This is a genomic window from Sphingomonas pollutisoli (genome assembly GCF_029167165.1).
Lineage (GTDB): Bacteria > Pseudomonadota > Alphaproteobacteria > Sphingomonadales > Sphingomonadaceae > Sphingomonas > Sphingomonas pollutisoli.
Map to the genome: position 1 here is coordinate 564,326 of NZ_JARFNJ010000001.1, position 112,099 is coordinate 676,424.

Genomic DNA, 112,099 nt, shown 5'->3' on the forward strand with positions numbered 1-112,099 from the left:
AGTGCTGAGCAAACGCCGTGCCAAGTCGAAACGACGCGATTACGCGACGTTCGACGGAACCAAAACGTTACTTGCGGGTAAATTTTGTGCAGTGGTGCGAAACTGCCCGAATTTCAGGCAGCATCCGCGATGATGTGGCGGGCAGCCTCCGCATCGTCTTCGTCCACCATCACGCGCACCGGGATGAACAGATAGCTGCCGTCGGCGATGCTCGCATTGGCGTCGAGCGCGAGCGCCGGAATCCCGTCCGCCTCGAGCCGCCCGATCACGATATGCGCTTCGTTGCGATTGAATCGGCCGACCTCGACAAGCGCCATCAGACCACCACGCGCGGCACGCGCGGCCGGCCGAGCGGGCATTCGAGCGCGTCGCGGTCCCAATGCGCGAGATCCGCCGCCGCATCATAGGTGCTGTGGCAGAAGGCGAGGATCGCCGCCTGCGGATCGGGCGCGGTGCGCACCGCCTCATAGGGCAGGATGAACTCGCCGAGCGTCGCGTCCCACGCAGCGGCCTCGGGCGCGACGGCGGCGGCGGCATAGCCGGGCGGCGAGGGATAGGCATAAGCGTAGAAGGCGGCGGTCGGATAGGCGTCGCTGCCGGGCCAGAAGCCGACGCTCGCTTCCTCGTGGCTATAGGCTTCGCACGTCACGGCGTCGGGCAGACCGGGCACGCCGCCCGGGTGGCGCGGCGCGGCGCGCCCTGAGAAACGCGTCGCCGCGAGATCGAAACTGCCCCAGAAGAAATGCACCGGGCTGGCCTTGCCCAGAAACCCGGTGCGGAACGTGCGGAACGCGCGCGCGATGCGAATCAACGCGTGCCAGAACGCGCGCACCGCCTCCGCATCATAGGGGCGATGCGCGTGATCCTCGGCGAAGGGCGTCGCATCGGGCATTTCGCTGGGCGCGCCATCGAAGGCGCTCGGCACGCCGAGCTCGTCCAGACAGGCGATCACCGTCTTGTGGAATTCGGCGATGCTGCCGGCATGAAGGCCGATGCCCCGGCTGCGCCCGTCGCTGGTGATGAAGATCAGACGATCGTGGACAAAATCGAAGTCGATTTCGAGAAGACGGTCGCCGAACGGAATTGCCGAGGTGGTGAGCCCGCGCGCCGAAACATATAGCGGCACGTGCCAGCTATGGTTGAGCCACGGCGTCAGCGCGAGCCGCACCTTGCCCACAATCTGCGTGCGAAGCTGGAGCGCGATCGCGGTCTCGCGCCACGCGGGCCAGTCGAGAGTGGGCCAGTCGTCACGCATCGCCGTCTCCAATCGTCCCGGTCGCCACGCATCGCATATCGGCATGGCCGCCGAAGCATCGCGCGGGAAACACCGTCGGGTCAACGGGTCGCTCGACGAAGCGAGCGTGGTGGAGGCCCGGAGCCGTGGCCGCCGTCAGCGCGGTGGCGGACACCCATGCCTCGGCTGCTGACTTCGCCGCGCGAATAGGTTAATATCCGTGCGGTACCGGAAAGGTCAGTGTTCACATGGACGCAAAGAAAGTCGATATCTTCGGGTCTTTCCTCTCGGGCAGCCGGGTGCCGGAGGCGACGCCGGCCGGCGCGGCCCCGCATCCCGAGATCGAGAACGAACTGCTGTCGCTGCTCGCCAAGGCGCCCGAGCCGATCAGCCTGCGCGATTTGGTCGCCCAGACCAGCGGCAGCCCGACGCAGACGCTGAAGGTGCTTGAGGACATGCAGCAATTCAAACTGGTCCGGAAGACCGACGGCGACAGCGGCGGGCGATACGCGCTGACCAGCCTGGGCAATGATCTGGCGCCGATGGAGTAGACGCACGCGGCGCGGGGGCGCGCAAAAAACGGGGTAATCATGGTGGCGATGCTCGCTAACTATGTCTTCGCGGGACTGATCGGCGGCATCGCCGGATCGGTGGAGCTGTTGCGGCGCTATCGCGACGATCCGGTTGCGACGCTCCGCCAGCCGGCGGGCATGCTGTATATCGGCTTTAACGCGCTCAGCTCGCTCCTCGCCTATCACCTCGTGCTGGTGTTCGATGTCCGGTTCGGGATCAAGACGGCGGATCCCGTCCGGCTGGTCACGGTGCAAGTGCTCGCGGCGGGGCTCGCGGCGGTCGCCTTCTTCCGCACCACCCTGTTCACGGTGCGACAGGGCGACGCGACGCTAGAAATCGGGCCGAGCGCGATCCTGCAGGTGCTGCTCGCGGTGACCGATCGGTCGGTCGACCGCAGCCGCGCGTTGCCGCGCGCGAGCGAAGTTCCCGAGATCATGCGCAACGTCGATTTCGCCAAGGCGGTGGATGCGTTGCCCGCGTTCTGCTTCGGCGTGATGCAGAACATCGACACCGACGAACAGACCGCCGCGCGCGAGCAGACCGGCATCATCGCCCGCAGCACGCTCTCCAATGCGCTCAAGGCGAATCTGCTGGGGCTGCTGCTGGTCAATCTGGTCGGGAGGACGGTCCTGCGATCGGCGGTCACCGCGCTCGGCGGCGAGATTCTTCTCGACCCGGCCGCGCCAGCGCCCTGACGCCGGCGCGGCGGCGCCGCGCTAGACCGCCGTCCCGCCGACCGTCAGCCCCTCGACCAGCAGCGTCGGCTGCCCGACGCCCGCCGGCACGCTCTGGCCACCCTTGCCGCACATGCCCACACCCTCGTCGAGCGCGAAGTCGTTGCCGATGCCCTTGACCTTGGTGAGGCAGGTAGGGCCATCGCCGATCAGCGTCGCGCCCTTGATCGGCGCGCCGAGCTTGCCGTTTTCGATCCGGTACGCCTCGGTGCAGGAGAAGACGAACTTGCCCGAGACGATATCGACCTGCCCGCCGCCGAACGACTTGGCGAAAATGCCGGTCTTGACGCGGCTGAGCAGTTCGGCGGGATCGTCGCTGCCACCGCGCATGAAGGTGTTGGTCATGCGCGGCATCGGCGCGTGCGCGAACGATTCGCGGCGGCCGTTGCCGGTCGGCGCGACCCCCATCAGCCGCGCGTTGAGGCGGTCGTGGATATAGCCTTTGAGGATACCGTCCTCGATCAGCACGTTCTCCTGGGTCGGCGTGCCCTCGTCGTCGATCGACAGCGAGCCGCGCCGGTCCATGATCGAACCGTCATCCACCACCGTCACGCCCGGCGCGGCGACGCGCTCGCCGATCCGGCCGGAAAAGGCCGAGGTCCCCTTGCGGTTGAAGTCGCCTTCAAGGCCGTGGCCGATCGCTTCGTGGAGCAGGATGCCCGGCCAGCCCGGCCCGAGCAGCACCGTCATCTCGCCGGCGGGCGCCGCGACCGAGTCGAGATTCACCACCGCCTGCGCCAGTGCCATGTCGATCGCGCGGTTCCATGTCTCGGGCTCGAACAGATCGGCATAGAGATAGCGCCCGCCCAGACCATGCGTGCCGGTTTCGCGGCGGCCGTTCTGCTCGACCACGATCGAGACGTTCAGTCGCACCAGCGGGCGCACGTCGGTCGCGATGAAACCGTCGGGCCGCACGATCTCGACGACCTGCCAGCTTCCCATCAGCGATACAGACACCTGGCTGACGCGCGGATCGCGCGCGCGTGCGGCGGCGTCGATCGTCTGGCACAGATTCACCTTGTCGGCGAACGGCACCAGATCGAGCGGATCGGCGGCGGTATAGAGGTGCCGGTTGGTCGCGCGCGGCGGCGCGGCCTTGGGGCCGGTGGCGGGATCGATCAGCGCCATCGTCTCGGTCGCGCGGCGGATCGCGTCGGCGCTAAGCTCGTTGGCGTGCGCGAACGCGGTCGTCTCGCCCGAGACGGCGCGCAGGCCGAAGCCCGAATGCGTGTCGTAGCTCGCGGTCTTCAACCGACCGTCGTCGAAGCCGAACGCCTCGGACTTGCGATATTGCAGATAGAGTTCGCCATCCTCGGCGCGCGACAGCGCGCTCGCGGCGAGCGCCTGCGCCTCGTCGGGAGAAAGCTGGCCGTCACGATAGAGGAAGGCGCGCGGATCGGTGGGGCTGTTCATCCCGCCAATATAGGGCCGCTCGACGCCGGGTAAATGACCCCCGCGCCGATCCGTCGTTCAGATGCTCGCGCCGGCCGGATGATCGGGCAGGGTCGACTGGTCGACGCCGTCGGCCGGGCCGCCGATCAGCACGAAGCGGCGGTCGCAATAGCCGCAATCGACATAGCCGGTCTCGTCGATTTCGAGAAACACGCGCGGATGGCCGAGCGCGGCCCCGCCGGGAATCTCGCTGGCGCCGTCACAGGCGACGCGGGGCTGGTGGACGCGGGTGATTTCGGGCGGTGCGATCATGGCGGCGAGCGATAGCAGCGCCGGCGCGCGGCTTCAATTGCTCTCTGCGGGGTTGGCGCGCTTGGCCGCGCGGCCTAAAGGTCCGCCCATGACCGAAGCCGCCATCGCGATCACCGATCTGTGCAAGACCTATCAGGGCGGCAAGCGCGCGCTCGATGGCGTGACGTTCGACGTGCCGCGCGGCCAAATCTTCGGGCTGCTCGGGCCGAACGGCGCGGGCAAGTCGACGCTCATCAACATCCTCGCGGGGCTGGTCAACAAGACCAGCGGATCGGCGACGATCTGGGGGTTCGACATCGATCAGCATCCGCGCAACGCCAAGGTGTCGATCGGCATCGTCAATCAGGAGATCCTGTTCGATCCGTTCTTCTCCCCGTTCGAGACGCTCGAGATCGCCGCCGGCCTGTACGGGGTGCCCAAGGGCCACCGCCGCTCGATGGAATTGCTCCGCGCGGTGCATCTCGAGGACAAGGCCAATGCCTATGCGCGTACGCTGTCGGGGGGGATGAAGCGCCGCCTGATGGTGGCCAAGGCGATGGTTCACTCGCCGCCGGTGCTGGTGCTCGACGAGCCGACCGCCGGTGTCGATATCGAGCTTCGCCAGCAGCTCTGGGCCTATGTGAAGACGCTCAACGATCAGGGCGTGACGGTGGTGCTGACCACGCACTATCTCGAAGAGGCCGAGGAGCTCTGCGACCGGATCGCCATCATCAACCACGGTCGGCTGATCGCCAACGAACCGACCCGCGCCTTGGTCGGCATGGCGCAGGAGAAGATCGTCGCGGTGACGGTCGATCGCGACGTGGCGGCGGCGCCGGTGCATGACAGTTTCGAGAAGATCGCGCTCAAGGGCGACCGCGTGCTGGAAGTGACCTATCGCAAGGACCGGGTCAACGCGGGCCAGGTGCTCGCCGCGATCCAGTCGGACGGGTTCGGCATCGTCGATGTCAGCACGCGCGAGGCCGATCTGGAAGACGTGTTCCTCAACCTCACCCGCGCGGCGAACGCGGCCTGAACCGATCAGAAACCCTTCCCCCGTTCGTGTCGAGCGTAGTCGAGACACCCGGCCGGGCGCAGGTGTCTCGACTACGCTCGACACGAACGGAATAAGCATCGCATGCCAGACGCCCATACGAGCGACATCCTCATCATCGGCTCGGGCGCGGCGGGGCTGACCGCCGCGCTCAACCTCGCCGATCATTTCAAGGTAACGGTGCTCGCCAAGGGCAGGCTCGATGAAGGATCGACCGCCTGGGCGCAGGGCGGAATCGCCGCGGTGCTCGAACCGGGCGACACGTTCGAGAGCCACATTAACGATACGATGATTGCGGGCGCCGGCCTCAACGATCTGGCGACGGTCGAGTTCGTCGTCGAGAACGCGCCCAAGGCGATCGCGCGGCTGACCGAACTCGGCGTGCCCTTCAACATGGAGGGTAACGCGCCGCATCTCACGCGCGAGGGCGGGCATTCGCATCGCCGCATCGTCCATGTCGATGACGCGACCGGCCATGCCGTGCAGGTCGCGCTCCAGACGGCGGCGGAAGCGCATCCCAACATCCGGCTGATCCCCGACATGGTCTGCGTCGATCTCGCCACCAGCAAGCATGAGGAGCGCTATTCGGGCGCGGGGCATGTCTGGGGCGTCTATGCGGTCAACCGCGCGACCGGCCGCGTCGAGCTGTTCACCGCGCGCGCGACGATCCTCGCCACCGGCGGCGCGGGCCGCACCTATCTGTTCTCGACCGCGCCGCGCGGCGCGACCGGCGACGGCATCGCGATGGCGTGGCGCGCGGGCGCGCGCGTCTCCAACATGGAGATGATGCAGTTCCACCCCACCTGCCTGTACAACCTCGACGTCAAGAACTTCCTCATCACCGAAGCGGTGCGCGGCGAAGGCGGGCATCTGCTGCTGCCGGATTCAGGCTACCGCTTCATGCCCGATTTCGATCCCCGCGCCGAGCTCGCGCCGCGCGATATCGTCGCGCGCGCGATCGACCACGAGATCAAGCGGCTCGGGCTCGATTACGTCCATCTCGACATCAGCCACCGCGGCGCCGATTTCATCAACGAGCATTTCCCCAACATCAAGGAGAAGCTGCTCGGTCTCGGCATCGACATGACCAAAGAGCCGATTCCGGTCGTGCCCGCGCAACATTACACCTGCGGCGGCATCGTCATCGATATCGACGGGCGCACCGATCTGCCCGCGCTCTATGCGGCGGGGGAATGTTCGGAAAGCGGGCTGCACGGCGCCAACCGGCTCGCTTCCAACTCGCTGCTCGAATGTTTCGTGTTCGGCGAGGCGTGCGCGCGCCACATCACCGACCATTGGGAGGATCTGCCGCCGCCGCCCCGCATCCGCCCCTGGGACGAAAGCCGCGTCACCGATTCGGACGAAGAGGTGGTCATCAAGCAGAACTGGACCGAGATCCGGCGCTTCATGTGGAATTACGTCGGCATCGTGCGCACCACCAAGCGGCTCGAGCGCGCGCAGCACCGCATCCGCATGCTCACCGACGAGATCAACGATTATTACGGCCACTTCCGCGTGACGCCCGACCTGATCGAGCTGCGCAACCTGCTCCAGACCGCCGAACTGATCGTGCGATCGGCGTTGCACCGCAAGGAATCCAGGGGCTTGCACTACACGCTCGATTATCCCGAGATGCTCCCGGAGGCGATCGACACGGTGCTGGTTCCCTGAGCGAGCAGCATTTGCCGCTGATTTGCGTCGGCTCGTCGCGATGGCCGACTCGGGCGGGATGTTATGATATTGCCAAGTTGCGAAAGAATCCGCACCTTCGGCTCTTCCTGCAGATGGGGGTTGGCAGGGCAACCATGAAGTGACCGACACCTTGGCATTCGAATCGTCCCGGCCGCTCACCGGCATCCTGCTCGCCGTGGCGCTGTGCGCCTGCGTCCAAGACACGCGGACGGTGGCGCGGGCGCCCGGCGCGCTTCCCCCACGCTACCCCGCGCAGGTCGTGATGGCGGTGCCGCCGTCCACGCCCCGCCCGGTCGCCGCGCCCGAGGCGCTGGCCCGCTCGATCAACGCGGTCGCGCGCAGCTTCGACGGCCGCGTCGGCGTCGCAGTGCGCAGCATCGACAAGGGCTGGACGGTCGAGAGCAACGGCGATGTCCGCCTGCCGCAGCAAAGCGTGAGCAAGCTGTGGGTGGCGATGACCGTGCTCGATTTCCGCGATTCCGGCCGGCTCACGCTCGACGATCCGATCACCCTCACCCGCAACGACCTGACGCTGTTCCACCAGCCGGTCGCCTCGCTGCTCAAGAACGGTGAATATCAGACCACGGTCGGCGAATTGCTGCGCCGCGCGCTGACGATGAGCGACAACACCTGCAACGATCGGCTGCTGCGCTATGTCGGCGGCCCGAGCGCGGTGCGCGCCTTCATCGCGCGCAAGGGCCTCGGCAACATCCGCTTCGGCCCCGGCGAGCGGCTGCTCCAGAGCGCGACCGCCGGGCTGACCTGGCGGCCCGAATATGCGTTCGGCAACGCCTTCTCGCTCGCGCGCGCGCGGCTGCCGCAATCGGCCCGCATCGCGGCGTTCGAACGCTACGTCGCCGATCCGCCCGACGGCGCCGCCCCGCGCGCGATTGCCGATGCGCTGGCACGGCTCAAGAAGGGCGAGCTGCTCTCGCCCACCTCGACCGCCTACCTCATCAGCACGATGGAATCGTCCAAGACCGGCAAGCAGCGCATGCGCGGCGCGGTGCCGCCGGGCTGGAGCTTCGGCCACAAGACCGGCACCGGCCAGGATCTCGCCGGGCGCACTGCCGGCTATAACGACGTCGGCCTGCTGATGGCGCCCGATGGCCGCGCCTATGCGATCGCGGTGATGATCGGCGACACCCCACGCACGATCCCGCAGCGACAGGAACTGATGCAGTCGGTGGTGCAGGCGGTGGTGGCGAACGGGCAGTAGAAGCGTGAAATTGGGAAAGAGCACGGGCACCCGCCCCCACTCCGTTCGCCCTGAGCGAAGTCGAAGCACGTGCCTCAAGCGCTGACGTCTGCGGCACGTGCTTCGACTTCGCTCAGCACGAACGGAGCGGGGGGACGGCGCAGGTGGTGGTCGCGAACCAACGGTAGAACCGTCGCCCCGGCGCAGGCCGGGGCCGTTGCGTAGTTTGGCGAATCGGATGCCCCACACATAGCGGCCCCGGCCTAGCCGGGGCGACGTCAGATGGGCTCGATCCACGCGCCATGCGCCTGCGCGCGGGCGAGCTTGACCGGTTCGTCGTGGCCGGGCCAGCTCTGCACCCACAATTGCTGCTCGGCGATCGCGCGATCCGGCTCCATCCGCACCCACGCGAGCGGGCGTTCGGGCGTGGCATGCGCCGCCGCCTGCGCCATCGCCGCCGCGATCCGCGCCTGCCGTTCGGCACCCAGATACTGCCACACCACCGAATGCATCAACACGCGCACGACGCCGTCGGGCTGCGGCTCGGCGAGGCGCGCTTCCACCCAGTCGGCGGCGTCGCCCTGTTCAAGCGCGACCGGCTTCGCGCGGATCATCGCGATTGCCCGCGTCAGGCGCTCCATCCGGTCCGGATTGTCCGCCCACACATAGGCGCGCAGCCGCTCGGCGGCAGCGGGATCGCGCACATCGACGGGCGCGATTTCGACCCCGCGCACCGACTGGATCGCGACCGCCACCGCCGGCGGCGGCGCGCCGCGCCAGTCGGGGCGGATCACGACGGGCGAGTCCGCCGGCCCCACCCCCATACCCCCGAGATCGAAGCGGAAGCGATCGATCAGCAGGTTGAGACCCGCGCTCGATCCGATCTCGATCAGGTCCAGCGGCAGGCCGTACCGCCGCGCCACCTCGGTCAGCCCGGTCATCAAGACCGCCGAGCGGCCAGCCTCGTTGGTCTGCGGCGGGCCATCGAGCCAGGCTAGCAGCGCATCGTCATGCACGGCGAAAGTGGCCCGCAACACCGTTTGCACCGGCCCAGGTGCCACCACCTCACCCGCGAACACACGGCTCAACTCCGGCGCGACCCCGGCGAGGTCGAGCGCATGCAGCCCGCCGACCGTGCGCAGCGGCAGCGCGTCGGCGGTCGGCTCGCCCGGCCAGTCGAGAATGCGCGCGCCCGTTCGCGTCGTACGGTCGAGGCTCACCGCGAGCGCGGCGCAGATCCGCGCGGTGATCGGCGCGCCCATCATCTCGCAGAAATGCTGCTGGATCCCGAACGCCTGCCGGTTCGCCGCTTCATCCGCCATGATTCGCCTCCCGCGCTCTGTTGCGCCGGTGCCGCCGCGCAAGTAAAGCCGCGCCTTCATGACCGATCCGATCATCATCGCCGTCCCCAAGGGTCGCATCCTCGAAGAAGCGGTGCCGCTACTCGAACGCGCCGGCATCGTCCCCGAGGCCGCGTTCAGCGACGAGGGCAGCCGCGCTTTGCGCTTCCACACGCAGACGCCCGGCATCGACCTGATCCGCGTGCGCGCGTTCGATGTCGCCACCTTCGTCGCGCACGGCGCCGCGCAACTCGGCATCGTCGGCTCGGACGTGCTGGCGGAGTTCGACTATTCCGAACTGTACGCGCCGGTCGACCTCGGCATCGGCCATTGCCGGCTGTCGGTCGCCGAACCCGCGCAGATGGCGGCGGGCGACGACCCGCGCGGCTGGAGCCACATCCGCATCGCCACCAAATATCCGCACGTCACCGCGCAGCATTTCGAAGCGCGCGGCGTGCAGGCCGAGTGCGTCAAGCTCAACGGCGCGATGGAACTGGCGCCGCTGCTCGGCCTCGCGCCGCGCATCGTCGATCTGGTCTCCTCGGGGCGCACGCTCAAGGAGAACGGGCTGGTCGAGGTCGAGGTGATCGCCGAGGTCTCCTCGCGGCTGATCGTCAACCGCGCCGCCTTTAAGACGCGCGCGGAGATCGTGCCGCTGGTCGAGCGGTTTCGGCGGGCGGTGGAGATACGCGATGCGGCGTGACGCGACTTCACTCCCCTCCCACTTGTGGGAGGGGCTGGGGGAGGGCCTGTCCTCCTCACCCGCCGCGCGTCTGGGGACATGCCCTCCCCTAGCCCCTCCCGCAAGCGGGAGGGGAATGTGATCCGCCTCGCCACATCCGATCCAGCGTTCGCGGTGGACTTCACCGCGCTCGTCAACGCACGCCGCGAGGTCGATGCCGATGTCGCACGCGATGTCCGCACGATCGTCGCCAGCGTGCGCGACGAGGGCGATGCCGCGCTCGCCGCGTTCACGCAGAAGTTCGACGGGCATGATCTCCACGCGACCGGCTGGCGGATCGAAAAATCCGAGTGGATCGCCGCCTACGACGCGCTCGCGCCCGATCTGCGCGCCGCGCTCGATCTCGCCGCCGCGCGCATCACCGCCTATCACGAGAAGCAGAAGCCTGCGGACAGCGACACCACCGACTCGGCGGGCGTCCGGCTCGGCGCGCGCTGGAACGCGATTGAAGCGGCCGGCATCTACATCCCCGGCGGCCGCGCCGCCTATCCGTCCTCGGTGCTGATGAACGCGATCCCCGCGCGGGTCGCCGGGGTCGAGCGGCTGGTGATGGTCACGCCGACGCCGAAGGGCGAGGTCAACCCGCTCGTGCTCGCCGCCGCGCACCTCGCGGGGGTGGACGAGGTGTGGCGCGTCGGCGGCGCGCAGGCGATCGCCGCGCTCGCCTACGGCACGCAGCGGATCGCCGCGGTCGACGTCATCACCGGGCCGGGCAACGCCTGGGTCGCCGAGGCCAAGCGCCAGCTCTATGGGTTGGTCGGCATCGACATGGTGGCAGGGCCAAGCGAGATCGTCGTGGTGGCCGACGGCAAGAACGATCCCGCCTGGATCGCCGCCGATCTGCTCAGCCAGGCCGAACATGATCCTACCAGCCAGTCGATCCTGTTCACCGACGATGCCGCGTTTGCGGACGCCGTCGCCGACGCGGTCGATCTCCAGATCGGCCAGCTCGCCACCGCCGACACCGCGCGGCAGAGCTGGGACGGGAACGGCGCGATCATCGTCACCGCCAGTCTCGAAGAGGCGATCCCGCTGGTCGATCGACTCGCGCCTGAGCATCTCGAACTGGCGTGCGACGATCCGCAGACGCTGTTCGATCGCGTGCGCCATGCCGGGTCGGTGTTCCTCGGCCGCCACACGCCCGAGGCGATCGGCGATTATGTCGCCGGCCCGAACCACGTGCTGCCAACCGGCCGCCGCGCGCGCTTCGCGAGCGGACTGTCGGTGCTCGATTTCATGAAGCGGACCAGCTTCCTTCAGCTCGATCCGGCGAGCCTCGCCGCGATCGGCCCGGCGGCGGTGGCGCTCGCGGAAACCGAAGGACTGCCCGCGCACGCCAAATCGGTCGCACTACGGCTGTAAAACACCAACAGCCGTTCGCCCCGAGCGAAGTCGAGGGGCAGCCCCGAGCGCAGGTGCCTCGACTTCGCTCGGCACGAACGGGGTGTGATTTTTCGCCCGCCTTCGCTAAAGGCCCCGAATGCCTTCCCGTACCGCTGCCCGATCCAAGGCCCGCGCCGCCGCGCGTCTCGCCGCCACCCAGGCCCTCTACCAGCATGAGATGGAGGGGACGCCGGTGCCGCGCCTGCTCCACGAATTTCACAACCACCGGCTCGGCGCGACCATTGAGGATGCCGAATATGCCGAGGCCGACGTCGCCTTCTTCGACGATGTCGTGACCGGCGCGACCGCGCGCGGCGCCGAGATCGACGCGGCGATCCGCCAGAAGCTCGCGAGCGGCTGGACGCTCGAACGGCTCGACAAGTCGATGCGCGCGATCCTGCGCGCCGGCACCTACGAATTGCTCGCGCGAGTCGATGTGCCGGTCGCCACCGTCATCAGCGAATATGTCGATGTCGCGCACGCCTTCTTCGACAAGCGCGAGGCCGGCTTCGTCAACGGGCTGCTCGACGGCATCGCCAAGGACGTGCGCCGCACGGGGTGAGGCCAGCATGAAGCGCGACTACGACAAGTACCTCCGTTCGTGCTGAGTAGCTGCCGAGTAGGCGCGCAGCGCCGTACCGAGGTAGCGTATCGAAGCACCGCCCCGCGAGATTACCTGTCCTTCGATACACCACCTCGATACGCCCTGCGGGCTAATCGGTGGTTACTCAGGACGAACGGTTTCGGGGAAAGGGCTGATGCCCTCGCGGGCTACGTCACCAGCCGCCTGAGCCCCGCCACCGTATCCGCCTCGTTCGCCGGCTTGTCGGTGCGGATGCGGGCGATGCGGGGGAAGCGCATCGCCACGCCCGATTTGTGCCGCTTCGACTCGTGGATCGAATCGAACGCGATCTCCAGCACCAAGCTCTTCTCGACTTCGCGCACCGGCCCGAACCGCGCGGTGGTATGCGCGCGCACGAACCGGTCGAGCATCTTCATCTCCTCGTCGGTGATGCCCGAATAGGCCTTGCCGACCGGCAGCAACTCGCCGTCCTCGGTCCAGCAGCCGAAGGTGTAATCCGAATAGAAGGACGAGCGCCGCCCGTTGCCGCGCTGCGCGTACATCATCACGCAATCGGCGGTGAGCGGATCGCGCTTCCATTTGTACCACAGCCCGACTCGCCGCCCGGCGACATACGCCGAGTCACGCCGCTTGAGCATCACCCCCTCGATCGCCCCGTCGCGCGCGCCGGCGCGAATGCCTTCGAGGGTGGTGAAATCGGGCGCGGCGATCAGCGCGCTTACGTCGAACCGCTCGGCCGGCAGCCGCGCCGCGAAATCCTCGAGCCGTGCGCGCCGCTCAGTCCACCCCAACGCGCGCAAATCCTCGGCGCCGTCGAACAGGATGTCGTAGAGCCGCACGAACGCCGGCGCCTCGGCCAGCATCTTCGCCGACACCACCTTGCGCCCGAGCCGCTGCTGGAGCGCGTTGAAGCTCGCAGCACCGCCTTCTTCGGTGCTGTGCCCCTGCGCGTCCCCCTTCACCATCAGCTCGCCGTCGAGCACCCCCGGCACGGTGAAGGCGCGCGCCACTTCTGGGAAGGCGCGGGTGATGTCGTCGCCGGCACGGCTGTAGAGCCGCGTCTCGCCCGCGACATGGACGAGCTGGACGCGAATCCCGTCCCATTTCCACTCGGCCGCATAGTCGGTGAGATCGACTCGGCCGTCCTCAAGCGGGTGCGCGAGCATGAACGGGCGGAACACCGGCGTGTCGGCGGCGGTCGGCAACGTCCCCTCGCCCTGCGCCCAGGCGAACAGCGCCGAATAGGGCGGGTCGATGCCGTGCCACAGCTCCTCGACCGCCTCGATCTCGAGCGCGAACGCCTGTGCCAGCGCGGTCTTTGCGAGCCGCGCCGACACGCCGATCCGCAAAGCGCCCATCGCCATCTTGAGCAGAGCGAAGCGCTCGTTGGCGTTGAGCCGGTCGAGCATCGCCGCCAGCGCGCCCGGCGCATCGGCGCGCGAGAGGCTGCCGAGTCGATCGATCACCGCGGAGAGCGACAGCGGCCCGCTCTCGCGCGGCGGCACGATCGGGTCTGGCCACAGCAGGCTCACCGTTTCGGCGGTGTCGCCGACATAGTCGCGGCTCATCGCGAACAGCACGGGATCGACTCGCGCCTCGATCAGCGCGCGGATCAGCGCTGGCTTGATCGCGGGCAGATCAAGGTCGCCGGTCAGCACCGCCATCGCCCAGCCGCGATCGGGGTCGGGCGTGGTGTGGAGATAATCGACGATCAGCTTGAGCTTCGCGTTGCGCGAGCGCGTGTAGATGAGCGAATCGAGGAGCTGCGCGAAGGCTTGCATCAGGGTTCAACATGGGGCCACGCCGGTGGTTCCGCCAGCCCGCGCCATCTGTTAGCAGGTGCAGCAATGCGCCGCCTTCTTCTCGCTTTCGGCCTGCTGCTCGTGATCGGGGTGGCGGTCGCGCTTTATGCCTTCGCAGAAGCGCGGCGCGATCCGGTGGTGCGCCGCGCCGATATCGCACTGCCGCGCTGGCCCGCCGGGCAACCGGTGGTGCGCGTCGTGCTGGTAAGCGACATCCACATCGGCTCGCTGGCGAGCGACGCCACGCGGCTGAACCGGATCGTCGCGCAGATCAATGCGCTCAATCCCGATCTGGTACTGATCGCGGGCGATTTCATCTTCGGCGAGCGCAAGGATGGCGCGGCGCTGCACGGCCCGGCGATGATCGCGCCGCTGAAGGGCCTGCACGCGCGGCTCGGCGTTTTCGCGGTGCCTGGCAACCACGATCACGCGACCGGTCTGCCGGTGGTGGCGCGCGATCTTGCCGCTGTCGGCATCACGCTGCTGCGCGACAAGGCGATGGTGGTCGGCCCGCTCGTGCTGGGCGGAGTCGATGACGCGGCGAGTGGCCATGCCCACCCGATCTACACGATGGCGCAGATGCGGATTCTGCCCGGCGCGCCGGTCGTGTTCACGCATTCGCCTCAGATCGCCAAGGATATGGCGCCCGACATGCCGCTGCTGCTCGCCGGACACACGCATTGCGGTCAGGTGGTGTTGCCGCTGATTGGGCCGATCGTCGAGGTGACGCCGGCGCAATATCGCTGCGGCATGATCGGCGACGGCACCGGAAAGGTCGTCGTCACCGCCGGGCTCGGCGCGACCGGGGTGCCGTTCCGGCTCGGCGCGCCGCCCGATCTCTGGCTGCTGACGCTGCGGCCGAAGCCCGGCGCCTGAGCGCCGGGCCGGCCACAACCGCGTGGCTCAGGCGTTGCGGCTCGCTTCGAACAGGAACCAGGCGCGCTCCTCGGCGAGGTCGGTCCACTCGTCGAGGATGCCGCTGGTGGCATTGTCCTTGGCCTCGTCGACGATGTCCTTGGCCTCGCGCAGCTTCTCGACCAGCTTGAGATTGTCCTCGCGCAGCTCGATCAGCATCTGCGCGGCGGGTACGAATTCCTCGTCATTGTCCTCGATCGACTGGTGGCGCGCGATGTCGCCGATCGAGCGCAGCGTGGTGTTGCCGGTCTTGCGCACACGCTCGGCGATCGCGTCGGTGGTGCCGAGGATCTGCGTCGCCTGATCGTCGAGCATCAGATGATAATCGCGGAAATGCGGGCCCGAAACGTGCCAATGGAAGTTCTTGGTCTTGAGGTAGAGCGCGAACGAATCGGCGAGGATCGCGTTGAGCGCCTCGGCGACCGTCTTCGCGGCGTTGGACTTGATGTCGGTCGGGGTTTTCAGCGCGTCGTCGGTCACGGAACAGCTCCTGTGGATAAGTTCGTTGCGTGAACGATTCGATAGCGCAATGGCTCCCGCCTGTCCGCCCACGTTTTTGCGATCGGACTGATCGAGTGGCTAGATCAGGCGCAACGCCGACACGCCCGAGATCGCGCCGACCGCGCACAGCAGCAGCCCGGTGCCGATACGGATCGCGCGAATCGGCAACCGCTTGCGCATACGCTCTCCGGTCAGCACGGCGGCGGCGTTGACCAGCCCGGCCCCCAGCGTCGCGCCGATCGCGGCGAGCACGGGCGCGTCGCCGCGCGCCGCGAACGCCATCGTCGCGAACTGGGTGCGGTCCCCGAAGGCGAGGATGGCGACGCCGAGGAAGCTCGTCGCGAACGCCCCGGTTCGCCATGTTACGAGTCGTTCGGGCGCTTTCAGCCGGCCGAACGCCCCCAGGCCCGCCGAGAGCAGGGCCACCGACACCAGCAGCGCGCGCGCATTGGGCGTGAGATGCGCGGCGACCAGCCCCCCGCCCGCCCCCGCGATGCCGTTGCCGAGCGCGAGCGCGAGCACGGTCGCGGCGATCACCGTGCCGCGCCGCGCGAATCGGTCGCCGAGGATCGCCGCCAGCCACGGCGCCCGATCGCCAACCTCGATCACGAGCGCGGCGACGAACGCCGCCATCAGCGCATCCATCGCGCGCTCAGCCCGCCCGGCGGGGTATTGGAAGCGACATCGCCATGCGACCGCGCTAAGCGCGCGAGGGTATCGGTCGCGTTAACGCGGGCGCGAGGCTTGACAATTCCGGCCGCGTGCGCCAACGCGCTTCGCCTACGGGGCGGCCCATCGCGGCCGCCTTTGCTTTTTTACGATTTGCAGGAAACAGGGCTCATGGCCAAGCCAACCACCGTCAAGATCAAGCTCATCAGCTCGGCTGACACTGGCTTCTTCTACGTGACCAAGAAGAACCCGCGCACCAAGACCGAGAAGCTGAGCTTCAAGAAGTACGATCCGGTCGTGCGCAAGCATGTCGAGTTCAAGGAAGCCAAGATCAAGTGATCTAAAGGGCGGCGTAAGCCGCCTTTGGATCATTCCCGCGCAAGCGGAGATCAAGAGCCGCGGGGGCGACCTCGGCGGCTTTTTGGCATGTCAGTTTTGGTACGTCACGGCGCCATCAGCGCGTTGACCGCCTCGACGAATCGCATCAGCGAAATCGGCTTGGAGACATAGGCGTCGGCCCCCGCGCCGCGAATCCGCTCCTCGTCTTCGCGCCCGGCATAGGCCGTCACCGCCATGATCGGGATCTCGCGCAGCGCCGGATCGCCCTTCAACTGCGTGATGAGCTCGAAGCCGGTGACATGCGGGAGCTGGATGTCGGTGATGATCAGATCCGGCGCGAAATCGCGCGCGCGCGCCACCGCCTCGCGTCCGTCGCGCAGGCCCTCGGTCACGAACGCATGGGCGCGCAGCAGATCGCAGAAAAGTTTGAGGTTGAGTTCGTTGTCCTCGACAACGAGCACCCTTTTTGCCACGTCCACCCCGATCCGAACCTCGACTTGAAAGCGCTGGTTACGCAATGCGCGCGCCCGATACAAATGCCGACGCGACCGAGCTGGCGCTGCGCGCGCTGGTGTGGACCCTCGCCGAACCCGATCGCGCGCAGCGCCTGCTCGACACCACCGGGCTGATGCCCGACGATCTGCGCGCCCGCGCCGGTGAGCCTGCCGTGCTGGGTGCGGTACTCGCGTTTCTGGAAGGCTATGAGCCGGACCTGATCGCCTGCGCCGACGGGCTGGACGTCCGCCCCGAAGCGATCGTCGCCGCGCACAGGGCGCTCGATGGCGGAGCGTTCGACGCATGAGCCGGCCCCTGCTCATCACCGATTGCGACGAGGTGCTGCTGCACATGGTGCGGCACTTCGGCGTGTGGCTGCGCGAATCGCATGATATCGACTTCGACGTCGCCGGCCCGGAAATGTTCACCAGCATGCGCCGCGCCAATGGCGAACGGCCGAGCACCGAGGAGATGTGGGGCTATCTCGGCGGCTTCTTCCCCGGCGAAATGGAGCGCCAGACCTTGGTGCCGCATGCGCGCGAGGCGCTGGCGGCGCTGAGCGACGTGGCCGACATCGTCGTGCTGACGAATTTGCAGGATCATGTCCGCGATGCGCGGATCGAGCAGCTCGCGCGCTTCGACATCCGCCACCGGGTCGAGACCAACCAGGGCGGCAAGGGCGATCCGGTCGCAAGGCTCGTTGCCGAATATGACGCGAGCGTCGCGGTGTTCGTCGATGATCTCGCCGTGCATCACGAATCGGTCGCGAAACACGCGCCGCACGTCCACCGGCTGCACATGATCTCCGAACCTGATCTCGCGCCCAACGTGCCGGCAGCGCCTTACGCACACGCGCGGATCGATGACTGGCAGGACGCGCAGGCGTGGATCGCCGATCGCTTCGCCGCCGGCCTGCCCGCTTCCTTCCCTGAGAGAGACGCATCATGACCGACCGTATCGACCGCAAGCTCGCCGAACTCGGCCTCACCCTGCCCGTCGCCGCCGCGCCGGTCGCCTCCTATGTGGCGGCTGTCGAAGCGTCGGGGCTGCTCCACATCTCCGGCCAGTTGCCGTTCGACGACGGCGCGCTGATGACTGGGCGGCTCGGCGAGGATCGCGACGTCGCTTATGGCACCCACGCGGCGCAGCGCTGCGCGCTGATGCTCGTCGCACAGATCAAGGCGGCGCTCGGCGGGCTGCACCGTGTCGAGCGGATCGTGAAGCTCGGCGTGTTCATCAACTCCGCCGCCGACTTCACCGATCAACCCAAGGTCGCCAACGGCGCGTCGGACCTGATGGTCGAACTGTTCGGCGACGCCGGCAAGCACGCGCGCAGCGCGGTCGGCGTGCCGGTGCTGCCGCTCGGCGCGGTCGTCGAGGTCGATGCAATCGTGAAGATCGCCGACTGACACGTCGCCCCGGCGCAGGCCGGGGCCGCTGCGTTGCTTTACGGACCCGCTGCCCCAACCATAACGGCCCCGGCCTGCGCCGGGGCGACGATAGTTTTGCTCTCAATCCGCTCTGCACCACCCGGCGCATAATTCACGCGGAGGCGCGGAGGCGCGGAGAGGAAGATGAGACGGCGCTACGCGCCCCTTCTTCTTCGCGCCTCCGCGCCTCCGCGTGCAAAACCTTGCTACTTCGCCTCAGCGAGCAGCGCCTGCGCGGTCGGGGTGGTCCAATCCATCCCGCCGACCATCCGCCACACTTCATGCCCGGTCGAATCGTAGAGGATGCTGGTCGGTAGGCTGGCGTTGAACGCTATGCTCAGGCCCACCTTCGAATCGAGATACGGCTGAAGCCGCGTGAAGCCCTTCTTCGCGAAATAGGCGGAGACGGTGCCGCGATCCTTGTCCTGGCTGATCGCCGCGACAGGGAAGGTCGCGGCGGCTTTCTCCAGCGTCGGCATTTCAGCGACGCACGGCCCGCACCAGGTCGCCCACAGATTGACCAGCACCGGCTTGCCCTTGAACGCGGCGATCGTGGTGGGCTTGTCGTTCGCGTCGTCGAAGCTGACGGTGGGCGCGGCTTCGCCCTTGTGGCTGCGGTCGATCGTTCCGATCGGATCGACCGGCACCTTCTCGCCTTCCTTGGGGGCGTCGTCCTTCGAGGTGGCGGCAGGCGTGGGCGAGGGGCTCGCCGAAGCGGTCGGCGCGGCGTGCGGCACCGCTTGCTCCTTGGTGGAGTCTTGCTTATCGCCACAGCCAGTCATCAGGGTGAGCAGCACCAAGGCAGGGAGCGGCACGATCGTCGAGCGTAAGGACATGAAGGACGCATCCAATGCGATGTGGGGCGGCCGTTTCGCGGAAGGCCCGGCGGCGGTGATGCGCGAGATAAATGCCTCGATCCCGTTCGACAAGCGCCTCTGGCGGCAGGACGTCGCGGGCTCGAAGGCGCATGTCGCGATGCTCGGCGCGACCGGCATCGTCGCGGCCGAGGATGCCGCTGTGATCTCGGCCGGGCTCGACACGGTCGCCGCGCACTATGAAGCGAACGGCGTCGCCGAGGACATGGCACTCGAGGACATCCACATGCAGAGCGAGGCGCGGCTCGCCGAGGCGATCGGCCCGGTCGCGGGACGGCTGCACACCGCGCGCTCGCGCAACGATCAGGTCGCAACCGACTTCCGTTTGTGGGTGCGCGATGCGATCGATCAGGTCGATGCCGCGCTCAAGGGCTTCCAGTTGGCGCTTCTCGCCCGCGCCGAGGACCATGCCGACAGCGTGATGCCGGGCTTCACCCACTTGCAAAGCGCGCAGCCGGTCACACTCGGCCATCATCTAATGGCCTATTTCGAGATGACCGCGCGCGACCGCAGCCGCTTCGCCGATGCGCGCGCGCGCGGCAACCGCAGCCCGCTCGGCTCGGCCGCGCTGGCCGGCACCGGCTTCCCGATCGACCGCGCGATGACCGCCGCCGCGCTCGGCTTCGACGGGCCGACGCGCAATTCGCTCGATGCCGTGTCCGACCGGGACTTCGCGATCGACTATCTCACCGCCGCCGCGCAGACCGCGCTGCACATGTCGCGCTTGGCCGAGGAGTTCATCCTGTGGGCGTCGCAGCCGTTCGGCTTCGTCTCGCTGTCGGATCAATGGTCGACCGGCTCGTCGATCATGCCGCAGAAGCGCAACCCCGATGCCGCCGAGCTGGTGCGCGGGCATAGCGGCCGCATCATCGGCTGCCTCACCGCCTTGATGGTGACGATGAAGGGGCTGCCGCTCGCCTATTCGAAGGACATGCAGGACGACAAGCCACCGGTGTTCGAGGCGCACGACCTGCTCGGCCTGTCGATCGCGGCGATGACCGGCATGGTCGAAAGCGCCACTTTCCGAACCGAGCGTATGCGCGCCGCCGCCGAGGCGGGCTTTTCGACCGCGACCGATCTCGCCGACTGGCTGGTGCGCGAGGGCGGCATCCCGTTCCGCGAGGCGCACCACATCACCGGCCGCGCGGTCAAGCGCGCCGAGGAGCTCGGCGTCGCGCTCGACAAGCTGCCGCTCGACGACCTCGTCGCGATCGACGCGCGGATCGACGATCGCGTGTACGGCGTGCTCTCGGTCGATGCGTCGGTGGCGAGCCGCACCAGCTTCGGCGGCACCGCGCCAGCGCGCGTTCGTGCCGCCATCGCGGCGGCACGGGAGCAACTGGCATGAAGCGTCTGGTCCTCGCGGGCGTGCTCGCGCTCGGTGGTTGCGGTTCGGCGTCGGACCTCAAGCCCGCCAGCAATCAGCATCTGCCGGTCGCGCCGTACAGCGCCCGCGCGACACCGACCGCGACGCAATTGCTCACCCCGCCCACCCAGGCCCGGCCCGAGCGCAGCGACGAATTGCTCAAGAAATCGGAAACGCGCCGCGGCGACGAGTTCGATCTTCCCCCCCATAACTGAACGGCATTCCGATGGATCATTTCGCGCTGGTCGACGGCGTCATGCACTGCGAGGGCGTGTCGCTCGAGCGGATCGCGGCGGACGTCGGCTCCCCCGTCTACGTCTATTCGGCGGCGACCTTCACGCGCCACGCAGAGGTGTTCCGCGAGGGCCTCGCCGGGGTAAAGCGCAAGCACATCGCCTATGCGATCAAGGCCAATCCCAATCTCGCCGTGCTGCGGCTGCTCGCCAATGCGGGGTACGGCGCCGACGTCGTCTCGGGCGGCGAACTGGCGCGCGCGATCGCGGCGGGGATACCGGCATCGGACATCGTGTTCTCGGGCGTGGGCAAGACGGTCGATGAACTGACCAAGGCGCTCGATGTTGGGCTCGGCCAGTTCAATCTCGAGCTCGAGGAAGAAGGCGCCGTGCTGGCGGCCCTCGCGGCGGCGCGCGGTCAAACCGCCGATGCCGTGCTGCGCGTGAACCCCGATGTCGATGCCGGCACCCACGCCAAGATCTCGACCGGCAAGGCCGAGAACAAGTTCGGCGTGCCGATCAGCGAGGCGCGCGCGATCTTCGATCGGCTGGCGGGGCTGCCCGGACTCAACCTGCGCGGCGTCGCGATCCATATCGGCAGCCAGCTTTCGGAGCTTGCCCCGCTCGAGGCGGCCTATCGCCGAATCGGCCAGCTCGTGCAGGAACTGCGCGCCGCCGGCCATGCGATCAGCCATGTCGATCTCGGTGGCGGACTCGGCGTGCCCTACAAGGCCGGCGACGTGTTCCCCAGCCCCGCCGCCTATGGCGCGATGGTCGCCCGCGTCACCGATGGCTGGAACGCGACGCTGATGTTCGAACCCGGCCGGGTGATCGCGGGCAATGCCGGCGTGCTGCTGACGCGCGTGATCTGGGTCAAGCCCGGCGTGACCAACCCCTATGTCATCGTCGATGCCGCGATGAACGATCTCGCCCGGCCCGCGATGTACGACGCCTGGCATGATTTCGCGGCGGTGCGCCCGACCGGCGCGCGGATGACCGCCAACATCGCCGGCCCGGTCTGCGAAAGCGGCGACACCTTCGCGATGGGCCGCGACATCGACTCGGTCGAATCGGGCGATCTCGCGATCTTCCGCACCGCCGGCGCCTATGGCGCGACAATGGCGAGCACCTACAACAGTCGTGCTTTGGTGCCCGAGGTGCTGGTGAGCGGCGACCGCTACGCCGTCGTCGCCGATCGCATCCAGCCCGAGACGATCCTCGCCGCCGAACGCCTGCCGGAGTGGCTGACCGCGTGAGCCTCGCCAGCCTGCCGATCTTCGTCGCGGCGCGGGGCCGGGCGGTGATACTGGTGGGCGATGGCGACGCGGCGGCGGCGAAGCGACGGCTTCTGGAACGCGCCGGCGCGGTGGTGGTCGACGAGGACGGCACCGCCGCGCTCGCGATCGTCGCGATCGAGGACGAGACCGAGGCGCAGGCCGTCGTCGCGCGCCTCAAGGCGCGCGGCGTGCTCGTCAACGCGGTCGATCGCCCGGCCTTGTGCGACTTCACCCTCCCCGCGATCGTCGATCGCTCACCCGTCATCGTCGCGATCGGCACCGGCGGTGTGTCGGCGGGGTTGGCCGCGGCCCTGCGCCAGCGGCTCGAAGCGCTGCTGCCGCCGACGCTCGGGCGGCTCGCCGAAGCGCTGTTCGCCGCGCGCGGCGCGGTTCGCGCGCGCTTCGCCGATGCGGGCGCGCGCCGGATGGCACTCGGCGCCGCGTTCGGCGAAGGCGGCGCGCTCGACCCGTTCACGGCCGGGCCGGGGGCGGTGGAACGCTGGCTGGACCATGCCGGAGACGTCCCAGCCGGTCTCGTTCATATCCGCTTGCGCTCGGGCGATCCCGACGACCTCACCTTGCGCGAGGCGCGCTGGCTCGCGCAGGCCGAGCGGCTGTTCATCGCGGGCGACGTACCCGACGGGGTTCTCGCGCGCGCCCGCGCCGACGCGACGCGGATCGCGACCTTGCCCGAACAGCCGCTTGCCGGGCTGACCGTGGCGATCCACGCGCCGGCCCGGCCATCATGAACGCCGCTGATCGGACGAATCAGCAGCCCGCCAGTTCGACCCGGTCGTTGAGCGCCTGAAGCGAGGCGATGAGCCGCTGGCGGTCGGCGCGGGTGGCGGCGAGTTCGGCCTGGGCCTCGCCGAGCTCGATCGCACGCTCGGCGATGCGCGCGTCGAGCGCGGCGTTGGAAGTCTTGAGGTCGGCGAGACGCCGCGCCTGGCCGATCACATGCTCGATCCGCGCGACCAGCACGTCGAAGTCGAACGGCTTGGCGACATGGTCGTCGGCACCGGCGGCGAGCGCGTCGATCGCGGCGGCGGGATCGGAACGGCTGCTCAGCAGGATCACCGGCACGTCGCGCGCTTCCGGGCTGGACCGCAAGGCGCGCAGCAATTGCATCCCCGACATGCCCGGCATCACCATGTCGGCGAGCACGAGGTCGAAGCGCCGCGCCGCCACCTGATCGAGCGCGTCGGCGGCCTTGTCGCACAGCACCGGCAGGTAGCCGAGCCGTCCGAGCCGCCGGCCGATCACCGCCAGCGCGGTGTGATTGTCATCGACGACGAGGATGCTGCGGGTCGTGCCGGGATATAGCGGTGCGGAAACCGTGTCATGGGGCATCGGGACGTGCTCGGTCAGTGGATCGAGCAAGATCTAGCGCGCGGACATCAGTTTTCGGTTAACGCCGCCGCAACCCTGTCCGCGCGCGCTGCGCCGGTCACACCCGCATCGGCATCAGCACGTACAGCGCCGCAGCCTTGTCGTTCTCGCGGATCAGCGTCGGCGCGGCCGCGTCCGCCAGATGCACCTCGATCGTGTCGCCGTGGAGCTGGCCGAGGATGTCGAGCAGGTAGCGGCTGTTGAAGCCGATCTCGAACGGCAGCGACGTATATTCGCCGGGCACTTCCTCGGCAGCGGTGCCATTATCGGGGCTGGTCACCGAGAGGATGATCTTGTCGCGGTCCAGCGCCATCTTCACCGCGCGCGTCTTCTCGGTGGCGATCGTCGAGACGCGGTCGACGCCCTCCTCGAAGCTGCGCGGATCGATCTTGAGGATCTTGTCGTTCCCGGTCGGGATGACGCGGCTGTAATCGGGGAAGGTGCCGTCGATCAGCTTCGAGGTCAGCAGCGCATGGCCAAGGTCGAAGCGGATCTTGGTCGAGGACAACGACACGCCGACCAAAGCATCGACCTCGTCGAGCAGCTTGCGCAGCTCGGCGATGCATTTGCGCGGCACGATCACGTCGGGCATCGCCTCGGCGCCTTCTGGGCGCGGCATCGTCACGCGGGCGAGGCGATGGCCGTCGGTCGCGGCGGCCTTGAGCACCGGCTGCGGATCGGCCGAGACGTGGAGGAAGATGCCGTTGAGATAATAGCGCGTCTCCTCGGTCGAGATCGCGAAACGGGTTTTGTCGATGATCTGCTTGAGCGTCTCGGCGGGCAGTTCGAAGCTGACCGGCAGTTCGCCTTCGGCGATCACCGGAAAATCGTCGCGCGGCAGCGTGCCGAGCTGGAAGCGCGCGCGGCCCGCCACGATCGTCAGCTTGCCGTCGGCGGCGGACAGGCTGACCTGCGATCCCTCGGGCAGCTTGCGCGCGATGTCGAACAACGTGTGCGCGGACACGGTGGTCGCGCCGGGCTGGTCGACCGCCGCCGCGATCGTCTCGTTGATCTGGAGATCGAGATCGGTCGCCATCAGCTTGAGCCCGCCCTCGGGCGTGGCTTCGATCAGCACGTTCGACAGGATCGGGATGGTGTTGCGCCGTTCCACCACCGACTGGACATGGCTGAGGCCCTTCAAAAGGGTCGCGCGTTCGATCGTCGCCTTCATCTCAATCCCCCGGGCCGCCGCCCTCATTTCATCCCGCCAGGCGTCAGAAGCCGGGGGCAATTCGCCGTTTCCTTCCTTACCGCAAAAAGGGGCCGGAGCAAGCGCCCCGACCCCTCATCCGTGCCGAAATCAGGCGTTTGGCCCGGAAGCGCCGGTCAGAACCGGTAGCCTACGCCGACCGCGATCTGGTGCCGATCGGTATCGACATCGAAGTTGTTGGTGTTGGAGCCGTTCGGATATTCGAACCGGGCGCGGCCATAGTTCGAATAGCGATATTCGATCTTGGCATAGGTGTTGCGGCTGATCGCTTCCTCGACACCGGCGCCGACGCGGTAGCCGTCGAGATTGAAGTGCGCACCCGTCTGGGTGACGCCGTCGCTCGCCGTCAGGTCGAGCCGGCCATTGGTATAGCCGCCCTTGGCATAGACGAGCGTGGTCGGCGACGCCTTGAAGCCGACGCGCACGCCGGCATAGAGATCGCGGCCCTGCTTGACCCGGCCGTAGCCGAGCGCGGCTGCGCTGGTCGGCGCGTTGGTGACCTTGCCGGTCGAGCCGGTCACTTCACCCTCGACGCCGATCACGACCTGGCCGAGATCCTTGTCGTAGCCGATGTCGCCACCATACAGCAGGCCGTCCGCCTTGCGGTCGCTCCCGATGTCCGAGTCCGGCCCGCGGCCGGGCTGAAGTTTGTCATACCCGAGCAGCACGCCGATGCGCGGGCCATCGAAGGCACCAGCCGGTGCGGGCGGCGGACCATCCTGCGCGAATGCGGGGGCAGCGAGACCAAGGCCGAGCGCGGCGGTGGCGGCGGTGACAAGAAACTTCTGCATGATACTCACTCCATTACACATTCCCGCGATTGCCGGGCAGCGTCCGGGGCGGGGATGCTCCAAATAGGTGCGAGAAACGGGCTTTGCATGAACCTCAGATAAACGCGAAAATCCGTTGCATTTGCGCAACAGGGGATTGAAAGCGCGGGCATGACTTCCAAGGCAAAGCGACGGCGGATGTTCGCGGGCGTGGTCCTCGCGCTATCCGCCGCCGGCCCGGCATGGGGCCGCGAGACGATCGGCGTGTTCGAAAGCTGGGGCGCGTTCACCGACCTCGCGCCGCGCCATTGCTATGCGATCGCGCAACCGGTGCGGAGCGGCGGCAGCGCCCGCTGGCGGCCGTTCGCGAGCGTGGCCGACTGGCCGGCGCGCGGCGCGCGCAACCAACTCCACCTCCGCCTCAGCCGCGCGCGCGACCCCCGCGCGCGCGTGACGCTGTCGGTCGGCGAACGCCGCTTCGAGCTGGTCGCGGCCGACGCCGACGCCTGGGCGCCCGATGCGCGCGCCGACGCCGCGATCGTCGCCGCGATCCGCTCCGGCCGCAGCATGAGCGTCGAGACGCTGGCGAAGAGCGGCGGCCCGTTCGCCGATGTCTATGCGCTCGCCGGCGCGGCGACCGCGATCGATGCGGCGGCGGTGGCGTGTGTCAGCCGGTGAGTTGATTTTTCGGGCGGATATGCTAAATATGCGGCATCCGGTCCCCGGCAGTACGTCTTGAGGCGCTCGCGAGAGCAGACATCATCTCAAGGCCGAGCCCGGGGACTTTTTGTTTTCAGGCTGCTCGAATGCCGACAGCGATTGTCATCGATGGCGCATATTTTCTGCGCCGATTCAAATGGTCATTTCCGGAACTCGATCCAAGCGATCCTGCAAAGATAGCGTTCGCGGTTGGCTGGATGGCATTCTGGCACCTCCATCATCGGATGCGCCCCAAGCTGATGGAGCGTGCGGTCGCTCACGGTCAGTTCAGTCCGGCGGAGGACAGCGAACTCTATCGTATCTTTTTCTATGATTGCCCGCCGCTGATTAAGAAGCTTCACCGTCCGGTCTCACGCACGGCGATCGATCTTTCAAAGACACCCGAAGCCAGGTTTCGCTTTGCGGTGCACGACGAATTGCAACGCGTCCGCAAGGTGGCGCTGCGGCTCGGCCGGCTCAACGACGACTCCGAATGGCGCATACGCCCAGCAAGTACTAGAAGGCTTCTGACGTCGGAGGGCGCCGTCCTGGCCGACGAGGATTTCGAGATCGATACCAAGCAGAAGGGCGTCGATATGAAACTCGGTCTCGACGTAGCGGCAATGGCCTTCAAACGACAAGTCAATCAAATCGTGCTCGTGGCGGGCGACGCCGATTTCGTACCAGCGACAAAGCTCGCGCGCCGTGAAGGCATTGATGTGGTGCTCGATCCGATGGGAGGCACTCCAGCCAAGGATCTGTTACAGCATGTCGATGGTGTTCGGACGTGCCGGATGATGAAGGAACCGACAGCGTGACCCTCTCCATGCCCATCCCCGGGCACATCGATCCCGTGCCCGTCCCCCGCGTCGCGACGCCGCGTCCGGATGGCCGGATCGACCTGCTTGGGCTGTCCAAGCTCGAACTGCGCATGGCGCTGGAGACCGCGCAGCTCGAACCCAAGCAGGCCAAATTGCGCGCCAAGCAGCTCTGGCACTGGATCTACAATCGCGGCGTCACCGATTTTTCGCTGATGACCGACATCTCCAAGACGATGCAGCCGTGGCTCGCCGCGCGGTTCGCGATCAGCCGGCCCGAGGTGGTCGAGGCGCAGGTCTCGACCGACGGCACGCGCAAATGGCTGCTGCGCGCGCCCGATGGCGAGGAGTATGAGGCGGTTTTCATCCCGGATGCCGATCGCGGTACGCTCTGCGTGTCGAGCCAGGTCGGCTGCACGCTCAACTGCCGCTTCTGCCACACCGGCACGATGCGCCTGGTGCGCAACCTCACCGCCGCCGAGATCGTCGGCCAGGTCATGCTCGCGCGCGACGCGCTCGGCGAATGGCCTAGCACGCCCGAGGGGCGGATGCTCACCAACATCGTGATGATGGGCATGGGTGAGCCGCTCTATAATTTCGACGCGGTCAAGGATGCGCTCGGCATCGTCATGGACGGCGACGGCCTTGCTTTGTCGAAGCGGCGGATCACGCTCTCCACCTCGGGCGTGGTGCCGATGATGGCGCGCGCGGGCGCGGAGATCGGGGTCAACCTCGCGGTTTCGCTCCACGGCGTCACCAAGGAGGTGCGCGACGAGATCGTGCCGCTCAACCGCAAATACGGCATCGAGCAACTGCTCCAGGCGTGCGCCGATTATCCCGGCGCGAACAACGCGCGGCGCATCACCTTCGAGTACGTGATGCTCAAGGACAAGAACGACAGCGACGCCGATGCGCACGAGCTGGTCCGGCTGCTCAAACACTATGACCTGCCCGCCAAGGTCAATCTGATCCCGTTCAATCCGTGGCCGGGTGCGCCGTATGAGACCTCGACGCCCGAACGGGTGCGGCGGTTCTCGGACATCGTGTTCGAAGCCGGCATCTCCGCGCCGGTCCGCACCCCGCGCGGCCGCGACATCGACGCCGCCTGCGGCCAGCTCAAGACCGCGAGCGAGAAAAAGAGCCGCGCCGAACTCGACCGGCTGGCGGACGAGAAACAGGCCGCGCTGGGCTAACCTCACCAGGCCAGCCACCGCATTGCCCCCCAGATGGCGAGAATGTTGAAATTCGGCGCGCGTTGGAGATGATGTGACCGTCCAGAGCATCGCCCTCGCCGCCGGCGCCGGCGTCTTCGGGGGCGCGATGAACGCGCTGGCCGGGGGCGGCACCTTCGCGACGTTGCCGGCGCTGATCGCGCTCGGGTTGCCCGCCAACGCCGCCAACGCCACCTCGAACGTGTCGCTGCTGCCGGGTGCGGCGACGAGCGCCTGGGCGTTCCGCGACGAACTGCACCCGCTCGGCGGAGTCGATGTGCGCGTGCTCGCGGCGATCACCTTCATTGGCAGCCTCGCGGGCAGCCTGCTGCTCGTCTCGACCCCCACGCACGTCTTCGACCTGATGATACCGTGGCTGCTGCTCACCGCTGGCCTCGTCATCGCGTTCGGGCCACGCGCGGCGGTGGCACTGCACCGCGTCGTCACGATCGGCCCGCGCACGCTGATCGTCGGGCAAGCGCTGCTCGGCATCTATGGCGGCTATTTCGGCGGCGGCGTCGGCATGATGCTCACCGCGACCTATGGCTTGCTCGCGCATATCACGCCCCGCGCGCTGTTCGCGCCGCGCACGCTGATGCTCGCGGTCGCCAACACGGCGGCGTCAATCATCTTCGTCGCGACCGGGTTGGTGCGCTGGGACGCGGGCCTGCCGATGCTGGTCGGCGCGGTGTTCGGCGGCTGGCTCGGCGCAAAGCTCGGCAAGCGGCTCACGCCGGGCATGGTGCGCGGCTGGACGCTCGCGGTGACGGCGGTGACGACGATCGTGTTCTTCGTGCGGGCTTACGGCTAACCAGGGCGGAACATCTTGAAGAGATTGTCCTCGCCGACCTCGAAATAGTCGGCCGGGCCGCCGCCGCGCAGGATCGCGCGGGCGCGGCCGGTCTGGTACACGCCGTCTTCGAGCAGATCATGGTCGATATGCACGCCGATCACCTCGCCGAACATCACCCAGGTATCAAGCGCCTGGCGTTCCTTCGATTCGAGCCGCAGCGTCTGCGTCGCGCGGCATTCGAACTGCACCGGGCTGCCGGCGACGCGGTCGGGCCTGACCAGCCGCGACGGCAGCGCCGCGATCCCCGCCAACTCGAACTCATCGACCTCGGGGCCGACCATCGCCGAGCTGGCGTTCATCACCTCGGCGAGCGGGCGGGTCGCGAGGTTCCAGACGAACTCGCCGGTCGCGGCGATGTTGGCGGCATTGTCCTTCCAACCGATCGAGGAGAAGCCGATAATCGGCGGACGATAGTTGAACAATGTGAAGAAGCTGTACGGTGCGAGGTTGCGCACCCCGCTCGCGCTCACCGTGCTGACCCAGCCGATCGGGCGCGGCGCCACGATCGCGTTCAGCGGATCGTGCGCGAGGCCGTGGCCGTTTGCGGGTTCGTAGAAATGCTGGTCGGCCATCGCGTGCTGTTTCCCTGTGACGATGTCAGCTCTACAAAATCGCGCGAAGCCTGTAACCGTTTCGGTATCACCGGCGAATAAGGGTATGACGATGACCATAGCCACGCCCCCCCCCGCTCCCGCCGATGCGCCGCCCGCGCCACGCACGATCTACCGCCACCGCGTGGCGACGCGGCTGTGGCACTGGCTCAACGCGGTCACGATCTTCATCATGATCGGTAGCGGGCTGACGATCCTCAACGCGCATCCGCATCTCTACTGGGGCGCGTACGGCGCCAACTTCGACCACCCGTGGCTCAACACGATCCACTGGCCGAGCTATGTGACGATCCCGGCGCATTACAACCTCGCGATCGCGCGGCGCTGGCACCTGCTGTTCGCGCTGGTGCTCGCGTTCAGCCTGCTCGCCTATATGATCGTGAGCCTCGCCAACCGCCATTTCGCGCGCGATCTTCGCGTGCGGCTGCGCGACCTCTCGGCGGCGAATCTGTGGCATGACCTGCGCGAGCATCTCGCCTTCCGCTTCCACGATCCCGCCGATCCGACCGCGTACAATATCTTCCAGAAGCTCTCCTATGTGCTCGTCATCTTCATCCTGATCCCGGCGATGATCCTGACCGGCCTCGCCATGTCGCCGGGGATGGACGCGGCCTGGCCGTGGCTGCTCGATCTGTTCGGCGGACGACAATCGGCACGGTCGATCCATTTCATCGCCGCCTCGGGGCTGACCGGCTTCATCGTCGTCCATCTCGTGCTGGTGATTCTCGCCGGGCCGATAAACGAAGTGCGGTCGATGCTGACCGGGCGCTGGCGCGTGCCGGAGGAGGCGGCATGAGCCTCATCACCCGCCGCACGCTCATCGCCGGGGGCGCCGCCGGCGCCGGGCTGCTGCTATCAGGCTGCGATCAAGTCGCGCAGGTGCCGGCGCTGCGCAAGATCCTGTTCTCGGGCGAGGTCATGAACCGCGGCCTGCAGCGCGCGTTGACCAACCGCGATGCGCTCGCGCCCGAGTTCAGCGCGGCGGAGATGTCGCCGCGCTTCCGCGTCAACGGCACGCACAATCCGAACACGGCCGAATATACCGCGATGGTCGCGGAGAATTTCGCGCACTGGCGCTTGCAGGTCGGCGGGCTGGTGGCGAAGCCGCTCAGCCTTTCGCTGGCGCAACTTCGCGGTCTGCCGGCGCGCACCCAGATCACCCGCCACGATTGTGTCGAGGGTTGGAGCGCGATCGGCAAATGGCACGGGCCGCGGCTCGCCACCTTGCTCGATGCGGCCGGCCTTCGCGACGCGGCGCGCTACATCGTGTTCACGTGCGCGGATCTGTACGGCGGCGCGCCCTATTACGAGTCGATCGATCTGGTCGATGCCTTCCACCCGCAGACGATCCTCGCCTGGGCACTCAACGACCATGTCCTCGATGTCGGCCACGGCGCGCCGGTGCGGCTGCGGGTCGAGCGGCAGCTCGGCTACAAGCACGCCAAATATGTGATGCGGATCGACGCGGTCGCGAGCCTCGCCGGCATCGGGCTCGGCAAGGGCGGCTATTGGGAAGATCACGTCGATTACGATTGGTATGCCGGGATTTAAGTCGTTACGGGGCTGTTCATGGCTTTGATCGATCTCTTCCTCGCCGCGCGGGTCAAGCGCGGCCAGCTCGTCGTCCACCACGCCGACGGCCAGACCAAGACCTTCGGCACGCCGACCCCTGGCTTCCCCGAGGTGACCATCCGCTTCACCGATAAAGGGGCCGCCGCCGCGATCCTGCGCGATCCCGCGCTCGGCGCCGGCGAAGCCTATATGCACGGCCGGCTCGTCGTCGAACGGGGCGACGTGCGCGATCTCGTCAATCTGCTGACCTCCAACGATCCGTGGGAGACCGGCACGAACGCGCTCGCCGCCTCGCCGCAGCGCCGCGCAGTCCAGGCGGTGACGCATCGCATCGGTCGGATCAACATGGCCACGCGCGCCAAGCGCAACGTCGCGCACCATTACGACCTGTCCGACCGGCTCTACGATCTGTTCCTCGATGCCGACCGGCAATATAGCTGCGCCTATTACACCGATCCCGCCAATACGCTCGAACAGGCGCAGGCCGACAAGAAGGCGCATATCGCCGCCAAGCTCGCGCTCCAGCCCGGCATGAAAGTGCTCGACATCGGGTGCGGCTGGGGCGGCATGGCGCTGTATCTGCACGCCAAGACCGGCGCCGAAGTGCTCGGCGTTACCTTGTCGGAGGAGCAGCTCAAGGTCGCGCGCCGCCGCGCCGAAGAGGCCGGCGTCGCCGACAAGGTGCGTTTCGAGCTGATCGACTATCGCCACGTCACGGGCACGTTCGACCGGATCGTCTCGGTCGGCATGTTCGAACATGTCGGCCCGGCGCATTACCGCACCTTCTTCCGCCAGTGCCGCGACCTGCTGACCGAGGACGGCGTAATGCTGCTCCACACGATCGGCCGCGCCGGCAAGCCCGGCGTCACCGATAAGTGGACGACCAAATATATCTTCCCCGGCGGTTACAACCCCGCTTTGTCCGAGATCGTCGCCGCCAATGAAGGATCACGCTTCATGCTGACGGACGTCGAGGTGCTGCGGCTGCATTATGGCTTCACGCTCGACGCCTGGTATGATCGCACCGTGGCGGCGCGCGACGCGATCGTCGCCTTGTACGACGAGCCCTTCTACCGAATGTGGCAATTCTATCTCGCCGGAGCGGGCGCGGCTTTCCGGTACGGCGGCCTCGTCAACTACCAGCTCCAGTTCGCGCGCAACCGCCACACGCTGCCGATCACACGCGATTACATGATCGAGGGCGAACGCGCGCTGCGCTGACGTCAGGCGCGTGCGAGGCCGCCCGACGGCACGGTCTTGACGTCGCGCGGCAGCAGCAGGCGCAGTTCGCGGTTGGGGAAGTCGATCGTCACGCGACGGAACAGCCGAAGCGCGTCCATGCCGAGCATCAGCGCGGGTTTGTTGCCCAGGCCGAAGCGCGCGAACGGCGGCGCGTCGGCGAAGGCGACCGGCAAATTGTCGATTGTCGTGCTGCCGATCCGTACCGCCCCGATCTGCCCGTAGTCGGCAAGCAGCGACACACCCGTCACCGCCCGCGCCGAAATCGGACGGAGCGTTGTCCTGCGTCCGATCAGCCGCCGCAGCGCGGGGTTGCCCATCGTGACGTCGGATCCGGTGTCGATCACCACGCGCACGCGGCGCTCGCCGAAATAGGCGTCGGTCACGACCAATTGCCCGAACATGTCGCGCGCGCGCACCACCACTTCGCCGGGCGCGGCGTCGGGTGTGCGGCGGCGCTTGGCCGACGGCGTCACCGTCATCACGTTCCGATCGAAGTCGATGGTGACGGCATTGCCCTGCAACGTATCGATGCCGAGCATCCCCGCGCCACCGATGTTGCTCGCCGCAAACGCCGGCGCCTCGATCAGGCTGCCGCTCAAGGTGCTGGCGGGCGGCCCGACGCGAATGCGCGGGATCACGACCGTCGCGACCTGCTCGACGTTCGCCATCGCCGTCACCCGCACGCCGCGCCCGGCGGCGAGGCCGAGCGTCGTCGCGAGCTCGCGCGAGATGACGGTGCGCTCCGCTCCGGTATCGACGACGAAGTGAAACGGCCCGGCGTCGGCGATCTGGACGGGCACGGTCATGCGCTGGTCGGCATCGGCGATGGCGATGCTGTCGGCGGGCGGTGGATTCGAGTCAGCGGCCAACGGCGCGGCGGTCTGGGCGGAGAGCGCGAGGAACGGGGCGGCACAGAACAGGGCCGGTTTCATCGCAGGATGGTACGCCCGTTTCGGACCTTCTGCAAGCGAGTCGGCGGCATGCCTGTCGCGCGCGTTCCGTTCGTACTGAGTCTGCCGAAGCACATTTCCCAAGCGCCGGTATTTGGGCCAACGGGAGTCGGGGACGCTGCTATTTCCAATCCGCTCGTGCTGAGCGCAGTCGAAGCACGTGCCAGACACACCGGCCTTCCCGGTTGGGCACGGGCTTCGACTGCGCCGGCACGAACGGGAAGGTGCGTTAGTCCAAACGCATCGCCTCGCCCGCCAGCGCTTCCGCCTCGATCAGCAGCGCGTCGTCGGCATGGCCCTGCGCGACGCGTTCGCGGCCGATCAGCGTCAGCACCGGCACCGCCAGCGGCGAGACGCGATCCAGATCGACATGCACCATCGTCGCGGCGGCGCGATCGAGCAAATGCCCGAGTCGCCCGACATCGGTCATCCGCGCGCGCGCATCGTCCCAGGCGGCGCGCAGCAGCAGATGGCCGGGTTCGTATTTGCGCAGCACGTCGTAGATCAGGTCGGTCGAGAAGGTCACCTGCTTGCCGGTCTTGCGCTTGCCGGGATGCTGGCGCTCGACGAGCCCGCCGATCACCGCCACCTCGCGGAACGCGCGCTTGAGCAGCGACGACCCCTCGACCCATTCGACGAACTCGTCCTCAAGGATGTCGGCCGAGAACAACGCGCGCGGATCGGTAACGGGTTCGAGCGAATGGCAGGCGAACGCATAGTCGCTCGCGACGAAGCCCATCGGCTTCAGCCCCAGCGTCTCCATCCGTCGCGTGATGAGCATGCCGAGCGACTGGTGCGCGTTCCAGCCCTCGAAACTGTAGGCGACCATGTAATTGCGCCCCTCGCGCGGGAAGGTCTCGACCAGCAATTGGCCTGGGCTGGGCAGGATCGAGCGGCGTTCCTGCATCTCGAGCCATTCGCGCACGTCATCGGGGAAGCGGTGCCAGGCGGTCGAATCGGCGAGGAAGCCGCGCACTCGGTTGGCGAGGTTGGTCGAGATCGGCATGCGCGCGCCGCCATAGGTTGGGATTCGCGCCGGCTTGGCGGTGGCGCGGACCAGCAAATCCTCGGTGCTGGTGGCGATCACTTCGAGGCTGAGGCCAGCGAAGAAGAACGTGTCGCCGGGCGAGAGCGTCGCCGCGAACCCCTCCTCGACCTTGCCGAGCGAGCGGCCGTTCTTGAAGCGCACGGTCAGCATCGTCGCTTCGACGATGATGCCGGCGTTGAGCCGGTGCTGCGTGACGAACTGCGGATGGCTGACCCGCCACAGCCCGTCCGGTCCCTGCGTCAGCCGTTTGAACTTGTCATAGGCTTTGAGCGCATAGCCGCCGTCGCGGATGAAACCGAGCACCTGATCGAACGTCGCTTCGGTCAGGGCCGAATAGGGCAAGGCCGAACGCAGCTCGTCGAGCATCGCGGCCTGCGAAAACGGCGCGGCACACGCGCAGGCCATGACGTGCTGCGCGAGCACGTCGAGCGCGCCAGGGCGGAAGATGTCGGGGTCGAGCTCGCCCGCCTCGACGGCATCGAGCGCGGCGCGGCCTTCGAGATATTCGAATCGGTTGCCGGGGACGATCAGCGCTTGCGACGGTTCGTCGAGCCGGTGGTTCGAACGGCCGATTCGCTGGAGTAGCCGCGACGATCCCTTGGGTGCGCCCATCTGGATCACGCAATCGACATCGCCCCAATCAACGCCGAGATCGAGGCTCGATGTGGCGACGAGCGCGCGCAGCTTGCCGTCCGCCATCGCGCCTTCGACCTTGCGCCGCGCCTCGAGGCTGAGCGAACCGTGGTGGACACCGATCGGCAGGCTCTCGGCATTGACCTTCCACAGATCCTGGAAGATCAGCTCGGCGAGGCTTCGCGTGTTGCAGAACACGATCGTGGTGCGATGCGCGGCGATCTCCGCCATCACCTGTTCGGCGGCGTAGCGGCCCGAGTGACCGGCCCAGGGCACTTTGCCTTGCGGCAGCACGATCGCGATGTTGGGCGCCGCGCCTGGCTCGCCGTGCACCAGCGCGACCTGATCGATATCGCCATCGGGCGCGAGCCACGCGCGATAGCCATCGGCATCCGCCACCGTCGCCGACAGCGCGACGCGGCGCAGCGCCGGCGCAATCGCCTGCAACCGCGCCATGCACAGCGACAGCAGATCGCCGCGCTTGCCGGTGGCGACGGCATGGACCTCATCGACGACGATGGTGCGCAGGGTCTCGAACATCGTGAAGCTGTCGGGGTAGGACAGCAGCAGGCTCAGCGATTCGGGGGTGGTGAGCAGGATCTGCGGCGGGCGGATGCGCTGGCGCGCCTTGCGATCGGAGGGCGTGTCGCCGGTGCGAGTCTCGACGCGGATGTCGAGCCCCATCTCCGCGATGGGCGTGAGCAGGTTGCGCTGCACGTCGGTCGCCAGCGCCTTGAGTGGCGAGACGTAGAGCGTATGGAGGCCCTCGCTCGGGTGCTCGATCAGATCGACCAGCGTCGGCAGGAACCCGGCGAGCGTCTTGCCCGCGCCGGTGGTGGCGACGAGCAACCCGTGACGACCATCGCGGGCGACGGCAAGCATATCGGTCTGGTGCCGGCGCGGCGCCCAGCCGCGCTCGGCAAACCAGGCGGTGAGGGGTTGGGAGAGTACGGTCAAGCTCGCCCTCACCCTTCCCACTCGGCTGCGCCGAGCGTGCCCCTTCCCTCTCCCATCGGGAGAGGGAGGGAGGAGCGCAGCGACGGAAGGGTGAGGGTGACGCCTCCGGAGTGGGAACAAAGCCGCATCCCACCCATATAGGCACGATGGCAAAGCTCGGCGACTGGATCGATCCGCAACCGCACGGCATCTTCGTGAGACCCGCCGGCGTGTGGGTCGATCCGTCGCAGCCGGTCGAGCGCGCGCTGGTCACGCATGGCCATGCCGACCATGCGCGCGGCGGGCACGGCGCGGTGTGGGCGACACTCGAGACGCTCGCGATCATGGACGCGCGCTACGGCGCGCAGACCGCGCATCCGGTCGGCTATGGTGAAGCGATCGCATTCGGCGACGTGAGCGTGCGGTTCGTGCCGGCCGGCCATGTGCTTGGCTCGGCGCAGATCGTGCTCGAACATCGCGGCGAGCGGATCATCGTCTCGGGCGACTACAAGCGCCGCGCCGACCCGACCTGCGCGCCGTTCGAGCCGACCAAGTGCGACGTGTTCATCACCGAGGCGACCTTCGGCCTGCCGGTGTTCCGCCACCCTGAGACCGGCGACGAGATCGACAAGCTCACCGCCGCGCTACGCGCCAACCCGACGCGCTGCGTATTGGTCGGCGCCTACGCGCTCGGCAAGGCGCAGCGCGTGATCGCCGAGCTGCGCGCGCGCGGCTTCGACGATCCGATCTACCTGCACGGCGCGCTTCAGAAATTGTGCGATCTCTATGTCGCGCACGGGGTCGAGCTCGGCGAGCTTCGCCCCGCCACCGAAGCGAGCAAAGCCGATCTCGCCGGGCGGATCGTGATGGCGCCGCCCTCCGCTCTGGGGGATCGCTGGTCGCGGCGGCTGCCCGATCCGATCACCGCGATGGCGAGCGGCTGGATGCGGGTACGCCAGCGCGCGGTGCAGCGCGGGGTCGAACTGCCGCTGATCCTGTCCGACCATGCCGACTGGGACGAGCTGACCTCGACGCTGCTGGAGATCGCGCCGCAGGAAGTGTGGGTCACGCACGGTCGCGAGGAAGCGCTGGTCCATTGGTGCGCGACTCACCAGATCCGCGCCAAGGCGCTCGCGCTCCACGGCTATGAGGACGAGGACGATTGAGAGGATCGCTCAAGACAATCACCCTCCAAATTATCCTCGCCAAAATTTTCGCGTGGCCTAGCGGCTGTCGGCTGACCTTGGCATAGTTCCTCACATCAGGGGGGACGTGGACATGAAGATTTTGTATGCGGCTGCAACACTCGGGGCCAGCTTCCTGCTCGCGTCAAGCGCTAGCGCGAGCGTCTATTCGGACGACCTTGGCAAGTGCCTCGTCGCCAAAACTTCAGATCAAGATAAGGCAGGGCTAATCCAGTGGATTTTTGCCGCGTTGTCGGCAAGCCCGGCGATTCAAGACATGGCGAAGGTAACGACAGCCCAGCATGACGCCCACGACCGCGCGATGGCTGCCGTGTTCGATCGGCTAATACTCGTTGATTGTCGCCAGCAAAGTGCCGATGCTTTAAAATACGACGGCATCAACGCGGTGCAAGAAGGCTTTAAATTGCTGGGGCAGGTCGCCATGCAGTCGCTCGTTAGCGACGCGACCGTCAGTGATTCAATGGGCCGTTTCACCCAATACATTGACAAGGAAAAGCTGGCCGATTTGATGCAAAGTAGCGGGATCAAGGTCACGGATCAGCCCAGCAAAACCGGCAAGTGACTTAGCTCGTCCCTTCCAGCGCCCGCGCGCGGCGGCGCTGGACGGACGATCCGATCCCGAGCGCCTCGCGGTATTTCGCCACGGTGCGGCGCGCGATGTCGAAACCCTTGGCATTAAGCAGTTCGACCAACGTGTCGTCGGACAGGATCTTGTCGCCCTCACCCGCGATCAGCGCCTTGATCGCGGCCTTCACCGCCTGCGCGGACACCGCCTCGCCGCCGTCGGCCGACTGGATCGCCGAGGTGAAGAAATATTTGAGTTCGAACAGCCCGCGCGCGCAGCTCAGATATTTGTTGCTGGTCACGCGGCTGACGGTCGATTCGTGCATCTCGATCGCGTCGGCGATCTGGCGCAACGTCATCGGCTTGAGATGCGCGACGCCTTTGAGGAAGAACGCCTCCTGCTGCTTCACGATCTCGCTCGCGACCTTGATGATCGTGCGTTGGCGCTGGTCGAGCGCCTTGACCAGCCAGTTGGCGCTGGCGAGCATGTCGGACAGCCACGCCTTCGACGCGCGATCGCCCCGCGCGGCGCTTAGCTCGACATAATAGCTGCGGTTGACGAGCACGCGCGGCAGCGTCGCCGCGTTGATCTCGATCGCCCAGCCCTGCTTGCGCCGTGCGACATACAGGTCCGGCACCACCGCCTGGCTCGGCTCTCCGCCATAACGGCAGCCGGGCTTGGGATCGTAGCCGCGCAGTTCGCGGATCATGTCGGCGAGATCTTCGTCATCGACCTGGCACAACCGCTTCAATCGGGCGAGATCGCCGCGCGCGACGAGATCGAGATGGTCGATCAGCCGTGCCATGCAGGGATCGTAGCGGTCGGCTTCCTTCGCCTGCAAGGCGAGGCATTCGGCGAGGTCACGCGCGCCGACACCGGTCGGATCGAACGTCTGGATCGTCGCCAGCACCGCCTCGACCCGCGCGAGCGGCACCCCGAGCCGGTTGGCGATTTCGAGCAGCGATACCGTGAGATAGCCGCATTCGTCGATCTGGTCGATCAGATGCGCGGCGATGAACAGGTCGGCGCCGTCGATGGTCGCGCCCGCTTGCGCGAGCAGATGATCGGCCAGGCTGATGTCGGCACTGGCGAAACCGTCGAGATCGGGCAGGTCTTCGCCGCCCGCACCCGTGCCCGCGCCGTTGAGGCCGAGCGCACCGTCCATCCCGCCTCCGGCCAGATCGGCGGCGCTGTCGTGATGGAAGCTTTCGGTCGCGAAATCGACATCGAGCGACTCGGCCTCGCCGCCGCCGGCGAGCAGTAGCTCATCGGCGCTGGCCGGTTCGTCGCGCTGCGGCGCCTCGGCGTCGCGCTCCTGCGCCGGGCCGTCCTCGTCGGGCGCGCCCGATTCGAGCAGCGGATTCTTCTCGATCTCCTCGGCGATGAACCCCTCGACCTCCAGGTTCGACAGCGCGAGCAGGCGAATCGCCTGCTGGAGCTGCGGCGTCATCACCAGCGATTGCGACTGGCGCAGATCGAGGCGGGGGGCGAGACTCACGGCTTCGTCGCCCCGGCGCGGGCCGGGGCCGCTGCGTGATCTTGCCAGCCGGTTGCCCCACACCCGGCGGCCCCGGCCTGCGCCGGGGCGACGAGGAAGGAGGCGATCGGCATGGTTACAGCGAGAAGCCCTCGCCGAGATACAGCCGGCGCACGTTGGCGTCGGCGACCAGTTCGGCGGGCGATCCGGTGAACAGCACGCGGCCATCATAGATGATGTACGCGCGATCGACGATTTCGAGCGTCTCGCGGACATTGTGGTCGGTGATGAGCACGCCGATGCCGCGTTGCTTCAATTCGCGGATAAGATCACGGATATCGGCGATCGACAGCGGATCGATGCCCGCGAACGGCTCGTCGAGGAGCATGATCGACGGGTTCGCCGCGAGCGCGCGCGCGATCTCGGCCCGGCGGCGCTCGCCGCCCGACAGCGCCATCGCCGGCGACTCGCGCAGCCGCGTCAGCCCGAACTCGTCGAGCAACGTGTCGAGCCGCTGCCGACGCTCGGCGGGGTCGGCCACGCTCAGCTCGAGCACGGTCATGATGTTCTTCTCGACCGACAGACCGCGAAAGATCGAGGTTTCCTGGGGCAGATAGCCGAGGCCGAGGATGGCGCGGCGATACATCGGCAGCCCGGTGATATCCTCGCCATCCAGCATGATCCGGCCCGAATCGGGCTTCACCAGCCCCATCACCGAATAGAAGCAGGTCGTCTTGCCGGCACCGTTCGGGCCGAGCAACCCGATCGCCTCGCCGCGCCCGACCGTGACCGACACGTCGGTCAGCACCGGCCGTTTATCATAGGATTTTGCGATCGAGACCACCGACAGGCCGCGCATCACCGGCTGTTCGGTGATCGGCCGGGCGGCTTCGAGAGTGGTGGTATCGCTCATCTCTGGTCCAGTGCTCGCATCATGGCGGTACCGCATCGGGAACGGTGCGGCGCTTGGCAGGCTTCGTGCATATTCATGCCGCATTCGCGCCCGTGAGGAAAGCGGCAGGGCCGATATCGGCGAGAAACCGGCGACTCAGTTGCGCTTCGGCACCGAGAAGGTGCCGGTCACACGGCCGCCGCCGAGAGTCGCATGCGGCTGGGCTTCGGCGAGGTTGAGCGTGAGCCGCTGGCTGTGCGTCACGTTGCCGCCCTGGGTCAGCGTCACGTTGCCCATCATCAGGATCGTGCGCTGGTTGAGATCGTAGATCGCATATTGGCTGCGCGCGGTCTGGTCGGGACGCGTGACGACGACGTTGCCGGCGGCATCGAGCCGCGACACCTGCGGCGAGCCATCGACCACCTGCCCGGTGTAGGCGACGGTCATGCGCGCGGCGGTGAGCGTCATCTCGGCCTGCTTGACCGAGACGTTTCCGGTCAGGATCGCGCGGTTGGCCTTGTCCTGCAATTCGATATGGTCCGCGCCGAAATCGATCGGCGCGTCCGAATTGTGCCGTTGCTGCGCCAGCGCGGGCGTGGCGAGCGTGAGGGCAAGGAGTGAAGACAGGAGCAGGCGCATGCGCGCTACTTCGTCTTTCGCGGAACGATCCGCAAGCGGGCATTGCCATCGAGCCGCACGATATGGTTTTCGAGATCGGCGCTGAGCTGCTTGGCGCTGAACGCGCCCTGCGGCACGGTGCCGGTGACCGCGCCGCCGCTCCGCATCTGGCGGGTCTTGAGGTCGATCGTCGAATTGGTCGTATCGAGCCGGTATCCATCGGCGGCGACGACGTTAACCGGGCCGACCAAGGTCACGCGCTGATTGTCCATATCGTAGCGGCCCTGCGGCGCGACGATTCGCGCCGGCCCGTCGCTCAGTTGCAGCCGCGCGGCGAGCTGGTCGATTCGCACGATCGGTTCGGCCGAACTCTTCTGCACGGCGGAGCCCGCGGTGAGCGTGAACGGCTGGCCCTTGCCGTCGGTGCCGCGATACAGCGCGCTTTGCAGCCGCAGCCGCTCCTTGGCGACCTCGACCTTGTTCTTGTCGAGCAGGAAGCTGACCTCGCCACCCGTCGCCAGCGGCATCATCACGAGGAACGCCGCCAGCACCCCGACCGCGATCGGCAACACGAAGCGCAGGATCGTGATGAGACGATCGTGGCTGCCGCCCGGCGCGGCCCAGGCCTGGCGCGCGGTTCGCGGGGGGAGAGCGGAAACGGCCATCGACGCCTCAGATATGCGCGAAGATGTCGATCTCGGGCCAGCCGGCGAGATCGAGTTCGGCGCGGGACGGGAGGAAATCGAAACACGCTTGCGCCAGTGCGGTACGGCCCTCACGGGCGAGCCGGCGGTCGAGTTCCTCGCGCAGCGCGTGCAAGAAGCGCACGTCGGAGGCGGCGTAATCCTTCTGCGCGTCGCTCAGGACCGGTCCGCCCCAGTCCGACGATTGCTGAGCCTTGGAAATGTCCTGGCCGAGCAGTTCGCGCACCAACTCCTTGAGGCCATGACGGTCGGTATAAGTGCGCACCAGCCGCGAGGCGATCTTGGTGCAATAGACCGGCGCCGCCGTCACGCCGAGATAATGGCGGATCGCGGCGAGATCGAAACGTCCGAAATGGTAGAGCTTCACGCGGGCCGGATCGGCGAGCAACGCGCGCAGATTGGGCGCCGCATAGTCGCTGCCAGGCGAGAATCGGACGAGATGCTCGTCCGGGCCACCATCGGAAAGCTGGACCACGCAAAGCCGGTCGCGCGGCGTGATGAGGCCCATTGTCTCGGTATCGACGGCGATGTCGGCACCGGGCGCGAACACGCCTTCGGGCAGGTCTTCTTCGTGGAGATGAACGGTCATCGCCCGGCCCTAGCGGGGATATGCTCGCGCCTCAATGCCCGCCGCACGCCAGGCGGAGTCGCACCGCCGACGCCACGCCCGACATATCCCGTTCGACCGAACCGATCGCCTTGAGCCGTGCGATCGCCGAAAAGACAAAAAGCCCCTCGCTGTGCCGTCCGCGCCACAGTGTTTCAGCCTTCTCGAACACATCATGCCGCAATTTGGACGAATTTGTTCGCAGCGCGGTTTTTTTTAGGGTAGGTAGTGTCGGTGGCGCACTTGGTTGGTGCCCGAAGACCTGCGTTCTCGTCCGACGCACGGTTTTTCAGATGGTGATTTCGGACGAGCCGGGAAGACGAACAGGGCATGAGTTTCGATAAAGGACGCCGCGGAGATCGTGGCGGGCGCGGACGCGATAAGCGCGATGGTTTCGGCGGCGATGATTTCGGCGGCGGCAGCAGCTTTGGCGGCGGCGACCGCTTCGGCGGCGGCGGCGATCGGTTCGGCGGCGGCGGTGATCGCTTCGGCGGTGGCGGCGGTGGCGGCTTCCGCAGCGGCGGTGGCGGCTTCGGCGGCGGTGGTGGCGGCTTCGGCGGCGGTGGCGGCGGTGGCCGCGGCATGCCCCCGCAGGTCGTCGGCGAAGGCACGGGCGTCGTAAAGTTTTTCAACGGCCAGAAGGGCTTCGGCTTCGTCGTGCGCGACGACGGTGGCGAGGATGTGTTCGTTCACATCTCGGCGGTCGAGCAGGCGGGTCTGACCGGCCTGGCGGAAGGCCAGCCGCTCGGTTTCACCCTCGTCGATCGTGGCGGCCGTATCTCGGCGACCGATCTCAAGATCGAGGGCGAACCCCTCCCCGTCACCGACCGCGGCCCGCCGCGTGATCGGGACGCGGCGCCGGGCGGCGCGCGCGGCGCCGGTGGCCCGCAGCGTCAGTTGACCGGTGAGAAGTCGACTGGAACGGTCAAGTTCTTCAACGCGATGAAGGGCTTCGGCTTCATTCAGCGCGATGACGGCCAGCCCGACGCCTTTGTCCACATCTCGGCGGTGGAGCGCGGCGGCATGTCGACGCTCAACGAGGGCGACCGGCTTGAGTTCGAACTCGAAGTCGATCGTCGCGGCAAGTATGCGGCGGTGAACCTCACCTCGATCGCCTGACCTTTTCGGTTTCGCGATGACAAAGACCCGGCGCGCCTCGCGGCGCGCCGGGTTTTTTGTGGCTTGGCGCGGGCCTTAATTCCGATATGCTGCATGGGATTTCAAGGAATTGCCATGGCCTTTCGCACGCTCATCGCCTCAGCCCTTCTGCTCGCCGGCCCGGCATTCGCCGCGCCGGCACCGCATATGCCGATCACGAGCTTCGAACAGCTCGCCAAGCCGCTGCCGCTCCCGTACGATGAGCAGGCCGACGCCAAGGCCGTCGTCGCCGCTGCCAAAGCGCGCGCCAAGGCCAGCCACAAGCTGCTGCTGATCGACCTCGGCGGCAATTGGTGCCTCGATTGCCGCATTCTCGCCGGCACGATGGACGTGCCGGCTCTCAAGACATGGCTCGCGCGCAGATATGAGATCGTCGATGTCGATGTCGGCCGATTCGACAAGAACCTCGACATCCCGGCGCATTATGGAATCACCGAACGCCTCAAGGGTGTGCCGAGCGTGCTGATCGTCGATCCCAGGACGGACGCGTTGCTGAACACCGGCCGCACCGCCGCGCTCGCCGATGCGCGCTCGATGACCCCGCAAGGGCTGGCCGACTGGCTCGCCGGATGGGCACGATAATCCCGCAGCGGGGAACGGCGCGTCGCGCGGTCGTGCGCGCAAGGGGCCGGGCGGGATGACGAACGATGCTGCGGGCGAACGCGGTTTCATCCACGCGCTGCGGGCGATCGCCCATGATCCGGCGGCGCGCCGGCTCACCGACGATGCCGCCGTGCTGCCGATGCCCGCAGCGGAGTCGCTGGTGCTGACCCACGACATGCTGGTCGAGGGTGTTCATTTCCTGCCGACCGATCCGCCCGCGGACGTGGCGTGGAAGCTGCTCGCCGTGAACCTGTCCGATCTCGCCGCCAAGGGCGCACGCCCGGTCGGCGTGTTGATGGGATACGGGCTGACGGGGGACGCGGCATGGGACGCGGCGTTCGTCGCGGGGCTCGGCGCGGCATTGGCCGCGTTCGCCGTCCCCCTGCTCGGCGGCGACACCGTCGCGCAGCCGGCCGGAGACGCGCGCGTACTCGGCCTGACCGCGCTCGGCACCGCCGGCCTGGTGGTGCCGGGTCGCGGCGGCGCGCGAGCTGGCGACGTGCTCTATGTGACCGGCACGATCGGCGATGCCGGCGCCGGGCTCGCCATCGCGCGCGGCGAGCCCGGCGCGGCGGCGTTGCTCACCGCCTATCGCCGCCCGCAACCGCGCCTTGCCGAAGGTCGCGCGCTGGCGTCGCTCGTGCATGCGATGATGGACGTGTCCGACGGCCTGCTGATCGACGCCGAGCGACTCGCGGCGGCGAGCGGGCTGGCGGTGGAGATCGATCTCGCCGCCGTTCCGCTGTCCGACGCGCTGCGCGCGCGCGGGGACGATCGCGGCGCGCGACTCGCCGCCGCGATCGCGGGCGACGATTACGAACTGCTGTTCGCGCTGCCGCCCGGCCCGCCACCACCGGTGGCGGCGACCGCCGTCGGGCGGTTCGCCGCAGGCGCGGGCCTGACGCTGGTCGATGGCGGCGCGACGGTGCCCTTGCCGGCGCGACTGGGGTATCTGCACGGGCGATAGTCCCCGGTTGCCAACGCCCCATACGCCCCTATACCTTGACGGCTTAGAGGACGGAGGCGGCCACGCAGCCGACCATCCGCCCCCGACATTAGGGGAAGGATACGCATGACGATCGTCTATGCTGCCATCATCTGTGGCCTGATCGCCGTCGCTTACGACGTCCTCACCAGCGCGCAGGTGCTGCGCGCACCGCCCGGCAACGACAAGATGCAGGATATCGCCGCCGCCATTCAGGAGGGCGCGAAAGCCTATCTGGGGCGGCAATATCGCACCATCGCCGTCGTTGGCCTGGTCGTCGCGATCATCCTCGCGGTCTCGCTCGGCATCGTCTCGACGATCGGTTTTCTGATCGGCGCGGTGCTGTCGGGTGTGGCGGGCTATGTCGGTATGAACATCTCGGTGCGCGCGAACGTCCGCACGGCGGAGGCGGCGCGCACCTCGCTGCAAGGTGGCCTTACCCTCGCCTTCCGCTCGGGCGCGGTCACCGGTATGCTGGTGGCCGGGCTCGGACTGCTCGCGATCTCGGGCTTCTTCTGGTATCTCGTCGCGGTCGCGCATCACGCGCCCGCCGACCGCATCATCGTCGAGGCGCTGACCGCGCTGGCGTTCGGCGCGTCGCTGATCTCGATCTTCGCGCGGCTGGGCGGCGGCATCTTCACCAAGGCCGCCGACGTCGGCGCCGATCTGGTCGGCAAGGTCGAGGCGGGCATCCCCGAGGACGATCCGCGCAACCCGGCGGTGATCGCCGATAACGTCGGCGACAATGTCGGCGATTGCGCGGGCATGGCCGCCGATCTGTTCGAAACCTATGTCGTGACGCTGGGCGTGACGATGATCTCGATCGCGCTCGCCTTCCGCAGCGCCGACCGGCTGCTCGAACTGATGACCTTGCCGCTGATCGTCGGCGGAGTGTGCATCGTCACGTCGATTCTCGGCACGTTCGCGGTTCGGCTCGGCAAGGGCACGATCATGGGCGCGCTCTACAAGGGGTTCTGGACCTCGGCGCTGCTGTCGGTACCCGCGATCTATCTCGCGACACGCTGGACGCTCGGCGATCTCGCCGCGCCGATCGGCGCGAACGGCTTCCTCGATCCCGATGCGACCGGCGGGGTGACCGGCATGAGCCTGTTCTGGTCGATGATGATCGGCCTCGCCGTCACCGGGCTGCTGGTGTGGATCACCGAATATTACACCGGCACGCAGTATCGCCCGGTGCGCAGCATCGCCAAGGCGTCCGAAACCGGCCACGGCACCAACGTCATCCAGGGGCTCGCCGTCAGCCTCGAATCGACCGCGATGCCGACGATCGTGATCGTCGTCGCGGTGATCGCCGCCTATCAGCTCGCCGGGGTGATCGGCATCGCCTTCGCGGCGACCGCAATGCTCGCGCAGGCCGGGATGGTGGTGGCGCTCGACGCTTATGGCCCGGTCACCGACAATGCCGGCGGCATTGCCGAAATGGCGGGGCTGCCCGACGACGTGCGTCAGCGCACCGATGCGCTCGATGCGGTCGGCAACACCACCAAGGCGGTGACCAAGGGCTATGCGATCGGCTCGGCCGCGCTCGCCGCGCTCGTGCTGTTCGGCGCCTATACGAATGATCTGCGCGAGTATTTCACCGGGCTTACCGTCGATTTCACCTTGTCCAACCCGTATGTGATCGTCGGACTGCTGCTCGGTGCGCTGCTGCCGTATCTTTTCGGCGCGATGGGGATGACCGCAGTCGGCCGCGCGGCGGGCGCGGTGGTCGAGGAGGTGCGCGAACAGTTCCGCACCAACGCGGGCATCATGGCCGGGACGAGCCGCCCCAATTACGCGCGCACCGTCGATCTCGTCACCCGCGCCGCGATCCGCGAGATGATCGTGCCTTCGCTGCTGCCGGTGCTCAGCCCGATCGCGGTCTATTTCCTCGTCACGCTGGTCGCCGGGCAAGCGTCCGGCTTCGCCGCGCTCGGCGCCATGCTGCTCGGGGTGATCGTCTCGGGGCTGTTCGTCGCGATCTCGATGACGAGCGGCGGCGGCGCGTGGGACAACGCCAAGAAGTTCATCGAGGACGGCAACCACGGCGGCAAGGGCAGCGAGGCGCACAAGGCGGCGGTGACCGGCGACACGGTCGGCGATCCGTACAAGGACACCGCCGGCCCCGCGGTCAACCCGATGATCAAGATCACCAACATCGTCGCGCTGCTGCTGCTCGCCGCGCTGGCGGGGGGTGTCGCGTAACACCAGCCGTTCGGAAGTACGGCATGACTCAAGCCGGCTCGACACCCACGCCGGGCGGGCTATGCTCATCGCCCGAAAACAGACAGGAGAGCGCGCATGAAATTGGCCAGCCTCAAAGGGGGCCGCGACGGCCGCCTCGTCGTCGTCTCGAGCGATCTCGCCTGGTGCGCCGATGCCGGCCATATCGTGCCGACGCTGCAAGCGGCGCTCGACGATTGGGAGCGGTTTCTGCCCGACCTGCAGAACCTCGCCACCGATCTCGACCATGAGATGATCCCGATGCGGCGGTTCCACGAACATGCCGCTGCCGCCCCGCTGCCCCGCGCGTATCAATGGGCTGACGCCTCGGCCTATGTGAACCATGTCGCGCTGGTGCGGCGCGCGCGTGGCGCCGAACTGCCCGAGAGCTTCTGGCACGATCCGTTGCTCTATCAGGGCGGCTCGGACGGCTTCCTCGCGCCGCGCGACCCGATCCCGCTCGCCGACGAAAGCTGGGATTGCGATCTCGAAGCCGAGGTGGTGGTGGTGACCGGCGACGTGCCCGCCGGCGCGAGCCGCGAGGAGGCGCTGGCGAGCATCCGGCTTGTCGGCCTCGCCAACGATGTGTCGCTGCGGGCGCTGATCCCCGGCGAACTCGCCAAAGGATTCGGCTTCTTCCAGTCCAAGCCGGCGAGCGCGCTGTCGCCGGTGTTCGTCACCCCGGATTCGCTCGGCGGCTGGTGGCGGGAGGGCAAATTGCACCGCAAGCTCAATGTCGATCTGAACGGCGCCCCGCTCGGCCGGGTCGAAGCCGGCGAGGACATGACCTTCGATTTCGGCACGCTGATCGCGCATGCCGCCAGGACGCGCGCGCTCGCCGCGGGAACGATCATCGGCTCGGGCACGGTCTCGAACCGCGATGCCGGGGGTGGGCCGGGCGCGCCGGTCGCCGAGGGCGGTGTCGGCTATGCCTGCATCGCCGAGCAGCGCAGCGTCGAGACGATCCTGAGCGGCGCGGCGACCACGCCGTTCCTCAAGCGCGGCGACACGGTCCGCATCTGGGCCGAAGATGACCGGCACCATCCGATCTTCGGCGTGATAGAGCAGACCGTCGGCGGCTGAGGCGGCCAAACTTCGGAAGGGGGAATCGTTGCAGGTAATGAAGGCGATCTGGGCGGCGGCGTTGCTGGCGCTGGTGGGCGGCTCGGTCGCGGATGCCGCCGCGCCGCAACGGGCGGCCACGCACAAGACGGTTAAGTCGAAGGTTGCGAAAAAGCATCGCAGGGCGCGCCGCCCGCGCCACCATGTCGCGCCACCGGCCGAAGCGGCGCCCGAAGTCGCATCGTGCATCCCCCCTGCGACACCTGTCGCGGGCGCGGTGCCCACCCCGCTCGATCTCTACGGCCCGATCTTCACCAGCGTGCAGCAGGCGCGGCTATTTCCCGACAGCAAGAGTTTCGCCGACGCGACCCCGCTGCGCGCCCACCCCGCGATCGTCGCCGATTGGTGCGCGACCCACCCCGAGACGCCCGATCAACTCCACGCCTTCGTCCAGCGCAACTTCTCGGTGCCGATGGTCGCGCCGGCCCCCGCCGCGAACGGGGCGCGCCCGCCGGTGCAGGATCATATCGCCGCGCTGTGGCCGCATCTCACGCGCCCGCCCGTGGTGGCGACGCCGGGCGGATCGGCACTCGCGCTGCCTGAGCCTTATGTCGTTCCCGGCGGGCGGTTCCGCGAAATGTATTATTGGGACAGCTATTTCACCATGCTCGGGCTCAAGGCCGACGGGCACGGCGATCTGGTCGAGTCGATGCTCGCCGACTTCGTGTCGCTGGTCGAGCGCTACGGGCATGTCCCCAACGGCACGCGCACCTATTATGTCGAGCGCTCGCAGCCGCCAATGCTGTACCTGATGATCGGCCTGTCGGACGCGAACGACCCGGCACTGGAGGCGCGACGGCTGGCGGCGCTCAGGCGCGAGCATGATTTCTGGATGCAGCCCGAGCGCGTCGTGACGATGCCCGACGGCAGCACGCTCAACCGCTATTACAGCCATGCCGACCGCCCGCGCGAGGAATCGTGGCGCGAGGACGTCGCGCTCCAGGCCCGCACCAAGCGCGACGCCGGACCGCTCTACCGCGACCTGCGCGCGGCGGCGGAAAGCGGCTGGGATTTCAGCTCGCGCTGGTTCGCCGACGGCAAGACGCTCGCGACCATCGACACTACCAATGTCGTGCCGGTCGATCTCAACAGCCTGCTCTACGGCATGGAAAACGCGATCGCCGAGCAATGCCGCGCCGCCGCCGACGCGGCGTGCGCGACCCGCTATGACGCGCTCGCGGCTGCGCGCAAGAAGGCGGTCGAGACCTGGCTGTGGGACGACAAGGGCGGCCGCTACGGCGACTGGGACATCGCCAGGAAAGCGCTGCGGCGCGGCCTGACCGCCGCGACCGCCTATCCGCTGTTCACCGGGCTTGCCGCTTCCGACCGGGCCGATCTGGTGGCGGCGACGATCGCCGATTCGCTGGTCGCGCCGGGAGGACTTCGCACCACACTCGCGCGCACGGGCGAGCAATGGGATACGCCCAACGGCTGGCCGCCGCTGCAGTGGATCGCGATCGAGGGGCTGAACCGCACCGGGCACGAGGCCGCCGCGCGCGAACTGGCCCAGCGCTTCCTCGCCACCGTGCTCCACGAATATCGCGCGAGCGGGCGGATGCTCGAGAAATATGACGTCGAGCAGGCGCGCCCCGGCGGCGGCGGCGAATATCCGCTCCAGGACGGGTTCGGCTGGACCAACGGCGTGGTGCGCGCGCTGATCGCCCGCTACGGCAAAGCGCAATGATTGCTTCCCGGAAGCGCGCCGCCTAAGAGCCGGGGACGGGGCCACGCCCTCGACCCGCACGGGGGATCAGTCCGGGACGGCCCGGCCTTCGACATAGGAGGGCCGATGCCCTGGATCGCACTCACCATCGCCGGACTGCTCGAAATCGTCTGGGCCTATTTCATGAAGCAATCGGCCGGATTCACCCGACCGGGGCCGGCGATCATAACCGTGGTCGCGATGATCGCGAGCTTCAGCCTGCTCGGCTATGCGATGCGCAGCCTGCCGCTCGGCAGCGCCTATATGATCTGGACCGGCATCGGCGCGCTCGGCTCGTTCGTGCTCGGCATCGCGCTGCTCGGGGAGGCGGCGACGCCGGGGCGGCTGATCGGCGCGGCGCTGCTGCTCGCCGGGCTGCTGATCCTGAAGGTGGCGTCCTGAGCGGCGAAACGTCGCTAACGTGAGCCACCCGAGGCACGGTGCGGGGGGTGTCACTTTTGTTTGTGCCCTACGGACGGCCGCGCGCGCGATGCGAAGGCGGACCGATTCGGTTGGGCTGACACTGTCAAAGAGCGTGACGGGCAGGATGCCGGAAACGGCGAGTGTAGGACAGGTTGTGTTTGCCGAAGGGCAAAAGGTGGTGGGAAAGCCGCCATTCGCCCGTTCAACCGTACAGGTCTTCACCACTCTCTTGAACAGGCCGAGGTCTGCCACCGATTCCCGTCATCGCGTGCTTTGTCCAGACGATGGACAATCGGCGGACCATCCTCCTGCCGCCGTCTTTGGTGGGGCGGGCCGTAACTGTAATCAGCGCATCATCGCGCAGATTGCAGCCGATCGACACGCGGTCCAGATAGCCGAAGTCAGTCAAAGCTGCGTTAAGTGCGGTACGCTCAAATGGAGAGATGCGGTGTGAGAGCCCTTGTATGTCGATCACGCGCACGATGCCGTTCTGATACTGGAACTTGGCGGAAACCTCACCGTAGTTCCGACAGGATACGACTTCTTCTTTCGAAAGCCAGATTGGCTGCAAGGAGCGCCAATAATCCGGACTTTCTCCCGACATAGGGAGCGGTGGAGGCGGCGGAGGTCGGGTCTCGAACGCGGCGCCATTCTGTGATCCCAGTGCACCAAATACCGCCAACAGGCTCCAAATCGACATGCAACCTTCCCGACCGCGAAGGCCACTTCGTCGCACCCAGAGGCCTTGATGGCAACACCGCCTTTTGGTTCCAAAAACTAATTGGACGCGGTGGCCGGGATCAGCTTGCGATACCCATTAGATTTCAGCGTAGCGACTACCTGATAAAGGCAGTTCGCTGGTACGTTATGGTCGGCCAGAACCGAAATAACGCTGCCGTGCCACATTGGCCCGAGTACACGAACTTGATTGGCCACAACCCGCTTCCCGCGACGGCTCGCCCAACAAATGCCATCTGCATCCGCGCTTACTTCAATGCTGACGTTCGTAGCGCGAGTCGACATTGATAATGATCCGATAGCAGGAAATTGCGCTGCTTGCGCCCGCTGTACATTGCCAGTTATCGCCGCTTCATCGGCGTCGGTACGTTGTTGAGCATGAAGAGGTGCTACGAGGCCGAGAATGGCAGTTACAAATAGCGCATGGCGACGCATAACGACTCCTTCGCAATCAACGGACATCATGTTCGCTTTCGTGACAAAGGCAAGCGGCGAGTCGCGAGGGACAGATCGACAATGAACCGAGGCACGGCCGCTTTTGGGCGATAACCGACATCGCCTTCCCGGCATGCACCGCCTCCCTTCAATGGAAGTCATGGCTCTTTACCGGGATCACCGCCGCCGTCTCGCGGTAGTGCCAGTCGATCCGCCCGGGCCGCCACTGCGGATCGCGCGGGTCGATCGTGCCGCCGTGGGTGGCGCCGTCGCCGGGCATGGTGAGGCGCGGCAGGTCGATCTCGCCGACCTGGGCGAGCAGCGCGGTCAGATCGACGATGCGATCGGCGACGACGTGGATCACCAGCCCTTCCTTCTGGACGCGGCCGACGATCGACACCATCGTCGCGGTCATCACCGTGCGCCGCTGCGCCTCGAACCGGTCGGGCCACAGGATGCCGTTGGCGATGCCGGTCTCGTCCTCGACAGTGATGAACAGCACGCCCTTGGCGCTGCCCGGCCGCTGCCGCACGAGGATGATCCCCGCCACCTCGACGCGCGCGCCATCCTTGATGTGCTGGAGATCGCCGCAGGCGCGGATGCCGCGCCGGGTCAGCTCGCCGCGCAGGAAGGTGAGCGGATGCGCGCGCAGCGAGAGTTGCGTCGCGCGGTAATCCTCGACCACCTCGCGTCCGGCGGTGAGCGGGACCAATGCGACCGGCGGCTCGGCGCCGGACACACGCGCATCGGCGGCGGCGAACAGCGGCAGCGGCTTGGCGCCCAGCCCGCGCACCGCCCACAGCGCCTGGCGCCGGTCAAGCCCGAGCGCGTGGAACGCATCCGCGCGCGCGAGTTTCTCCAGCGCCAGCGTCGAGATGCCGGTGCGGCGCCACAGATCCTCGACCGAGGCGAACGGCGCAGCGGCGCGCGCCATCAGGATCTTGCCGACCTCGGCGCCGGACAGGCCGGAGACGATGCGCAGCCCGAGGCGAAGCGGCGCCAGGGCGGACCCCGCACCCGCGCGCGGCGGGCCCAGCACCGTATCCCAATCACTCGCGTTGACGCACGGCGGGAGCACCGTGACGCCGTGTTCGCGCGCGTCGCGGACGATCTGCGCGGGCGCGTAGAACCCCATCGGCTGCGCGTTGAGCAGCGCGGCGCAGAACACATCCGGGTGATGATGCTTCATCCAGCACGACGCATAGGCGATCTTGGCGAAGCTCGCCGCGTGGCTTTCGGGGAAGCCATAGCTGCCGAACCCCTCGATCTGTTTGACCAGCCGCTCGGCGAAATCCTGCGCGATGCCGTTGGCGCGCATGCCGCCGACGAGCTTCTCGTTGAACTTGCCGACCCCGCCGGTCATCTTGAACGTCGCCATCGCGCGGCGGAGCTGATCGGCCTCGGCAGGGGTGAAGCCCGCACCGACGATCGCGACCTGCATCGCCTGTTCCTGGAACAACGGCACCCCAAGCGTCTTTTCCAGCACCGCCTTCAATGCGGCGTTTGGATAGGTGACCGCCTCCTTACCTTCGCGGCGCTTCAGATACGGGTGCACCATATCGCCCTGGATCGGCCCCGGCCGCACGATCGCGACTTCGATGACGAGATCGTAGAATTCCGTCGGCTTCATCCGCGGCAGCATCGACATCTGCGCGCGGCTCTCGATCTGGAACACGCCGAGCGTATCGGCACGCTGGATCATCGCATAGGTGCCGGGGTCGTCGGTCTGCAGCGCGTCCGACGCCATGCCGAGATCGAGGCCCTTGTGCTCGCGGAGCAGATCGAAGCACCGCCGCATGCACCCGAGCATGCCGAGGCCGAGAATATCGACCTTCATGAAGCCGAGTTCCTCGATATCCCCTTTCTCCCACTCGATCACGCGCCGGTCGGCCATCGCCGCCGGTTCGATCGGCACGAGGTCGTCGAGCCGGTCGCGCGTCAGGACGAAGCCGCCGGGATGCTGCGACAAATGGCGCGGCGTGCCGATCAATTGCGCGGCGAGGCTGATCGCCAGCGCGAGCCGTGGCTCGTTTTTATCGAGGTTGAGCGCCTCGACATGCGCGTCGGGCACGCCCTCGCTCGACCAGCCCCAGATCTGGCTCGCGAGCCCGGCGGTCATGTCCTCGGGCAGACCCAGCGCCTTGCCGACCTCACGGATGCTGCCGCGTGAACGGAAACGGCTGACGACCGCGGTCAGCGCGGCATGGTCATGGCCGTAGGTGCCATATATCCATTGGATCACCTCCTCGCGCCGTTCATGCTCGAAATCGACGTCGATATCGGGTGGTTCGTGGCGGTCCTTGTTGATGAAACGCTCGAACAGCAATTTGCGTTCGATCGGGTCGATCGAGGTGATGCCGAGCACGTAGCAGATCACCGAATTCGCCGCCGAGCCGCGCCCTTGGCACAGGATATTCTGACTGCGCGCATACGCCATGATCGAATTGACCGTGAGGAAATAGGGCGCGTAGCCCATCTCGCCGACCAGCCCGAGTTCGTGTTCGAGCATCGCGGCATACGCCGGAGGCGGATTTCCTTCGAACTGGCGCGCCAACGCCGTGCGCGCGAGATGTTCGAGTGCGGTCTGGGGCGTGCGCCCGCTGAGCACGATCTCATCGGGATATTGGTAATCGAGATCGCGCGGAGAGAAGGTGCAGCGTTCGACGATCGCTTCGGCGGCGGCGAGCGCCTGCGGATGGTGGCGAAAGCGGCGCGCCATCTCCCGCGGACTTTTCAGGTGCCGGTCGGCGCTGCGTTCGCGGCGGAAGCCGAGTTCGTCGATCGTGCATTTCTCGCGGATCGCGGTGACGACATCCTGCAACATGCGGCGTTCGGGCATGTCGTATAGCACGTCGCCGGTGACGACCGGCGACAGGCCGAAGCGGCGCGCGCTGTCGGCAAGCGCGTGCAAGCGCCGTGCCTCGCCGGGGCGGCGGTGTTGCGTCAGGCATAGATGGCCGACGCTGCGACCGAAGATGTCCGCCATCCAGCGCAGGTGGTGCGGATCGCCGGTATCGGCGAGGCCGGGGACAAGCGCGGCGACCAGCCCCTCCGCATGCGCCGCCACGTCTTCCCAATGCAGGAAGCACCGGCCCTTCTCGCCTTTATGCGCGACGGCGCGCCCCTTGCCGAGCGTCAGCAGGCGGGTGAGCCGGCTCCATGCCGCGCGATCTTCGGGCCAGACCAGCAGCGATGCGCCATCGACCAGATCGAGCCGGCAGCCGGCCACGAGGCGGATCGGCACCCCGTGCGCGGTGAGTTCCTCGGCGGCGACCAGCCCACGCACGATGCCGGCGACCGAATTGCGATCGACGATGCCGAGCGCGGGAATGCCGAGCGCGGCGGCGGCTTTGAACAGCTCCTCGGGCGAGGACGCCCCGCGCAGGAACGAATAATGCGTCGTCACCTGGAGTTCGGAGTAGGTCATGACCGGGCGATCATCCGAACGCGCCGTGGATGAACCAGGCGAGGTCGCCGGTTTCCGGGCGTTCGCCGTCGCCACGGCGGAACAGCCAGAAGCGGTGGCCGGCTTCGTCCTCTACGCGGAAGTAATCGCGCACCGAATCCGCCTCGATCGCGCGCCGCCACCATTCGCCGAGGATACGCTCCGGCCCGTCGGCGCGGACGACGCGATGCGTCTGGCCGCGCCAGGTGAAACGGCGCGGCGGCTGATCGGGCAGTTCGGCGATGACATGGTCGAGCGGCTCGGGCCGGCGCAGCAACCGCGCCGGGCGCGGCCAGCGAGGATGCCAGGGGTGGAGATCGACACCGCGATCGAGCCGGCGGACATCGTCGGGCTTCAGCCGGTCGATCGCGCGCGCCGCATCGGCGAGCGGCGCGGCGGGTTCGAGCGAGCGTTCGGGCACATCGCTCTCCACCGGCCGCATCCGCCACAGCCGCGCGTCGCCGATCCGGTTGGCGAGGGTATCGACCAACGGCGCGATATCGGCGGCGCGCTCTTCGAGGCGCTCCTCGAACGGCTGCGCATCGAGCGGATCGGCGCGGCGGACGTGGAGCGCGAGCGAATCGATGCCGTAGCCCGGGGCGATCTCGGCGATGCGGCGGGTGACGAGGCGCAGCATGTGCGCGGCATCGCGGCTCGGCCGGGCCAGCCCGATGCGGAGCCGCTGGGGGACGCCGTCGATCCGGTCGGCGACCAGTTCGAGCATCCGCGCGCCCTTGCCGGCTTGCGCCAGCGCGGTGACGAGGCGTGGCACCAGCGTGTCCAGCCAATGCTCGATCGCCTCGGCGGTGGCGATCGGCTCGGCGAAGCGCTGCACGACCGCGATCGGCTCGGGCGGGACGACGGGGTCGAGCGGCTCGGCGACGCGGCCATGCGCCTGATCGAGCCGGGTGAGGAGCGCGTCGCCGAAACGGCGCGCGAGCGGCGCGCGCGGCAGCGCGGTGAGCTGCCCGACCGTCTCGACGCCGAGATGGACCAGCGCGTCGATGGCGGCGGGATCAAGGCGAAGCGCCGCGAGCGGCAGCGGCGCGATGGCGGCGGTGTGTTGCCCGGAAGGAATAATCCAGCATCCGTCGCCCGGGCGCAGGCCGGGGCCGCTGTGTTGCGTGGCGAGCCGGTTGCCCGACACGCAGCGGCCCCGGCCTGCGCCGGGGCGACGGCCTTGGGTACCAAAGCGTGATATCGCCCAGGCCGCCCCCGGCGTATCGGCGATCGCGACGCGCGCGGTAAACCCCAACCGGGCGAGCAGCCGCACGATCCGCCGCGCCATCGCCGCCTCGCCGCCGAACAGATGCGCGGTGCCGGTGATGTCGAGCAACAGCCCGTCCGCGTCCGATACCGCCGCGATCGGCGTCCAGCGCCGCGCCGCGGCCGTGGCGAGGCGCAGCAAATCCGCAGCATCGCCCGCCGGATCGGCATCGCGGATGTCGAGGCCGGGCACCAACGCGCGCGCCTGCGTGATCGCCATGCCCGGCGCGAGGCCGAGCGCGCGCGCCGCCGGGCAGGCGGCGGCGATGACGAGGCGGCTGCCGTGCTTGAGGCTGGTGACGAGGGGGAGCGCTTCCCCGGTTTCCCGCGCAGGCGGAGGCCCAGAGTCGCGGACGCTATCGCCTGTGGCTCTGGACTCCCGCCTGCGCGGGAGACCGTTAGCACTCGGCCCAAGCGATTTCGGCAGCGAACCCGCCGGGCGGAACGGCTGGCCGCCGGTCGCCTCGTCGGGCGGCATCGCGCGGAACGGCATCGCCGCGGCCTCGCTGCGGCGGCCGAGATCGCGCAACGCGGGGCGCTGGTGCGCGGGCAGAGCCGCGATCTCGGCGGCGACCTTGGCCTTGCGCTGGCGCGCGGTCTCGAGATGCTCGGTAACGGGCGCGCGGTCGTCCGCGCGCGCCCATTTCGCGCCGGGGCGCCAGCCGCTACCGCGCGGCACCGAGCAGGCGACGGCTTGCTCGGCGGCTGCGGCTTCAACGAGTGGGGCCGCGCCTCGGGCGAAGCCCGAGTCGTCGGACGGCGCTTCGCGCCGCCGGCCGCTTTCGGCGTGCCGCGAAATAGCTTCGCCATTACGACGTGCGCCTTCAGGCAGCATCGACGTAGGAATAGCGGTCCGCTCCATCCGCCGCAGCCGCTCGATCGGCCAGTCGGGCAGGTAGAGCGAGGCGACCCGTTTCATCGCATGCCTCCATGATGGTTTCGAAAGGTTCGCCGCCGCGCTGTCGCACCAGCGCAACGTGCCAGCACGCGCGCCCCACTCCCTCGACCGGGAGCGGCTCCGACGGCGCGCTGCCGATCCGCCAGCGCGTGATCGCGGCGGAGGGCACGTGGAGCGGGTTCCCGCCTTCGCGCGCATGCCGCTTGAGCAACAGCGCGATCGTCTTGCCGCCCTCGGCGGCGAGTTGCAGGCGGCGGGTGTTGGGCATGGCGGCGCGCTTGACCTCGCCGATCACCGCGCCGAGGCCACGGTGGCGCAAGCCCTCCTCCATCAGCGCGAGCACCTCGGCATCGTCGGCCGCCTCGGCATAGAGCACGCGTTCGGGATCGAGCCCGGCTTGGTACAGCCCCGGCGCGAACAGATCGCGTCGGCGCACCACCCACAACACCGGCCCCCAGGCGCGCGCGGCGGCGCCCGCCATGAACAAAGTGGCGGCGGCATCGTCGCTGGGATCGGGGCTGGCGGCGGCGATCTCGTGGAGCGAATCGAGCCGCAGCCCGCCGCTCGCGATCCGTTCGTCGAGCGCGGCCACGCCGAACGGCAGCACCGGACGACGCTTGAAGCCGTCGCCCTGGATCGCCCGCAAGCTTTCGCGCAATTCTGCTATGGTGGCTGACGACACGATTCGACTCACTGCTGATCGTTCCTATTTTGTTCTCTTTGATGCGGGTGAGTCAATGGCCTTGCCGCCACAGGGCCTAGCCAAGACCGTTGAAATATAATAACAACGGCGCATAAGATGATTTCGGGCGTTTTTACGGACGTGCCGATGCGAATCGCGGAGAAGTGATGCCAAGCGACCATCCCGGCGCCAATCTGCCACCGCTGTCGTTGTACGTACCAGAGCCGCGCTTTCGGCCGGGCGACACGGTGGATTTCACCCAGGTCGCGCTGCCGCCCGCCGGCCAGGCGCGTCGGCCCGACACCGCCGAACCCGCTGCCACGTTCACCGACCTCGCCTATGATCTCATCCGCGTGCTCGATGCGGACGGGCAGGCGGTCGGTGCGTGGAACCCGCGGCTATCGCCCGATACGCTGCGCGCCATGCTGCGCAGCATGGTGACGGTGCGCGCGTTCGACGAACGCATGTTCCGCGCGCAACGCCAGGGCAAGACCAGCTTCTACATGAAATGCACCGGCGAGGAGGCGGTGGCGGTGTCCGCCGCCTTCGCGCTCGATCGTGACGATATGTGTTTCCCGTCCTACCGCCAGCAGGGGCTGCTGGTCGCGCGCGGCTGGAGCCTGATCGACATGATGAACCAGATCTATTCGAACAAGGGCGACCGGTTGCAGGGCAAGCAGCTCCCGATCATGTATTCGGTGCGCGACGCCAGCTTCTTCTCGATCTCGGGCAACCTCACCACGCAATATCCGCAGGCCGTCGGCTGGGCGATGGCCAGCGCCGCCAAGGGCGACACGCGCATCGCCGCCGCCTGGTGCGGCGAGGGATCGACCGCCGAGGGCGATTTCCACTCGGCCTGCACCTTCGCGAGCGTGTACCGCGCGCCGGTGATCTTCAACGTCGTCAACAACCAATGGGCGATTTCGAGCTTCTCCGGGTTCGCCGGCGCCGAATCGACCACCTTCGCGGCGCGCGCGATCGGCTATGGCATCGCCGGGCTGCGGGTGGACGGTAACGACGCGCTCGCGGTCTATGCCGCCACCGCCTGGGCCGCCGAGCGCGCCCGCACCAACCAGGGGCCGACGCTGATCGAACATTTCACCTACCGCGTCGAAGGCCATTCGACCTCGGACGATCCCGGCCAGTATCGCTCCGCCGGCGAGGCGAGCGCGTGGCCGCTCGGCGATCCGATCACGCGGCTCAAGGATCACCTCATCGCGATCGGCGCATGGGACGAGGACGCCCATGCCGCGCAGGACAAGGAGGTCGCCGAAACGGTGCGCGCCGCGCAGCGCGAGGCGGAGGCCAACGGCATCCTCGGGCACGGGCTGCACCAGCCGCTCGACACGTTGTTCGACGGCGTGTTCGAGGAGATGCCGTGGCATTTGCGCGAGCAACAGGCGCAGGTGCTCGCCGAAGAGGCGGCAAGCGGCCGCCCGTGGGCGCGCAAGTGATGGGCCACCTTATTCGCGGCGAAGCCGCCTCCCCCTTTCTTGGCGCCGTCGTGCCGTCGCGCGCGTCTCGCGTCCTTTTGGTCACGCGGAGGCGCGGAGGCGCAGAGAGAGCAGGATTGCTGGAAGACACTCCTCCTTCTCTTCTTCGCGCCTCCGCGCCTCCGCGTGAACCGAAATTCCCATGCGCGCAAAGGCGCAAGGACGCGAAGCTTCTTGGAGCCGCTGGCGCGGCGGGGGGTTTCGCATGACCGAGCCAACCACCCGCATGAACATGATCCAGGCGATCAACTCGGCGATGGACGTGATGATGGATCGCGATCCCGCCGTGATCGTGATGGGCGAGGATGTCGGCTATTTCGGCGGCGTGTTCCGCGCGACCGCCGGGCTGCAGGCGAAATACGGCAAGACCCGCGTGTTCGATACGCCGATCACCGAATGCGGCATCATCGGCGTCGCGGTCGGCATGGGCGCCTATGGGCTGCGGCCGGTGCCGGAAATCCAGTTCGCCGACTATATCTATCCCGCGCTCGACCAGTTGGTGAGCGAAGCGGCACGGCTGCGCTATCGTTCGGCGGGGGAGTTCATCGCGCCGATCACGGTGCGCTCGCCATTCGGCGGCGGCATCTTCGGCGGGCAGACCCATTCGCAAAGCCCCGAGGGCATCTTCACCCATGTCTCCGGCATCAAGACGGTAATCCCCTCGACCCCCTATGACGCCAAGGGGCTGCTGATCGCCGCGATCGAGGACAATGACCCGACACTCTTCTTCGAGCCCAAGCGCATCTACAACGGCCCGTTCGACGGCCATTGGGACCGCCCGACGCAGAATTGGTCGCAGCATCCGGCGGGCGCGGTGCCCGAGGGCTATTACAAGATCCCGCTTGGGCGTGCGAACGTGGTGCGCGAAGGCGAGGCGCTGACGATCCTCGTCTATGGCACGATGGTCCACGTCGCGAGCGCGGTGGTGGCGGAGGCCGGTGTAGACGCCGAGATCATCGATCTGCGCACGTTGGTGCCGCTCGACATCGAGACGATCGAGGCGTCGGTGAAGAAGACCGGGCGCTGCATGATCATCCACGAGGCGACTCGCACCGGCGGGTTCGGCGCGGAACTGTCGGCGCTGGTGCAGGAGCGCTGCTTCTACCATCTCGAAGCGCCGATCGAGCGTGTGACCGGCTTTGACACACCCTACCCGCACAGCCTCGAATGGGCCTATTTCCCCGGCCCGGTGCGGATCGGCGAGGCGCTCAAGAAAGTGATGAAGGACTGATGGGCCATCCCATCCCCGTTGGTGTCGAGCGAAGTCGAGACACCTGCGCGGCCCCCTGTTTCTCGACTTCGCTCGAAACGAACGGATTACGGTAATGGCGCGCTTCACCTTCAAACTCCCCGATATCGGCGAGGGTATTTCCGAGGCCGAGATCGTCGCCTGGCACGTCGCGGTGGGCGACCGGGTCGAGGAGGACCAGCGCGTCGCGGACATGATGACCGACAAGGCGACCGTCGAGATGGAATCGCCTGTGTCTGGCACGGTGATCGAACTGGCGGGCGAGGTCGGCGAGCAGGTGTCGATCGGCGCGGCGCTGGTGGTGATCGAGACCGACATGATCGACATGGACGCGGAGGAAGCGCCGGCGTTGCGCCCGATCGACCTGCCCGCACCGGCGGAGCAGGCGTTCGAGGCGGAGAATCCGGGGGCTGAGGAGGTCGTGCAACCTGTTCCCCTCCCTGAAAGGGAGGGGCTAGGGGTGGGTCGGCCCGAGGCCGATCGTGCGCCCGCCACGAGCCAACCCACCCCCGCCCCCTCCCTTGTTCAAGGGAGGGGAGAAGACGCGAAGATCCTCGCCTCACCCGCCGTCCGCGAGCGCGCCAAGACGCTAGGCATCGATCTCGCGCATGTCAGGCCGGCAGAGGGCGAGCGAATCCGCCACGCCGATCTCGACGCTTATCTGCGCTACGGGTCTGCGCAGGGCTATCACGCGCCGCACGCCGCCGGCGCGCGGCCCGACGAGACCGTCAAGGTCATCGGCATGCGCCGCCGTATCGCCGAGAACATGGCGGCCTCCAAGCGCGCGATCCCGCACTTCACCTATGTCGACGAGATCGATGTCACCGCGATCGAGGACATGCGCGCCGATCTCAACGCCAATCGTGGTGATCGCCCCAAGCTCACGATGCTGCCGCTGCTGATCGCGGCGATCTGCAAGACGATTCCCGCCTTCCCGATGCTCAACGCGCGCTATGACGACGAAGCGGGCGTGGTGACGAGGGCTGGCGCGGTGCATCTCGGCATGGCGACGCAGACCGACGCCGGGCTGATGGTGCCGGTGATCCGCGATGCGCAGGACCGGAATGTGTGGCAATTGGCGGCCGAGATCGCGCGACTGGCCGAGGCGGCGCGCACCGGCAAGGCGAGCAGCGCGGAACTGTCGGGATCGACGCTGACGGTGACGTCGCTCGGCCCGCTCGGCGGGATTGCGACCACGCCGGTCATCAACCGGCCCGAAGTGGCGATCATCGGCCCGAACAAGATCGTCGAGCGCCCGGTATTCCGGGGCGACGACATCGTCCGCGCCAAGCTGATGAACCTGTCGATCAGTTGCGACCACCGCGTGGTCGATGGCTGGGATGCGGCGAGCTTCGTGCAGGCGCTCAAGCGCTATCTGGAAACGCCGGTGCTGTTGTTCGCGGGCTGAGCGTCCGCGCGGGGCGTGCGGGAATTCAACCCGTTCGTCCTGAGCGAAGTCGAAGGACGTGCCACCGGCATTACGCTTGGGGCACGTGCTTCGACAAGCTCAGCACGAACGGAGTGTCTTCGTTAGGTCGTTATAGCGCGCGGCGACCGGTGATGAGCTGAATAACCACGACGATGACGGCGATCACCAGCAGCAGGTGGATCAAACCACCGCCGATATGCACGGCGAAGCCGAGCAGCCACAGAACGACGAGGATGACGGCGATAGTATACAGCATGGTTCAGGCTCCTCCTACTTGAACACTTAACGTCGCGCGGGGCAAAGGCGTTCCGCCTGCGTGACAAAACGTTGCTGATTAACGCCGTGATTTTTCAGATCGCTCCCGAAAACGTGTCGCATCGCGCGGGATCGCCGCTGTCGAGACCGGTCTGGAGCCAGTGCTGGCGCTGCGCCGAGGTGCCGTGGGTGAAGCTGTCGGGCACCACCCGGCCCTGCGCCTGCTTCTGGAGCGTGTCGTCGCCGATCGCGTACGCGGCGGTCATGCCCTCCTGGATATCGCCCGGATCGAGCCGGTCGCGGTTCTGCGCGGCCCAGACGCCGGCATAGCAATCGGCCTGCAATTCGAGCCGCACCGACATGCGGTTGCCCTCGGCCTGGCTACCCTGCCGTTCCGCTTGCGCGACCTTGGCCGAGGTGCCGAGCAGATTCTGGATATGATGCCCGAATTCATGCGCGATCACATAATCCTGCGCGAAATCGCCCTTGGCGCCAAAACGATTGCCGAGTTCATCGAAGAAGCTGGTGTCGAGATACACGCCCTGGTCCTGCGGGCAGTAGAACGGGCCCATCGCGCTCTGCGCGGCGCCGCAGCCGGACTGGCCGCTGCCCGAATAGAACACCAGCTTGGGCGCGACGAACCGCTCTCCCGATTGCTGGAAGATCGCCGCCCAGGTCTTGTCGGCCGAACTGAACGCGTTGCACGCGACTTTGCTGGCGGCATCGATCGTGCAGCTCGATTTGGTATCGGTGCCGTGGCGCGCGCTCTGCTCGCTCGGCGCGCTCGTCCGCACGCCGCTGCCACCGCCGCCGAGGCTGCCCAGCCCGCCGAACACCGCGAGCGCGATCAACAGGATCACCACGCCGCCGCAGCCGAAGCGGCTGAACACCATCGGCAGCAGCCCGAACAACAGCCCGCCGCCGCCGCCACCACCGAACCCGAAGCCGCCGCCACCCTGGCCGCGCTGATCCTCGACATTGATGTTCGGATCGAAATCGTCGAGACGCATCGCGCTGGCCCTTCACAATTCGGTGTCGCTGGCATCCTGAATGCGCAAGCGCGACGGTCGTTGCAAGGGCGTGCCGATTTTCGCGCTCAGCGCAGCGTGATCTCCATCCGGCACGTCCAGCTTTCGCCCGGAGCGATCTCGAACACGCCGGGCTTGTCGCGGAAATCGCCGGTGAAGCCCTGCGGATCGGCGATGCCGTGCCACGGCTCGATGCAGATGAACGCCGAACCAGGCTTGGTCCAGATGCCGAGCTTGTCGGTATCGGGGAAGGCGATCTCGAGTTGCGGCCCGCCTTCCACGCCGTAGCTGACGCGGCGCGAGGCGAGACCGTTCCAGATCAGCGCATCGTCCGCGAACAGCGCGTCGGACAGGTGCAGCACGCGCGCCTCGAGCGGCGACGCGCGTTCGCCCGGTGCCGCCAGGCCGTCCTTCAGCGCGACCAAGCCGCCGGGCTCGTCGGCGTCGAACGCGATACGGTGCCCGGCGCGCGGCGCGCCATACGGCAGCGGCCAGGCGAACGCCGGATGGAAGCCGAAACTCGCCGGCATCGGCACGTCACCGCGATTGGCGATGGTGATCGCATTGGTCAGCGTCGCGCCTTCGATTGCATATGCCGCGTCGAGCGCGAAGGCGAACGGATAGACCGCGCGCGTCTCGGCATCGTCCTCCAGCCGGAAGCGCGCATGCGATCCGCCCTGTTCGACCAGTGTGAAGTCGCGGCGCCGCGCGAAGCCGTGCTGCTTCATCGGATATTCCGCGCCGTCGAGCCGCAGCACATCGCCGTTCAGCCGCCCGACGAACGGGAACAGGAGCGGCGCATGGCCGGTCCAGAACGCGGGATCGGCATCGGTCATCAGTTCGCGACCGTGCGGGTCGCGCAGGTGCGTCAGTTCCGCGCCGAACGGGTTGATCGCCGCCGACAGCCCCGTACCCGCAATCTCGATCAGGTCAGCCATGTTCGTCTCCGCCCTGTTTGTTTCCTTAGCCGCGCAGCACCGCGCCCTGCTTCGCCGCCGCAGCGACGATCTTGTCGGCGACCGCTTTCAGGGCGTCCTCGGTGAAGCTCTTGTCGGTCGGTTGCAGCGTCACCTCGATCGCGATCGACCGGACACCGTCGCGCTCGAACAGGTCGAACAGCCGCGCCGCCGTGATCGTCGCCTTGTCCGCGCCTCTAACCGCGCGCACCAGCGCGTCGGCGGCAAGGCCGGCGGGGACGGTGAAGGCGAAGTCGCGCCGCACCGGCTGGAGTGCTGGCGGGGCATAGGCGGGGCGCATGAAGCCTGTTGCGCCGCGCTTGGCGGGAATCGCGTCGAGATAGAGTTCGACTGCGGCGACCGTGCCGTCGAGATCGAACGCGCGGGCGGTGAGCGGATGAACGATGCCGAAGGCGGCGAGCACGGTCTTGGGGCCGAGCCGCAGCGTGCCCGATTGGCCGGGGTGCCAATGCGCGCCGGCTTCGCCGAAGATCTGCAGATTCTCGACCGGCGCACCTGCCGCCGCGAGCAAGGTGATCGCCTCCGCCTTGGCGTCGAACGCGTCGAAGCCCTGTGCCTTGCCGCCCTGCCAGCCGCGCGCGCGCTTCTCGCCGGCGAGGACGACGCCCAAGGTAGGCCGCTCGGCATCGGCGAGATAGCGGCGGCCGATCTCGAACAGCCGCACCCCCTCCGCGCCGCGCTTGAGATTGCGCGCGGCCGCCGAAAGCAGGCCGGGCAGCAGCGACGGGCGCATCACCTTCAAGTCTTCGCTGATCGGGTTGGCGAGGCTCCATGCGCCGCCGCCGAACGGTGCGGCTTCGGCTTCGGAGAGGAAGCTCCACGTCACCGCTTCGTTGAGGCCACGCGCGGCGGCGGCGCGGCGGACGCGGCGCTCGGTCTTCTGTTCGGGGGTGGCGGTCGGCGTGGCGACGCCGGGCAAGCGCGGCAGCGGCACCGGCGGCACGCGATCGATCCCCTCGATGCGGATCACTTCCTCGACGAGATCGGGCACGCCCTCCACGTCACGCCGCCAACTCGGCACGCCGACGTGCCAGTCCGCCGACACGGTGAAGCCGAGGCTTTCGAGGATCGCCTGCTGGCGCTCGGGCGCGACCGCGAGGCCGCCGAGCGTCTCGGCGCGGGCGGGATCATAGGCGATCACGGTCGCGGGCACCGGCGGCTCGCCGGCGCGGGTGATGCCGCCGGGCGTGCCGCCGCACAGGTTCAGCACCAGCGCCGTCGCGATGGCGAGGCCGTCCTCGACGAAGGCGGGATCGACCCCGCGCTCGAACCGCTGGCGCGCATCGCTGGTGACGCCGAGTTTCTGCCCGGTGCGCGCGATGCCCTCGGGATCGAAATAAGCGCATTCGATCAGCACCTCGGTGGTCGCCTCGCTGCACCCGGACGATTCGCCGCCGATGATGCCGGCGATGCCGAGCGCCTGCGCGTCGTCGGCGATGACGGTCATGCTCTCGTCGAGCGTATAGGTCTTGCCGTTGAGCGCGAGCACCTGCTCGCCCGCCGCCGCCTTGCGCGCGACGAGGCCACCGGAGAGTTTGGCGCGATCATAGACGTGCAAGGGCCGGCCGAGATCGAAAGACACGTAGTTGGTGATGTCGACCAAAGCCGAGATCGGCTTCTGCCCGATCGCGGTGAGGCGGCGCGCCATCCATTCGGGTGCGGCGCCGTTGCTGACGCCAGCGACGGTCTGGCCGTAGAAGGCGGGGCAGCCGACCGTATCCTCGATACGGATATCCGGTCCCGCGCCCTCGCCCGCGACCGGCGCCGGGGTGACCGTGCTGCCCGGCACGACCAGCGGCTTCAACCGCCCCAACCCGGCGGCGGCGAGATCGCGGGCGATGCCGCGCACGCCCATGCAGTCCTGCTTGTTGGGCGTGATCGCGACGTCGATCACCGGATCGTTGAGGCCGGCATAGTCGGGATAAGCGGTGCCGACCGGCGCGTCGGCGGGCAGTTCGATGATGCCGTCGTGATCGTCGCCGAGTTCGAGTTCGCGCGTCGAGCACATCATGCCATTCGAGACGACGCCGCGAATCTCCGCGACCTTGAGCACCATACCGTTGGCGGGGACGGTCGCGCCGGGCATGCCGAACACGCCGACCAGGCCGGCGCGCGCGTTGGGCGCGCCGCAGACGACCTGCATCGGGCCCTCGCCGGCATCGACCGACAGGACTTGCAGCTTGTCCGCCTGCGGGTGGCGCTCGGCGGTGAGCACCTTCGCCACGCGGAACGGGGCGAGCTTGGCGCCGGGGTTCTCGACGCTCTCGACCTCGAGGCCGATGCGGGTGAGCGTGTCGGTGATCTCGTCCAGCGACGCGCTGGTGTCGAGATGGTCGTGGAGCCAGGAGAGGGTGAATTTCATGCGATCCGTCCGTCACCCCAGCGCACGCTGGGGTCTTTCTGTAGGGTGGCGGTGAGGTCCGCCACGGGGAGACCCCAGCTTGCGCTGGGGTGACGATCAACGAGGGTCACGCCCCCACCCCGCCGCTCAGGGTCGGCACGTCGAGCGCGGAAAAGCCGTAATGTTTGAGCCAGCGCGCGTCGCCGTCGAAGAAGGCGCGCAGATCGTCCATACCGTACTTGAGCATCGCCAGCCGGTCGATCCCGCAGCCGAACGCAAAACCCTGCCATGCGTCGGGATCATAGCCGCCCGCCGCGATGACCGAACGGTGGACCATCCCGCTACCAAGGACTTCCATCCAGCCGTCGCTGCCACCGATCACGCGCTTGCCGTTCACCACCGAGAAGCCGACATCGACTTCCGCCGAAGGCTCGGTGAAGGGGAAGTAGCTCGGGCGCAGCCGCAGCACGATGTCGTCGCGCTCGAAGAACGCCTTGAGGAACGTCTCCAGCGTCCATTTGAGATGGCCGAGCGTGATGCCCTTGTCGATCACCAGCCCCTCGACCTGATGGAACATCGGCGTGTGCGTGGCGTCGCTGTCGCTGCGATAGGTGCGGCCCGGCGCGATGATGCGGACCGGCTTAGTGCCGCCCGCCGCCTGCATCGCGCGGATTTGCACCGGCGAGGTATGCGTGCGCAGCACGCGCGCTTCCTCGCCATCCTTCGCGTTGAGGTAGAAGGTATCGTGCATCGCGCGCGCCGGATGCGTCTCGGGCATGTTGAGCGCGGTGAAATTATACCATTGCGTCTCGATCTCGGGGCCGGTCGCGACCGCGAAGCCGAGATCGGCGAAGATTTCGGCGAGTTCGTCCATCACCTGGCTGACCGGATGGATGCTGCCGACCGGCGCGGCCTCGGCGGGGAGCGTCATGTCGAGCGTCTCGCGCGCGAGCTTCGCGTCGAGTTCGGCGCGGTCGAGCGCGGCCTTGCGGTCGGCGATCGCGGTCGTGACGGTTTCGCGCAGCGCCTGAATGCGCGGACCTTGCTGCTGGCGCTCGTCGGGCGACATGCCACCGAGCGTCTTGAGCAGCGCCGTCACCGCGCCCTGCTTGCCGAGCGCGGCGACGCGGACGGCGTCGAGCGCGTCGAGACTGTCGGCGGCGGCGATCCGCGCGGTCAGGTCGGTCTGGAGGTGGTCGAGATCAGCCATGTTGGATTCCTTGTACGCGGGCGCACGAAGCCGAGCGCGCGGCTCAGGTCAAGCGGTCAGACGCGGCTGCCGAGCAGCGCCGCGCCGAAACCGATGAAGATCAGCCCGGAGGCGCGGTTGAACAGCCGCCGCCGGTTGGCGGGCGCAAGCCACGCCGCGAGCGACCGCCCGCCCAGCGCATAGACGCAATACCAACCGCCCTCGATCGCCACGAAGCTGGCGACGAGAATGCCGAGCTGCGGCAGAAACGGGCGATGCAGATCGAGGAACTGCGGGAACAGCGCGGCGGCGAACACGATCAGCTTGGGGTTGGACAGGCCGGTGCCGAGCCCGGTCAGGTACAGCGCGCGGAGCGAACGCTGCGGGGTCGCCTCGCCCTCGCCCGCCGCGCCGACCGGCGCGCGCCACGCCTTGATGCCGAGCCAGACCAGATACGCCACGCCGACATAGCGGATCGCCGTATAGAGCACCGGCGACGCCTTGAGCAGCGCCCCCAGCCCGGCCGCCGAGGCGAGCAGGCACAGCAGCACCGCGCTCATCAGCCCCGCCATCGACGCCATCGTGCGGCGCGGGCCGTGCTGGATGCTCTGCACCATCACGTGCAGCATGTTGGGGCCGGGCGTGCCGGCGATCAGGAAGACGACGGTGACGTAGAGCCACCAGGTGTTCAGCGCCATGACGGGTTCCTCAAGCCAGTACCGATTTCCCCCCGTTCGTGCTGAGCGCAGTCGAAGCACGTGCCACATACGCTCCGCCTCGGGCACGTGCTTCGACTGCGCTCAGCACGAACGGGGGATAGGGAAGCACGAACGGAGTGAGAGGGCGGACTCCAGATACGAAAAGGGCGCCGGTGTTGCCACCGACGCCCCGTGTCTCGTCTCGCGACAGGTCGCCTCAGGCGGCCTGGGGCAGAGCCGCCTTCGCCTGCGCGATGATCGCGCTAAACGCCGCACCTTCGTGCATCGCGATGTCGGCCAGAACCTTCCGGTCCAGTTCGACGCCGGCGAGCTTCAGGCCGTGCATGAAGGTGGCATAGGTCAGCCCCTCGACGCGCACGGCGGCGTTGATGCGCTGAATCCACAAAGCGCGGAAGTTGCGCTTCTTAACCTTGCGGTCGCGATACGCATATTGGCCGGCCTTTTCGACCGCCTGACGGGCGATGCGGATCGTGTTCTTGCGACGGCCGTAATAGCCCTTCGCCTGATCCAGAATCCGGTTGTGCTTGGCGCGGGTGGTTACACCCCGTTTTACGCGTGCCATCTATCTATATCCTTCCGCTCAACGCAGGCCGTAAGGCGCCCAGGCCTTCACCGCGGCGGTGTCTGCCTTGGCGAGAACCTTGGTGCCGCGGTTCTGGCGGATGTACTTGCCGTTGTGGTGCAACAGGCGGTGGCGCTTGCCGGCGACGCCGTGCTTCAACAGGCCGGTGGCGGTGAGCTTGAAGCGCTTCTTCACGCCGCTCTTGGTCTTGAGTTTGGGCATTTTCGTCCTTTCATGTTCGCGACGATCTATGAACGGCCACGGCAGCCCATACCGGCCGGGCAGTTCCTCTTACTCGCGGGAAGCGGGGCGCTTAGCGATTCGCGGGGCCAAATGCAACCGCCGGAACCGCTTTATGCGACCGCGGGTTTGTCACACCATGGAAAGCGCCGTCCGCACGCCGTCTGCCCTCGACGATTCCGCGCCGCGCCCGCCCCGGCGGCGGCTCGGGCGCGGCTGGCGGATCGCGCGCAACATCGTGATCGGCGTCCTGGCGGCGATCTTCGTCGTCTGGCTGGTGTTGTACATCACCAAGGGCCGCTTCCTCAAACATCCATTCGAGCGGATCACCGCCGGGCTGATCGAGCGCGACGTGACGGTGCGCGGCGACTTCCAACTCTATTTCGACCCCTTCACGATCAAGTTCCTCGCCGAGGGGATGCGCATCTCCAACCCGAAATGGGCGACACGCCCCGATCTGTTCGAGGCGGGCCGGATCGACACGCGCATCGCGCCGCTGTCGCTGATCTGGGGGCGCAAGCGGCTGCACTTCCTCGATCTCACCCAGGGCGCGATCGATCTCGAATGGGATGCGTCGCATACTCGCAATAGCTGGACGTTCGGCGAGAAGAAGACCGACGCCAAGCCGCTCGTGCTGCCGATCATCCAGCGCGCGCTCGTCGCGCAGACCCGCTTGCGCTACCGCGATCCGCGCATGCGGCTGACCGCTGATCTGTCGTTCGAGCCGATCCGGTCGCGCGGCACCAGCATCACGCAATCGATCCGCTTCACCGGCACCGGCGTGGTGCGCGACACGCCCTTCACGCTGTCGGGCGCGCTGCTCTCGCCCAACGACACCGTCCGACGCGGCAAGAACGAACTGCGATTGACCGCCAACGCGGCGCATAACGTGATCGACGTCTCGGGCACGCTGCCGGGCCTGACCGATATCGAGGGCGTACCGCTCGACGTGAAGGCGCGCGGGCGCAACGCCGCCGAACTGCTCGGCATCATCGGCGTCGTCATCCCGCGCACGCGCACCTACACCGCGCGCGCGCAACTGGTGAAGACCGGCGAGGAATATGCCTTCACGCACATGGTCGGTCGGTTCGGCGCGAGCGACCTGTCGGGCCGCTTCACGATCCGCAACATCAAGCCGCGGCTCAAGATCGACGCAGCGCTGACGACACGCTCGCTCGACATCGTCGATGCCGCGCCGTTCATCGGCTACAACCCCGATACCGTCGCCGCCAAGGGCGCGGTCGCCGCCGCCGCCGAGACCGGCGCGGCGCCGGCGCGCGTGCTGCCCGACGCCAATCTGCGCGTCGATGCGATTCGGAATTTCGATGCCGACGCGCATTGGACCGTCGGCGTGGTGCGATCGCGCAACGTGCCGATCTCGCACATCGACCTCACCGTCTCGCTGGTCGATCGGCTGCTCAAGCTGTCGCCGCTCACCTTCTCGATGGCGCGCGGCAATGTCGCCGCCGACATCGTGATGGACGAGCGCCGCGCGCCGATGCACACCGATTACGACATCCGCCTCGCGCCGACGCCGATGGGCAAGCTGCTCGCCGGCTATGGCGTGGCCGAGGCGGGGACGACCGGCGTGGTCAAGGGCCGCATCCAGCTCGCCGGGGTCGGCGATACCCTGCACGATTCGCTGTCGAACGCGCACGGGCGCATCGCCTTCATCATGCCCGAGGGCACGTTCTGGACGCGCAACGTGCAGATCGCCGAACTCGACATCGGCACGTTCGCGCAGAAGATGTTCCAGGGCAAACTCAAGGAGCCGGTCCATATCAACTGCGGGCTGATCGGCTTCACGGTTCGGAACGGCGTCGCGGCGGCGGACCCGATCCTGATCGACACGACCAAGAACGTCATGCTCGGCCGCGGCGGCTTCAGCTTCCGCAACGAGGCCATCGACATGGCGTTCCGCGCCGACGGCAAGAAGTTCAGCCTGTTCTCAGGCCAGTCGCCGGTCGGCATCCAGGGTAGCTTCGCCAAGCCGGCGATCAACCCGATCAGCGGCGATCTGATCGCGCGCGCCGGTGCGGGGATCGGGCTGGGCGTGGTCGGCACGCCGCTCGCGGCGGTGCTGGCGTTCGTCGATGTGGGCGACGCCAAGGGCGCGAAGTGCGGGCCGGTGCTGGCAGGCGCGCCGGCCGCGGCACAGCGCACCGCCAGCGGCAAGCCGCGCGACGATGTCGGCAATGGCACAACGGCGAAGTCCGAGAGCGGCAAGGCGGCACCGGGCGAGAAGCGCGCGCAGCGTAAGAAGTTCCTGGGGATCTTCTGACGCTCGGGAATAGAGGCGCATGCCCCAGGCCCCGGGCTTCGACTTCGCTCAGCCCGAACGGGGATGGTTTACCCTGTATCCCGCCCGTTCGTCCTGAGCGCAGTCGAAGGACGTGCCAAAGGCGATACCATCTCGAATACGGGCTTCGACAAGCGGGGAGGTTACCCTCTCTTCAACCCGTTCGTCCTGAGCGCAGTCGAAGGACATGCCACAGGCGGCAAGGTTGAGACACGTGCTTCGACTGCGCTCAGCACGAACGGTTTGGGTAAACGCTTCTCAATGCCCCCGGCAGGCCATCGTTTCGAGGATTTCCTCGATCCGCGCGGGGTCGCCCGCCGCGATCACCTCGCCGATGCTGTCGGCGGTGAGCGGATCGCCCTGCCAGTCGCACATCCGCCCGCCCGCGCCCTCGACGATCGGCACGAGCGCGGCGAAATCGTGCAGCTTGAGCCCCGCCTCGACGACGATGTCGAGCCAGCCGCTCGCCACGCACCCGTAATTGTAGCAATCGCCGCCCAGCACCGTGCTCATCACCGCGCCGTCGAGATGCTCGAACGCGTGCAACTGGCGGTCGTCGAACAGCGCGGGCGAGGTGGTGCCGAGCAGCGCCGCCGCCAGATCGGGGCAGCGCCGCGTCGTCGCCGGCTGGCCGTTGAACAGCGTGGGGCGGCCGATCGTGCCGACCCAGCGTTCCTTGAGGATCGGCTGGTCGAGCACGCCGAGCACCGGCCAGCCCTCCGCGACCAGCGCGATCAGCGTGCCGAAGATCGGTCGTCCCGAGATGAACGCGCGCGTGCCGTCGATCGGATCGAGCACCCAGGCGCGCCCGCTCGTCCCCTCGCGCACGCCATATTCCTCGCCGATGATCGCATCGTCGGGGAAGCGCTGCTCGATCAGCGCGCGCATCGCCGCTTCCGCCGCGCGGTCGGCGAGCGTGACGGGCGAGGCGTCGTCCTTCGCCTCCAGCCCGGCGGGCTGGCGATAATAGGGGCGGATCGCCGCACCCGCCGCTTCGGCGAGGGCTGTGGCGAGATCGAGATCGGCGGCGGAGACACGCATGGGTTCGGCCTAGCCCCGCGAGGCACGATCCGCCAGAGCCTCGGGCCACGCGGCCCGTTTTTCGCTCGCGCGCCTTCGCCGCACGCGGTCGATTAGGATTTTTCGCCAGACATTGGCGTGCCGCGCTGGCGCGAGACGCTAGCCTCGCCAAGAGAAATCGCCCATCTCTTTGTAGGAGCCGGGTTTTTCAACTCTGGCACGCTCTCTGCAAAGTCCTTGGCATCGGTCGCCGGATGGTCCGGCGCATCGCTGAAAAAGGGACTATCACCATGAACGCTCGTTTCGAATCGCTTCAGCAGGTCGCCACCTCGCTCGTCGGCGCGCTGCTTCTCACCGTCGTGCTCGTCAGCAACGCCGTCTCGGTCGCCCCAATCGCATGATCGGGGATACCAGGGAAGCGGCGATGGCCCGGCCCATCACCTTCGCAATCGCCTCGTTCGTGCTGACCAGCCTGTTGCTGCTTGGCCATTTCCGGATCGCCGGGCTGCTCTGACGCGCGGCGACACGCTCAGTGCGAACGTCCTGAAACCGCCGCGGATCTACACCAACAACGCCTCGATCGACCGGGCGAGATCGATGTCGCGGTGCGACAGCCCGCCCGCATCATGCGTGGTCAGCAGGATATCGACCCGGTTCCAGACGTTGCTCCATTCGGGATGGTGATCGGCCTTCTCGGCGATCAACGCGACGCGCGCCATGAAGCCGAACGCCGCCGAGAAATCCGCGAAGGTGAAGGTGCGCGTGATCGCGTCGCGCGCCTCGTCGTAATCCCATTCGTCGAGTTCATCGAGCGCATCGGCGCGCTCGATATCGTTCAGTTGCTCCACCATCGCGTGCATCCTCTTGGCTGGCGCAGAGCGCGCCTTCTCGCCTAAGGCATAGCCGATGGCCGACCCCGATCAACCGCCCCGCCTCGCCTTTCATGGCGTCACCGGCGCGCGCGGCGGCCGCACGCTGTTCGAACGACTGAGCTTCATCCTCGCGCCCGGCGACGCCACGCTGGTGACCGGGCCGAACGGCGTGGGCAAATCGAGCCTGTTGCGGATCGCGGCCGGGCTGCTCGCCCCGGCCGAAGGGCTTGTCGAGGCGCCGCGCTGTGCGGTGATGGCGGAAGCCGCCGCGCTCGATCCCGGGCAAACGCTCGCGGCCGCGCTGCGCTTCTGGGCGGCGCTCGACCCTGTGCCCGCCCCGAAAGACCGGGTCGCCGACGCGCTCGCCGCGACCGGGCTGACCGCGCAGGCGTCCGTCCCGGTGCGGCTGCTCTCGACCGGCCAGCGCCGCCGCGCCGCGCTCGCACGCGTGGTGGCGAGCGCCGCGCCGCTCTGGCTGCTCGACGAACCCGCCAACGGCCTCGACGCCGCCAGCGTGACCATGCTCGAGGCACTGGTTGCAGACCACCGCGCGGGCGGCGGCATCGCAATTGTGGCGACGCACACCGCCATCGCGCTGCCGGGCGCGCACGAGATCGCGCTGTGAGCGGCATCGGCCGCCTCGTCGCGCGCGACCTGCGGCTTGCCTGGGCAGGGGGCGGCATCGTCAACCCGGTCGCGTTCTTCCTGCTCGTCGCGATCCTGTTTCCGTTCGCGGTCGGCCCCGATACCGTTCTGCTCGCACGCATCGGTGGCGGCGTGATCTGGGCGGCGGCGTTGCTCGCCGCGTTGCTGCCGGTCGAGCGGCTGATCGGCCCCGACGCCGAGAGCGGGGTGTTCGATCAGCTCGGCGTGCGCGGCTTTTCGATGGCGGGTGTCGCGGCGGCCAAGATGCTCGCCCATTGGCTGAGCTTCGCGCCGCCGCTGATGCTGGCGGCGGTGGTCGCGGCCGGGCTGCTCGGGCTGCCGGCGGCGACGCTCGGCCGGGTCGAACTCGGGCTGCTGATCGGCACCCCCGGCCTCGCCGCGCTGGCGCTCGCCACGTCGGCGCTGATCGCGGGGATGCGCGGCGCGGGCGCGCTCGCCGGGCTGCTGATGCTGCCGCTCGCGGTGCCGCTGCTGATCTTCGGCGCGGGCGCGCTCGAGGGCGGCGCGGGCGCGCTGAAACTGCTCGGTGCGGTCAGCCTCGTGCTGGTCGCGGGCGCGCCGTTCGTCGCGGGCGCGGCGATGCGGGTGGCGATGGAGTAATCGACGTCGCCCCGGCGCGGGCCGGGGCGACGATCACCGCCGCCAGCGTGCGAAGATCGCCGTCGGCAGCAGCAAGCCGCGCGCTTCCTCGCGCACCGCCATCTCGCCGACCTCGACCGTGCCACCGAGATCAGCGAGCGCCTGATTCAGCACCTCACCGATCGCGAGCGCCGACATCCGCACCGCATAGACGGTCAGCACCAGGAACTTGCTGTCGGCATCGAGCAGCCGGCGGCAGTCGGCGATCAGGCCGGGCAGCCCCTCTTCGAGCCGCCACACCTCGCCATCGGGGCCGCGCCCGAACTTGGGCGGATCGAGGAAGATGCCGTCGTAGCGCTTGCCGCGCCGAACCTCGCGCGCGGCGAACTTGGCGGCATCATCGACCATCCAGCGGATCGGACGGTCGGCGAGATCCGACAGGAAGGCGTTGGCCTTGCCCGCTTCGACCGATTTCTTGGAAGCATCGACATGCGTCATCGCCGCGCCCTTCGCGGCGAGCGCGAGCGTGCCGACGCCGGTATAGCCGAACAGGTTGAGCACGGAATCGCCCTCGGCGACCGCGCCGCGCATCCACGTCCATTGCGGCGCCATGTCGGGGAAGAAGGCGAGATGGCGGAAAGGCGTGTTCTGCGCGGTGAACAGCAGCTCCTCCCAGCGCACGTGCCACCCGCCGCGCGGCACGTCGCGCGACAGATGCCAGCGCCCGCCGCCTTCCTCGTCCGATGCGCCGATGAAATCGCCATCGGCTTCCCAGGACTCGGATGCGGGCGCCCACATCGCTTGCGGTTCGGGGCGGATGAAGCGGAAGCGGCCGTAACGTTCGAGCTTGCGGCCGTGGCCCGAGTCGACGAGGCCATAATCGGCCCACGGCTCGGCGATGAGCGTTTGAAGTTGCACTATTCCCCTCCCTGGAAGGGAGGGGTTAGGGGTGGGTAGGTTTCGGGGAAACGCATCGACAGCCTCAGGCCAACCCACCCCCGACCCCTCCCTTGTTCAAGGGAGGGGAGAAAGAAGGCCGCAGCCTTCACCGCGCCACCGCGCGCTCGGCGATATATGCCGTCACCGCCTCGAACGTGCCGGGCAGCGTCGCATAGCGTTCCTCGCGGTCGAACAGGTCGCCGACGCCGGCGGGCAGGCTCGGGCGGATGCCGGTGGCGCGTTCGACCGCGTCACCGAACTTGGCGGGATGCGCGGTCGCGAGCGTCACCACCGGCACGTCCGCCGGCAGCGCGGCGCGGCGCGCGGCAGCCAGACCGATCGCGGTGTGCGGATCGATCACCTGGCCGGCATCCTCGCACGCCCAGCGCATCGCCAGCGCCATGTCGTCGAGATCGATCCGGTCGCTCGCGAACAGCGCCGAAGCGCCCTCGGCCTGCGCATTGGTGAGCCGCATCGCCTTGGTCGCCTCGAACCCCTGCATCTGCGCGCCGAGCGCGGGGCCGTCGCGGCCGCCGAGATCGAACAGCAGCCGCTCGAAATTGCTCGACACCTGAATGTCCATCGACGGGCTCGGCGTCGGCACGACGGTGCCTTGCGAGTAATCGCCGGCGCTGAGCGCGCGGTGGAGGATGTCGTTGACGTTGGTCGCGACGATCAGCCTGGCGACCGGCAGCCCCATCTTGGCAGCGACATAGCCCGCGAACACGTCGCCGAAATTCCCGGTCGGCACCGAGAAGGCGACCGCGCGCTCGGGCGCGCCGAGCCGGACGGCGGCGTAGAAATAATAGACCACCTGCGCCATCAGCCGCGCCCAGTTGATCGAATTGACCGCCGACAGCGCGAACTTCCCCGAGAAGCCGGGATCGTTGAACATCGCCTTCACCAGCGCCTGACAATCGTCGAAACTGGCATTCTCCAGCGCGAGATTGTGGACGTTGGGGGCGAGCACCGTCGTCATCTGGCGGCGCTGCACCTCGGACACGCGGCCCTTTGGATGAAGCATGAAGATATCGACCCCGGCCCGGCCGGCGAGCGCATCGATCGCCGCCGAGCCGGTATCGCCCGAGGTGGCGCCGACGACGGTGACGTGGTGCTGCGAACCGCTCAGGAACCGCTCGAACAGCAGCCCGAGCAATTGCAGCGCGACGTCCTTGAACGCGAGCGTCGGCCCGTGGAACAGTTCGAGCAGCCATTGCTGGTGATCGAGCTGGACGAGCGGGGTGACCGCGGCGTGCGCGAAACGGCCATAGGCCTGTTCGCACAGCGCCCGCAGTTCCTCGCGCGAGAGCGTGCCCTCGACGAACGGCGCCATCACCGCGGCGGCGGTGTCGACATAGGATGCGCCGCGCAACGCGCCGATCTCTTCGGCCGAGAGGCTCGGCCAGGCGTCCGGCAGATACAGGCCGCCATCGCTGGCGAGGCCGGCGAGCGTGACCTGTTCGAAATCGAGGGCGGGCGCATCCCCGCGCGTGCTGATGTAGCGCATAGGCCGGCCGGGTTAGCGGTGCGCGCGGGTGATCGCAACCTGCCGTTGGCGACGCGCGCGTCCGAAAGCCGGCCTATCCCTCCGTTCGTGCCGAGCGCAGTCGAGGCACATGCGCGTGAGACGGTCCCTCGACTTCGCTCAGGACGAACGGACGGAGAGTCACGACCTGCCGCGCTTACGCAACGCCAGCCCATAGATCACCGCCGCCACGCCCGCGAACACGAACCACTGCACCGCATAGGCGAGGTGGTTGTTCGGCACCGACGACAGATCGGCCGGCGGGTTCGCCGCCAGCCCGGCGAGTGGCGGATCGGCGACCAGCATCAGCGGCTTGGGCGCGTGGCCGAACAGCCCGGCGATCAGCGGCTGGTGATCGGGGGCGTGAGCGAGATAGCCGCGCACCGCGCCGCCGCCCCATGCCGGCTTGGCGTTGGGGGCGCCGGCGACGCCGATCTGCACCGCGAAGCCCGGCCCTTCGGCGCCGGTACGGCATTGCGCGATCTGGCGCCAGCCGGGCTTGCCCACCGCGTCATGCCCGCCCTCGGCGCGCCAGCCGACCGGGCGCAGGCAGAACGCCTCCGCGCGCCTGAAGAGCAGATCGTCGCCGATCGGCACGCGCGGGAAGGCGATCGGCGGCAGGTCGCGGTTCGCCGCAAGCCGCGCGAGCAGCGCCGCCTTCTCCGCCCTACGCTGGAGCTGCCACACGCCGAGCGCGATCATCGCCGCGATCGCGAGCGCGACGAGCGTGGTGGCGAGCACGGGCACGCGCCGCCTCACGGCTCGGTCCGCCCCTCGCGCGCGGCGTTGCGATATTCGCTGACGAGCAACGCCGCTTTGCTGATCCGCAGCGACCAGACCGTCCCGGCGAGCGTGACGGGAATCCACACCAGCGCCTGCACCCAGAACGGCGGGGCGAGCGCGAGTTGCAGCGCGATCGCCAGCCCGACGACGAGCGCGCCAAGGATGAGGATCAGGAACGCGGCCGGCCCGTCACCGACGTTGAAGGCGGCGATATCGAGCCCGCACACCCGGCACCGGTCGGCGAAGGCGATCCAGCCGCGAAACAGGGTCGGCGAACCACAGCGCGGGCACAACCCCTTGAGCGACGCCGCAACGAGGGTCGGCGCGGACGGCGTCACCGGATCGGGAGCCGTCACCGGCGCGCGCTCATCCCGCGTGGACCGGCGCGCCCCAACCGCCCCACACATAGATGGCGGCGAACAGGAACAACCACACCACATCGACGAAATGCCAGTACCAGGCCGCCGCCTCGAAACCGAAATGCTGGCGCGGGGTGAAGTCACCGCGATAGACGCGCACGAGGTTCACGATCAGGAAGATCGTGCCGATGATGACATGGAAACCGTGGAAGCCGGTCGCCATGAAGAAGGACGAGGTGTAGTTGATCCCCTTGAACGGGAACGGCGCCTCCGAATATTCATACGCCTGGATCGAGCTGAAGGTGATGCCGAGCACGATCGTCAGCCACAGCCCCTTCTTGACGCTGTCATTCTCGCCCACGCCGATCAGGCCCCACAGCCCTTTAAGCGCGCCGCCGCGCTGGTTGTGGATCAGCGCATGGTGCGACCAGGTCAGCGTTGTGCCCGACAGCAGCAGGATCAGCGTGTTGAGCAGCGGGAAGCGGAAGGCGTCGATCACCTCCATGCCCTTGGGCGGCCACACCGCCTGCGCGGCGGCGGCATCGGTGGCGAGGCTGACGGTGTGGCTCGCCGCGTCGTAGATCAACGGACGCGGGAACAGCGAGAAATCGAAGAACGCCCAGAACCAGCCGACGAAGAACATCACTTCGGAGGCGATGAACAGCACCATGCCGTAGCGCAGGTGGAGCTGGACGACCGGGGTATGGTCACCGGCATGCGCCTCGGTGATGACCTTGCTCCACCACAGGAACATCGTCGCGATCACAAGCGCGACGCCGAGGAAGAACACCGCGCCGCCATAGGCCGCCGAATGCATCCACATGATGCCGCCGACCGCCATCACCCCACCGGCGGCGGCGCCCATGATCGGCGCGATATCGGGCGGCAGGATATGATATGCGTGGTTCTTCGCGCCGGCCATCTCTCTCGTCCCCGTTTATCGGTTTGGTGGCACCCTAGCTCTTGGTCTTCACGGAATCCACCGGGTAAAATGTGTAACTGAGCGTGATCGTCTGGACGTCGTTCGCATCGGGATCGGCGAGGATCTTGGGATCGACGAAGAAGATCACCGGCATGCGCGCGGTCTCGCCCGGCTTCAAGGTCTGCTGGGTGAAGCAGAAGCACTGGATCTTGGTGAAATATTTGCCGACCTGATAGGGGGTGACGTTGAACGTCGCGCTGCCGGTGATGGTGTGGTCGGTCGTGTTGGTGGCGGTGAAGAACGCCATGTCGCGCGCGCCGACGTCGACCGTGTCGCTCGGCGATTCCGGCATGAACTTCCAGCCCATGTGCGGCGCGACGTTGGTGTCGAAATCGACGCGGATCTTGTGATCGACCGCCCCGGGCGCGGCGTTGGCGCGCTGTGTGGTGCCGTTGAGCCCGGTCGCCTGGCAGAACATCCGGTACAGCGGCACGCTCGCACTCGCCAGCCCGGTCATGAACAGGAGCGGGGTCATCGCCAGCAATGCGGTGCGCAGCTTCGGGCTCAATGCGCCATCCCCGCCTTGATCTTGGCGATGGTGATCGCGAACACCAGCACCACGAACGCGCCGAGGATCAGCCCCAGCACCAGCGCGCGTGAGCGTTGCCGCGCGCGAATCTCGTCGTCGCGCTTGCCCATCAGCGCAGCCACGCATCGGCGACGACCGCGCCGAACACGATGAACAGATACAGGATCGACCAGGCGAACAGGCGCTTTTCGGGCACCATCTTGTCGTCCGGCCCGGTGGTGCGCGTCGCGACGCGGAGGACGAGGCCGGCGAACACTGCGGTCGTGACGAGCGCGACCACGCCATAGACCAGACCGCTCAACCCCAGCGCCCAGGGCGCGAGCGCGGTCAGCGCCATCGGGATCGTGTAGAGGCCGATCTGCCGTCGGGTGGCGAGCTCGCCCGCCACGACCGGCAGCATCGGGATGCCCGCCGCGCCGTAATCGCTACGCATGAACAGCGCGAGTGCCCAGAAATGCGGCGGCGTCCACAGGAAGACGAGCGCGAACAGTAGCAGCGGCAGCGGCGCGACCCCGCCAGTCGCCGCCGCCCAGCCGATCAGCGGCGGGAACGCGCCGGCGGCGCCGCCGATCACGATGTTCTGCGGGGTGCGACGCTTGAGCCAGACGGTATAGATCAGCACGTAGAACAGGATCGAGACGGTCAGGATCGCGGCGGCGACGAGGTTCACCGCCAGCCCCATCAGGATCACCGAGAAGGCCGCGAGCCCGACGCCGAACTGGAGCGCGGTCTCGCGGTCCATCCGCCCGGCCGGAAGCGGGCGGCGCTCGGTGCGGCGCATCTTGGCGTCGAGATCGGCCTCATACCATTGGTTGAGCGCCCCCGCCGCGCCCGCGCCGAGCGCGATGCACAGGATCGCGGTGAAGCCGATCACCGGATCGACCGCCACCGGCGCGGCGAGCATTCCGCACAGGCCGGTGAAGACGACGAGCGTCATGACGCGCGGCTTGGTGAGCGCTAGAAAATCGCGCGCGTGCGCGGGGAGGTCGGGTGAAGGCGCGGTGGTGACGGTCATGATGCGACCGCGCCATACAGCCGCGCGCGCGGCGCGGAAAGGCCGCGATCCGAAACGATCGCGGCCGTTTCCGTCAACGCACGGTCAATGGTGGCCATCGCCGCCGTCGATCACCGGCAGCGTCTCGAACTGATGGTAGGGCGGCGGGCTCGACAGCGTCCATTCGAGCGTCGTCGCGCCATCGCCCCACGGGCTGTCGCCCGCCGCACGCCCCGCGACCAGCGACCAGATGATGTTGACGAAGAAGAAGATCATCGAGAACGCCATGACCATATAGCCGATGGTGGCGAAGTGGTTCCAATATTCGAGGCCGTCGGTGTAATCCGGCACGCGGCGCTGCATGTTCTGGAGGCCCAGAAAGTGCATCGGGAAGAACAGCATGTTCACGCCGACGAAGAAGATCGCGAAGTGGATCACGCCGAGCGCTTCGTTGTACATCCGCCCCGACATCTTGGGGAACCAGTAATAGAAGCCCGCGAACAGCGAGAACACCGCGCCGAGCGACAGCACGTAATGGAAGTGCGCGACGACGTAATAGCTGTCCTGCATGTAATCGTCGATGCCGCCGTTGGCGAGCACCACGCCGGTCACGCCGCCGACGGTGAACATGAAGATGAAGCCGATCGCCCACAGCATCGGCGTCTTGAACGTCATGCTGCCGCCCCACATCGTCGCGATCCACGAGAAGATCTTGATGCCGGTCGGCACCGCGATCACCATCGTCGCGGCGGTGAAGTACATCTTGGTGTTCACGCTGAGGCCAGTCGTGAACATATGGTGAGCCCACACCACGAAGCCGACCACGCCGATCGCCACCATCGCATAGGCCATGCCGAGATAGCCGAAGATCGGTTTCTTCGAGAAGGTCGAGATGACGTGGCTGACGATGCCGAACCCCGGCAGGATCATGATGTACACTTCGGGATGGCCGAAGAACCAGAACAGATGCTGGTACAGGATCGGGTCACCGCCGCCAGCCGGATCGAAGAAGGTGGTGCCGAAATTGCGGTCGGTCAGAAGCATGGTGATCGCCGCGGCGAGCACCGGCAGCGAGAGCAGCAGCAGGAACGCGGTCACCAACACCGACCAGACGAACAGCGGCATCTTGTGGAGCGTCATGCCCGGCGCGCGCATGTTGAAGATGGTGGTGATGAAGTTGATCGCGCCGAGGATCGACGACGCGCCGGCGAGATGCAGCGACAGGATCGCCATATCGACGCTCGGCCCCGGCTCGCCATAGGTCGAAAGCGGCGCGTAGAGCGTCCAGCCGGTGCCGGCGCCGCCGAAGAACGGCGAGGCGAGCAGCAGCGCGAACGAGGGGATCAGCAGCCAGAAGCTGATGTTGTTCATGCGCGGGAAGGCCATGTCGGGCGCGCCGATCATGATCGGCACGAACCAGTTGCCGAACCCGCCGATCATCGCCGGCATCACCATGAAGAACACCATGATGAGGCCGTGCGCGGTGATGAGCACGTTCCACAGGTGCAGCGAATGGTCGAGGCCCTGCTCACCACCGGGCAGATACGCCGCCCAGGTGGTGAGATACTGGATGCCGGGATGCGCGAGTTCGGCGCGCATCAGCCCGGAGATACCGCCGCCGATGATCCCCGCGCAGATCGCGAAGATCAGGTACAGCGTGCCGATGTCCTTGTGGTTGGTCGACATGAACCAGCGCGCGAAGAAACCCGGCGTGTGGTGCGCGTCATGGTCGGCATGGCCGTGGCCGTGATCGCCATGCGCCTCGAAGGCGGACGGATGGAGCGCGGTGTCGGTCATGCCTTATTGTCCCGCATTGCCGGCGCCGGCAGGGTTGGCCGTGGCGCCTTGAGTGACTGTCGGAGCCTCCGCCGTCGCATTGTCGGCGGGCGCGGTGGAATTGCCCGCTTCGAACGCGGCGCCGGTCTCGGGGAGCGGCTGCGCGGCGGCGACGGCGGCGGCAGGCTTGGCGCTCGGCATCGTGCCGCCCTTCGCCTTCACCCACTGCGCGAACACCGCCGGCGACACCGCCTCGACCGTGATCGGCATATAGCCGTGGCGCGCGCCGCACAGTTCGGAGCAGACGCCGAAATAGACGCCCGGCTTCTCGATCGTGAAGCTCGTCTCGTTGAGCCGGCCCGGCACCGCATCGAGCTTGATCCAGAAGGCGGGCACGCCCCAGCTATGGATCACGTCGTTCGAGGTGGTGATGAGGCGGATCGGCACGCCGTAGGGCAGCACGACGCGATTGTCGGTGGCGAGCAGGCGCGGCCCGTCGGCATCGGTGCGCTCGCGCTCGCCCTTGCCGACCTCGTTCTTTTCCTTGAGCATGTTGGCCGTGATCTCGAACCCGCCATTGTCGGGATATTGATACGACCAATACCATTGGTTGCCGATCGCCTTGAGCGTCACCGCATTGTCGGGCGCGGGCTTGAACTGCGCGTTGAGCAAGCCGATCGAGGGCAGCGCGATGCCGAGCAGGATCAGCACCGGCAAGCCCGTCCACAGCACCTCGAGCACGGTGTTGTGCGAGGTCTTGGTCGCGACCGGCTGCGCGGCGCGGCGATAGCGCACCACCACCCAGGCGAGCAGGATCAGCACGAACACGCAGATGATGGTGATGAGCGGGAACAGGATCGCGTCGTGGAACCACAAGGCGCGGCGGCCATTGGGCGTCACCTGCGGCTGGAGCGTCACGTGGCCGTCGACCGGCATGCCGACCCCGGCGACCGGCAGCATCGCGGGCGCGCCGTCCATCGCAAGCATCGGATCGGTCTTGGCGGGGGCCGTGGCGGCGGCGGGCGCGGCCGCCGGCGCGGCGGGGGCAGCGGCGGCTTGCCCGAGGCCGGCAAGCGCGAGGCCCGCGGCGAGTACGATGCCCTTGAAGCCCAAAATCCGCATCCCGTATCCTCGCCCCTGTAGAATACGCCGAGTCCTGCTGCGACGCCGGGCGAGATTACGCCCAAATTTTTCCGACCTATACGCAAGCGATCCGCCGCCCTCAAGCATGAAGCCGCGTTTATTTGGCGGCGCGCCGGGTCGCGGGCGTTGCGCGGCGCCGGCCGCCCCCCTAATCAGGCGCACCCCGTCAGCCCAAATCGACCGAGCGAGCGCGATGACCGAAGACCAAGTCCTGGCCGAATTCCGCGCCGCCGACGCGCTGCTCGAAGGCCATTTCATCCTCTCCTCCGGCCTGCGCAGCCCGCGCTACCTGCAATGCGCGCGCGTGCTGATGGACCCCAGGCGTGGCGCGCGGCTCGCCGAGGCGCTCGTCGCCAGCCTGCCAGCGGACATCCGCGAAAGCATCGAGGCGGTGGTCTCGCCGGCGATGGGCGGGGTGATCGCGGGACACGAAATGGGCCGCGCGCTCGGCGTCGAGGCGATGTTCCTCGAACGGCCCGAAGGCGTGTTCGAGCTGCGGCGCGGGTTCCGCCTCGCCCCCGGCACGAAGGTGCTGATGATGGAGGACGTGGTGACGACCGGCCTCTCCTCGCGCGAGGCGATCGCGGCGATCGGCCGCGCGGGCGGCGTCACCGTGGCGGCGGCGGCGCTCGTCGACCGCTCGAACGGGACCGCCGATCTGGGTGTGCCGTTCTTCCCGCTGGTCCGTATCGACGTGCCGACCTACGCCGCCGACGCGCTGCCGCCCGAGCTTGCGGCGATCCCGGCGGTGAAGCCCGGCAGCCGGGCGGCGGCGTGATGCGGTTCGCCCCCATGCCGTTCGTGCCGAGCGAAGTCGAGGCACCTGCGCTCCGGGCCTGTCCCTCGACTGCGCTCGGGACGAACGGGGGACGGAAGTGACCAACGCCCTCCGCCTCGGCGTCAACATCGATCATGTCGCGACGGTGCGCAACGCGCGCGGCGGCGCGTATCCCGATCCGGTACGCGCCGCTCTGGTAGCCGCGGAGGCGGGCGCCGACGGCATCACCGCCCACCTGCGCGAAGACCGCCGCCACATCACCGACGACGACATCGCGCGGCTCACGGCCGAACTGACGATCCCGCTCAATTTCGAGATGGCGGCGACCGACGAGATGCGCGCCATCGCGCTGAACCATCGCCCGCATGCCGCGTGCATCGTCCCGGAAAAGCGCGAGGAGCGCACCACCGAGGGCGGGCTGGATGCGGCGGGCCAGTTCGCGCAGCTCGCGCCGCTGGTCGCCGACCTGTCGGCGGCGGGCATCCGCGTGTCCTTGTTCATCGAACCCTCGGCGGCGCAGATCGAAGCGGCGGTACGGCTCGGCGCGCCGGTCGTCGAGCTGCACACCGGCCGCTATTGCGAGCTTTCGGGCGCGGACCGGAGCGCGGAGCTGCGGCGGATCGCCGATGCGGCGGCGCTGGCGGCGAAGAATGGGATCGAGGTCCATGCCGGGCACGGGCTGACCTATGACAATGTCGCGCCGATCGCGGCGATCCCGCAGGTGCGCGAGCTCAACATCGGCCATTTCCTGATCGGCGAGGCGATCTTCCTCGGGCTGGCCGAGAGCGTGCGGCGGATGCGCGACGCGATGGACGCGGCGCGGTGAGCGGCAGGTTTCGTCGCCCCGGCGCAGGCCGGGGCCGCCGCGTTTCGGGCGACCGGCGCGCCAAACAGCCCAGCGGCCCCGGCCTGCGCCGGGGCGACGAGGCTTTATGATCATCGGGCTCGGCTCGGACCTGTGCAATATCGAGCGCATCCAGAACTCGCTCGACCGTTTCGGCGAGCGTTTCGAACAGCGCGTGTTCACCGAGGTCGAACAGCGCAAGGCGGCGCGGCGCCCGTTCACCAAGGCGGGCACGCTCGCCAAGCGCTTCGCCGCCAAGGAAGCCTTTTCGAAGGCGGTGGGAACGGGTTTCCGCGCCGGCGTGTTCATGAAGGACATCGGCGTCGTCAACGCCCCCTCGGGCGCGCCGACGCTGGCGCTGACCGGGGGCGCGCGGGCGAGGCTTGACGCGATCACCCCCGAAGGCCACGTCGCCTTGGTGCATCTGACGCTGACGGACGATCACCCCTGGGCGCAGGCGTTCGTCATCATCGAAGCCGTACCGCGTACAGGAAGTTGACTGCATGAGTGAGGACGTAGCGTTGGACCCCGCACACGAACCGGCCGAGACCGCCGGCCCCGCGCCGGCGCGCCGGACCGACTGGTGGGCGGAGATACGCGGCATCGTCTGGCTGGTCCTCGCGGTGCTCGGCTTCCACACCTTCATTGCCAAGCCTTTCTACATCCCCTCGGAATCGATGCTGCCGGGGCTGGAGATCGGCGATCAACTCGTGGTGAGCAAATTCCCCTACGGCTGGTCGTTCATCTCGCCGACCTTCCACCTGCTGCCCTTCATCCACGGCCGGCTGTTCGGCCGGCTGCCGGAGCGCGGCGATGTCGTCATCGTCACGCCGCCGGGCACCGAGACCGATTACATCAAGCGCGTGATCGGCCTGCCGGGCGAAACCTTGCAAGTGCGCGGCGGCGTGGTGTTCATCAACGGCGTGGCGCTGCAACGCGGCCCCATCCATTATGCGCGCATTCCGGTCGATACCAACACCAAGTGCAGTGACGACGTCTATCCGGGCGCGCTCGAGACCGGCGCGGACGGCAAGGCCTATTGCCGGCTGCCGCTCGTCACCGAGACGCTGCCCAACGGGCGCCATTACGATACGGTCGAACTCGGCTACAGCCGCGGCGACGATTACGGCCCCGTCAAGATCCCGGCCAATCACGTCTTCCTGATGGGCGACAATCGCGATCGCAGCTCGGACAGCCGCTTTCCGCTCGCCGCGCCCGATCTCGGCCTGGGCGGCCCGGTGCCGTGGGAATATCTCGGCGGTCGCGCCGAATTCATCACCTTCTCGAAGAGCGGTGACGGGACGTGGAACCCGCTGACCTGGGGCCAGTCGTTCCGCGCCGGCCGCGCCGGCACCTCGCTCCACCCGGCGCGAAACCCGCAATGAGCGACCACCCGCCGCTGGTCATCTCCGCCGAACCGGGGCCGAACGAGCTTCGCGACCCCTTCGTCCGCAAGGAGATGAAGCGCGCGGCGGTATGGTTTGGCATGGGCGGCGCGCTCGCGCTGGTCGTGCTGCTGATCCAGCCCTTGCTCATCATCTTCGGCGGGCTGGTCTTCGCCGCCATGCTCGATGGCGGCGTCCGCCTGCTCGGTAAGGTGCTGCCGATCCCGCGCGCGTGGCGGCTGGTGATCGTCGTGGTGCTGACCGTGATCTTCATCGTCGGCACCGGCTATCTGACCGGGATGCAGGTCGCCGCGCAGTTCGAACAATTGCGCGCCACGCTGATGGCGCAGGCGATGCGGCTGATGGCGTGGCTGTCGAGCATCGGGCTGATGCCGGGCAAGGCCGATATCAACAGCATGATCCAGCAGGCGCTCGGCTCGTTCGGCAAGCTCACCTCGTGGGTCGGCACCGCGATCGGCGCGATCACCAGCCTGGTGATGGTGATGGTGATCGGCCTGTTCATCGCGATGGAGCCGCGCCTCTACGAAGCCGGGCTGCAATGGATGCTGCCGACCGACACGCGCCGCGAATTCGCCATCACGGTCGAACGGATGGCCAAGACGATGCGCAGCCTGCTCGCCGGGCGGCTGCTCGGCATGGCGCTGGAAGGCGTGATGACCGGCATCGCGCTCGCCTTCGCGGGCGTGCCGATGGCGCTGGTGCTGGGCATCATCACCGGCGTGCTCGCCTTCATCCCCAATATCGGCGCGATCGTGAGCGGGCTGATGATGGTCGCGGTCGGCTTCAGCGCCGGCGTGCATACCGGCGTGCTCGCGATCATCATCTATTTCGTGATCCAGACGTTCGACGGCTACGTCGTCATCCCGATGGTCGCGCGCAAGACGGTCGATCTCCCGCCGGCGCTGACGCTGTCGGCGCAGATCCTGACCGGCACGCTGTTCGGCGTGCTCGGGCTCGCGCTCGCCGATCCGATGACCGCGATGATCAAGGTCGCGCTCGAACGCAATTCGGAGCGCACTGCGCGCAAGGATGCCGATGCCGCCGGCGAGGCCGATGCCTAGACTCTGATCGTCGCCGGACGCCGCGACGGAAACGCGGGGTTCAGACGCGTTCGCGAACCGGGCCGCGCAGGAACGACGCGCAGATCGGCAGTGCCGGCAAGGCCGGTACGGCGACGTTCGCCGCCGGCACGCCGGCGCGGCGCGCCAGCACCAGATCGTCGAACAGCTCGAGATAGGCCGCCGCCGAATCGGCGCCCGGTTGCGGCACCGGCGCGGGGCGCGGCTGGCCGGGGGCGAGCCAATGGTCGAGCGCGGCGACCAGCGCCGCCGGATCGTTCGCATCGACCACCGTGCCGAGTGCCGGCGACGCGATGATTTCGCGCACCGCCACGCTCGAATCGGTCGCGACGACCGGCGTGCCCGCCGCGAGCGCCTCGCGCAGCACGCCGGGCACGCCCTCGAAATCGGAGACCAGCGCCAGCGCCTCCGCATGTTCGATCGCGAAGCTGGGATCGGTGACATGGCCGGGCAACGTGACCCGCTCGCGCAGGCCGAGCGCGGCGACCTGTGCCTCCAGCGCGCCGCGCGCCTCGCCTTCTCCCAGGATCATCAGGCTGATGTCGCGATCGGCGAGCCGCGCGAACGACGCGATCAGCCGGTCCCAGCGCTTCTGCGGGGCGAGCCGCCCGACACCGAGCAGAAACCGTCCGTCGGGCACGGGCGAGCGCGGGGCGTCCGCGACGCGCCGCACCGGCGGATTGGGGATGACACTAAGCTTCGTCGCAGGCAGCCCGGTCGTGCGGATCGCTTCGGACTTCATCGCCGGCGTCATCGCGACGAGATGATCGACGAAATGGCGGTGCCAGCCGAGCCACACGCGATAGGCCGGCGTGAGCGGCCAGCCCTGATCGCGGCGGTCGAGCGCGTTCGAGACCTTGGCGACGATCGGCGGGCACGCGCTGCCCAGCCGCAACCGTATCCACGCGGCGACGGCGGTATAATGGTTGCCGGGGCAGAAGATCAGGTCCGGCGCGAGCCACGCCGCGATCTCCGCGACGCGGGCCATGCCGAGATACGAAGCATCGCCCAGCTCGATCACGTCGACGCCGAGCGGCACCTTGGCGGCGAGCGGACCGGCGGCTTCGCCGATCACCAGCGTCACACGCCTGCCGAGCGCGATCCAGCCCGCTGTCAGGCGAAGCAGGGCATCTTCCACCCCGCCGCCTTTCAACGTCTGCGCATACGTCAGAACATGGGCGGACGGGGCGCGCGGGCTGAGCATCAGGACGTTCCTAACCCCCGATTGTCGCAAAAGTTTCGCACCCGATACGGAAAATGTTGCGATGCGAAAAGGGCGGAACTAGAAAAAGGCTTGAGCATTGTTGAATCCCGTCGGAATCCGATCAGGTTTGCCGATCGCTGGATATCCGGCTAAGCGCCGCCGGTGCTCGACGCGATCGGGCGGTTACGGACTATCCCAGGTGGACAAATTTCCCTTCGGGGCGGCGGCACAGGCGCGTGCCGCCGACTCTCCGGTTCCCCTTCCCCCCGATCTCGCCGGCCTCGAGCCGATGCAGACCATCAAGCGCCGCTGGCCTTCCTATCTCGGCGCGGCGGTGACGGTGGTGATGGTGCTGCTGCTCGGGCGGCAATTGCTGTCGACCGGGTTCGCCGGGCTGGAGCAGACGCTGCCCGACAGCCCGTGGTTCTACGTATTCTTCCTGATGCTCTATTTCTCGTCGGTGACGGGCGATTACATCATCTTCCGCAAATTATGGCGAATCCCGCCGGAGGGCTTCGTCGCGCTGGCGAAGAAGCGAATCGCCAACGACATGCTCAATTATTCGGGCGAGGCGTATTTCTACGCCTGGGCGCGGCAGCGTACCACGCTGGTGGCGGCGCCGTTCGGCGCGGTGAAGGACGTCAGCATCCTCTCCGCGATCGCGGGCAACGCCTTCACCTTCGGGCTGACGGTGGTCGCGCTGTCGCTCTATCTCGGGCTGCTCACGCCGCACCAGCAGCGCATCGCGATCTGGTCGACGGTGATCGTGTTCTTCATGTCGGTGCCCTTCCTGGTCTTCTCGAAGCGCGTCTTCTCGCTCGCGCGGCGGACGCTGTGGTGGATCTTCGGCGTGCATTTCCTGCGGCTGATCGCCGGATCGGTGCTGATCGCGCTGACCTGGCATTTCGGCATGCCGAGCGAATCGATCGGCATGTGGCTGCTGCTCGCGTCGCTTCGCATGATCGTGTCGCGGCTGCCGCTGGTGCCAAACAAAGACCTTTTTTTCGCCTTATCCACTCCACTGATCGGTCAGAGTGACGAGGTGAGAAATCTCATCGCATTGACGGCGGGCCTCACGCTCGTCGTCCATGTGGTGCTGGTCGCGTTGTTCAGCCTGTCCGGGCTGCTGAGGAAGAGACATGCAGGTTCGTAGCCTGGCGGCGCTCGCCGCCGCCCTCGTCGCCATCGGCGGCACCCCCGCGGCCGCGCAGGCCGGCGTGCTCGGCAGCGACAGCGCCGCATGCCTGGGCGGCGGCGGTCCGGCGATTCGCGTCAATGTCGACGGCCTGAAGGACCGGATCGGCGAGCTGAAGCTCGAACTCTATCCCGCCAACGACGCCGATTTCCTCAAGGACGATCGCGATCTCATCAAGGAAGGCAAGTTCTTCCGGCGCGTCCGCGTGCCCACCCCGGCGACCGGCCCGATCTCGATGTGCATCAAGGCGCCGACGCCCGGCAAATACGCGTTGCTGTTCACGCACAATCGCGACGGCAAGAACAAGTTCAACTTCTGGTCGGACGGCGCCGGCTTCCCGAGCAACGAACGGCTCGGCCGGGCGCGTCCGAAGCTCGACATGGCGACGATCAGCGTGCCCGAGGGTGTCGTGACGACCGACATCCATGCACAGTATCTCCGCGGACTGGGCGGCTTCGGCCCGATCAGCAAGGGGAGCTGACGCGCATGCGGATCGTCGACGTCAATGAGTTCTACTCGCCCACCGGCGGCGGCGTTCGCACCTATATCGACCGCAAGATGGGGATCATGGCGGATCTCGGTCACGAGCTGATCGTGATCGCGCCGGGGCAGAAGAACGAGATCGAGGAGCGGCCCGGCGGGGGGCGCGTGGTCTATATCAAGGCCGGGCGGCTGCCGTTCGATCGCAATTACGGCCTGTTCTGGGATCCCGCGCCGATCACCCATGCGCTCGACCAGCTCCAGCCCGATCTGGTCGAAACCTCGTCGCCGTGGCGTCCGCCCTGGGTGGTCGGCAAGTGGCAGGGCGATGCGGTGAAGACCTTCTTCATGCACAACGACAATGTCGCCGCTTATGCGCTGCGCTGGTTCGAGCATCTCGCGCCGGTCGAGCGGATCGAGCGCGCGTTCCTGTGGTACAGCCGGTACATGACCGGCTTCCTCGACCATTTCGACGCGGTCGTCACCAACGGCCCCGCGCTCGAGAAGCGGCTGAAGGCGCGCGGCGTGCGGATCGACGCGTCGATGCCGCTCGGCATCGAGATCGGCCATTTCTCGCCCGATCTGCGCGACGAGCGGCTGCGCGCCGCTTTGCTCGCCCAGTGCGGACTGCCGCCGCACGGGCATCTGCTGCTCGGGCTCGGGCGGCACCATCCCGAGAAGCGCTGGCGGCTGGTGATCGACGCGGTCGAGCGCGCGGGCGCGGACCTGCCGGTCGGGCTGATCCTGCTCGGCGCGGGTGTCGAGACGCAGAAGATCGAGAAGCGCGTCGCGGGCAGCCCGCATATCCGCCTGTTCCGCCCGGTCTATGACCGTGAGCGGCTGGCGCGGATCCTGGCGAGCTGCGACGCGCTAATCCACGGCTCCGAGGCCGAGCCGTTCGGGCTGGTCGCATCCGAGGCGATGGCGGCGGGCCTGCCGCTGATCGTGCCCGATACCGGCGGCTGCGCCGAAGTCGCCGATCCGCGCTCGTCCGAACTCTACACCGCGCGCGACGCCGGCTCGGCGGCGCTGGCGATCGCCCGGCTGTTCGCGCGCGACCAGAAGCTGCTGCGCCGCGCCGCGCATGTCGCCGCCGGCAAGGTCCGCAGCGACCGCGAGCATACGATCGACCTGATGGCCTATTACGAGGGGCTGGTCCGCGCCAAGCGCGAGGGCAAGCGACTCAACGCGGCCTGATAAAGAGGCGGAAGCGGCCGCCCGGCACGGCTTGCGCGCGGTAGCCGTGCGTGCGCGCCCACGTCTCCAGCGGACGCTCGAGCGCGGCGTCGCCGCTGGTCCACGCGCCCTCTCCGCCGAGCAGGATCGCGCCCGGCCTCCCGAGCGCAGCGAGCCGGTCGCCCGACACCGCGTGCAGCGCAGGCTCCTGTGCAGGCGTGAGCAGCGCGTGGCTGCGAAAATAGAACGGCCCGGCCGCGAAGCGCGGATCGACCGCATACCCGGCGCCGGGCAGGAACTGCGGCGAGAGCGTGACGACCGGGCCGGCAACGCCCGCGCGGTCGAGCGCCGCGCCGATCGCCGCCGACTGGCGCATCGCCGCGATCATCGGCACGCCCGACCGGGCGCCGGCGAGCGCGATGAGGCTCGGCGCGACGCCCGCGATCACGAACACGCCGGTCAGCCGCCGCGCGATCCGCCCCGGCGGGCGCGCTTCGATCGCCAGCGCGAAGCGCACGAACAGCGGCGGCAGCACCGGCGCGAGATATTGCCGCCAGGTCGGCGCGGGCATCAGCGCCGCGACGAACGCGGCGAGCAGCAGCGCGTCGAGCAGCAAGCGAGTCGGGTCGCGCCTGCGCTCGCGCGCGACCGCGACGATCGCCACCAGCGCGGGGCCGAGCGCGAGGAACTTGAGCGTGTCGACGAGCTTGGCGAGCGGGCCGAGCTTCCACGCGCGCCCGTCCGCGACATAATATTCCGCCGGCGCGCGGGTCGGGAAGCCGAGCACACCGAAGCCGAACGCAGCCGGATCGGCGCGGTAGAACCAGCCGACCAGCAGCGCCGCCGGCGCCGCCCCGAGCGCGACCAGGAATGGCCGGTGCCGCCGGTCGGCGAGCGCCAGCACACCATAAGCGAGCGCAGGCACCGCATAGGACACTTTCGCCGCCGCCGCGCCCGCGAGCAGCAGCCCGGCGAGCAGCGCCGATCCGGGCGTCGCGCGGCCCAGGCTCGCCCGCACCATCGCGGGCAGCGCGGCGGCGAACAGCGCGAGCGGCAGAGCGTCGTTGCGCGCGGTGCCGATGCTGAACAGCAGGATGTCGCAGCAGCCGAACAGCGCCGTCGCGGTGATCGCGGCGCGCGAGCTCACCCCCGCGACCCGCGCCGCCCGGTACACGCCGGCAAACGCGGCCGCGCCGAGCAGTGCGTTGACGATCCGCAGCATCGGCCAGGCCCAGGCGCCCGCGATCCCCGCCAGCGGCGCGAACAGCAGCGGCTGGAGCGGAGCCTGGAGGTAGAGATAGTCCAGGTACGGCAGCCGCCCCCGCGCGCTCAGCCACGCCGCCGCGACATATTGGCTTTCGTCATGGTCGAGCGGCCGCGACAGCGCGAGCAGCGCGAGGAGGACGGCCAGTGCGGACCAGGCGGACACGCCGCGAACCGGAAGCTTCATCGCGCGAGGCTCTAGCGTGTCACGACCGCGAAACAACCCGGCGGCACAGCAGGCGCACCGCCACAAGGATCTTGCCGCCATGACCGTTCACACCCCCCGTCTCGACCGTCGTTCCTTCCTGCTGACCGGCTCGCTCGGGCTGGGGGCGTTCGCGGTACCGGGGTTCGCGCAGACCCCGAACGTGACCGACGGGCGCGGCTTCACCCATGCGGTCGCGAGCGGCGAGCCGGCCTCGGATTCGATGCTGCTGTGGACGCGCTATGTCCCCGCGAGCGGCGACGCGGTCGAACTGCGCGCCGAAATCGCCGAGACGCCCGACTTCGCGCGCGTGATCGCGAGCGGCGCGCAGATCACCGGGCCGTGGCGCGACCATACCGCCAAGATCACGCTCGACGGGCTGAAGCCCGGCACGACCTATCACTATCGCTTCATCGCGCCCGACGGCAGCTTCTCACCCGTCGGCCGGACGCGGACGCTGCCGGAAGGGCCGGTGCGCAGCTTCCGCGCCGCGATCTTCTCCTGCTCGAACATGCCCTATGGCTATTTCAACGCTTATGGCCATGCCGCCGCGCGCGACGATCTCGATCTCGTCGTCCATCTCGGCGACTATCTCTACGAATATGACCGCAACCATTATCCGACCCCGGCCGAGGCGGTCGGCGGGCGCGTGCCCGAGCCGGCGAGCGAGCTGATCCACCTCACCGACTATCGGCTGCGCTATGCCAGCTATCGCAGCGACCCCGATCTCCAGCGGCTCCACCAGCTCCAGCCGATGATCGTGCAGTGGGACGATCACGAATCGTCGAACGATAGCTGGGAGGGCGGCGCCGAGAACCATCAGGCGAACGAAGGCGATTGGACGCTGCGCAAGATCGCGTCGATCCAGGCGTATCGCGAGTGGATGCCGGTCTCGGACGAACCGTGGAAGGCTTATGACATCGGCGGCCTCGCCACGCTGTTCCGCACCGAGACGCGGCTGCTCGCGCGCACCCGCCAGCCCGATATCGCACCGCTGTTCGCGCAGGCCGATCCGATCGCGGCGCTCAAGGCGTTCCGGGACGGCGCGTGGATGGACCCCGCCAAGACGATGATGGGCTCGCAGCAGGAAAGCTGGCTGGCGCATGCGATGCGCGGTTCGGTCAAGCAGGGGCAGCGCTGGCAGGTGGTCGGCTTCGGTACGATCCTGGGCCAGACGGTGATGCCCGAGATCGCGGCGAGCTGGGTTTCGCCGACCGGCCCGGCCCGGGCCCGCGCCTATGTGACCGCGGGCATCGCGGCGGCGAAGCTCGGCCTGCCGTTCAACTATGACAATTGGGGCGGCTATCCGGCGGCGCGGGCGCGCTTCCTGCGCTCGGCGCAGACGATGGGCGCCAATCTGCTGGTCCTGTCGGGCGACAGCCACAATGCCTGGGCCTATGATCTCGCGCAGGACGGCAAGGCCGCCGGCGTCGAATTCGCCGGGCACAGCGTCACCTCGCCCGGCTACGAATCGCAGATGAGCATCGACCCCAACACGGTCGCCGCGGCGCTCGTCGCGAGCAACCGCGAACTCAAATGGTGCGATACCAGCCGGCGCGGCTATATGGCGCTGACGCTCACGCCCGACAGCGCGACCAACGAATGGATCATGGTCGATACGATCAAGGCGCATTCGACCGCGGCGAGCATCGGCCACACCGCCAAGGTCTCGCGTGGACGCAACGTGATGGCGTGAACCGCCGCGCCGGGTCTAGCATCGGCGGATGAGCGATATCCACGATTCGGTTCGGCGCTACGAAGGCTGGCTGCGCGAACAACTCGGCGACGAGATCGTCGAGAAGGATCTCGTGCGCAAGCGCGCGAAGATGGCGAAGACCGCCTTCGTTTTCCTGCGCGCGACCTACTGGCGCTGGGCCGAGACGATCCTGTCGATCCGCCCCGACCTCGCCGACGCGGCGCCGGTGCTGGCGATCGGCGACACGCATCTCGAGAATTTCGGGACGTGGCGCGATGGCGAGGGACGGTTGGTGTGGGGGGCGAACGATTTCGACGACGCGGCGGTGATGCCGTGGCCGCTCGACATCGTCCGCCTCGCCGCGTCGGCGCTGCTGGCGGGCGGCGAATCGGCGGAGGATATCTGCGACGCGGTGTGGGATGGCTATCGCGCCGGGCTCGCCAAGCCGCGGCCGCTGATCCTCGAGCGCGAACATCGCTGGCTGCGCCGCGAGATCATGCTGCCCGAGACCGAGCGCACCGAATGGTGGCGCAAGCTCGCGCCGGGCGCCAAGGCGCGCGCGGCCGGCGCGGCGGCGCCCGCGCGCTTCCATGCGGCGCTGGCGGCGGCGTTCGCGCAAGTGACACCGGATGCCGGTGAGGCTTTGCCGATCTTCGCCCGTACCGCCGGCACCGGCAGCCTCGGCAAGCCGCGCTACGCCGCGCAGATCACCTGGCTGGGCGGCCCGGTGGTGCGTGAGGTGAAGGCGATCCTGCCCCCGGCGTGGGCGGCGTTCGGCCCCGGCACCGACGCGACGGTCCGCGCCGGCACGATCGCCCACGCCGAAACGCGCGCGGTCGATCCGCATTACCGCGTCGAGGCGGGGCTGGTGGTGCGGCGGCTGTCCCCCAACAGCCGCAAGATCGAGGCGAGCGACGCGGGCGCGGTGCTGATGTCGGCGGAGATGCTGCGGCTGATGGGTCGCGAGATCGCGACCTGCCATGCGGGCGATGTCACACGGCTCGCAACGGTGCGCGCCGACGCCGCGCGCCGCGACGCCGACTGGCTGCGCGATCACGCGCGCGCCGCCGCGAAGGCGGTGAAGCGGGACTTCAAGGCGTTCGCGTGATCCGCGACGACCGGATCAAGAAATGGTGCTGCCGGTGAGGATTGAACTCACGACCTCAGCCTTACCAAGGATGCGCTCTACCACTGAGCTACGGCAGCATTTCCGGTTATCGCGGAGCGGGCGTAAGAGACGAGGCGGACGACGTTGTCAAGGCTGATGCGATGAGTGAGAGCAAGGAAACGCGCGAAGAGCGGCTCGCGGCGGCGCTGCGCGAGAATCTGCGCCGCCGCAAGGCGCGCGCGCGGGGCGGCGAATCGGCCGCGCCCGCGCCGCGCGAAGACGTGCCTAGCCGATAGGCGCGCATTTCGCGGCCAGCCACGCCCGCTCCGCCTCGTCCATCTGCGGCGCGAGCACCGCGAGCACCCGCGCGTGATACGCGTCGAGCCACGCCCGCTCGGCCGGGCTGAGCATTTCGGCGACGATCAAAGCGCGCTCGATGGGCACGAAGGTGAGCGTCTCGAAGCCGAGCATCGCCTGCTCGCCCCCGGCGATCTCACGCGGCTCGACCAGGATCAGGTTCTCGATGCGGATGCCGTATTCGCCCGCTTTGTAATAGCCGGGCTCGTTGGAGAGGATCATGCCCGCGCGCAGCGGCTCGGACGGGCCGCCGCCGGGATAGAAAGGCTGCGCGATCCGTTGCGGCCCCTCATGCACCGACAGATAGGCGCCGACGCCGTGGCCGGTGCCATGCGCGTAGTCGAGCCCCGCCTCCCACAGCGGGCGGCGCGCGAAGCCGTCGAGCTGGCCGCCGGTGGTGCCCGGCGGGAAGATCGCGGTGGCGAGCGCGATATGGCCTTTCAGTACGCGGGTGAAGCGGTCGCGCATCTCCTCGGTGGGCGTGCCGACCGGGATCACCCGAGTCACGTCGGTGGTGCCGTCGCGATACTGGCCCCCCGAATCGACAAGGTAGAGCTGGCCCGGCTCGATCGGTGCGTTCGAGTCTTCGGTCACCTTGTAATGCGGGCTGGCGCCGTGCGCGCCGGTCGCCGAGATCGTGTCGAACGAACTGTCGAGCCACACGCCGGTGGCCTCGCGGAACGCCTGTAGCTTGGCGGCGGCCGAGAGTTCGGTCTCGCCGCCGGCCGGCAATGCCGTCTCGGCCCAGCGCAGGAAGCGCGCGAGCGCCGCGCCGTCGCGCGCGGAGGCGGCGCGGTGGCCGGCGATCTCGGCGGGGTTCTTGATCGCCTTCGCCAGCACGGCGGGGTCGCGGAGGGGCAGAACGGTCGCCCCGCCCGCTTCGAGCGAATCGAAGATCGCCGCGACCGCGCGTTCGGGATCGGCGGCGACGCGCCGGCCCGCGAAGCCGGCGAGCGCACCCGCGAAATCGGCGCGGTCGCGCAGCCGCACCGCGTTGCCGAGATGCTGGCGCACCGCATCGTCGATCTTCTCGGGGGCGACGAACAGCTCGGCGGTGCCATCGGCATCGATGATCGCATACGCGAGCGCGACGGGGGTATGCTCGACATCGCGGCCGCGCACGTTGAGCGCCCAGGCGATCGAATCGAGCGCGCTCAGCACCACCGCGTCGGCCTTGCGCTCGGCGAGCCAGTCGGCGATCGCCGCGCGCTTCTCCGCCGAGGATGCCCCGGCGACCGCGTCGTCCTGCACGACCAGCCGCGCGTCGGAGGGCGCGGGGCGATCGGGCCAGACCGCATCGACCGGGTTGGTATCGACCGGCACCAGTGTCGCGCCACGCTCGGCGAGCGCGCGGCGCGCCTCGGCGACCCAGGCGCTGGTGTGCAGCCACGGGTCATAGCCGATCCGCCCGCCCTCGGCGGCATGCGTGCCAAGCCATTCGGCGACGCTGGTCGCCGGCACGCCCACGAACTGCCAGTCCTCCGCAGAGACCTGTTCGCGCACCTGCAGCGTGTAGCGCCCGTCGGTGAAGATCGCCGCCTCCTGCGGCAGCACCACCGCCGTCCCCGCCGAACCCTGGAAACCGGTCAGCCAGGCGAGCCGCTGCGCATAGTCACCGACATATTCGCTCATGTGCTCGTCGGTGAGCGGCACGACGAAGCCGTCGAGCCGGTCGCGGGCAAGCTGGTCGCGAAGGGCGGCGAGGCGGGCGGAATAGGTCGACATGAAGCGGTCCTGCGGATGGCGTGCGGAAACGCATAGTGTATGCGCGGGCGCACGGCGACGCGAGGGCTTTCGCCCGCTTCCCGTGGGGGCCATTGCCGCCGGCCCGCCCGCACCCTAGGTCTGCGCGCATGACCGAGACACCCAAGCCGCCGATCGCGGCGCGCCGCCCGCACAGCTTCACGACGCACGGCATCACCATCGAAGACCCCTATGCGTGGCTCAAGGACGCGGGCTATCCCGACGTCACCGATCCGGACGTGCTCGCCTATCTCGAGGCGGAAAACGCCTATTTCGAGAGCATGATGGCGCCGCACCGCCCGCTGGTCGACCGGCTCTACGAAGAGATGAAGGCGCGCATCAAGGAGGACGAATCCTCGGTGCCGCAGAAGGATGGCGACTGGCTGTACTGGACCGCGTTCGAGACCGGCGGCGAATATCGCAAATGGTGGCGCAAGCCCGTCGCGGGCGGGGACGACCAGCTCATCCTTGATGAGCCGGCGCTGGCGCAGGGCAAGGAATATTTCCGGCTCGGCACGCTGTCGGTGAGCAACGACGGCAAGCTGCTCGCCTACGCGATCGACGACACCGGTTCGGAGCGGTTCGAGCTGCGCGTCAAGAACCTCGAAACCGGCGAGCATCTGCCCGACGTGATCCCCGGCACGCTGTCCGAGATCGTGTGGACCGCCGACGACAAAGGCTTCCTCTACGGCCTCGCCAACGAGCAATGGCGCACCGACAACGCCCGGCTGCATTGGCTCGGCACCGATCCCGCCGACGATATCGAACTGTTCCGCGAGGCCGACGAAGGCTACCGCGTCGGCATTTCGGAGACGAGCGCGCGCAACTGGATCATCATCGCGACCGGCGATCATGTGACGAGCGAAGTCTATCTGCTCCCCGCGCATGATCCGCTCGCCAAGCCGCTGCTCGTCTCGGCGCGGCAACCGGGGCGCGAATATGATGTCGATGAGCATGACGGCACGCTGTTCATCCACACCAACGATGCCGATCCAATGTGGCGGCTCTGCACCGCCGCGATCGACGCGCCCGGCGACTGGCAGGAGCGGATCGCCCCCTCCGCGCATTTCTACATGACCGGCGTGTCGTGCTTCCGCGATTTCTTCATCGTCGATGGCCGCGAGGACGGGCTCGATCAGGTCGAAATCCACCGCTACGATCCGACCATCGCCCCGCAGCGCATCGTCTTCCCCGAGGCGAGCTATGACGCCGGTCTCGGCGACAATCCCGAATATGCGATGGACGTGCTGCGGCTTGGCTATGAATCGATGGTCACGCCGGGCACCGTCTATGATTACGACGTCGCGACCGGCGAGATGACCGTGCTCAAGGTGCAGGAAATCCCCTCGGGCTATGACGCGGGCAAATACCGCACCGAACGGCTCAAGATCACCGCGCGCGACGGCACCGAGGTGCCGGTGTCGATCGTCTATCCCAAGGACTTCGTGAAGGACGGCTCGGCGCCGCTCTATCTGTATTCCTATGGCGCCTATGGCCACGCGATCCCGCCCGGCTTCTCAACCGGGCGGCTGTCACTGCTCGATCGCGGCTTCGCGTATGCGATCGCCCACATTCGCGGCGGCGACGATCTCGGCCAGCAATGGTATCACGACGGCAAGCTCGAAAAGCGCACCAACACGTTCAACGATTTCGTCGATGTCGCGAAGGGCTTGATCGCGCAAGGCTGGACCAGCGCTGGCAAGATCGCGATCGCCGGCCGCTCGGCGGGCGGCGAGCTGATGGGCGCGGTGGTCAATTCCGATCCCGAATTGTGGGGCGCGGTGATCGCCGACGTGCCGTTCGTCGATGTGCTCAACACGATGCTCGACGCCGACCTGCCACTGACGCCCGGAGAATGGCCCGAATGGGGCAACCCGATCGAGGACAAGGCCGCGTTCGAGCTGATCCGCAGCTATTCGCCCTACGACCAAGTCGGCGCGCACGCCTATCCGCCGTTGTTCATCTCGGGCGGCCTCAACGATCCGCGCGTGACCTATTGGGAACCGGCCAAATGGGCCGCCAAGCTGCGCGCCACTAAGACCGACGACAATATCCTGTTCCTCAAGACCAACATGGGCGCCGGACACGGCGGCAAATCGGGCCGGTTCGAGAGCTTGCGCGAGGCAGCGGAGGAACATGCCTTCGTGCTGTGGCAAATGGGAATCGAGGCGTAGACACCGTTCGTCCCGAGCGAAGTCGAGGGACGGACGAGAGAGCAAGTGCCTCGACTTCGCTCGGCACGAACGGGGGAGTGCGCTAAGCTGACATCACCCGGCCAGCCCTTTCGGCCTCACACCCGGCACGAGCGGTTTGACGGCGCCACAATACACCGTTCGCACTGGGCGCGGTCGAAGTGCATGCCAAACAGCGCGGCGCTTCGGGGCGCGTGCTTCGACTACGCTCGGCACGAACGGGGGCGATGCGCCGGGCCGACATCACCCGACCAGCCCTTTCGGCCTCCACGCTCCGCACGAGCGGTTTTGACGGCGCCACGATACGCCGTTCGCACTGAGCTTGTCGAAGTGCGTGCCACGGGCACCGCGCTCCCGGCGCGTGCCTCGACTTCGCTCGGCACGAACGGATCGGAGGTGGCGAGGCGGAGCGTCACGCCTTCCGAAACGGCGTAAGCTCCGCCAGAGACTCCTGATCGCTCTCCACCGCCGCCCGTTCGCGCACCAGGAAATCGGCGACGGCGCGACGGAAATTGGGGTCGGGGATGTAATGCGCCGACCAGGTCGGCACCGGCGCATAGCCGCGCGCGAGCTTGTGCTCGCCCTGCGCGCCCGCCTCGACCACGGTCTTGCCGAGCGCGATGGCCGCGTCGATCGCCTGATAATAGCAGAGTTCGAAGTGGAGGAACGGCACCTCCTCGGTACAGCCCCAATACCGCCCGTACAGCGTGTCCGCGCCGATCAGGTTGAGCGCGCCCGCGATCGGCCGGCCGCCGCGCTCCGCGAGCATCAGCAGCACCTTGTCGCCCATCCGCTCACCCAGCAGCGAGAAGAAGCGGCGGGTGAGATAGGGCCGCCCCCATTTGCGCGAGCCGGTGTCCTGATAGAAGGTCCAGAACGCATCCCATGCCGCTTCGGTGAGGTCGCCCCCGGTCAGATGGCGGACGGTGATGCCGCCTTCGAGCGCGCCGGCGCGCTCCTTGCGGATCGCCTTGCGCTTGCGGCTGGAAAGCGCGCCCAGAAAGTCGTCGAAGCAGGCGTAACCCTCGTTACGCCAGTGGAACTGCGTGCCCTCGCGGATCAGCCAGCCCGCCGCCTCGAACAGCGGCACCTGATCGGGGGCGACGAAGGTCGCGTGCGCGGAGGAGAGGCCGTGCTGATCGGTGACGGCTTCGAGCGCGGCGATCAGCGCGGGCGCGTGGGCCGCGTCGCGCAGCAACAGCCGCGGCCCCGGCGCGGGCGTGAACGGCACCGCGATCTGGAGCTTGGGGTAATAGTCGCCGCCGGCGCGGCCATAGGCATCGGCCCAGGCGTGATCGAAGACATATTCGCCCTGGCTGTGGCTCTTCGCGTAAGCGGGTGCGATCGCGACCGGCGTGCCGTCACCGCCTTCGACCAGCACCGGCACCGGCTGCCAGCCGGTGCGCGCGGTCGCGCTGCCCGAGTCCTCGAGGATCGACAGGAAGGCGTGGCTGAGGAAGGGATTGTCCTCGCCCGCGCACGCATCCCAATCGGCGGCGGGCACCGACGCAACACCGTCGGCGAGTCTGGCGGTGACGTCGGCTCTGCTCACCGGCCCAAGCTAGGGCGTGGACGCGGCTTTTCCAACCGCCGTCTGCCCGATCGGCCAGCACAGCAGCAGAAGCAGGAACGGCGTCACGAAATCGCGGTGGCGTTCGCCGAATTCGAACCACACGCCGAACAGCGCGAGCTGGAGCGCGCATGCGGCGATCAGCAGCAGCAAGGCGCCCGGCACCGCGCGCGATCCGGCGCGCCACGCGGCGAGCGCGAGCAGCGCGGCGTGGCTCAGATGTGAGACCGGCCAGAGCACCGCCGCGAGCGTGCGCCCGATCGTCGGGCTCATCGCCTCCAGCCGTACCACGCCGAAGATGCTCACCCCGCAGGCGCGCACGAATTTGGTGAGCGTGAGGCGCACGAAGCCCGCCGGATCGCTCCTGATCCAGTCGACCGCCAGCGCGGCGGCGCGCTTGCCGACGATGATCTCGGGCAGGTCGCGCAAGCCGGGCGGATATTCGATCCAGTTGCCGGTCGCCTGCGCATTGTTGCCGACCCACAGGCTCAAGCCCCCCGCGCTGGTCAGCGGCACGAACATCCCGAACACCAGCCAGTTGCGCGCCCACCACGGCAGCATCACCAGCACCGCCACCGGCAGCGCCATCAGCCCGCGCCGGATCACGCTCCTGATGCCGATCCGCCGCGCGAGCATCAGCCCGATCAGCGCGGCGAGCGGCGCCTGCCCTGGCTGCGTCAGCGCGAGCAACCCCGCGAGGCCGCCGAGCACAATCGCCGCGCGCCAGCCTTTCCCCTGCCCCAGCCACGCCAGCGCAATCGCGAGCACCAGCAGCGCGCAAAAGCCTTCCTTGGCGGCGAGCGGCGCGGAGAGGACGACGGAGGGCCAGATCAGATACAGCCACGCCGCGCGGCACCCGGCCGCGCCGCTGCCGAGCCGCGCGCCGAGCAGTGCGATCAGCATCGCCGCCGCGCCGTCGATCAGCGTGCCGAACGCCAGCAGCGAGCCGGTCGAGAAGCCCAGCACCGCGCCCCATCCGGCCAGCAGCAACGGATAGAGCGGCGGGTAGAAAGCGCGGCAATAGAGGTTCAGATAGCTTTCATAGACGCCGAAATCGCCGTGCAGCACGAGGTTGCGCGCGAGTTCGACATAGGCGTGCGGATCGCCCGGCGAGATGCGCCCATCGGCGAGGGTCGCGGACCCGAACCGCAGGGCGGCGATGACGAGCGCCATGCCGATCAGGCTCGCCGGCCCCGGCCGCCGCGTGAGCGCGCGCACCCCCGCCGCCGCCGCGCCGGCCCAAGCCCCGAACAGCAACACCCCGCCCGCGGACCAGCCCCAACGCGCCCCGAACCCCGGCAGCGACACCAGCGCATAGACGAACAGCGCCGCCAGCACCGTCGCCGTCACGACGCGCAGCGGTGATCGCGGGATGCTCACGCGTCGATACGCCGATCGGGCATGGCCGGGCTGTCAGTTCCCGAAGGCGGTTGCGCGGCCACGTCGCGGCCTATTCGGTCCGCTCGCCACTCAGATAGGGCAGCAGCCGGACGCGGGGGAAGACATCGTCGAGCGGCTTGGTGTCGGGCAGGATATAGACGACGCCGCCGGCCTTCTGGAACAGCGGGCGTACGTGCTTGGTGTAGAAGCTCGTGCCGACGTTGATGCAGCCGAAGCTGATGCGGTTGTCGTCGGGCGTGGGCGAGAGCAGCCGCGCGACGCGGTGCTCCTTCTTGTTGGTGGTGATGACCGCGTGGAGCGCGACCGAATTGGCATAATCGACCCACAGCACCTGCGTATGGCCGAACGCCTTGCCGAACTTGGCGACGAAGCGGCCCGCCGGCGTGGTCCGTTCGGCCGGGCCGATCTGGGACAGGTTCTTGGCACCGACGCCGGGCGAGGAATCGTCGCCCACGCCCATGCCGAGCAGCACCGGCGTCTGCCCGATCACCTCGCCGTTCGCCCGGAACAGGAACAGCATCGCCGCCTGCTTGTCGATCACGATATAGGGGAGCGAACCATTGTCATGTTCCGCCGCGATCCAGCCGAGCACGCGGCCGACCGAATCGGAAGGGGTGATCGTCGGCGCCGGCCGCGATTCGCCGGCCTTGGCGGTGGCCTTGCGCTTCGCCGCGGCCGAAGGCTTGGCCTTGCCCCTGGCGACAGCGCCCTTTGCCGGGGCCTTGCCCTTGGCGGGAGCCTTTTTCACCGCGGGCGCGGGTTTGTGTGGAGTGGTCGGTGCCGCCAGGACCGGCGACACCGACATTCCGAGCAGCACCGCAGGAAGCAAGCCCATGCGGCGAACGATACGAAACGACCCTGTGAACATGATAGCCTTGTTCAACAGAGCCGTTCGCGAATGCAACTGTAATTAATGGCTTACCGCGATCAGCCGCGCGGCCTGCGCTGGCGCCGCTGCTGCTGTTGCTGGATCTGCTGGTCGAGCCCGTCGACGCGGCCCTGGAGCTGGTCGATCCGCTGACCGTTCTGCTGTGCCTGGCCAGCGGCCGCCTGCGCCTGCGTGAGTGCCTGGCCAGCGGTGCCTTCGACGGTATGAAGCCGCCCGTCGATGCCGTCGATCCGCGAATTGACGGTGGCGATCTGGCTGTTCACATAACCCTTGGTGGCGCAACCGCCGAGGCCGACCGACCCGAGCAGGATCATGGCGGCGGCTGAAGTCTTCGAAGGCATTGAAAGCATATACGCACCTCTACGCGAAGGTTGGGGTGCGAGAACGAAGCTCAGACCTCCGGGCTTGGCAATTTGTAATGGGTGAGACGTGCGCCGAACGCGGTGGAAGGCTTGATTGGCATCAAGAATGTTGTCTGGAGAAGTACCGAATCGGCGAACGCTAAGACCGGGGAATCGCGCGAGCACCCGTCGGACGGGCACCCGCACGCCTCCGTCAGCGCCGTGGCGCCGCCGCGACGCAGGTCTGGCGCTGCTCGCCGAGGCCGTCGATCCCGAGGCGGATCGTGTCACCCGCCTTCAGATACCAGGGCTCCGGCTTCTGCCCCAGCCCCACGCCCGGCGGGGTGCCGGTGGTGATGATGTCGCCCGGCTCCAGCGTCATGAAGCGCGAGCAATAGGCGACGATCTGCGCGACCGTGAAGATCATCGTCGCCGTGGTGCCGTTCTGGAGACGCTCGCCATTCACCTCGAGCCAGAGCCCGAGCGCCTGCGGATCGCCCACTTCGTCGCTCGTCACCAGCCACGGGCCGACCGGGCCGAAGGTCGGAAAGCCCTTGCCCTTGTCCCAGGTCGGGCCGCGCTCGGTCTGCCATTCCCGCTCGGACACGTCGTTGACGACGCAATAGCCGGCGACATGCGCGAGCGCCTCGGCCTCGTCGATATCATGCGCGGCGGTGCCGATGACGACGCCGAGTTCGACCTCCCAATCGGTCTTGGTCGAATCGCGCGGGATGGTGATGGGGTCGTTCGGCCCCTGAAGACAGTTCACCCATTTGTTGAACACCACCGGTTCGGACGGGATCGGCAGGTTCGATTCGGCGGCGTGATCGGCATAATTCAGCCCGATCGCGATGAACTTGCGCGTGCCGGTGACCGGCACCCCGTAGCGCGCGCCCTCGGCGGCGAGCGGCAGCGTCTCGATCTCCACCGCGCGCAGCCGCGCGAGGCCCTCGGCGGACAGGACCGTGGCGTCGATGTCGGCGACCACGCCCGAAAGGTCGCGGATGCGGCCGTCGGCATCGACGACACCCGGCTGCTCGGCGCCGGCCGGGCCAAATCGGCAAAGTTTCATATCATAGTCCTTCTGATCGGATCGGAGGGGTAATCGGCGAGGATCGTGCGGTCGAGCGCGTCGGCGCGGTTGCAGCCGGCCAGCGTCATGACCACGCGCATTTCCTTTTCGAGCATCGACAGCATGCGGTCGACCCCCGCTTCGCCCTGGGCGGCGAGCGCCCATAGCCAGGCGCGGCCGAGCAACACGCCGCGCGCGCCGAGCGCGAGCATGCGAACCACGTCGAGCCCCGAGCGGATACCGCCATCGGCGAGGATCGTCATCCGGTCGCCCACCGCGTCGGCGATCGCCGGCAGCGCGCGCGCGGTCGACAGCACGCCGTCGAGCTGCCGCCCGCCGTGGTTGGACACGACCAGCCCCTGCGCGCCGTACGCCGCCGCGTCGCGCGCATCGTCGGGATCGAGGATGCCCTTGATGACGAGCGGGCCGTCCCAAGCATCGCGCAGCCAGTCGAGATCCTTCCAGCGGATGCCGGGATCGAAATTGGCGGCGAGCCAGCCGATGTAATCGTTCATGCCGCTGTCCTCGCCCAGCACCGGCACGAGATTGCCGAGCTGGTGCGGCCGCCCGCGCAGGCCGACGTCCCACGCCCAGCCGGGCTTGCCGAAGGTCTGCGCGATCCGTCGCATCGGCCCGTTCGCGCCCGACATGCCCGAATGGAGATCACGGTGGCGGATGCCCGGCGTCGGCATGTCGACGGTGAAGACGAGCGTGGTCGCGCCCTGCGCCTTGGCGACCGCGATCAGATCGCGCATGAAGCCGCGATCGCGCACGACGTAGAGCTGGAACCACAGGTTCACGTCGGGCGCGCCCGCGCGCAGTTCGGCGAGCGGGCAGATCGCGACGGTGGAAAGCGTGAAGGGTATGCCGTGCCGCGCCGCCGCCCGCGCCGCCTGCACCTCGCCACGCCGGCGGAACATGCCGCCGATCCCGATCGGCCCGAGCGCGACCGGCAGCGGCAGGCGGTGGCCGAACCATTCGGCGGACAGGTCGATGTTCGCCACATCCTGCAACACGCGCTGGCGCAGCGCGATGCCGGCGAGATCGGCGACGTTGCGGCGCATCGTATGCTCGGCACCCGCGCCGCCATCGGCATAGTCGAACAGGAAGCGCGGCAACCGCCGCCGCGCGGCTTCGCGGAAATCGTCTATCGCCGCGATGATGGTCATGCGAGCGCACTCACGCCATCGTCCAGCCGCCGTCGATCGCGATCGCGCTGCCGGTGATATACCCGCTCTCGTCGCTGGCGAGATACAGCGCGAGCTGCGCGATCTCCTCAGCGGTGCCGATCCGTCCCATCGGCTGGCGCGCGATGAAGGCGGCACGCGCCGCTTCGGCGTCCCCCGTCGCGGCGAGCCGCTCGTCGAGCGAGGGCGACTGCACCGTGCCCGGGCAGATCGCGTTGCAGCGGATGCCCTGGCCGACATAGTCGAGCGCGATCGAGCGGGTCAGCCCGACCACCGCGCCCTTCGAAGCGCAATAGGCGAGCCGGTTGGGCACGCCGATCATCGCGCCGGCGACCGAGGCGATGTTGACGATCGCGCCGCGCCCCGCCGCCAGCATCGCCGGCAGCACCGCCTGCGTCATGCGGATCGTCGCGCGGACGTTGAGATCGAACGACAGATCGAGGCCGCGTTCGGTGACGCTGAGCAGATCGCCGGCATCGACATAGCCCGCGCAATTGACCAGCGCATCGAGCGTACCCGCCGCCTCCCCCGCCGCCGCGACCGCCGCCGGATCGAGCAGATCGGCGACGCGCGTGTCGCAGCCGGCCAGCGTCGCCAGCGCCTCGGCCTTGAGGTCGAGCGCGATCACCGACGCTCCCTCGTCCACGAACAGTTCCGCGATGGCGCGGCCGATCCCCTGCGCGGCTCCGGTGACGAGTATGCGCTTTCCAGCGAGACGTGGCATGGATTGACCTTCCTTCAGCAATGTCTGGGCGATGCGCTCAGGGTTTTTCGGGTTCGATACCCGCGCGCGCGATCACGTCCTTCGCCGCATCCGGCCAGGCACCCGGCGCGACCGCGAGATTGTCGATGTCGCGGTTGTTGACATAGGGGGTCCACGCGCCGGTACGCCGCCCGGAATCGTGCCAGTTGCCGATCGCGGTGTTGTCCATCGCGGTGCGGCGCGGGGCGATGTCGAGCTGCGAGTTCATGTTGAGCCACACGCCGACATTGCCGATCACGTTGTTGCGCAGCGTGACGTAGCGCGAGCCCTCGTCCAGATACATCGCGATGCCGTCCTTCACATCATAGATGTAATTCTCCGCGATCAGCGCGCCGGGATCGGCAGAGAGATGGTAGATCGCGCCGCCATCGGGGAACCATTGCTTCACGTCATGCACGCGGTTGCCGACCACGACGCTGTCGCGCAGCGTCGTCGGCGTGTCGTACATCAGATTGCCGGGCTGGTTGTAATAGCCGCGGTTTGCCGTGAGATACGCCGCACTCCCGCCCGGATCGTTCGCGCCCCAGCCCCAGCCGATGTCGATCCCGTCATAGGGCGCGCCCGAGACGTCGTTGTGCCACACCACCGCCCCGCTCGCATAGGTGACGAGGATCGCCGCCTGCTCGCGGTAATGCTGGGAGACGGTGCGCACCAGATTGTTGCTGATGAGGATGTCGCGCACGCTCATCTCGGGGCGCGAGGGATGATGCGCGTCGGGCCGCACGCCGCCCACCATGATCGCCCCGCCGGCGAGATCGGTGAAGCGCGAGCGGCGCACGTCGATCGCGCTGGTACCCAGGCCGATGCCGCTGTCGTTGGCATCCGGGTTGTTGCCGATGCCGAGCGCGATCTGGCCGAGCTGGGTGAACTCGTCGTGATCGAACACGATCCGCGTCGCCGCCGCGACCTGCACCGCCGCCGGCTGCTGGCGCCAGCGGTTGCGCATCGCCTCGAACGGCCAGCATCCCCACGAACAATCGCGGATCGGATCGTCGGGATAACCGGCCCAGTCGCCCGCCAGGAACGAACCGCTCTGCTGGCTCGCATAGCCCTCCGGCCCCGAGGGCAGCAGCCAGCTCGTGTGGCGGAAGCTCAGGCCGCGAAACTGGAGATCCTTGATCGTCTCGTCATAGCTGCCGGCGATCGACAGCAGCAGTTCGAGGCGCGGCAGCACCACCTCCAGCCGCTTCATGTCCTCACCCGTCGCCGGCTTGTAGTAGAGTTTTCCGGCGGTCGGATCGGCATAATATTGCCCGGACTCGCGCAGGAAGCTCAGCGCATTGACGAAGAACAGCCCGGCATTGTCGCCCCAGACCGACCGCGCGAACGTATCATAGCCGACCAGATTGTTGCGCCAGCCCGGCTGCTGCATCACGATGCGGTCGCCCTCGATCCGCTCGACCATCGCGTGACGATCGGTGAACCAGCCGGTCGCCTCGACCTCGATCCGGCTCTGGTCGGGCAGGTTCGCCAGCGAACGCCACTTCGGGTCGGTGATCTCGATGCCGGTCTTGTCGAAGCGGAATGCGCTGCGCGGCGCGCGCACCGCCGCACGCGGGGCCATGTGCCCGCCCACCCACAATTGGCGCGGATCGATCCCGCGCGGGATGTCCGCCACCCAGATGCCGCGCCTGGCGTCCGCGAGTGTCCAGCCGGTGACGGGGGTACCGCCCGAGAGGATCGGATGCGCGCCCGGCGCCGCCTCCCAGCGCACCGTATAGCCCCCCTGCCCACCATCGGCGGCGGTGAAGCGCAACGGCGCGGTGAGGCGATAGACACCGTCCGCCACCCGCACCGTCACGTCATGGTCGGCGTTGAAGCGGCGCACCGCCGCCTGCGCGCGCGCGAAGGTGGCGAAGGGGTGCGCCGCGCTGCCGTCGCCCTCGTCCGACCCCTGCGGCGACACCGACACGATGACCGGCACCGGATCGGGACGGCGCGAGATGTGGATGGCGCCCGCCGTATGCTCCTTGCTGGCCACGGGCGGCACGTAGGTCGGGATGTCGGCCGAAGGCTGGACCTGCGCCGCGACGGGCGCGGCGGCGATCGTCAGCGAAGCGACGAGCAGAAACCGATTATGCCGCATCCGCAGTCTCCAAAGCATAGAAATCGATCGCGGCGCCCGCGAACAGCCGCTCAAGATCGGCCCCGGCGCGCGCCGCGAGACGCAGCGCATCGTCGTGCCAGTGCCGATAGGCGTCGCCCGAGAGCAGCAGCACCGGCCAGTCGCTGCCCCACATCAGCCGTGCGCCAAACGCGCGCACGAGATGCTCGACATAGGGCATGAGGTCTTCGGCCGGCTGGCCAGGCGCCTGCTCGGTCCGCAGCCCGGACATTTTGCAGTGCAAGCCGAGGCTCGCCAGCGCCGCGATGTCGTCTCGCCACGGATCGAGCGTCGCGGTGGCGGCATAGGGCTTGGCGGCATGGTCGATCACGATCGGAAGGTCGGGCCAACGCTCCGCGAAACGTGCGAGCATCGGCAAGTGGCGCGGCTGCACCAGCGCGTCGAGCCGCAGTCCCGCCGTCCGCATCGCCTCCAGCGCGGGGACGAGCGCGTCCTGTAACAGCCAGTCGGTGTCGGCGATCGATTGCAGCATCGGCCGCAGCCCGCGCAGCTTGGGCCGCTCGGCCAGCGCGAGGATGCGCTCGGGCGCTTGCGCGTGCGCCAGATCGACCCAGCCGACCACCGCCTGGACCAGCGGGGTGCGCTCCGCCAGCGCCAGCATCCAGTCGGTATCCGTGTCGGTCGGCTGCGACTGGACGAGCACGCTGCCGGTGAGCGGCAGGCCGGCCGCCGCCATCACCAGATCGTCGGGGCCGAAGTCGCGGTGGATGTCGGCCTCGGCGGCGGTCGGCCATTCATGGCCAACGGTCGCGAGCGACCAGAAATGCTGGTGAGCGTCGATCAGCCGCATCATCGCACCGACCGGATCGGCAGGACGAGACAGGCGCCGACCACCACGAACAGGGCCGAGACGACGAACAGCAGCGGGTAATTGTTGCCGGTCGCGTGCAGCAAAGCCGCCGCCATCACCGGGCTGAGGATCTGCGGCACGTTGATCGCCGTCGTCAGGATGCCGAGATCCTTGCCGGTCGAATCTTCCCCAGGCGTGGTTGGCGGAAGGACATGAGTCATCAAGGCGAGATCGACCGACATGAACGCACCGTAGCCAATCCCGATCAGCCCGGCATAGAGGAACATCCCGCGCAGATCGGGCGAGAGCAGCGGCGCGATCTCCGCCAGCGCCATCACGAGCCCGGCGATGAACACCAAAGGCTTGAGCCGCCCCAGCCGGTCCGACAGCCAGCCGGACAGCAACCCCGACACGACCAGCGCGACGAACGTCACCGAGGACATGCGCGCGATCGTCAGATTGGCGGCGCTCTGGGTCAGGCCGATATGCCCTTCGAGGATGTAGAGCAGATAGGTCAGGATCGCCTGATAGCCCATGTAGATCGAGAAACGCCCGAGCAGCGCCCAGGCGAAATCGGGATTGGCGCGCGGATCGATCCAGAACCCGCGCAGGAACGTCGCGATCCGGAACGGCGCTGGCGCGCTGAGCGTCGCGGGCAGCGGCGGCTCGGGATTGAGCGCCACGAAGGCGAGGCAGGCGAGGATGATGCCGCCGCCGACGATCGCATAGGCGACGAACAGGTGCGCCGCGAGCAGCCCGCCGAAGATCGTGCCCGCCGACACGCCCGCCGTCATGCTCGCGCCGACCACGCCCGATACCATGCCGCGCTCGTTGGGGCGGAAACGATCGGCGACGATCGTCGTGATCGACGGCTGCATCGAATTGAGGCTGACCGTGGCGACCAGCCACAAGGCGGTGACGCCGACGATGCCGCCGCCGAACGGGATCAGGATCGTCGCCACGCCCCCGATCACGCCGCCGAGCACGATCCACGGCGTCCGCCTGCCGAACCGTGATCGCGTCCGATCGGACAGCGCGCCCGATACCGGCGTGGTGATGGTGCTGAACACCGACGTGATCGCATAGACCACGCCGAGCGTCGCCATCTTGCCGGCGGGATCGAGGTTCTCGATCTGGTTGGGCAGCAGCACGCCGAGAATAGATGCATACAGCGTGAGCAGCACGAAGAAGACCACGCCCAGGCTGACGATCAGCCGCCACTTGCCGCCCCCGCCGACGGGAACCGCGAGCGGTTCCGCCTCGATCCCGGCCTGTGCGGTCACGCCGCCGCGCTCGTCACATGCGGGAGCGCGCCGCCGTTTGCGCGCGCCGCATCGGACAGCACGAGGCCATGCCCCGGCGCCTCGCGGCCGTGGATCAGGCCGTCGGCCATCGCATAGGGTTCGTCGACGAGATGGTCGAAATTCTGGAAGCTGTATTCGAGCCACCGCACCCCCGGCAGCGCCAGCGCCATGTTGA

The 112,099-nt window shown here is 68.1% G+C and carries 111 protein-coding genes and 1 tRNA gene (1 of these 112 only partly in view); 51 read left to right on the plus strand and 61 right to left on the minus strand.

What is annotated here, in order from left to right; genetic code table 11:
- Positions 1-113: 113 nt before the first annotated feature.
- Positions 114-317, minus strand: a complete 204-nt coding sequence (locus PX554_RS02755; RefSeq protein ID WP_275498727.1) for a putative signal transducing protein — start codon at positions 315-317, stop codon at positions 114-116.
- Positions 317-1,255 carry a DUF5996 family protein gene (locus PX554_RS02760; RefSeq protein WP_275498729.1) on the minus strand — a complete coding sequence of 313 codons (939 nt, stop codon included), beginning with the start codon at positions 1,253-1,255 and terminating at the stop codon, positions 317-319. The genes PX554_RS02755 and PX554_RS02760 overlap by 1 nt, the downstream gene beginning before the upstream one ends.
- A 227-nt stretch (positions 1,256-1,482) precedes the next feature.
- Between PX554_RS02760 and PX554_RS02765 the strand changes: the two genes are divergently transcribed.
- A complete protein-coding gene (locus PX554_RS02765) occupies positions 1,483-1,785 on the plus strand; it encodes a hypothetical protein (RefSeq protein WP_275498731.1) in 303 nt (100 codons plus the stop codon).
- Between the two features lie 39 nt (positions 1,786-1,824).
- The gene (locus PX554_RS02770; protein WP_275498733.1) at positions 1,825-2,502 is read left to right on the plus strand and encodes a hypothetical protein; all 678 of its coding nucleotides are present in this window, start codon (positions 1,825-1,827) and stop codon (positions 2,500-2,502) included.
- A 21-nt stretch (positions 2,503-2,523) separates the two neighbouring features.
- Here the strand turns inward: PX554_RS02770 and tldD are convergent, their stop codons facing one another.
- Entirely contained in the window at positions 2,524-3,954 is a 1,431-nt protein-coding gene (gene tldD, locus PX554_RS02775) for a metalloprotease TldD (protein ID WP_093223528.1), read from the minus strand.
- Positions 3,955-4,011: 57 nt separating this feature from the next.
- Complete coding sequence (locus PX554_RS02780) at positions 4,012-4,245, minus strand: zinc-finger domain-containing protein (RefSeq protein ID WP_093223526.1); 234 nt, start codon at positions 4,243-4,245, stop codon at positions 4,012-4,014.
- Positions 4,246-4,333: 88 nt separating this feature from the next.
- Here PX554_RS02780 and PX554_RS02785 point away from each other — a divergent pair, with 88 nt between their 5' ends.
- The 3 genes from PX554_RS02785 to bla all read left to right on the plus strand — a co-directional run bounded on the left by PX554_RS02785 (position 4,334) and on the right by bla (position 8,189).
- On the plus strand, positions 4,334-5,260 hold the full coding sequence (locus PX554_RS02785; RefSeq protein WP_093223771.1) for an ABC transporter ATP-binding protein: 927 nt from the start codon (positions 4,334-4,336) through the stop codon (positions 5,258-5,260).
- A 102-nt stretch (positions 5,261-5,362) separates the two neighbouring features.
- Positions 5,363-6,949 carry an L-aspartate oxidase gene (nadB, locus tag PX554_RS02790; RefSeq protein WP_093223525.1) on the plus strand — a complete coding sequence of 529 codons (1,587 nt, stop codon included), beginning with the start codon at positions 5,363-5,365 and terminating at the stop codon, positions 6,947-6,949.
- Between the two features lie 139 nt (positions 6,950-7,088).
- The gene (gene bla / locus PX554_RS02795) at positions 7,089-8,189 is read left to right on the plus strand and encodes a class A beta-lactamase (RefSeq protein ID WP_371128272.1); all 1,101 of its coding nucleotides are present in this window, start codon (positions 7,089-7,091) and stop codon (positions 8,187-8,189) included.
- 257 nt (positions 8,190-8,446) lie between these two features.
- Here the strand turns inward: bla and PX554_RS02800 are convergent, their stop codons facing one another.
- Positions 8,447-9,490 (minus strand): DUF2332 domain-containing protein, encoded by a 1,044-nt coding sequence (locus PX554_RS02800; protein ID WP_275498740.1) that lies wholly within the window; start codon positions 9,488-9,490, stop codon positions 8,447-8,449.
- A gap of 58 nt (positions 9,491-9,548) precedes the next feature.
- Between PX554_RS02800 and hisG the strand changes: the two genes are divergently transcribed.
- From hisG to nusB, 3 genes are all read left to right on the plus strand, one after another.
- Positions 9,549-10,211, plus strand: a complete 663-nt coding sequence (gene hisG, locus PX554_RS02805) for an ATP phosphoribosyltransferase (protein WP_275498742.1) — start codon at positions 9,549-9,551, stop codon at positions 10,209-10,211.
- 117 nt (positions 10,212-10,328) lie between these two features.
- Positions 10,329-11,612 (plus strand): histidinol dehydrogenase, encoded by a 1,284-nt coding sequence (hisD, locus tag PX554_RS02810; RefSeq protein ID WP_275498744.1) that lies wholly within the window; start codon positions 10,329-10,331, stop codon positions 11,610-11,612.
- A gap of 118 nt (positions 11,613-11,730) precedes the next feature.
- Entirely contained in the window at positions 11,731-12,195 is a 465-nt protein-coding gene (gene nusB, locus PX554_RS02815; RefSeq protein WP_275498746.1) for a transcription antitermination factor NusB, read from the plus strand.
- 209 nt (positions 12,196-12,404) lie between these two features.
- Here the strand turns inward: nusB and PX554_RS02820 are convergent, their stop codons facing one another.
- Complete coding sequence (locus tag PX554_RS02820; protein WP_275498748.1) at positions 12,405-13,997, minus strand: cisplatin damage response ATP-dependent DNA ligase; 1,593 nt, start codon at positions 13,995-13,997, stop codon at positions 12,405-12,407.
- 66 nt (positions 13,998-14,063) lie between these two features.
- Between PX554_RS02820 and PX554_RS02825 the strand changes: the two genes are divergently transcribed.
- Entirely contained in the window at positions 14,064-14,894 is an 831-nt protein-coding gene (locus PX554_RS02825) for a metallophosphoesterase (protein ID WP_093223517.1), read from the plus strand.
- Positions 14,895-14,921: 27 nt separating this feature from the next.
- On the opposite strand, the gene PX554_RS02830 is transcribed toward PX554_RS02825, so the two are convergent.
- The gene (locus PX554_RS02830; RefSeq protein WP_093223516.1) at positions 14,922-15,413 is read right to left on the minus strand and encodes a Dps family protein; all 492 of its coding nucleotides are present in this window, start codon (positions 15,411-15,413) and stop codon (positions 14,922-14,924) included.
- A gap of 99 nt (positions 15,414-15,512) precedes the next feature.
- A complete protein-coding gene (locus tag PX554_RS02835; protein ID WP_256326173.1) occupies positions 15,513-16,067 on the minus strand; it encodes a TMEM165/GDT1 family protein in 555 nt (184 codons plus the stop codon).
- 207 nt (positions 16,068-16,274) lie between these two features.
- Here PX554_RS02835 and rpmG point away from each other — a divergent pair, with 207 nt between their 5' ends.
- Positions 16,275-16,442: a 50S ribosomal protein L33 gene (rpmG, locus tag PX554_RS02840; protein ID WP_069203621.1), complete on the plus strand. Its 168-nt coding sequence runs from the start codon at positions 16,275-16,277 to the stop codon at positions 16,440-16,442.
- Positions 16,443-16,546: 104 nt separating this feature from the next.
- Here the strand turns inward: rpmG and PX554_RS02845 are convergent, their stop codons facing one another.
- On the minus strand, positions 16,547-16,915 hold the full coding sequence (locus PX554_RS02845; protein ID WP_275498756.1) for a response regulator: 369 nt from the start codon (positions 16,913-16,915) through the stop codon (positions 16,547-16,549).
- Between the two features lie 44 nt (positions 16,916-16,959).
- Between PX554_RS02845 and PX554_RS02850 the strand changes: the two genes are divergently transcribed.
- Genes PX554_RS02850 through PX554_RS02860 form a run of 3 tightly spaced genes read left to right on the plus strand, consistent with a single transcriptional unit; the run spans position 16,960 to position 18,346 of the window.
- A complete protein-coding gene (locus PX554_RS02850) occupies positions 16,960-17,244 on the plus strand; it encodes a DUF3572 domain-containing protein (RefSeq protein ID WP_275498759.1) in 285 nt (94 codons plus the stop codon).
- Positions 17,241-17,885 carry an HAD family hydrolase gene (locus PX554_RS02855; RefSeq protein WP_275498762.1) on the plus strand — a complete coding sequence of 215 codons (645 nt, stop codon included), beginning with the start codon at positions 17,241-17,243 and terminating at the stop codon, positions 17,883-17,885. Before PX554_RS02850 ends, PX554_RS02855 begins: the two co-directional genes overlap by 4 nt.
- Positions 17,882-18,346, plus strand: a complete 465-nt coding sequence (locus PX554_RS02860) for a RidA family protein (protein WP_275498764.1) — start codon at positions 17,882-17,884, stop codon at positions 18,344-18,346. Before PX554_RS02855 ends, PX554_RS02860 begins: the two co-directional genes overlap by 4 nt.
- Positions 18,347-18,573: 227 nt before the next feature.
- Here the strand turns inward: PX554_RS02860 and PX554_RS02865 are convergent, their stop codons facing one another.
- Complete coding sequence (locus tag PX554_RS02865) at positions 18,574-19,203, minus strand: TlpA family protein disulfide reductase (RefSeq protein WP_275498766.1); 630 nt, start codon at positions 19,201-19,203, stop codon at positions 18,574-18,576.
- A 19-nt stretch (positions 19,204-19,222) separates the two neighbouring features.
- On the opposite strand from PX554_RS02865, the gene argH reads away from it, so the two are divergent.
- Genes argH through PX554_RS02885 form a run of 4 tightly spaced genes read left to right on the plus strand, consistent with a single transcriptional unit; the run spans position 19,223 to position 22,867 of the window.
- On the plus strand, positions 19,223-20,590 hold the full coding sequence (gene argH / locus PX554_RS02870; protein ID WP_275498965.1) for an argininosuccinate lyase: 1,368 nt from the start codon (positions 19,223-19,225) through the stop codon (positions 20,588-20,590).
- A complete protein-coding gene (locus PX554_RS02875) occupies positions 20,587-20,823 on the plus strand; it encodes a hypothetical protein (protein WP_275498769.1) in 237 nt (78 codons plus the stop codon). The genes argH and PX554_RS02875 overlap by 4 nt, the downstream gene beginning before the upstream one ends.
- Positions 20,824-20,834: 11 nt before the next feature.
- A complete protein-coding gene (lysA, locus tag PX554_RS02880; protein WP_275498771.1) occupies positions 20,835-22,097 on the plus strand; it encodes a diaminopimelate decarboxylase in 1,263 nt (420 codons plus the stop codon).
- Positions 22,082-22,867 (plus strand): precorrin-2 dehydrogenase/sirohydrochlorin ferrochelatase family protein, encoded by a 786-nt coding sequence (locus PX554_RS02885; protein ID WP_371128269.1) that lies wholly within the window; start codon positions 22,082-22,084, stop codon positions 22,865-22,867. Before lysA ends, PX554_RS02885 begins: the two co-directional genes overlap by 16 nt.
- A 19-nt stretch (positions 22,868-22,886) precedes the next feature.
- On the opposite strand, the gene PX554_RS02890 is transcribed toward PX554_RS02885, so the two are convergent.
- From PX554_RS02890 to PX554_RS02900, 3 genes are all read right to left on the minus strand, one after another.
- Positions 22,887-23,498, minus strand: coding sequence for a response regulator (locus PX554_RS02890; protein WP_275498773.1), 612 nt, complete (start codon positions 23,496-23,498; stop codon positions 22,887-22,889).
- 67 nt (positions 23,499-23,565) lie between these two features.
- Positions 23,566-24,678 (minus strand): DNA polymerase III subunit beta, encoded by a 1,113-nt coding sequence (gene dnaN / locus PX554_RS02895; protein ID WP_093223504.1) that lies wholly within the window; start codon positions 24,676-24,678, stop codon positions 23,566-23,568.
- Positions 24,679-24,833: 155 nt separating this feature from the next.
- A complete protein-coding gene (locus PX554_RS02900; RefSeq protein ID WP_275498777.1) occupies positions 24,834-25,508 on the minus strand; it encodes an outer membrane protein in 675 nt (224 codons plus the stop codon).
- A 150-nt stretch (positions 25,509-25,658) separates the two neighbouring features.
- Here PX554_RS02900 and PX554_RS02905 point away from each other — a divergent pair, with 150 nt between their 5' ends.
- From PX554_RS02905 to PX554_RS02920, 4 genes are all read left to right on the plus strand, one after another.
- Positions 25,659-26,165, plus strand: coding sequence for a hypothetical protein (locus PX554_RS02905; RefSeq protein WP_275498780.1), 507 nt, complete (start codon positions 25,659-25,661; stop codon positions 26,163-26,165).
- A gap of 128 nt (positions 26,166-26,293) precedes the next feature.
- Positions 26,294-27,004 (plus strand): NYN domain-containing protein, encoded by a 711-nt coding sequence (locus PX554_RS02910; RefSeq protein WP_275498782.1) that lies wholly within the window; start codon positions 26,294-26,296, stop codon positions 27,002-27,004.
- 8 nt (positions 27,005-27,012) lie between these two features.
- Positions 27,013-28,197, plus strand: coding sequence for a dual-specificity RNA methyltransferase RlmN (rlmN, locus tag PX554_RS02915; protein WP_275498966.1), 1,185 nt, complete (start codon positions 27,013-27,015; stop codon positions 28,195-28,197).
- 73 nt (positions 28,198-28,270) lie between these two features.
- Positions 28,271-29,026 carry a sulfite exporter TauE/SafE family protein gene (locus PX554_RS02920; RefSeq protein WP_275498784.1) on the plus strand — a complete coding sequence of 252 codons (756 nt, stop codon included), beginning with the start codon at positions 28,271-28,273 and terminating at the stop codon, positions 29,024-29,026.
- On the opposite strand, the gene PX554_RS02925 is transcribed toward PX554_RS02920, so the two are convergent.
- Positions 29,023-29,640 (minus strand): flavin reductase family protein, encoded by a 618-nt coding sequence (locus tag PX554_RS02925; RefSeq protein WP_275498786.1) that lies wholly within the window; start codon positions 29,638-29,640, stop codon positions 29,023-29,025. The two genes, PX554_RS02920 and PX554_RS02925, sit on opposite strands and share 4 nt — an antisense overlap.
- Before the next feature lie 91 nt (positions 29,641-29,731).
- Between PX554_RS02925 and PX554_RS02930 the strand changes: the two genes are divergently transcribed.
- From PX554_RS02930 to PX554_RS02940, 3 genes are read left to right on the plus strand one after another with little or no spacing between them, the layout of a single operon-like run.
- Positions 29,732-30,475, plus strand: coding sequence for a cytochrome b/b6 domain-containing protein (locus PX554_RS02930; protein ID WP_275498788.1), 744 nt, complete (start codon positions 29,732-29,734; stop codon positions 30,473-30,475).
- Positions 30,472-31,230 (plus strand): molybdopterin-dependent oxidoreductase, encoded by a 759-nt coding sequence (locus PX554_RS02935; protein WP_275498790.1) that lies wholly within the window; start codon positions 30,472-30,474, stop codon positions 31,228-31,230. Before PX554_RS02930 ends, PX554_RS02935 begins: the two co-directional genes overlap by 4 nt.
- Before the next feature lie 18 nt (positions 31,231-31,248).
- The gene (locus tag PX554_RS02940) at positions 31,249-32,472 is read left to right on the plus strand and encodes an SAM-dependent methyltransferase (RefSeq protein WP_275498792.1); all 1,224 of its coding nucleotides are present in this window, start codon (positions 31,249-31,251) and stop codon (positions 32,470-32,472) included.
- A 2-nt stretch (positions 32,473-32,474) separates the two neighbouring features.
- Here the strand turns inward: PX554_RS02940 and PX554_RS02945 are convergent, their stop codons facing one another.
- Together PX554_RS02945 and PX554_RS02950 are read right to left on the minus strand one after the other, a co-directional pair.
- Positions 32,475-33,425, minus strand: a complete 951-nt coding sequence (locus PX554_RS02945; protein WP_275498794.1) for an aspartyl protease family protein — start codon at positions 33,423-33,425, stop codon at positions 32,475-32,477.
- 247 nt (positions 33,426-33,672) lie between these two features.
- Positions 33,673-36,081: a ligase-associated DNA damage response DEXH box helicase gene (locus PX554_RS02950; protein WP_275498797.1), complete on the minus strand. Its 2,409-nt coding sequence runs from the start codon at positions 36,079-36,081 to the stop codon at positions 33,673-33,675.
- A gap of 146 nt (positions 36,082-36,227) precedes the next feature.
- On the opposite strand from PX554_RS02950, the gene PX554_RS02955 reads away from it, so the two are divergent.
- Together PX554_RS02955 and PX554_RS02960 are read left to right on the plus strand one after the other, a co-directional pair.
- Entirely contained in the window at positions 36,228-37,226 is a 999-nt protein-coding gene (locus PX554_RS02955; protein WP_275498799.1) for a ligase-associated DNA damage response exonuclease, read from the plus strand.
- A gap of 112 nt (positions 37,227-37,338) precedes the next feature.
- Positions 37,339-37,827, plus strand: a complete 489-nt coding sequence (locus PX554_RS02960) for a hypothetical protein (protein WP_093223488.1) — start codon at positions 37,339-37,341, stop codon at positions 37,825-37,827.
- Position 37,828: 1 nt separating this feature from the next.
- On the opposite strand, the gene rpoN is transcribed toward PX554_RS02960, so the two are convergent.
- From rpoN to PX554_RS02985, 5 genes are all read right to left on the minus strand, one after another.
- Positions 37,829-39,328 carry an RNA polymerase factor sigma-54 gene (gene rpoN, locus PX554_RS02965; protein WP_275498801.1) on the minus strand — a complete coding sequence of 500 codons (1,500 nt, stop codon included), beginning with the start codon at positions 39,326-39,328 and terminating at the stop codon, positions 37,829-37,831.
- A gap of 115 nt (positions 39,329-39,443) precedes the next feature.
- Complete coding sequence (gene lptB, locus PX554_RS02970; protein ID WP_176787115.1) at positions 39,444-40,220, minus strand: LPS export ABC transporter ATP-binding protein; 777 nt, start codon at positions 40,218-40,220, stop codon at positions 39,444-39,446.
- Positions 40,221-40,355: 135 nt separating this feature from the next.
- Positions 40,356-40,838 (minus strand): LptA/OstA family protein, encoded by a 483-nt coding sequence (locus PX554_RS02975; protein ID WP_093223485.1) that lies wholly within the window; start codon positions 40,836-40,838, stop codon positions 40,356-40,358.
- Positions 40,839-40,843: 5 nt separating this feature from the next.
- Positions 40,844-41,482, minus strand: a complete 639-nt coding sequence (gene lptC / locus PX554_RS02980; protein ID WP_093223483.1) for an LPS export ABC transporter periplasmic protein LptC — start codon at positions 41,480-41,482, stop codon at positions 40,844-40,846.
- Positions 41,483-41,489: 7 nt separating this feature from the next.
- Entirely contained in the window at positions 41,490-42,110 is a 621-nt protein-coding gene (locus PX554_RS02985; protein WP_093223482.1) for a ribonuclease D, read from the minus strand.
- A gap of 348 nt (positions 42,111-42,458) precedes the next feature.
- Here PX554_RS02985 and PX554_RS02990 point away from each other — a divergent pair, with 348 nt between their 5' ends.
- The 7 genes from PX554_RS02990 to PX554_RS03020 all read left to right on the plus strand — a co-directional run bounded on the left by PX554_RS02990 (position 42,459) and on the right by PX554_RS03020 (position 50,323).
- Complete coding sequence (locus PX554_RS02990) at positions 42,459-43,247, plus strand: cold-shock protein (protein WP_093223480.1); 789 nt, start codon at positions 42,459-42,461, stop codon at positions 43,245-43,247.
- A gap of 114 nt (positions 43,248-43,361) precedes the next feature.
- Positions 43,362-43,868: a thioredoxin family protein gene (locus PX554_RS02995; RefSeq protein WP_275498807.1), complete on the plus strand. Its 507-nt coding sequence runs from the start codon at positions 43,362-43,364 to the stop codon at positions 43,866-43,868.
- A gap of 55 nt (positions 43,869-43,923) precedes the next feature.
- Positions 43,924-44,856 carry a thiamine-phosphate kinase gene (gene thiL, locus PX554_RS03000; protein ID WP_275498809.1) on the plus strand — a complete coding sequence of 311 codons (933 nt, stop codon included), beginning with the start codon at positions 43,924-43,926 and terminating at the stop codon, positions 44,854-44,856.
- Positions 44,857-44,961: 105 nt separating this feature from the next.
- Entirely contained in the window at positions 44,962-47,079 is a 2,118-nt protein-coding gene (locus PX554_RS03005; RefSeq protein WP_275498811.1) for a sodium-translocating pyrophosphatase, read from the plus strand.
- A 96-nt stretch (positions 47,080-47,175) separates the two neighbouring features.
- Positions 47,176-48,180: a fumarylacetoacetate hydrolase family protein gene (locus PX554_RS03010; RefSeq protein WP_275498813.1), complete on the plus strand. Its 1,005-nt coding sequence runs from the start codon at positions 47,176-47,178 to the stop codon at positions 48,178-48,180.
- Positions 48,181-48,217: 37 nt separating this feature from the next.
- Positions 48,218-49,903: an alpha,alpha-trehalase TreF gene (treF, locus tag PX554_RS03015; protein ID WP_275498967.1), complete on the plus strand. Its 1,686-nt coding sequence runs from the start codon at positions 48,218-48,220 to the stop codon at positions 49,901-49,903.
- A gap of 105 nt (positions 49,904-50,008) precedes the next feature.
- Positions 50,009-50,323 (plus strand): DMT family transporter, encoded by a 315-nt coding sequence (locus PX554_RS03020; protein WP_275498815.1) that lies wholly within the window; start codon positions 50,009-50,011, stop codon positions 50,321-50,323.
- Positions 50,324-50,546: 223 nt separating this feature from the next.
- Here PX554_RS03020 and PX554_RS03025 read toward each other — a convergent pair whose 3' ends face one another.
- The 5 genes from PX554_RS03025 to PX554_RS03045 all read right to left on the minus strand — a co-directional run bounded on the left by PX554_RS03025 (position 50,547) and on the right by PX554_RS03045 (position 57,808).
- Positions 50,547-51,044 carry a hypothetical protein gene (locus tag PX554_RS03025; RefSeq protein WP_275498817.1) on the minus strand — a complete coding sequence of 166 codons (498 nt, stop codon included), beginning with the start codon at positions 51,042-51,044 and terminating at the stop codon, positions 50,547-50,549.
- Between the two features lie 77 nt (positions 51,045-51,121).
- The gene (locus tag PX554_RS03030) at positions 51,122-51,517 is read right to left on the minus strand and encodes a hypothetical protein (RefSeq protein WP_275498819.1); all 396 of its coding nucleotides are present in this window, start codon (positions 51,515-51,517) and stop codon (positions 51,122-51,124) included.
- 148 nt (positions 51,518-51,665) lie between these two features.
- On the minus strand, positions 51,666-54,944 hold the full coding sequence (locus PX554_RS03035; protein WP_275498821.1) for an error-prone DNA polymerase: 3,279 nt from the start codon (positions 54,942-54,944) through the stop codon (positions 51,666-51,668).
- A 10-nt stretch (positions 54,945-54,954) separates the two neighbouring features.
- On the minus strand, positions 54,955-57,147 hold the full coding sequence (locus tag PX554_RS03040) for a DUF6504 family protein (RefSeq protein WP_338061559.1): 2,193 nt from the start codon (positions 57,145-57,147) through the stop codon (positions 54,955-54,957).
- Positions 57,053-57,808, minus strand: a complete 756-nt coding sequence (locus PX554_RS03045; protein WP_420833411.1) for an ImuA family protein — start codon at positions 57,806-57,808, stop codon at positions 57,053-57,055. The genes PX554_RS03040 and PX554_RS03045 overlap by 95 nt, the downstream gene beginning before the upstream one ends.
- Positions 57,809-57,975: 167 nt before the next feature.
- On the opposite strand from PX554_RS03045, the gene PX554_RS03050 reads away from it, so the two are divergent.
- The 3 genes from PX554_RS03050 (at position 57,976) to PX554_RS03060 (ending at position 61,958) form a co-directional block, all read left to right on the plus strand.
- Entirely contained in the window at positions 57,976-59,262 is a 1,287-nt protein-coding gene (locus PX554_RS03050; protein ID WP_275498823.1) for a 3-methyl-2-oxobutanoate dehydrogenase (2-methylpropanoyl-transferring) subunit alpha, read from the plus strand.
- A 265-nt stretch (positions 59,263-59,527) separates the two neighbouring features.
- On the plus strand, positions 59,528-60,532 hold the full coding sequence (locus PX554_RS03055) for an alpha-ketoacid dehydrogenase subunit beta (RefSeq protein ID WP_093223467.1): 1,005 nt from the start codon (positions 59,528-59,530) through the stop codon (positions 60,530-60,532).
- A gap of 94 nt (positions 60,533-60,626) precedes the next feature.
- Positions 60,627-61,958, plus strand: a complete 1,332-nt coding sequence (locus PX554_RS03060; protein ID WP_275498825.1) for a dihydrolipoamide acetyltransferase family protein — start codon at positions 60,627-60,629, stop codon at positions 61,956-61,958.
- A gap of 130 nt (positions 61,959-62,088) precedes the next feature.
- On the opposite strand, the gene PX554_RS03065 is transcribed toward PX554_RS03060, so the two are convergent.
- The 8 genes from PX554_RS03065 to rpmI all read right to left on the minus strand — a co-directional run bounded on the left by PX554_RS03065 (position 62,089) and on the right by rpmI (position 69,272).
- On the minus strand, positions 62,089-62,235 hold the full coding sequence (locus tag PX554_RS03065) for a lmo0937 family membrane protein (protein ID WP_130155495.1): 147 nt from the start codon (positions 62,233-62,235) through the stop codon (positions 62,089-62,091).
- Between the two features lie 94 nt (positions 62,236-62,329).
- Positions 62,330-63,244: a KPN_02809 family neutral zinc metallopeptidase gene (ypfJ, locus tag PX554_RS03070; RefSeq protein WP_275498828.1), complete on the minus strand. Its 915-nt coding sequence runs from the start codon at positions 63,242-63,244 to the stop codon at positions 62,330-62,332.
- Positions 63,245-63,330: 86 nt separating this feature from the next.
- Positions 63,331-64,200 carry an aldose 1-epimerase family protein gene (locus PX554_RS03075; RefSeq protein WP_275498830.1) on the minus strand — a complete coding sequence of 290 codons (870 nt, stop codon included), beginning with the start codon at positions 64,198-64,200 and terminating at the stop codon, positions 63,331-63,333.
- A 25-nt stretch (positions 64,201-64,225) separates the two neighbouring features.
- Positions 64,226-66,601, minus strand: coding sequence for a phenylalanine--tRNA ligase subunit beta (gene pheT / locus PX554_RS03080; RefSeq protein WP_275498832.1), 2,376 nt, complete (start codon positions 66,599-66,601; stop codon positions 64,226-64,228).
- 106 nt (positions 66,602-66,707) lie between these two features.
- Positions 66,708-67,790, minus strand: coding sequence for a phenylalanine--tRNA ligase subunit alpha (gene pheS / locus PX554_RS03085; protein WP_093223459.1), 1,083 nt, complete (start codon positions 67,788-67,790; stop codon positions 66,708-66,710).
- A 56-nt stretch (positions 67,791-67,846) separates the two neighbouring features.
- Positions 67,847-68,467 (minus strand): LysE family translocator, encoded by a 621-nt coding sequence (locus PX554_RS03090; protein WP_275498835.1) that lies wholly within the window; start codon positions 68,465-68,467, stop codon positions 67,847-67,849.
- Between the two features lie 217 nt (positions 68,468-68,684).
- Positions 68,685-69,050, minus strand: coding sequence for a 50S ribosomal protein L20 (gene rplT, locus PX554_RS03095; RefSeq protein ID WP_093223456.1), 366 nt, complete (start codon positions 69,048-69,050; stop codon positions 68,685-68,687).
- An 18-nt stretch (positions 69,051-69,068) separates the two neighbouring features.
- Complete coding sequence (rpmI, locus tag PX554_RS03100; protein ID WP_093223455.1) at positions 69,069-69,272, minus strand: 50S ribosomal protein L35; 204 nt, start codon at positions 69,270-69,272, stop codon at positions 69,069-69,071.
- A gap of 157 nt (positions 69,273-69,429) precedes the next feature.
- Here rpmI and PX554_RS03105 point away from each other — a divergent pair, with 157 nt between their 5' ends.
- Positions 69,430-71,571 carry an AsmA family protein gene (locus PX554_RS03105; RefSeq protein WP_275498838.1) on the plus strand — a complete coding sequence of 714 codons (2,142 nt, stop codon included), beginning with the start codon at positions 69,430-69,432 and terminating at the stop codon, positions 71,569-71,571.
- Between the two features lie 276 nt (positions 71,572-71,847).
- Here PX554_RS03105 and hisN read toward each other — a convergent pair whose 3' ends face one another.
- On the minus strand, positions 71,848-72,630 hold the full coding sequence (hisN, locus tag PX554_RS03110; RefSeq protein WP_275498840.1) for a histidinol-phosphatase: 783 nt from the start codon (positions 72,628-72,630) through the stop codon (positions 71,848-71,850).
- A gap of 539 nt (positions 72,631-73,169) precedes the next feature.
- A complete protein-coding gene (locus PX554_RS03115; protein ID WP_275498842.1) occupies positions 73,170-73,469 on the minus strand; it encodes a 4a-hydroxytetrahydrobiopterin dehydratase in 300 nt (99 codons plus the stop codon).
- Positions 73,470-73,515: 46 nt separating this feature from the next.
- Between PX554_RS03115 and ccmA the strand changes: the two genes are divergently transcribed.
- Positions 73,516-74,106, plus strand: coding sequence for a heme ABC exporter ATP-binding protein CcmA (gene ccmA / locus PX554_RS03120; RefSeq protein WP_275498844.1), 591 nt, complete (start codon positions 73,516-73,518; stop codon positions 74,104-74,106).
- Entirely contained in the window at positions 74,103-74,747 is a 645-nt protein-coding gene (locus tag PX554_RS03125; protein WP_420833412.1) for a heme exporter protein CcmB, read from the plus strand. The genes ccmA and PX554_RS03125 overlap by 4 nt, the downstream gene beginning before the upstream one ends.
- Positions 74,748-74,780: 33 nt before the next feature.
- Here the strand turns inward: PX554_RS03125 and PX554_RS03130 are convergent, their stop codons facing one another.
- The 10 genes from PX554_RS03130 to coxB all read right to left on the minus strand — a co-directional run bounded on the left by PX554_RS03130 (position 74,781) and on the right by coxB (position 83,735).
- Positions 74,781-75,644, minus strand: a complete 864-nt coding sequence (locus tag PX554_RS03130) for an RsmD family RNA methyltransferase (RefSeq protein ID WP_275498845.1) — start codon at positions 75,642-75,644, stop codon at positions 74,781-74,783.
- Positions 75,645-75,771: 127 nt separating this feature from the next.
- On the minus strand, positions 75,772-77,172 hold the full coding sequence (gene thrC, locus PX554_RS03135; protein WP_275498847.1) for a threonine synthase: 1,401 nt from the start codon (positions 77,170-77,172) through the stop codon (positions 75,772-75,774).
- A gap of 159 nt (positions 77,173-77,331) precedes the next feature.
- Positions 77,332-77,949 carry an SURF1 family cytochrome oxidase biogenesis protein gene (locus PX554_RS03140; protein WP_275498849.1) on the minus strand — a complete coding sequence of 206 codons (618 nt, stop codon included), beginning with the start codon at positions 77,947-77,949 and terminating at the stop codon, positions 77,332-77,334.
- Entirely contained in the window at positions 77,946-78,329 is a 384-nt protein-coding gene (locus PX554_RS03145; RefSeq protein ID WP_275498851.1) for a DUF983 domain-containing protein, read from the minus strand. Before PX554_RS03145 ends, PX554_RS03140 begins: the two co-directional genes overlap by 4 nt.
- Before the next feature lie 10 nt (positions 78,330-78,339).
- Complete coding sequence (locus PX554_RS03150; protein WP_275498853.1) at positions 78,340-79,254, minus strand: cytochrome c oxidase subunit 3; 915 nt, start codon at positions 79,252-79,254, stop codon at positions 78,340-78,342.
- 34 nt (positions 79,255-79,288) lie between these two features.
- The gene (locus PX554_RS03155; protein ID WP_275498855.1) at positions 79,289-79,822 is read right to left on the minus strand and encodes a cytochrome c oxidase assembly protein; all 534 of its coding nucleotides are present in this window, start codon (positions 79,820-79,822) and stop codon (positions 79,289-79,291) included.
- A complete protein-coding gene (locus PX554_RS03160) occupies positions 79,819-79,953 on the minus strand; it encodes a hypothetical protein (RefSeq protein ID WP_256326168.1) in 135 nt (44 codons plus the stop codon). The genes PX554_RS03155 and PX554_RS03160 overlap by 4 nt, the downstream gene beginning before the upstream one ends.
- A complete protein-coding gene (locus PX554_RS03165; RefSeq protein WP_093223440.1) occupies positions 79,953-80,858 on the minus strand; it encodes a heme o synthase in 906 nt (301 codons plus the stop codon). Before PX554_RS03165 ends, PX554_RS03160 begins: the two co-directional genes overlap by 1 nt.
- An 84-nt stretch (positions 80,859-80,942) precedes the next feature.
- Positions 80,943-82,634 carry a cytochrome c oxidase subunit I gene (gene ctaD, locus PX554_RS03170; RefSeq protein ID WP_275498859.1) on the minus strand — a complete coding sequence of 564 codons (1,692 nt, stop codon included), beginning with the start codon at positions 82,632-82,634 and terminating at the stop codon, positions 80,943-80,945.
- 3 nt (positions 82,635-82,637) lie between these two features.
- On the minus strand, positions 82,638-83,735 hold the full coding sequence (coxB, locus tag PX554_RS03175) for a cytochrome c oxidase subunit II (RefSeq protein WP_275498861.1): 1,098 nt from the start codon (positions 83,733-83,735) through the stop codon (positions 82,638-82,640).
- Between the two features lie 214 nt (positions 83,736-83,949).
- On the opposite strand from coxB, the gene pyrE reads away from it, so the two are divergent.
- The 5 genes from pyrE (at position 83,950) to PX554_RS03200 (ending at position 87,845) form a co-directional block, all read left to right on the plus strand.
- Positions 83,950-84,534, plus strand: coding sequence for an orotate phosphoribosyltransferase (gene pyrE / locus PX554_RS03180; RefSeq protein ID WP_275498863.1), 585 nt, complete (start codon positions 83,950-83,952; stop codon positions 84,532-84,534).
- A gap of 97 nt (positions 84,535-84,631) precedes the next feature.
- Positions 84,632-85,360 carry a pyridoxine 5'-phosphate synthase gene (locus tag PX554_RS03185; RefSeq protein ID WP_275498865.1) on the plus strand — a complete coding sequence of 243 codons (729 nt, stop codon included), beginning with the start codon at positions 84,632-84,634 and terminating at the stop codon, positions 85,358-85,360.
- A gap of 106 nt (positions 85,361-85,466) precedes the next feature.
- Positions 85,467-85,877, plus strand: coding sequence for a holo-ACP synthase (acpS, locus tag PX554_RS03190; protein WP_275498866.1), 411 nt, complete (start codon positions 85,467-85,469; stop codon positions 85,875-85,877).
- Positions 85,878-85,881: 4 nt separating this feature from the next.
- The gene (gene lepB / locus PX554_RS03195; protein WP_275498868.1) at positions 85,882-86,763 is read left to right on the plus strand and encodes a signal peptidase I; all 882 of its coding nucleotides are present in this window, start codon (positions 85,882-85,884) and stop codon (positions 86,761-86,763) included.
- Positions 86,760-87,845 carry an AI-2E family transporter gene (locus PX554_RS03200; RefSeq protein ID WP_275498870.1) on the plus strand — a complete coding sequence of 362 codons (1,086 nt, stop codon included), beginning with the start codon at positions 86,760-86,762 and terminating at the stop codon, positions 87,843-87,845. The genes lepB and PX554_RS03200 overlap by 4 nt, the downstream gene beginning before the upstream one ends.
- 40 nt (positions 87,846-87,885) lie before the next feature.
- Here PX554_RS03200 and PX554_RS03205 read toward each other — a convergent pair whose 3' ends face one another.
- On the minus strand, positions 87,886-89,067 hold the full coding sequence (locus PX554_RS03205; protein WP_275498872.1) for a glycosyltransferase: 1,182 nt from the start codon (positions 89,065-89,067) through the stop codon (positions 87,886-87,888).
- Between the two features lie 199 nt (positions 89,068-89,266).
- On the opposite strand from PX554_RS03205, the gene PX554_RS03210 reads away from it, so the two are divergent.
- From PX554_RS03210 to PX554_RS03220, 3 genes are read left to right on the plus strand one after another with little or no spacing between them, the layout of a single operon-like run.
- On the plus strand, positions 89,267-90,220 hold the full coding sequence (locus PX554_RS03210) for a hypothetical protein (protein ID WP_338061561.1): 954 nt from the start codon (positions 89,267-89,269) through the stop codon (positions 90,218-90,220).
- Positions 90,207-90,743, plus strand: a complete 537-nt coding sequence (locus PX554_RS03215) for a DUF2141 domain-containing protein (protein WP_093223426.1) — start codon at positions 90,207-90,209, stop codon at positions 90,741-90,743. The genes PX554_RS03210 and PX554_RS03215 overlap by 14 nt, the downstream gene beginning before the upstream one ends.
- 5 nt (positions 90,744-90,748) lie before the next feature.
- Complete coding sequence (locus PX554_RS03220; RefSeq protein WP_093223425.1) at positions 90,749-91,939, plus strand: glycosyltransferase; 1,191 nt, start codon at positions 90,749-90,751, stop codon at positions 91,937-91,939.
- Here PX554_RS03220 and PX554_RS03225 read toward each other — a convergent pair.
- A complete protein-coding gene (locus PX554_RS03225; protein WP_275498875.1) occupies positions 91,926-93,368 on the minus strand; it encodes a DUF2029 domain-containing protein in 1,443 nt (480 codons plus the stop codon). The genes PX554_RS03220 and PX554_RS03225 overlap by 14 nt on opposite strands.
- A 79-nt stretch (positions 93,369-93,447) precedes the next feature.
- Between PX554_RS03225 and PX554_RS03230 the strand changes: the two genes are divergently transcribed.
- Together PX554_RS03230 and PX554_RS03235 are read left to right on the plus strand one after the other, a co-directional pair.
- On the plus strand, positions 93,448-95,082 hold the full coding sequence (locus PX554_RS03230) for an alkaline phosphatase D family protein (RefSeq protein WP_275498877.1): 1,635 nt from the start codon (positions 93,448-93,450) through the stop codon (positions 95,080-95,082).
- A 28-nt stretch (positions 95,083-95,110) separates the two neighbouring features.
- A complete protein-coding gene (locus PX554_RS03235) occupies positions 95,111-96,190 on the plus strand; it encodes a DUF2252 family protein (protein ID WP_275498879.1) in 1,080 nt (359 codons plus the stop codon).
- 23 nt (positions 96,191-96,213) lie between these two features.
- On the opposite strand, the gene PX554_RS03240 is transcribed toward PX554_RS03235, so the two are convergent.
- Positions 96,214-96,288 (minus strand) — tRNA-Thr (locus PX554_RS03240).
- Positions 96,289-96,351: 63 nt separating this feature from the next.
- Here PX554_RS03240 and PX554_RS03245 point away from each other — a divergent pair.
- Positions 96,352-96,486 carry a hypothetical protein gene (locus PX554_RS03245; RefSeq protein WP_256326167.1) on the plus strand — a complete coding sequence of 45 codons (135 nt, stop codon included), beginning with the start codon at positions 96,352-96,354 and terminating at the stop codon, positions 96,484-96,486.
- Here the strand turns inward: PX554_RS03245 and PX554_RS03250 are convergent.
- Positions 96,476-98,272 (minus strand): aminopeptidase P family protein, encoded by a 1,797-nt coding sequence (locus PX554_RS03250; protein WP_275498881.1) that lies wholly within the window; start codon positions 98,270-98,272, stop codon positions 96,476-96,478. The genes PX554_RS03245 and PX554_RS03250 overlap by 11 nt on opposite strands.
- Positions 98,273-98,400: 128 nt before the next feature.
- Here PX554_RS03250 and PX554_RS03255 point away from each other — a divergent pair, with 128 nt between their 5' ends.
- Positions 98,401-100,464 carry a S9 family peptidase gene (locus PX554_RS03255; protein WP_275498883.1) on the plus strand — a complete coding sequence of 688 codons (2,064 nt, stop codon included), beginning with the start codon at positions 98,401-98,403 and terminating at the stop codon, positions 100,462-100,464.
- Positions 100,465-100,894: 430 nt separating this feature from the next.
- On the opposite strand, the gene PX554_RS03260 is transcribed toward PX554_RS03255, so the two are convergent.
- The 11 genes from PX554_RS03260 to PX554_RS03310 all read right to left on the minus strand — a co-directional run.
- Positions 100,895-102,034, minus strand: a complete 1,140-nt coding sequence (locus tag PX554_RS03260; RefSeq protein WP_275498885.1) for a GNAT family N-acetyltransferase — start codon at positions 102,032-102,034, stop codon at positions 100,895-100,897.
- A 9-nt stretch (positions 102,035-102,043) separates the two neighbouring features.
- The gene (locus tag PX554_RS03265) at positions 102,044-103,432 is read right to left on the minus strand and encodes a glycosyltransferase (protein ID WP_275498886.1); all 1,389 of its coding nucleotides are present in this window, start codon (positions 103,430-103,432) and stop codon (positions 102,044-102,046) included.
- 70 nt (positions 103,433-103,502) lie between these two features.
- The gene (locus PX554_RS03270; RefSeq protein WP_275498888.1) at positions 103,503-104,288 is read right to left on the minus strand and encodes a hypothetical protein; all 786 of its coding nucleotides are present in this window, start codon (positions 104,286-104,288) and stop codon (positions 103,503-103,505) included.
- 92 nt (positions 104,289-104,380) lie between these two features.
- Complete coding sequence (locus PX554_RS03275; protein ID WP_275498890.1) at positions 104,381-104,692, minus strand: hypothetical protein; 312 nt, start codon at positions 104,690-104,692, stop codon at positions 104,381-104,383.
- 205 nt (positions 104,693-104,897) lie between these two features.
- Entirely contained in the window at positions 104,898-105,755 is an 858-nt protein-coding gene (locus tag PX554_RS03280) for a fumarylacetoacetate hydrolase family protein (protein WP_275498892.1), read from the minus strand.
- Positions 105,752-106,924 carry an FMN-dependent L-lactate dehydrogenase LldD gene (gene lldD, locus PX554_RS03285; protein WP_275498894.1) on the minus strand — a complete coding sequence of 391 codons (1,173 nt, stop codon included), beginning with the start codon at positions 106,922-106,924 and terminating at the stop codon, positions 105,752-105,754. Before lldD ends, PX554_RS03280 begins: the two co-directional genes overlap by 4 nt.
- Positions 106,925-106,934: 10 nt before the next feature.
- The gene (locus tag PX554_RS03290) at positions 106,935-107,666 is read right to left on the minus strand and encodes an SDR family oxidoreductase (protein WP_275498896.1); all 732 of its coding nucleotides are present in this window, start codon (positions 107,664-107,666) and stop codon (positions 106,935-106,937) included.
- A 37-nt stretch (positions 107,667-107,703) separates the two neighbouring features.
- Complete coding sequence (locus PX554_RS03295) at positions 107,704-109,791, minus strand: right-handed parallel beta-helix repeat-containing protein (protein WP_275498898.1); 2,088 nt, start codon at positions 109,789-109,791, stop codon at positions 107,704-107,706.
- Entirely contained in the window at positions 109,781-110,623 is an 843-nt protein-coding gene (locus PX554_RS03300) for an amidohydrolase family protein (protein WP_275498900.1), read from the minus strand. Before PX554_RS03300 ends, PX554_RS03295 begins: the two co-directional genes overlap by 11 nt.
- Positions 110,620-111,903: an MFS transporter gene (locus tag PX554_RS03305; protein WP_275498902.1), complete on the minus strand. Its 1,284-nt coding sequence runs from the start codon at positions 111,901-111,903 to the stop codon at positions 110,620-110,622. Before PX554_RS03305 ends, PX554_RS03300 begins: the two co-directional genes overlap by 4 nt.
- Positions 111,900-112,099, minus strand: the 3' end of a protein-coding gene (locus tag PX554_RS03310) for a mandelate racemase/muconate lactonizing enzyme family protein (RefSeq protein ID WP_275498904.1). 910 nt of this gene lie beyond the right edge of the window; the window shows 200 of its 1,110 coding nt (coding positions 911-1,110); its start codon lies beyond the right edge, outside the window — the gene reads right to left on this strand; its stop codon occupies positions 111,900-111,902. The genes PX554_RS03305 and PX554_RS03310 overlap by 4 nt, the downstream gene beginning before the upstream one ends.

Excerpts from the sequence above, each read along its gene's own strand:
- PX554_RS02755 (WP_275498727.1), bottom strand. The coding sequence starts at position 317 with ATGGCGCTTGTCGAGGTCGGCCGATTCAATCGCAACGAAGCGCATATC.
- PX554_RS02760 (WP_275498729.1), bottom strand. The coding sequence starts at position 1,255 with ATGCGTGACGACTGGCCCACTCTCGACTGGCCCGCGTGGCGCGAGACC.
- PX554_RS02765 (WP_275498731.1), top strand. The coding sequence starts at position 1,483 with ATGGACGCAAAGAAAGTCGATATCTTCGGGTCTTTCCTCTCGGGCAGC.
- PX554_RS02770 (WP_275498733.1), top strand. The coding sequence starts at position 1,825 with ATGGTGGCGATGCTCGCTAACTATGTCTTCGCGGGACTGATCGGCGGC.
- tldD (WP_093223528.1), bottom strand. The coding sequence starts at position 3,954 with ATGAACAGCCCCACCGATCCGCGCGCCTTCCTCTATCGTGACGGCCAG.
- PX554_RS02780 (WP_093223526.1), bottom strand. The coding sequence starts at position 4,245 with ATGATCGCACCGCCCGAAATCACCCGCGTCCACCAGCCCCGCGTCGCC.
- PX554_RS02785 (WP_093223771.1), top strand. The coding sequence starts at position 4,334 with ATGACCGAAGCCGCCATCGCGATCACCGATCTGTGCAAGACCTATCAG.
- nadB (WP_093223525.1), top strand. The coding sequence starts at position 5,363 with ATGCCAGACGCCCATACGAGCGACATCCTCATCATCGGCTCGGGCGCG.
- PX554_RS02800 (WP_275498740.1), bottom strand. The coding sequence starts at position 9,490 with ATGGCGGATGAAGCGGCGAACCGGCAGGCGTTCGGGATCCAGCAGCAT.
- hisG (WP_275498742.1), top strand. The coding sequence starts at position 9,549 with ATGACCGATCCGATCATCATCGCCGTCCCCAAGGGTCGCATCCTCGAA.
- nusB (WP_275498746.1), top strand. The coding sequence starts at position 11,731 with ATGCCTTCCCGTACCGCTGCCCGATCCAAGGCCCGCGCCGCCGCGCGT.
- PX554_RS02820 (WP_275498748.1), bottom strand. The coding sequence starts at position 13,997 with ATGCAAGCCTTCGCGCAGCTCCTCGATTCGCTCATCTACACGCGCTCG.
- PX554_RS02825 (WP_093223517.1), top strand. The coding sequence starts at position 14,064 with ATGCGCCGCCTTCTTCTCGCTTTCGGCCTGCTGCTCGTGATCGGGGTG.
- PX554_RS02835 (WP_256326173.1), bottom strand. The coding sequence starts at position 16,067 with ATGGCGGCGTTCGTCGCCGCGCTCGTGATCGAGGTTGGCGATCGGGCG.
- rpmG (WP_069203621.1), top strand. The coding sequence starts at position 16,275 with ATGGCCAAGCCAACCACCGTCAAGATCAAGCTCATCAGCTCGGCTGAC.
- PX554_RS02850 (WP_275498759.1), top strand. The coding sequence starts at position 16,960 with ATGCGCGCGCCCGATACAAATGCCGACGCGACCGAGCTGGCGCTGCGC.
- PX554_RS02855 (WP_275498762.1), top strand. The coding sequence starts at position 17,241 with ATGAGCCGGCCCCTGCTCATCACCGATTGCGACGAGGTGCTGCTGCAC.
- PX554_RS02860 (WP_275498764.1), top strand. The coding sequence starts at position 17,882 with ATGACCGACCGTATCGACCGCAAGCTCGCCGAACTCGGCCTCACCCTG.
- PX554_RS02865 (WP_275498766.1), bottom strand. The coding sequence starts at position 19,203 with ATGTCCTTACGCTCGACGATCGTGCCGCTCCCTGCCTTGGTGCTGCTC.
- argH (WP_275498965.1), top strand. The coding sequence starts at position 19,223 with ATGTGGGGCGGCCGTTTCGCGGAAGGCCCGGCGGCGGTGATGCGCGAG.
- PX554_RS02875 (WP_275498769.1), top strand. The coding sequence starts at position 20,587 with ATGAAGCGTCTGGTCCTCGCGGGCGTGCTCGCGCTCGGTGGTTGCGGT.
- lysA (WP_275498771.1), top strand. The coding sequence starts at position 20,835 with ATGGATCATTTCGCGCTGGTCGACGGCGTCATGCACTGCGAGGGCGTG.
- dnaN (WP_093223504.1), bottom strand. The coding sequence starts at position 24,678 with ATGAAGGCGACGATCGAACGCGCGACCCTTTTGAAGGGCCTCAGCCAT.
- PX554_RS02900 (WP_275498777.1), bottom strand. The coding sequence starts at position 25,508 with ATGCAGAAGTTTCTTGTCACCGCCGCCACCGCCGCGCTCGGCCTTGGT.
- PX554_RS02905 (WP_275498780.1), top strand. The coding sequence starts at position 25,659 with ATGACTTCCAAGGCAAAGCGACGGCGGATGTTCGCGGGCGTGGTCCTC.
- PX554_RS02910 (WP_275498782.1), top strand. The coding sequence starts at position 26,294 with ATGCCGACAGCGATTGTCATCGATGGCGCATATTTTCTGCGCCGATTC.
- rlmN (WP_275498966.1), top strand. The coding sequence starts at position 27,013 with ATGCCCATCCCCGGGCACATCGATCCCGTGCCCGTCCCCCGCGTCGCG.
- PX554_RS02925 (WP_275498786.1), bottom strand. The coding sequence starts at position 29,640 with ATGGCCGACCAGCATTTCTACGAACCCGCAAACGGCCACGGCCTCGCG.
- PX554_RS02930 (WP_275498788.1), top strand. The coding sequence starts at position 29,732 with ATGACCATAGCCACGCCCCCCCCCGCTCCCGCCGATGCGCCGCCCGCG.
- PX554_RS02935 (WP_275498790.1), top strand. The coding sequence starts at position 30,472 with ATGAGCCTCATCACCCGCCGCACGCTCATCGCCGGGGGCGCCGCCGGC.
- PX554_RS02940 (WP_275498792.1), top strand. The coding sequence starts at position 31,249 with ATGGCTTTGATCGATCTCTTCCTCGCCGCGCGGGTCAAGCGCGGCCAG.
- PX554_RS02945 (WP_275498794.1), bottom strand. The coding sequence starts at position 33,425 with ATGAAACCGGCCCTGTTCTGTGCCGCCCCGTTCCTCGCGCTCTCCGCC.
- PX554_RS02955 (WP_275498799.1), top strand. The coding sequence starts at position 36,228 with ATGGCAAAGCTCGGCGACTGGATCGATCCGCAACCGCACGGCATCTTC.
- PX554_RS02960 (WP_093223488.1), top strand. The coding sequence starts at position 37,339 with ATGAAGATTTTGTATGCGGCTGCAACACTCGGGGCCAGCTTCCTGCTC.
- lptB (WP_176787115.1), bottom strand. The coding sequence starts at position 40,220 with ATGAGCGATACCACCACTCTCGAAGCCGCCCGGCCGATCACCGAACAG.
- PX554_RS02975 (WP_093223485.1), bottom strand. The coding sequence starts at position 40,838 with ATGCGCCTGCTCCTGTCTTCACTCCTTGCCCTCACGCTCGCCACGCCC.
- lptC (WP_093223483.1), bottom strand. The coding sequence starts at position 41,482 with ATGGCCGTTTCCGCTCTCCCCCCGCGAACCGCGCGCCAGGCCTGGGCC.
- PX554_RS02985 (WP_093223482.1), bottom strand. The coding sequence starts at position 42,110 with ATGACCGTTCATCTCCACGAAGAAGACCTGCCCGAAGGCGTGTTCGCG.
- PX554_RS02990 (WP_093223480.1), top strand. The coding sequence starts at position 42,459 with ATGAGTTTCGATAAAGGACGCCGCGGAGATCGTGGCGGGCGCGGACGC.
- PX554_RS02995 (WP_275498807.1), top strand. The coding sequence starts at position 43,362 with ATGGCCTTTCGCACGCTCATCGCCTCAGCCCTTCTGCTCGCCGGCCCG.
- thiL (WP_275498809.1), top strand. The coding sequence starts at position 43,924 with ATGACGAACGATGCTGCGGGCGAACGCGGTTTCATCCACGCGCTGCGG.
- PX554_RS03005 (WP_275498811.1), top strand. The coding sequence starts at position 44,962 with ATGACGATCGTCTATGCTGCCATCATCTGTGGCCTGATCGCCGTCGCT.
- PX554_RS03010 (WP_275498813.1), top strand. The coding sequence starts at position 47,176 with ATGAAATTGGCCAGCCTCAAAGGGGGCCGCGACGGCCGCCTCGTCGTC.
- treF (WP_275498967.1), top strand. The coding sequence starts at position 48,218 with ATGAAGGCGATCTGGGCGGCGGCGTTGCTGGCGCTGGTGGGCGGCTCG.
- PX554_RS03020 (WP_275498815.1), top strand. The coding sequence starts at position 50,009 with ATGCCCTGGATCGCACTCACCATCGCCGGACTGCTCGAAATCGTCTGG.
- PX554_RS03025 (WP_275498817.1), bottom strand. The coding sequence starts at position 51,044 with ATGTCGATTTGGAGCCTGTTGGCGGTATTTGGTGCACTGGGATCACAG.
- PX554_RS03030 (WP_275498819.1), bottom strand. The coding sequence starts at position 51,517 with ATGCGTCGCCATGCGCTATTTGTAACTGCCATTCTCGGCCTCGTAGCA.
- PX554_RS03035 (WP_275498821.1), bottom strand. The coding sequence starts at position 54,944 with ATGACCTACTCCGAACTCCAGGTGACGACGCATTATTCGTTCCTGCGC.
- PX554_RS03040 (WP_338061559.1), bottom strand. The coding sequence starts at position 57,147 with ATGAAACGGGTCGCCTCGCTCTACCTGCCCGACTGGCCGATCGAGCGG.
- PX554_RS03050 (WP_275498823.1), top strand. The coding sequence starts at position 57,976 with ATGCCAAGCGACCATCCCGGCGCCAATCTGCCACCGCTGTCGTTGTAC.
- PX554_RS03055 (WP_093223467.1), top strand. The coding sequence starts at position 59,528 with ATGAACATGATCCAGGCGATCAACTCGGCGATGGACGTGATGATGGAT.
- PX554_RS03060 (WP_275498825.1), top strand. The coding sequence starts at position 60,627 with ATGGCGCGCTTCACCTTCAAACTCCCCGATATCGGCGAGGGTATTTCC.
- PX554_RS03065 (WP_130155495.1), bottom strand. The coding sequence starts at position 62,235 with ATGCTGTATACTATCGCCGTCATCCTCGTCGTTCTGTGGCTGCTCGGC.
- ypfJ (WP_275498828.1), bottom strand. The coding sequence starts at position 63,244 with ATGCGTCTCGACGATTTCGATCCGAACATCAATGTCGAGGATCAGCGC.
- PX554_RS03075 (WP_275498830.1), bottom strand. The coding sequence starts at position 64,200 with ATGGCTGACCTGATCGAGATTGCGGGTACGGGGCTGTCGGCGGCGATC.
- pheT (WP_275498832.1), bottom strand. The coding sequence starts at position 66,601 with ATGAAATTCACCCTCTCCTGGCTCCACGACCATCTCGACACCAGCGCG.
- pheS (WP_093223459.1), bottom strand. The coding sequence starts at position 67,790 with ATGGCTGATCTCGACCACCTCCAGACCGACCTGACCGCGCGGATCGCC.
- PX554_RS03090 (WP_275498835.1), bottom strand. The coding sequence starts at position 68,467 with ATGGCGCTGAACACCTGGTGGCTCTACGTCACCGTCGTCTTCCTGATC.
- rplT (WP_093223456.1), bottom strand. The coding sequence starts at position 69,050 with ATGGCACGCGTAAAACGGGGTGTAACCACCCGCGCCAAGCACAACCGG.
- rpmI (WP_093223455.1), bottom strand. The coding sequence starts at position 69,272 with ATGCCCAAACTCAAGACCAAGAGCGGCGTGAAGAAGCGCTTCAAGCTC.
- PX554_RS03105 (WP_275498838.1), top strand. The coding sequence starts at position 69,430 with ATGGAAAGCGCCGTCCGCACGCCGTCTGCCCTCGACGATTCCGCGCCG.
- hisN (WP_275498840.1), bottom strand. The coding sequence starts at position 72,630 with ATGCGTGTCTCCGCCGCCGATCTCGATCTCGCCACAGCCCTCGCCGAA.
- PX554_RS03115 (WP_275498842.1), bottom strand. The coding sequence starts at position 73,469 with ATGCACGCGATGGTGGAGCAACTGAACGATATCGAGCGCGCCGATGCG.
- ccmA (WP_275498844.1), top strand. The coding sequence starts at position 73,516 with ATGGCCGACCCCGATCAACCGCCCCGCCTCGCCTTTCATGGCGTCACC.
- thrC (WP_275498847.1), bottom strand. The coding sequence starts at position 77,172 with ATGCGCTACATCAGCACGCGCGGGGATGCGCCCGCCCTCGATTTCGAA.
- PX554_RS03150 (WP_275498853.1), bottom strand. The coding sequence starts at position 79,254 with ATGGCCGGCGCGAAGAACCACGCATATCATATCCTGCCGCCCGATATC.
- PX554_RS03160 (WP_256326168.1), bottom strand. The coding sequence starts at position 79,953 with ATGGGCAAGCGCGACGACGAGATTCGCGCGCGGCAACGCTCACGCGCG.
- PX554_RS03165 (WP_093223440.1), bottom strand. The coding sequence starts at position 80,858 with ATGACCGTCACCACCGCGCCTTCACCCGACCTCCCCGCGCACGCGCGC.
- ctaD (WP_275498859.1), bottom strand. The coding sequence starts at position 82,634 with ATGACCGACACCGCGCTCCATCCGTCCGCCTTCGAGGCGCATGGCGAT.
- coxB (WP_275498861.1), bottom strand. The coding sequence starts at position 83,735 with ATGCGGATTTTGGGCTTCAAGGGCATCGTACTCGCCGCGGGCCTCGCG.
- pyrE (WP_275498863.1), top strand. The coding sequence starts at position 83,950 with ATGACCGAAGACCAAGTCCTGGCCGAATTCCGCGCCGCCGACGCGCTG.
- acpS (WP_275498866.1), top strand. The coding sequence starts at position 85,467 with ATGATCATCGGGCTCGGCTCGGACCTGTGCAATATCGAGCGCATCCAG.
- lepB (WP_275498868.1), top strand. The coding sequence starts at position 85,882 with ATGAGTGAGGACGTAGCGTTGGACCCCGCACACGAACCGGCCGAGACC.
- PX554_RS03200 (WP_275498870.1), top strand. The coding sequence starts at position 86,760 with ATGAGCGACCACCCGCCGCTGGTCATCTCCGCCGAACCGGGGCCGAAC.
- PX554_RS03205 (WP_275498872.1), bottom strand. The coding sequence starts at position 89,067 with ATGCTCAGCCCGCGCGCCCCGTCCGCCCATGTTCTGACGTATGCGCAG.
- PX554_RS03215 (WP_093223426.1), top strand. The coding sequence starts at position 90,207 with ATGCAGGTTCGTAGCCTGGCGGCGCTCGCCGCCGCCCTCGTCGCCATC.
- PX554_RS03220 (WP_093223425.1), top strand. The coding sequence starts at position 90,749 with ATGCGGATCGTCGACGTCAATGAGTTCTACTCGCCCACCGGCGGCGGC.
- PX554_RS03225 (WP_275498875.1), bottom strand. The coding sequence starts at position 93,368 with ATGAAGCTTCCGGTTCGCGGCGTGTCCGCCTGGTCCGCACTGGCCGTC.
- PX554_RS03230 (WP_275498877.1), top strand. The coding sequence starts at position 93,448 with ATGACCGTTCACACCCCCCGTCTCGACCGTCGTTCCTTCCTGCTGACC.
- PX554_RS03235 (WP_275498879.1), top strand. The coding sequence starts at position 95,111 with ATGAGCGATATCCACGATTCGGTTCGGCGCTACGAAGGCTGGCTGCGC.
- PX554_RS03245 (WP_256326167.1), top strand. The coding sequence starts at position 96,352 with ATGAGTGAGAGCAAGGAAACGCGCGAAGAGCGGCTCGCGGCGGCGCTG.
- PX554_RS03250 (WP_275498881.1), bottom strand. The coding sequence starts at position 98,272 with ATGTCGACCTATTCCGCCCGCCTCGCCGCCCTTCGCGACCAGCTTGCC.
- PX554_RS03255 (WP_275498883.1), top strand. The coding sequence starts at position 98,401 with ATGACCGAGACACCCAAGCCGCCGATCGCGGCGCGCCGCCCGCACAGC.
- PX554_RS03270 (WP_275498888.1), bottom strand. The coding sequence starts at position 104,288 with ATGGGCTTGCTTCCTGCGGTGCTGCTCGGAATGTCGGTGTCGCCGGTC.
- PX554_RS03275 (WP_275498890.1), bottom strand. The coding sequence starts at position 104,692 with ATGCTTTCAATGCCTTCGAAGACTTCAGCCGCCGCCATGATCCTGCTC.
- PX554_RS03280 (WP_275498892.1), bottom strand. The coding sequence starts at position 105,755 with ATGAAACTTTGCCGATTTGGCCCGGCCGGCGCCGAGCAGCCGGGTGTC.
- lldD (WP_275498894.1), bottom strand. The coding sequence starts at position 106,924 with ATGACCATCATCGCGGCGATAGACGATTTCCGCGAAGCCGCGCGGCGG.
- PX554_RS03290 (WP_275498896.1), bottom strand. The coding sequence starts at position 107,666 with ATGCCACGTCTCGCTGGAAAGCGCATACTCGTCACCGGAGCCGCGCAG.
- PX554_RS03295 (WP_275498898.1), bottom strand. The coding sequence starts at position 109,791 with ATGCGGCATAATCGGTTTCTGCTCGTCGCTTCGCTGACGATCGCCGCC.
- PX554_RS03300 (WP_275498900.1), bottom strand. The coding sequence starts at position 110,623 with ATGATGCGGCTGATCGACGCTCACCAGCATTTCTGGTCGCTCGCGACC.